Source organism: Melioribacteraceae bacterium (genome assembly GCA_019638015.1).
Taxonomy (GTDB): Bacteria; Bacteroidota; Ignavibacteria; order Ignavibacteriales; family Melioribacteraceae; genus JAHBUP01.
In genome coordinates this window covers 3,402,615-3,517,957 of sequence record JAHBUP010000001.1, presented here as the reverse complement: position 1 = coordinate 3,517,957, position 115,343 = coordinate 3,402,615, and the positions used below count along the sequence as shown (strand labels likewise).

General features: G+C 34.3%; 99 protein-coding genes and 1 tRNA gene (1 of these 100 only partly in view). 53 read left to right on the top strand and 47 right to left on the bottom strand.

The window, feature by feature from the left end:
• The 4 genes from KF816_15050 to KF816_15035 form a co-directional block, all read left to right on the top strand.
• On the top strand, positions 1–839 hold the 3' portion of the coding sequence (locus KF816_15050) for a hypothetical protein (GenBank protein MBX3009336.1). 40 nt of this gene lie to the left of the window's left edge; 839 of the gene's 879 nt are visible here — the last part of the coding sequence; its start codon lies off the left edge, out of view; it ends in the stop codon at positions 837–839.
• A 10-nt stretch (positions 840–849) separates the two neighbouring features.
• Positions 850–2,109 carry a hypothetical protein gene (locus KF816_15045; protein ID MBX3009335.1) on the top strand — a complete coding sequence of 420 codons (1,260 nt, stop codon included), beginning with the start codon at positions 850–852 and terminating at the stop codon, positions 2,107–2,109.
• 63 nt (positions 2,110–2,172) lie between these two features.
• On the top strand, positions 2,173–5,682 hold the full coding sequence (locus KF816_15040) for a response regulator (GenBank protein MBX3009334.1): 3,510 nt from the start codon (positions 2,173–2,175) through the stop codon (positions 5,680–5,682).
• On the top strand, positions 5,679–6,347 hold the full coding sequence (locus tag KF816_15035; protein MBX3009333.1) for a response regulator: 669 nt from the start codon (positions 5,679–5,681) through the stop codon (positions 6,345–6,347). The genes KF816_15040 and KF816_15035 overlap by 4 nt, the downstream gene beginning before the upstream one ends.
• 3 nt (positions 6,348–6,350) lie before the next feature.
• Here the strand turns inward: KF816_15035 and KF816_15030 are convergent, their stop codons facing one another.
• Positions 6,351–7,403 carry a response regulator gene (locus KF816_15030; protein MBX3009332.1) on the bottom strand — a complete coding sequence of 351 codons (1,053 nt, stop codon included), beginning with the start codon at positions 7,401–7,403 and terminating at the stop codon, positions 6,351–6,353.
• A gap of 1 nt (position 7,404) precedes the next feature.
• The gene (locus KF816_15025) at positions 7,405–8,751 is read right to left on the bottom strand and encodes a sigma-54-dependent Fis family transcriptional regulator (GenBank protein MBX3009331.1); all 1,347 of its coding nucleotides are present in this window, start codon (positions 8,749–8,751) and stop codon (positions 7,405–7,407) included.
• A 163-nt stretch (positions 8,752–8,914) separates the two neighbouring features.
• Here KF816_15025 and KF816_15020 point away from each other — a divergent pair.
• From KF816_15020 to KF816_14975, 10 genes are all read left to right on the top strand, one after another.
• Positions 8,915–8,986, top strand: a tRNA-Lys gene (locus tag KF816_15020).
• A 198-nt stretch (positions 8,987–9,184) separates the two neighbouring features.
• Positions 9,185–9,814: a YceH family protein gene (locus KF816_15015; GenBank protein MBX3009330.1), complete on the top strand. Its 630-nt coding sequence runs from the start codon at positions 9,185–9,187 to the stop codon at positions 9,812–9,814.
• 506 nt (positions 9,815–10,320) lie between these two features.
• Positions 10,321–12,936, top strand: a complete 2,616-nt coding sequence (locus tag KF816_15010) for a GAF domain-containing protein (GenBank protein ID MBX3009329.1) — start codon at positions 10,321–10,323, stop codon at positions 12,934–12,936.
• An 11-nt stretch (positions 12,937–12,947) separates the two neighbouring features.
• Positions 12,948–13,331, top strand: a complete 384-nt coding sequence (locus KF816_15005; GenBank protein MBX3009328.1) for a response regulator — start codon at positions 12,948–12,950, stop codon at positions 13,329–13,331.
• 1 nt (position 13,332) lies between these two features.
• Complete coding sequence (locus tag KF816_15000; GenBank protein ID MBX3009327.1) at positions 13,333–14,493, top strand: SpoIIE family protein phosphatase; 1,161 nt, start codon at positions 13,333–13,335, stop codon at positions 14,491–14,493.
• 33 nt (positions 14,494–14,526) lie between these two features.
• Complete coding sequence (locus KF816_14995) at positions 14,527–14,952, top strand: ATP-binding protein (protein ID MBX3009326.1); 426 nt, start codon at positions 14,527–14,529, stop codon at positions 14,950–14,952.
• 20 nt (positions 14,953–14,972) lie between these two features.
• Positions 14,973–17,957 carry an ABC transporter permease subunit gene (locus KF816_14990; protein ID MBX3009325.1) on the top strand — a complete coding sequence of 995 codons (2,985 nt, stop codon included), beginning with the start codon at positions 14,973–14,975 and terminating at the stop codon, positions 17,955–17,957.
• Between the two features lies 1 nt (position 17,958).
• A complete protein-coding gene (locus KF816_14985; GenBank protein MBX3009324.1) occupies positions 17,959–19,050 on the top strand; it encodes an amino acid ABC transporter ATP-binding protein in 1,092 nt (363 codons plus the stop codon).
• 29 nt (positions 19,051–19,079) lie between these two features.
• Positions 19,080–19,382 (top strand): STAS domain-containing protein, encoded by a 303-nt coding sequence (locus KF816_14980; protein ID MBX3009323.1) that lies wholly within the window; start codon positions 19,080–19,082, stop codon positions 19,380–19,382.
• Positions 19,383–19,416: 34 nt separating this feature from the next.
• Complete coding sequence (locus KF816_14975) at positions 19,417–20,265, top strand: GNAT family N-acetyltransferase (GenBank protein MBX3009322.1); 849 nt, start codon at positions 19,417–19,419, stop codon at positions 20,263–20,265.
• 10 nt (positions 20,266–20,275) lie between these two features.
• Here KF816_14975 and KF816_14970 read toward each other — a convergent pair whose 3' ends face one another.
• Both KF816_14970 and KF816_14965 read right to left on the bottom strand, forming a co-directional pair.
• Complete coding sequence (locus KF816_14970) at positions 20,276–20,554, bottom strand: hypothetical protein (GenBank protein ID MBX3009321.1); 279 nt, start codon at positions 20,552–20,554, stop codon at positions 20,276–20,278.
• Positions 20,555–20,594: 40 nt separating this feature from the next.
• Positions 20,595–20,963 (bottom strand): hypothetical protein, encoded by a 369-nt coding sequence (locus KF816_14965; protein MBX3009320.1) that lies wholly within the window; start codon positions 20,961–20,963, stop codon positions 20,595–20,597.
• A gap of 257 nt (positions 20,964–21,220) precedes the next feature.
• Here KF816_14965 and KF816_14960 point away from each other — a divergent pair, with 257 nt between their 5' ends.
• Positions 21,221–22,159, top strand: coding sequence for an SDR family oxidoreductase (locus KF816_14960; protein MBX3009319.1), 939 nt, complete (start codon positions 21,221–21,223; stop codon positions 22,157–22,159).
• Between the two features lie 27 nt (positions 22,160–22,186).
• Here the strand turns inward: KF816_14960 and KF816_14955 are convergent, their stop codons facing one another.
• Positions 22,187–25,456, bottom strand: coding sequence for a glycosyl hydrolase (locus KF816_14955; GenBank protein ID MBX3009318.1), 3,270 nt, complete (start codon positions 25,454–25,456; stop codon positions 22,187–22,189).
• Between the two features lie 127 nt (positions 25,457–25,583).
• Here KF816_14955 and KF816_14950 point away from each other — a divergent pair, with 127 nt between their 5' ends.
• The 4 genes from KF816_14950 to KF816_14935 all read left to right on the top strand — a co-directional run bounded on the left by KF816_14950 (position 25,584) and on the right by KF816_14935 (position 29,489).
• Positions 25,584–27,125 (top strand): HAMP domain-containing histidine kinase, encoded by a 1,542-nt coding sequence (locus KF816_14950; protein ID MBX3009317.1) that lies wholly within the window; start codon positions 25,584–25,586, stop codon positions 27,123–27,125.
• Positions 27,122–27,796 (top strand): response regulator transcription factor, encoded by a 675-nt coding sequence (locus KF816_14945; protein ID MBX3009316.1) that lies wholly within the window; start codon positions 27,122–27,124, stop codon positions 27,794–27,796. Before KF816_14950 ends, KF816_14945 begins: the two co-directional genes overlap by 4 nt.
• A gap of 126 nt (positions 27,797–27,922) precedes the next feature.
• The gene (locus KF816_14940) at positions 27,923–28,345 is read left to right on the top strand and encodes a hypothetical protein (protein ID MBX3009315.1); all 423 of its coding nucleotides are present in this window, start codon (positions 27,923–27,925) and stop codon (positions 28,343–28,345) included.
• Between the two features lie 82 nt (positions 28,346–28,427).
• Positions 28,428–29,489 carry a hypothetical protein gene (locus KF816_14935; protein ID MBX3009314.1) on the top strand — a complete coding sequence of 354 codons (1,062 nt, stop codon included), beginning with the start codon at positions 28,428–28,430 and terminating at the stop codon, positions 29,487–29,489.
• 84 nt (positions 29,490–29,573) lie between these two features.
• On the opposite strand, the gene KF816_14930 is transcribed toward KF816_14935, so the two are convergent.
• The 4 genes from KF816_14930 to KF816_14915 form a co-directional block, all read right to left on the bottom strand.
• The gene (locus tag KF816_14930; GenBank protein ID MBX3009313.1) at positions 29,574–32,822 is read right to left on the bottom strand and encodes a PD40 domain-containing protein; all 3,249 of its coding nucleotides are present in this window, start codon (positions 32,820–32,822) and stop codon (positions 29,574–29,576) included.
• 277 nt (positions 32,823–33,099) lie between these two features.
• A complete protein-coding gene (locus KF816_14925; GenBank protein ID MBX3009312.1) occupies positions 33,100–33,483 on the bottom strand; it encodes a hypothetical protein in 384 nt (127 codons plus the stop codon).
• Positions 33,484–33,492: 9 nt separating this feature from the next.
• Entirely contained in the window at positions 33,493–33,777 is a 285-nt protein-coding gene (locus KF816_14920; GenBank protein ID MBX3009311.1) for a DUF134 domain-containing protein, read from the bottom strand.
• A 128-nt stretch (positions 33,778–33,905) separates the two neighbouring features.
• The gene (locus tag KF816_14915; GenBank protein ID MBX3009310.1) at positions 33,906–36,329 is read right to left on the bottom strand and encodes a TonB-dependent receptor; all 2,424 of its coding nucleotides are present in this window, start codon (positions 36,327–36,329) and stop codon (positions 33,906–33,908) included.
• A 142-nt stretch (positions 36,330–36,471) separates the two neighbouring features.
• Between KF816_14915 and KF816_14910 the strand changes: the two genes are divergently transcribed.
• Both KF816_14910 and KF816_14905 read left to right on the top strand, forming a co-directional pair.
• The gene (locus KF816_14910; GenBank protein ID MBX3009309.1) at positions 36,472–36,786 is read left to right on the top strand and encodes a winged helix-turn-helix transcriptional regulator; all 315 of its coding nucleotides are present in this window, start codon (positions 36,472–36,474) and stop codon (positions 36,784–36,786) included.
• 10 nt (positions 36,787–36,796) lie between these two features.
• Positions 36,797–37,606 carry an arsenite methyltransferase gene (locus KF816_14905; GenBank protein ID MBX3009308.1) on the top strand — a complete coding sequence of 270 codons (810 nt, stop codon included), beginning with the start codon at positions 36,797–36,799 and terminating at the stop codon, positions 37,604–37,606.
• 59 nt (positions 37,607–37,665) lie between these two features.
• Here the strand turns inward: KF816_14905 and KF816_14900 are convergent, their stop codons facing one another.
• From KF816_14900 to KF816_14885, 4 genes are all read right to left on the bottom strand, one after another.
• Positions 37,666–39,273, bottom strand: coding sequence for a peptide chain release factor 3 (locus KF816_14900; protein ID MBX3009307.1), 1,608 nt, complete (start codon positions 39,271–39,273; stop codon positions 37,666–37,668).
• A 186-nt stretch (positions 39,274–39,459) separates the two neighbouring features.
• Positions 39,460–40,038, bottom strand: coding sequence for a PepSY domain-containing protein (locus KF816_14895; protein ID MBX3009306.1), 579 nt, complete (start codon positions 40,036–40,038; stop codon positions 39,460–39,462).
• 60 nt (positions 40,039–40,098) lie between these two features.
• Complete coding sequence (locus KF816_14890; GenBank protein MBX3009305.1) at positions 40,099–40,557, bottom strand: hypothetical protein; 459 nt, start codon at positions 40,555–40,557, stop codon at positions 40,099–40,101.
• A gap of 49 nt (positions 40,558–40,606) precedes the next feature.
• Positions 40,607–41,335 carry a M15 family metallopeptidase gene (locus KF816_14885; protein MBX3009304.1) on the bottom strand — a complete coding sequence of 243 codons (729 nt, stop codon included), beginning with the start codon at positions 41,333–41,335 and terminating at the stop codon, positions 40,607–40,609.
• A 174-nt stretch (positions 41,336–41,509) separates the two neighbouring features.
• Between KF816_14885 and KF816_14880 the strand changes: the two genes are divergently transcribed.
• The 11 genes from KF816_14880 to KF816_14830 all read left to right on the top strand — a co-directional run bounded on the left by KF816_14880 (position 41,510) and on the right by KF816_14830 (position 53,671).
• Positions 41,510–41,854, top strand: coding sequence for a winged helix-turn-helix transcriptional regulator (locus KF816_14880; protein MBX3009303.1), 345 nt, complete (start codon positions 41,510–41,512; stop codon positions 41,852–41,854).
• 44 nt (positions 41,855–41,898) lie between these two features.
• Positions 41,899–43,203 carry a permease gene (locus KF816_14875; GenBank protein ID MBX3009302.1) on the top strand — a complete coding sequence of 435 codons (1,305 nt, stop codon included), beginning with the start codon at positions 41,899–41,901 and terminating at the stop codon, positions 43,201–43,203.
• Positions 43,204–43,252: 49 nt separating this feature from the next.
• Positions 43,253–43,675 carry an arsenate reductase ArsC gene (locus KF816_14870; protein ID MBX3009301.1) on the top strand — a complete coding sequence of 141 codons (423 nt, stop codon included), beginning with the start codon at positions 43,253–43,255 and terminating at the stop codon, positions 43,673–43,675.
• On the top strand, positions 43,672–44,754 hold the full coding sequence (arsB, locus tag KF816_14865) for an ACR3 family arsenite efflux transporter (protein ID MBX3009300.1): 1,083 nt from the start codon (positions 43,672–43,674) through the stop codon (positions 44,752–44,754). Before KF816_14870 ends, arsB begins: the two co-directional genes overlap by 4 nt.
• Positions 44,755–44,799: 45 nt before the next feature.
• Positions 44,800–45,039, top strand: a complete 240-nt coding sequence (locus tag KF816_14860) for a TM0996/MTH895 family glutaredoxin-like protein (GenBank protein ID MBX3009299.1) — start codon at positions 44,800–44,802, stop codon at positions 45,037–45,039.
• Position 45,040: 1 nt separating this feature from the next.
• Positions 45,041–45,436, top strand: coding sequence for a thioredoxin family protein (locus KF816_14855; protein ID MBX3009298.1), 396 nt, complete (start codon positions 45,041–45,043; stop codon positions 45,434–45,436).
• A 26-nt stretch (positions 45,437–45,462) separates the two neighbouring features.
• On the top strand, positions 45,463–46,161 hold the full coding sequence (locus KF816_14850; protein MBX3009297.1) for a cytochrome C biogenesis protein: 699 nt from the start codon (positions 45,463–45,465) through the stop codon (positions 46,159–46,161).
• Positions 46,162–46,351: 190 nt separating this feature from the next.
• Positions 46,352–47,413: an efflux RND transporter periplasmic adaptor subunit gene (locus KF816_14845; protein MBX3009296.1), complete on the top strand. Its 1,062-nt coding sequence runs from the start codon at positions 46,352–46,354 to the stop codon at positions 47,411–47,413.
• A 26-nt stretch (positions 47,414–47,439) separates the two neighbouring features.
• Positions 47,440–50,556 (top strand): efflux RND transporter permease subunit, encoded by a 3,117-nt coding sequence (locus tag KF816_14840; GenBank protein ID MBX3009295.1) that lies wholly within the window; start codon positions 47,440–47,442, stop codon positions 50,554–50,556.
• Positions 50,557–50,693: 137 nt separating this feature from the next.
• Positions 50,694–51,983: an MFS transporter gene (locus tag KF816_14835; GenBank protein ID MBX3009294.1), complete on the top strand. Its 1,290-nt coding sequence runs from the start codon at positions 50,694–50,696 to the stop codon at positions 51,981–51,983.
• Between the two features lie 2 nt (positions 51,984–51,985).
• Positions 51,986–53,671 (top strand): hypothetical protein, encoded by a 1,686-nt coding sequence (locus KF816_14830; protein MBX3009293.1) that lies wholly within the window; start codon positions 51,986–51,988, stop codon positions 53,669–53,671.
• Between the two features lie 10 nt (positions 53,672–53,681).
• Here the strand turns inward: KF816_14830 and KF816_14825 are convergent, their stop codons facing one another.
• Together KF816_14825 and KF816_14820 are read right to left on the bottom strand one after the other, a co-directional pair.
• A complete protein-coding gene (locus KF816_14825) occupies positions 53,682–54,350 on the bottom strand; it encodes a nitroreductase family protein (GenBank protein MBX3009292.1) in 669 nt (222 codons plus the stop codon).
• A gap of 7 nt (positions 54,351–54,357) precedes the next feature.
• A complete protein-coding gene (locus KF816_14820; protein ID MBX3009291.1) occupies positions 54,358–56,796 on the bottom strand; it encodes a PAS domain S-box protein in 2,439 nt (812 codons plus the stop codon).
• A gap of 257 nt (positions 56,797–57,053) precedes the next feature.
• On the opposite strand from KF816_14820, the gene KF816_14815 reads away from it, so the two are divergent.
• On the top strand, positions 57,054–57,959 hold the full coding sequence (locus tag KF816_14815; protein ID MBX3009290.1) for a DUF1684 domain-containing protein: 906 nt from the start codon (positions 57,054–57,056) through the stop codon (positions 57,957–57,959).
• Positions 57,960–58,008: 49 nt separating this feature from the next.
• On the opposite strand, the gene KF816_14810 is transcribed toward KF816_14815, so the two are convergent.
• Both KF816_14810 and KF816_14805 read right to left on the bottom strand, forming a co-directional pair.
• Positions 58,009–59,835 (bottom strand): cyclomaltodextrinase N-terminal domain-containing protein, encoded by a 1,827-nt coding sequence (locus KF816_14810; GenBank protein MBX3009289.1) that lies wholly within the window; start codon positions 59,833–59,835, stop codon positions 58,009–58,011.
• Between the two features lie 12 nt (positions 59,836–59,847).
• Positions 59,848–62,256, bottom strand: coding sequence for a carboxypeptidase-like regulatory domain-containing protein (locus KF816_14805; GenBank protein ID MBX3009288.1), 2,409 nt, complete (start codon positions 62,254–62,256; stop codon positions 59,848–59,850).
• Positions 62,257–62,391: 135 nt separating this feature from the next.
• On the opposite strand from KF816_14805, the gene KF816_14800 reads away from it, so the two are divergent.
• Positions 62,392–63,294 (top strand): TIGR01777 family oxidoreductase, encoded by a 903-nt coding sequence (locus tag KF816_14800; GenBank protein MBX3009287.1) that lies wholly within the window; start codon positions 62,392–62,394, stop codon positions 63,292–63,294.
• A 9-nt stretch (positions 63,295–63,303) separates the two neighbouring features.
• Here the strand turns inward: KF816_14800 and KF816_14795 are convergent, their stop codons facing one another.
• From KF816_14795 to KF816_14780, 4 genes are all read right to left on the bottom strand, one after another.
• Positions 63,304–63,720, bottom strand: coding sequence for a hypothetical protein (locus tag KF816_14795; protein ID MBX3009286.1), 417 nt, complete (start codon positions 63,718–63,720; stop codon positions 63,304–63,306).
• 108 nt (positions 63,721–63,828) lie between these two features.
• Positions 63,829–65,037 (bottom strand): DUF4900 domain-containing protein, encoded by a 1,209-nt coding sequence (locus KF816_14790; protein MBX3009285.1) that lies wholly within the window; start codon positions 65,035–65,037, stop codon positions 63,829–63,831.
• Positions 65,038–65,047: 10 nt separating this feature from the next.
• A complete protein-coding gene (locus KF816_14785) occupies positions 65,048–65,695 on the bottom strand; it encodes a hypothetical protein (GenBank protein MBX3009284.1) in 648 nt (215 codons plus the stop codon).
• 11 nt (positions 65,696–65,706) lie between these two features.
• A complete protein-coding gene (locus tag KF816_14780) occupies positions 65,707–66,234 on the bottom strand; it encodes a hypothetical protein (GenBank protein ID MBX3009283.1) in 528 nt (175 codons plus the stop codon).
• 228 nt (positions 66,235–66,462) lie between these two features.
• Here KF816_14780 and KF816_14775 point away from each other — a divergent pair, with 228 nt between their 5' ends.
• Genes KF816_14775 through KF816_14765 form a run of 3 tightly spaced genes read left to right on the top strand, consistent with a single transcriptional unit; the run spans position 66,463 to position 69,123 of the window.
• On the top strand, positions 66,463–67,050 hold the full coding sequence (locus tag KF816_14775) for an isoprenylcysteine carboxylmethyltransferase family protein (protein MBX3009282.1): 588 nt from the start codon (positions 66,463–66,465) through the stop codon (positions 67,048–67,050).
• 3 nt (positions 67,051–67,053) lie between these two features.
• Complete coding sequence (locus KF816_14770) at positions 67,054–68,652, top strand: N-acetylmuramoyl-L-alanine amidase (GenBank protein ID MBX3009281.1); 1,599 nt, start codon at positions 67,054–67,056, stop codon at positions 68,650–68,652.
• 54 nt (positions 68,653–68,706) lie between these two features.
• On the top strand, positions 68,707–69,123 hold the full coding sequence (locus tag KF816_14765; protein MBX3009280.1) for a cytochrome c: 417 nt from the start codon (positions 68,707–68,709) through the stop codon (positions 69,121–69,123).
• Between the two features lie 63 nt (positions 69,124–69,186).
• On the opposite strand, the gene KF816_14760 is transcribed toward KF816_14765, so the two are convergent.
• Both KF816_14760 and KF816_14755 read right to left on the bottom strand, forming a co-directional pair.
• The gene (locus KF816_14760) at positions 69,187–71,370 is read right to left on the bottom strand and encodes a S46 family peptidase (GenBank protein ID MBX3009279.1); all 2,184 of its coding nucleotides are present in this window, start codon (positions 71,368–71,370) and stop codon (positions 69,187–69,189) included.
• 83 nt (positions 71,371–71,453) lie between these two features.
• Positions 71,454–73,199 carry a PAS domain S-box protein gene (locus KF816_14755; GenBank protein MBX3009278.1) on the bottom strand — a complete coding sequence of 582 codons (1,746 nt, stop codon included), beginning with the start codon at positions 73,197–73,199 and terminating at the stop codon, positions 71,454–71,456.
• 276 nt (positions 73,200–73,475) lie between these two features.
• Between KF816_14755 and crtI (KF816_14750) the strand changes: the two genes are divergently transcribed.
• From crtI (KF816_14750) to KF816_14710, 9 genes are read left to right on the top strand one after another with little or no spacing between them, the layout of a single operon-like run.
• A complete protein-coding gene (gene crtI, locus KF816_14750; GenBank protein ID MBX3009277.1) occupies positions 73,476–74,963 on the top strand; it encodes a phytoene desaturase in 1,488 nt (495 codons plus the stop codon).
• Positions 74,947–75,786, top strand: a complete 840-nt coding sequence (locus tag KF816_14745; protein ID MBX3009276.1) for a phytoene/squalene synthase family protein — start codon at positions 74,947–74,949, stop codon at positions 75,784–75,786. The genes crtI (KF816_14750) and KF816_14745 overlap by 17 nt, the downstream gene beginning before the upstream one ends.
• Positions 75,783–76,367 carry a hypothetical protein gene (locus KF816_14740; GenBank protein ID MBX3009275.1) on the top strand — a complete coding sequence of 195 codons (585 nt, stop codon included), beginning with the start codon at positions 75,783–75,785 and terminating at the stop codon, positions 76,365–76,367. Before KF816_14745 ends, KF816_14740 begins: the two co-directional genes overlap by 4 nt.
• Positions 76,360–77,031, top strand: coding sequence for a lycopene cyclase domain-containing protein (locus KF816_14735; protein MBX3009274.1), 672 nt, complete (start codon positions 76,360–76,362; stop codon positions 77,029–77,031). The genes KF816_14740 and KF816_14735 overlap by 8 nt, the downstream gene beginning before the upstream one ends.
• Entirely contained in the window at positions 77,028–78,518 is a 1,491-nt protein-coding gene (gene crtI, locus KF816_14730) for a phytoene desaturase (GenBank protein ID MBX3009273.1), read from the top strand. Before KF816_14735 ends, crtI (KF816_14730) begins: the two co-directional genes overlap by 4 nt.
• Positions 78,511–79,170 carry a lysophospholipid acyltransferase family protein gene (locus tag KF816_14725; GenBank protein MBX3009272.1) on the top strand — a complete coding sequence of 220 codons (660 nt, stop codon included), beginning with the start codon at positions 78,511–78,513 and terminating at the stop codon, positions 79,168–79,170. The genes crtI (KF816_14730) and KF816_14725 overlap by 8 nt, the downstream gene beginning before the upstream one ends.
• A gap of 2 nt (positions 79,171–79,172) precedes the next feature.
• A complete protein-coding gene (locus KF816_14720) occupies positions 79,173–80,276 on the top strand; it encodes a glycosyltransferase family 2 protein (protein MBX3009271.1) in 1,104 nt (367 codons plus the stop codon).
• On the top strand, positions 80,252–80,890 hold the full coding sequence (locus KF816_14715; GenBank protein MBX3009270.1) for a carotenoid biosynthesis protein: 639 nt from the start codon (positions 80,252–80,254) through the stop codon (positions 80,888–80,890). The genes KF816_14720 and KF816_14715 overlap by 25 nt, the downstream gene beginning before the upstream one ends.
• A gap of 7 nt (positions 80,891–80,897) precedes the next feature.
• On the top strand, positions 80,898–81,569 hold the full coding sequence (locus tag KF816_14710) for a fatty acid desaturase (GenBank protein ID MBX3009269.1): 672 nt from the start codon (positions 80,898–80,900) through the stop codon (positions 81,567–81,569).
• A 1-nt stretch (position 81,570) separates the two neighbouring features.
• Here KF816_14710 and KF816_14705 read toward each other — a convergent pair whose 3' ends face one another.
• Complete coding sequence (locus KF816_14705) at positions 81,571–82,722, bottom strand: GHKL domain-containing protein (GenBank protein MBX3009268.1); 1,152 nt, start codon at positions 82,720–82,722, stop codon at positions 81,571–81,573.
• Between the two features lie 87 nt (positions 82,723–82,809).
• Here KF816_14705 and KF816_14700 point away from each other — a divergent pair, with 87 nt between their 5' ends.
• Entirely contained in the window at positions 82,810–84,309 is a 1,500-nt protein-coding gene (locus tag KF816_14700; protein ID MBX3009267.1) for an NTP transferase domain-containing protein, read from the top strand.
• A 33-nt stretch (positions 84,310–84,342) separates the two neighbouring features.
• Here the strand turns inward: KF816_14700 and rpsT are convergent, their stop codons facing one another.
• Entirely contained in the window at positions 84,343–84,606 is a 264-nt protein-coding gene (rpsT, locus tag KF816_14695) for a 30S ribosomal protein S20 (GenBank protein ID MBX3009266.1), read from the bottom strand.
• A 275-nt stretch (positions 84,607–84,881) separates the two neighbouring features.
• Between rpsT and KF816_14690 the strand changes: the two genes are divergently transcribed.
• From KF816_14690 to KF816_14680, 3 genes are all read left to right on the top strand, one after another.
• A complete protein-coding gene (locus KF816_14690; GenBank protein MBX3009265.1) occupies positions 84,882–85,520 on the top strand; it encodes a radical SAM protein in 639 nt (212 codons plus the stop codon).
• Complete coding sequence (locus KF816_14685; protein ID MBX3009264.1) at positions 85,520–85,942, top strand: 6-carboxytetrahydropterin synthase; 423 nt, start codon at positions 85,520–85,522, stop codon at positions 85,940–85,942. Before KF816_14690 ends, KF816_14685 begins: the two co-directional genes overlap by 1 nt.
• Positions 85,943–86,252: 310 nt before the next feature.
• On the top strand, positions 86,253–88,265 hold the full coding sequence (locus KF816_14680) for a methyl-accepting chemotaxis protein (GenBank protein MBX3009263.1): 2,013 nt from the start codon (positions 86,253–86,255) through the stop codon (positions 88,263–88,265).
• 113 nt (positions 88,266–88,378) lie between these two features.
• Here KF816_14680 and KF816_14675 read toward each other — a convergent pair whose 3' ends face one another.
• From KF816_14675 to KF816_14650, 6 genes are all read right to left on the bottom strand, one after another.
• Positions 88,379–88,864, bottom strand: coding sequence for a hypothetical protein (locus tag KF816_14675; protein ID MBX3009262.1), 486 nt, complete (start codon positions 88,862–88,864; stop codon positions 88,379–88,381).
• Positions 88,865–89,182: 318 nt separating this feature from the next.
• Positions 89,183–89,911 carry an NAD-dependent deacylase gene (locus KF816_14670; protein ID MBX3009261.1) on the bottom strand — a complete coding sequence of 243 codons (729 nt, stop codon included), beginning with the start codon at positions 89,909–89,911 and terminating at the stop codon, positions 89,183–89,185.
• Positions 89,912–89,998: 87 nt separating this feature from the next.
• Positions 89,999–90,778: a hypothetical protein gene (locus tag KF816_14665; GenBank protein ID MBX3009260.1), complete on the bottom strand. Its 780-nt coding sequence runs from the start codon at positions 90,776–90,778 to the stop codon at positions 89,999–90,001.
• 33 nt (positions 90,779–90,811) lie between these two features.
• Positions 90,812–91,768, bottom strand: a complete 957-nt coding sequence (locus tag KF816_14660) for an HD domain-containing protein (GenBank protein ID MBX3009259.1) — start codon at positions 91,766–91,768, stop codon at positions 90,812–90,814.
• 56 nt (positions 91,769–91,824) lie between these two features.
• Positions 91,825–92,334 carry a UpxY family transcription antiterminator gene (locus tag KF816_14655; GenBank protein ID MBX3009258.1) on the bottom strand — a complete coding sequence of 170 codons (510 nt, stop codon included), beginning with the start codon at positions 92,332–92,334 and terminating at the stop codon, positions 91,825–91,827.
• Between the two features lie 34 nt (positions 92,335–92,368).
• The gene (locus KF816_14650) at positions 92,369–93,853 is read right to left on the bottom strand and encodes a response regulator (protein MBX3009257.1); all 1,485 of its coding nucleotides are present in this window, start codon (positions 93,851–93,853) and stop codon (positions 92,369–92,371) included.
• A 134-nt stretch (positions 93,854–93,987) separates the two neighbouring features.
• Between KF816_14650 and KF816_14645 the strand changes: the two genes are divergently transcribed.
• The gene (locus KF816_14645; GenBank protein ID MBX3009256.1) at positions 93,988–96,261 is read left to right on the top strand and encodes a TonB-dependent receptor; all 2,274 of its coding nucleotides are present in this window, start codon (positions 93,988–93,990) and stop codon (positions 96,259–96,261) included.
• Positions 96,262–96,754: 493 nt separating this feature from the next.
• On the opposite strand, the gene KF816_14640 is transcribed toward KF816_14645, so the two are convergent.
• Both KF816_14640 and KF816_14635 read right to left on the bottom strand, forming a co-directional pair.
• Complete coding sequence (locus KF816_14640) at positions 96,755–98,128, bottom strand: sigma-54-dependent Fis family transcriptional regulator (GenBank protein MBX3009255.1); 1,374 nt, start codon at positions 98,126–98,128, stop codon at positions 96,755–96,757.
• Positions 98,129–98,141: 13 nt separating this feature from the next.
• The gene (locus KF816_14635; GenBank protein MBX3009254.1) at positions 98,142–99,638 is read right to left on the bottom strand and encodes a PAS domain S-box protein; all 1,497 of its coding nucleotides are present in this window, start codon (positions 99,636–99,638) and stop codon (positions 98,142–98,144) included.
• Positions 99,639–99,788: 150 nt separating this feature from the next.
• Here KF816_14635 and KF816_14630 point away from each other — a divergent pair, with 150 nt between their 5' ends.
• On the top strand, positions 99,789–101,390 hold the full coding sequence (locus KF816_14630; protein MBX3009253.1) for a DUF4139 domain-containing protein: 1,602 nt from the start codon (positions 99,789–99,791) through the stop codon (positions 101,388–101,390).
• Between the two features lie 78 nt (positions 101,391–101,468).
• Here the strand turns inward: KF816_14630 and KF816_14625 are convergent, their stop codons facing one another.
• The 14 genes from KF816_14625 to KF816_14560 all read right to left on the bottom strand — a co-directional run bounded on the left by KF816_14625 (position 101,469) and on the right by KF816_14560 (position 113,967).
• Positions 101,469–102,533: an endo-1,4-beta-xylanase gene (locus tag KF816_14625; protein MBX3009252.1), complete on the bottom strand. Its 1,065-nt coding sequence runs from the start codon at positions 102,531–102,533 to the stop codon at positions 101,469–101,471.
• 185 nt (positions 102,534–102,718) lie between these two features.
• Positions 102,719–102,937 carry a hypothetical protein gene (locus KF816_14620; GenBank protein MBX3009251.1) on the bottom strand — a complete coding sequence of 73 codons (219 nt, stop codon included), beginning with the start codon at positions 102,935–102,937 and terminating at the stop codon, positions 102,719–102,721.
• Entirely contained in the window at positions 102,931–104,337 is a 1,407-nt protein-coding gene (locus tag KF816_14615; protein MBX3009250.1) for a lysophospholipid acyltransferase family protein, read from the bottom strand. Before KF816_14615 ends, KF816_14620 begins: the two co-directional genes overlap by 7 nt.
• Before the next feature lie 249 nt (positions 104,338–104,586).
• Complete coding sequence (locus tag KF816_14610; protein ID MBX3009249.1) at positions 104,587–105,354, bottom strand: sterol desaturase family protein; 768 nt, start codon at positions 105,352–105,354, stop codon at positions 104,587–104,589.
• Positions 105,355–105,390: 36 nt separating this feature from the next.
• Positions 105,391–106,284, bottom strand: a complete 894-nt coding sequence (locus KF816_14605) for an N-acetylneuraminate synthase family protein (GenBank protein ID MBX3009248.1) — start codon at positions 106,282–106,284, stop codon at positions 105,391–105,393.
• Between the two features lie 11 nt (positions 106,285–106,295).
• Positions 106,296–106,823 (bottom strand): HAD hydrolase family protein, encoded by a 528-nt coding sequence (locus KF816_14600; GenBank protein MBX3009247.1) that lies wholly within the window; start codon positions 106,821–106,823, stop codon positions 106,296–106,298.
• Positions 106,824–107,008: 185 nt separating this feature from the next.
• Positions 107,009–107,812 (bottom strand): SDR family oxidoreductase, encoded by an 804-nt coding sequence (locus KF816_14595; GenBank protein MBX3009246.1) that lies wholly within the window; start codon positions 107,810–107,812, stop codon positions 107,009–107,011.
• 33 nt (positions 107,813–107,845) lie between these two features.
• On the bottom strand, positions 107,846–108,529 hold the full coding sequence (locus tag KF816_14590) for a DUF2807 domain-containing protein (GenBank protein ID MBX3009245.1): 684 nt from the start codon (positions 108,527–108,529) through the stop codon (positions 107,846–107,848).
• Between the two features lie 64 nt (positions 108,530–108,593).
• The gene (locus KF816_14585; protein ID MBX3009244.1) at positions 108,594–109,928 is read right to left on the bottom strand and encodes an aminotransferase class III-fold pyridoxal phosphate-dependent enzyme; all 1,335 of its coding nucleotides are present in this window, start codon (positions 109,926–109,928) and stop codon (positions 108,594–108,596) included.
• 30 nt (positions 109,929–109,958) lie between these two features.
• A complete protein-coding gene (locus KF816_14580) occupies positions 109,959–110,315 on the bottom strand; it encodes a four helix bundle protein (GenBank protein ID MBX3009243.1) in 357 nt (118 codons plus the stop codon).
• A gap of 62 nt (positions 110,316–110,377) precedes the next feature.
• Positions 110,378–111,286: a hypothetical protein gene (locus tag KF816_14575; protein ID MBX3009242.1), complete on the bottom strand. Its 909-nt coding sequence runs from the start codon at positions 111,284–111,286 to the stop codon at positions 110,378–110,380.
• Position 111,287: 1 nt separating this feature from the next.
• On the bottom strand, positions 111,288–112,145 hold the full coding sequence (locus tag KF816_14570; GenBank protein ID MBX3009241.1) for a hypothetical protein: 858 nt from the start codon (positions 112,143–112,145) through the stop codon (positions 111,288–111,290).
• On the bottom strand, positions 112,132–112,941 hold the full coding sequence (locus KF816_14565) for a glycosyltransferase family protein (GenBank protein ID MBX3009240.1): 810 nt from the start codon (positions 112,939–112,941) through the stop codon (positions 112,132–112,134). Before KF816_14565 ends, KF816_14570 begins: the two co-directional genes overlap by 14 nt.
• A 12-nt stretch (positions 112,942–112,953) precedes the next feature.
• Entirely contained in the window at positions 112,954–113,967 is a 1,014-nt protein-coding gene (locus KF816_14560) for a hypothetical protein (GenBank protein MBX3009239.1), read from the bottom strand.
• A gap of 266 nt (positions 113,968–114,233) precedes the next feature.
• Here KF816_14560 and KF816_14555 point away from each other — a divergent pair, with 266 nt between their 5' ends.
• Positions 114,234–115,151, top strand: a complete 918-nt coding sequence (locus KF816_14555) for a metallophosphoesterase (GenBank protein MBX3009238.1) — start codon at positions 114,234–114,236, stop codon at positions 115,149–115,151.
• Positions 115,152–115,343 lie beyond the last annotated feature (192 nt).

The window sequence follows — 115,343 nt, the reverse complement described above, 5'->3', positions numbered from 1 at the left end:
TACTATTTCTGATTCTGATCGGTGGCGGGATATTTGTGTTCTATATTCAGAAGAATACAATTTCTGAAAAAGAAGCTAAAATAAATGAATTGAAATTATATCAGCTGGATACCGAAGCCTTGAATGAACAGCTATTCTTTTTAACTCAAAGAGTGGCGCAATTAGATTCTATACTCGCCAACCGTAAATATTCTATACCATACACAATATCTCAAACAAAATTTTTCGATTTTGTCAATCAAGTTACCTATAACTTTTCAAGCAATTCATTCGTGAATATTGAGTACGATAATACTGAAACCGGAACAACTTTTAATTTTCATAATTACATTTTAGTTGGAACGGCGGAGTTTAACGATTTATTTAGGTTAGTATATTCTATTGAGGAAAGTAAAGAATTAAAAAAAATTACAAATGTTGAGTTAGCTAACAATGTGAAAGTAGACAGCGATGGAATACCACATTACTTGGTGAATTTTAAATTCAACGTTAAAGTGTATTTTACTACCGATGAAAGATTTTACGTCAAGAATGTGAAAGAAAATTCATTAACTCCAAACTTTGCGTATGATTTTTTCTATCCTCTAATCCGAAATGAAATTCCTCCAAATACCAATAAACTTTTAGATGTTCAGACAGCAAAGCTTTTAGCCTTAATTCCCGATGGAGCCTTTTTATCTGACGCCAGCGGAAGTACATTTTTATTGTGGGAAGGCGACCAAGTTTATTTGGGTTACTTAACAAATATTAACTATCAACGTAATGAAGTGAATTTTGTTTTGAATAAGGGGGGCATCATAGAAAACGTTGCATTGAAACTTGAGAAAGAAAAAAATTAGAGTGAATAAAATGAGAAAATTATTATTTCTAATAATTACGTTTGCGATCTGCCAGATAATTACCGGGCAGATTGACCTTAAACAAAAATTGCAGGGCTATGTAAATCCAGAGGAATTAGTTTCTCTTTCTGAAGCAATACCTTTTAACCAGGCTATTGAAATTTTGAGTAAAGTAAGTGAAAAAACTAATGGCAAACGAATTGTTTCAAACGAAGTGAACGCTGATCCTATTGGATTTGAAATTGATAAAATGCAGTACAAAAAGGCTCTCCTAATAATTACTCAATCAAAAAACTTAATTTTAGAAGAACGTACCGATGTTATAGTTGTAAAGAGAAAAGAGGATACTCGTTCGGAGTTGACAAAAGATATTTACGTCCCTGTTGATGAAAGAGAAGTTAGAATTTCCGCATTGCTCTTTGAGGGTGACGTTAGTGAAATGGTTGAGAGGGGAGTTAACTGGCAGTTTTTATTGTCAAAAGGGGGGCTATCAATAGGAAGCAAACTAGTAACATTACAGGAGCAACAGCAAACTTCTAATCAAGATGTGGTGCAACAGCAGCCACCAGAATTTAATGTTAACACGGCTTCAAAGTTTACAATGGGTAGCTTTGATGGAGATGCCACCGCAATGTTTCGCTTTTTTGAAACAGAAAATCTTGGTAAAATTCTTGCCCGTCCAACAGTCTCCGTTATTAATGGAATTAAAGGAAGAACACAGGTTGGTTCCGATTATTCAATAAAGGAAAGAGACTTTGCTGGTAATCTAATTGACAAATTTTTTTCAACGGGTACTATTATTGAGGTAACCCCATATATTTATTCCGAAGAGGGTATTGACTATGTTTATCTAAATTTAATTGTTGAGCGAAGTTCAGCGTTGCCAGATGTTGTAAGTACCGAAATTAGAAAAACCACCGCGGCCACAAAAGTACTTCTCCTTAATGGAGAAGAAACTGCAATTGGAGGCCTATTTACAACAGAGGAAACCTTGGTTCGCAGGGGAATCCCATTTTTAAGGGATTTACCATGGTGGGTACTTGGCCTCCGGTACATTTTTGGTTATGATCAAAAAGAATTTAACACAAAGGAAATAATTATACTTATAAAAGCAGAGATCCTTCCATCACTTCGAGAGAGGGTATTGAACAGCAAGGATGAACTTAAATTAAAAATTGAGAGAGAAAAAAATAAGATTGATATAGAAAAATATAAAAAGCAGTTAGAGCTTGAGAAAAAAGAAGAATCAGAAAAAATAGACACAGAGTAGCAATCATAATAATACGCTGAAAAAGAGTTTTGAATATTTTATTTAAACCATATCATATGTGTAATGAAGCTAAGTGTAAAATTTATAATAATTACCTTTTTTATTGTTTTAACAATTTCTGTTACTTCTACAGTAATATTTTATTCTCTCGCTGCTAATGTCATTTCAAATCAGCAGTCTAAGTCACTTCTAAATTCTGCTAATGATTTTATTTTTTCACTTCAAAACGAAATACAATTATTTGAGGAAGATTTTCAATCCATATTACCCCAAACAAAGAATTATAGGACAATTAACTTAGATTCTACCGCTATAGATTTTATACTAACTGTTGAAAGTGATTCATTAATTAGAAAGGACGAATTCGTAATTAATAAGAAAGCTTTCATTAATTTCCGAGCAAACACAATTCAGAAGTTCTTTAATGATAATCCCAACATTCTCTTGAGGTATGAAAGAGTAAATAACGATAAAATAATTTTTTCGGGAATCTTAATTTCGACAGATCTGCTTGATAGAATTTCGGTTAAGATTAGAGCCGAAGTAGCGTTTATTTTGAATGGTACACTTTATGAAATTTCGAACAATGAGAAGAATCAAAAATTTGCGCTAAACATTATTGAAGCTGAAAAATATTTAAGGTATAAGAACAATTTTGATGTTCACACCCAGCAACTTGCTACTGAGGATTTTGTTGCTTCCACCTATACTCCAAAATCATTAATTATACCAGGGGGTAAAGTTGGTTTTATAATATTTAACACTTACAAAGATAGTTTCGAATTCAGTCAATCATTACGCTCGGTTGTGTTTTTACTAATTCTTGCCGGCAGTGCAATAACAATTTTATTGGTCCTTATCTCAACAGTAAAGTTGCGAAAACAATTAAAGCAATTAAGTGAAACCGCAGAGTTAACCGGTAAAGGCGATTTAACTCATCGGGTTATTATTGAATCCAAAGATGAAATTGGAATGCTTGGTATAGCTTTCAACAGAATGCTTGACGAGTTGGAAGAGAATAAGAAATCTGAAAAAGAATATACTGAGTTTATCCAGCTAATAAATCAAAATCCTTCTCTCAGCGAAATTTCGAATGCCGCACTGCTGAAAATTACCAATTCGACCCATATTTCCTTTGGCGTACTTTATTTAGTTGAGCAATCAAAATTAAGATTAATAGCATCACAGGGAATTGGAGAGGAAATTGAAATTCCACGCAATTCCTCCGACATTTATTCAAACGCAGTTGAAAAAAAGGAGAAAATTGAATTTAATTTTCAAGAAAATTACCCTGAAATAAAAGTTGGAATTACATCAGTAAAGATTAAATATTTATTGATTTATCCATTGATTTATAATAAAGAAACAGTTGCTGTACTAGAACTTGCTTCGGAGTCAGCACCAGCGGAAAGTATAATTTCATATTTGGATAATATTCATGAGCAGCTAGCAATTGGTTTGGTAAACGCAAAATCATTGGAGCAATTGGAAAATCTTGTTGATGAATTGCGTAAACTAAACGATGACTATCAAAAACAGAACGAATTTATTTCGAAACAGAATTTTGAATTAAAAGAGCTTCATCATCAAATTGCTGAAAAAGCCATGGAACTAGAAATGCAGACTCAAAAGGCAGTTGAGCTTTCAAAAGTTAAGTCGGAATTTTTAGCAAGCATGTCTCATGAACTTCGTACACCACTAATCTCAATTCTGGGTCTTACAGAACTTTTAATTAATGAAATGGAAGAAAAATCAATTGCAAAAGATCGTCTCCGAATTGTGCACAGAAATGGAAAAAAATTGCTTGGTTTAATTACAAACATTCTTGAATTTTCCAAATTTGAGAGTGGAAAGATTACGATTAACAAAGAAGCTTTTCTCCTTGATGAATTAGTATCAGAAGTTACCGAAACAGTAAGGCAAATGGCCATTGAAAAAAATCTTGAGTTCATAGTTACAGGAATAAACAGCAAGAATTATCTTGTAGAAACTGATAAAACAAAGCTTGAGCAAATATTATTAAATCTTCTAGTTAACTCTGTAAAATTTACAGATTCTGGAACTATAGCGTTAAATATTCTGGAAGCTGATAATGGAATTACTTTCTCGATTCTTGATACTGGAATCGGGATATCTGCTGAAAATCAGAAAGTAATTTTTGATGAATTTAAGCAAGCAGAAGGTGGCTCAACTCGTAAGTTTGGCGGAGCTGGATTGGGATTAGCAATATGCAAGAAATATGTGAACTTGCTTGATGGAGATATTTATGTCAAAAGTGAAGTTGGGCGAGGGTCAAATTTTATTTGCACAATTCCTAATATTATCCTTGAAAAACTTTATATAGATAATTCAGTTGAAAAGAGACCAACTCGATTTAATCAACCGTTGAAAATATTGGTTATCAATAAAAACGAGGAATCGCAAAAATTGATATACGATTATTTATTCTCCCACAATTACGAAACTCTGTTTTTGGAGAGTGTTGATGATATTAATGATCAACTAGAGAGTAATGATTATAGAGCAATTATACTCGATCCGTTCTATCCAAATATTAATATCTGGAAAATGATTGCAATTATAAAAAATAATCCACGCACAAAAAATATTCCAATCGTTCTTACTGTACTAATTGAGGAAGAAAGAGTGGGCTGGGAACCAAAAATATTTGATTTTATTACCGCGAATGATGATTTAAAAAGAGTTGAGGAGATTGCTGATGCTTTCTTTAAAGAAAGAAAAGTCCCATTAAAGATTGCCATCTTCGGGGAGGATGGAATATTAGTCTCAAGCAATGAGAAAAAGTTTGTTATCAATAACTTTAATAAGTTTAATGATTTTGTAACGGCTAATCAAGATCTGCATTACGATATAGCAGTAATTGATATTTCATCAATGGGCAATAAATTTTTGGATGTGGTTTATAGAATTTCAAAGGATAAAAATCTCAAAATGTTGCCTGTTATCGTAAAACTCCCCAGTTCATTTGACGATAATATTGTTGATTCCTTAAACTCAAAACTATATGAATTGACGGTGAAATTTAAATATCACCCTCTCGACATGTTGAAAGTATTAAGGGATAGACTAAATATAAAAATGGTAGGTCATCAAGCGGATAATAGTTTATTAGAGGTAAAGCAGGATATCAGATCATCTAATGAGAATGAATTTGAATCAAACAAAGAAATCAAACCCAAAATACTTGTAGTGGACGATGATAGTGATGCTCTATATACAATTGGTGAGATGTTGAAAATGATTGATTGCGATACCATATTCGCTCATAATGGACTTGAATGTTTATTGGTATTGAACCAGATAGAACCGGATTTAGTATTACTTGATATAATGATGCCGCAAATGGATGGATTTGAGACCATAAAAAAGATTAGAGAAAATAAAAAATTTAAAAATTTACCGGTAATTGCGTTAACCGCATACGCAATGCTAGAGAATAAAATTGTTATAGAAAAAAATGGTTTCGATGATTTGATCACCAAACCATTGGATTCAACCATTTTCTTCGCTAAGATTAAAAGTCAGATAACCAAGAAGACACGGAAAGAATGAAAAAGATATTAGTTATTGATGACTATCCAGATAATGTTTTTCTACTTCAAGATAGACTTGAGAATGAGGGATTTGAAGTAGTAAAAGCATACAATGGCAGAATGGGTATTCAAACAGCTCGAGATGAAAAACCCGATTTAATTTTACTTGATATTATGATGCCAGATATTACTGGCTATGAGGTTTGTAAAGAATTGATTCAAGGTGAAGACACAAAAATGATTCCAATTATCTTATTGACTGCGCTTACCGATGCAGAAAATCTCAAAGCTGGCTTGCAAGCCGGAGCTTTTGATTATATTAAAAAGCCCTTTAATAGAACTGAATTAGTTGCACGGATTAATTCAGCATTGCGGTTTAGTGAGCTAAACTCACTACTTCTGCAAATTGAAAAAGTTAAAACATATTCAGCTACAATTGTTACAGCAAATCATGAAATTAAACAGCCTCTAACCCTAATAAATCTTTCATCTGCGGCAATAAGGAGAGAAATATCCAAACCGGAGTTTGACTTAGAAGTGATTCAAAAAAGAATAGAAATAATTGAAAATGCGGCTAGAGATATAGTTAACATACTCGAAAAGTTTGAATCAATCAAAAACCCAGTAATAACACCTTATGTTAATAACTTGAATATAATTGATCTTAACAATAGTAAAGACTAAGAATTAAATAAGTATTTTATTAACATATTTAAGTAACATTTCGAAATCGAAAGGTTTGGGGAAATATTTAATTGGACCATCTTTATAATATTTATGAAAATCAATCTCGCCCGATCCACTTATAAAAATAATTTGAGTATCTAATTTTAACGTGCTAATCTTTTCTAAACATTCAAGCCCATTAATTATTGGCATATTTTTATCAATAATCACTAAATCAATTTTATTGTTATTTAATGCACTTAAAAATTCATCTCCATTATGAGTGTAGATCACATTAAAACCATAGGAGTTAAATAGTTCAGTGAGTAGTTCGCACAAAACTACTTCGTCATCACCTATTAGGATGGTTTTGGATGTTTCATTAACAAATTTTGAGACAATTCTTTTAATTGGTAACGTAACCCGGAATTCAGTACCAACACTATATTGACTTTTAACATTCAAGAAGCCGCTGTACTTGTCTATTAATGTCTTTACAATAAAAAGCCCGAGTCCAGAGTTAGAGCTTTTGTTTCTAGTAGAATAATTATTTTTGAAAATATCACTTAAATTTTCATTTTTAATACCAATTCCATTATCCTCAATAACTACTTCTATATATTCATTATTATTATAAAAAGTGTTTGCTGTTTTGATATTTATAACTGGGTCTGAATGCATCGCTTGAAGTGAATTATTCAATAAGTTGAAAAAAATTCTATAAAAATCAACGTATCTTCCGGTTATAAATTTGAGATTCTCATCCGCGTTAAAGTTTACTTTAATATTGTTAGGGGATATATTTTTTATTTCCCAAATCAAATCATCAAATAAATTATTGATGTTTATTTTATCAGAGGACTCTGTTTTTAATTTAATCGGGGAAATTGATTCATTAAGGATATCCTCACACAATTTAGTTGATAATTTAATTCTATCAAGAATTATATCGGTTTCCTGCTTGGTTAATTTATTTCTTCTAAGTAACTCAACGTTGAGTAGAGTTTGATTAAAAATATTTTTAAGGTCGTGAGCGAAATGCCTGAATGAGAGTTCGGTCTTTTCAGAATCCATTCTATTTTAGATTGTATTTTATAATTTTAGTGTAAAGTGTTTTTTGACTTATATCAAGTGCCCTTGCGGTATTTTCTCTGTTCCAATTAAAAAAATCCAATGCTTTTTTAATGTAAATTTTTTCCAGATCCTCAAGAGGCAAGATTTGTTCGTTCTCTATACTGAAATTGGTCCCAAAATTAAATTCATCTTTTGGCATATTTAAATCCTTAGGATGAATAAACTCCCCATCAGAAAAAATTACAGCTCTCTCAATCATGTGCTCCAATTCTCGAACATTCCCAGGAAAACTGTAACTTTGCAAAAGTTTTTGAGATTCGGGAGATAGTTTTTTTATGGCTCTAATAGGTGATTTCTTCTGAAGGAAATATTCTGCCAATGCAATAACATCATTTTCTCTTTCCCGCAATGGGGGAATAGTAAGCGTAATTACATTTAGCCTGAATAATAAATCACGTCTAAAATTTTTTTTCTCCGCTTCCTCCATCAGGTTTTTATTAGTCGCTCCTATAACACGCACATTTGAGTTTAAATTCGAAATTCCGCCAATTCTACGGAATTCACCGTTTTCAAGAAACCTTAGTAATTTTGGTTGAAGGGTAAGACTCAGTTCACCAATTTCATCAAGAAAAAGTGTACCTCCATTAGCAATTTCAACTAATCCTTGTTTTGAGGTTTTAGCATCCGTAAATGCTCCCCTCTCATAACCGAATAATTCACTTTCTAACAATTGATCTGGAAGGCTGGCGCAATTTATAGCAACAATTGGTTTATCTGCTCTGTTAGAATTTTTGTGAATGAATTCTGCAATTAATTCTTTACCGGTTCCGGTTTCCCCTTCCAATAAAATGTTGGATTCCGATTTTGCGGAACGTTCCGATAATCTTAAAATTTCCCTTAATTTTTCACTATCGCCAATTATAAGATTTTTGGTGTTTTGATCAATCTTAGTTGAAAGAATTTTATTCTTTATAAGAAGTTCTTTATGCTCAACTGCTCTTTCGATAGTAATACATAATTGACCAAATTCATAGGGTTTTGTTATGAAATCGTATGCCCCCTTTTTAATGCATTCGATTGCGGTACGAACATCTGACTTTGCTGTAAGAACAATTACTTGAAGCGAAGGATAATTTTCTTTAGTAAAATTTAATACCTCTTCCCCATGAATTTCTCTCATTTCCAGATCTAATAACAAAATATCATAGTATCTTCTTTTAAGTAAATCAATCGCATCTTTTCCATCGTAAACTATATCTACGATGTAACCTTCGCTTATTAACTCTTCCTTAAGTAAATAGCAGAGCGTTTCATCATCGTCGGCTATTAATATCCGATAATCCTTCATAGATACCCAAAATTTTAGTAAATATATAAAAAAACAGAACTAAATGATAAAACTCTGATTAACAATTGTTAAAGTTTAACATGAAAACAGACAATTATTTTGGTCTCAAAATTGGTTTTTAAATCAATTGATTTTATATTTGTGCTCTAAATTTTAATTGTATGGGCGCGTAGCTCAGGGGTAGAGCATTTGCCTTTTAAGCAAGAGGTCGGTGGTTCGAGCCCACCCGCGCTCACTCAATTTAGCCTCTTTTCAGTCCGAATTGAGGCTTTTTTGTTTTAAATAGTTAACCGAACTATTATTTTTAATACATTGTCTGATCTACTACTGCAGTTCAGCTCAATAATAACAGGCTCAATCAATATTAGTTATTTGAATTTCTCGCCCCGTGAATTTATTTTGAATTACAATTTAACAAATATGTGAAAACTGTATGGAAATATTATCGTTTGAGGAAGTTAGAATAATCGGAGCTTTAATTGAGAAAGAATATGCCACCCCTGAATATTATCCCCTGACAATTAATTCATTGACTAATGCATGCAATCAAAAATCAAGTAGAAACCCGGTTGTTTCTTTTGATGAAAATCTCGTAAAAATTGTTATTGAAAAATTGAGAGAAAAAGCCTTGGTAGCTAAAGTTACTGGTCCAGATTTTCGAGTCCCTAAATATCGCCAGCTGCTTGCTGATCATTACAATTTATTAAAACCTCAACTTGCGGTTTTATGCGTATTATTTTTGAGAGGTGCGCAGACAATTGGAGAAATAAAAAGTAGAAGTTATCGAGTGTATGAATTTAGGGATTTGGCTGAGACTGAAGAGACAATTGAAGGATTGATAAAAATTGAAAATGGTCCTTTTGTGATCAAACTTCCAAAGGAACAGGGGAGAGAAAATAGATACACCCATTTATTCAGCGGGGAACCGATAATTTCCGAACAAGTTAAAGAGCCAAGTATTACTGATCGTCTCGACTTTCTTGAGAACGAAGTTAGTATTCTCAAAGATTTGTATTCAAGATTGAACACCGAGCTTGAAAATTTCAAAAAATCATTTGACTAGTATTATTCTTGTTTTGATATAAGAGTTAAAAATTTTATTAGCCATAATTTGGTATCAGATTTAAATTGAATTTATAACTTAATTATATGACAGAAATTAGTTTTTGTATTCTAACAGACTATAGTATTCATCCACTTATTAAAATTAATGGAATAGCTGTACCATTTTGTTGGTTATTTATTTAACTTGAATCGTTAATGCTTGTTGCAAAAAAATCTTTATGCATAAAAATTGCCTTTAGTATGGAAAGAAAATAAATGGTGATCCGATTGTATGAATTCCCGATCAAGGCCCTGTCAAATATTAATCGTATTGTCTAATTGTGAGACCAGTTCTTCAACGGTTGGTAGTTAATTTCATTCCTTTTGAGTGGATTAATAAATGATCAATCTTATTGTACTATGATTATCACTCAATGCTAAATTCGTATTATTTTTAGACTGAATTAATCAGTAAAACACAAAGATAAAAGAATTCTACAAACCAATAAAAATTACTTGGTCCAAATGAAAATACTTAACCGCCGGAAGGGATTATCTTTTAAGATCATCACAATTATTTTTGCCAACGTAGTAATTATCAACTCGTTGATATTAGCCTACATCTATAAAGTTTCTCACGATACAATCTCGGATAACTTAAAAGAAAACTCTAAACTGCTTACTCAGTCAACTGTTAACGAAGTCGAAAAAATATTGACTGCCGTTCAGAAAATGCCCATTAATATTTCTAAGATTATTGAGAATGGAAATTATTCGTCAGCAGATCTGGAAAATATACTTAAAATTGGCGTGGGTAGTAACGAGGAAATTTTTGGTGCGGCAATAGCTTTTGAACCTGAATATTATGGTAAAGAAAAAGAGTACTCTGTTCTCTACGCATTTAAAGATAAAGGCAAGATTGAATTGAGTTATTTAACAAAACAAGATCACAGTTTTACTACACTCAATTGGTACTTAATACCTAAGGAACTTCAAAAACCAATATGGAGTGAGCCCTATTTCGATGAAGGTCTGGGTAACATTATAATGTCCACCTATTCTGTTCCGCTATATAAAGAGATTGCCGGGAAGAAAATATTTATTGGAGTGTTAACCGCAGATATCTCACTTGATTGGCTTCAAGATATTGTTTCCTCAATCAAGGTTTATGAAACCGGGTACGCTTTTATGGTTTCAAGAAATGGAAGCTTAGTAACTCATCCTAAAAAAGAAATGATTATGAATGAAACCATTTTCAGTATCGCTGAAAAAGGGAATTCTGAAGATCTCCGAAAAATTGGGAGTAGAATGATTGCCGGCGAATCAAGTTTTGCAGAGCTGGAATATCACAATGCCGCTACAGGTAAACTTAGCTGGATATCATACGCACCTGTAAAAATAAATGGTTGGTCACTCGGTATAGTCTATCCTGTAGATGAACTTACTGCACCTTTAAATAACTTATTTAAAATTGTGTTAATATTAGCGATTGCCGCATCAATTATTCTATTAATTGTTACAATACTAATTTCACGATCGATTACTAATCCAATAGAAAAACTTGCATTCGCAACGCAAAAAATTGCCGAGGGGAGATTTGATTATGAACTGCCCAAATTTAAAAGCAAAGATGAAATAAGTGAGCTTACTAAATCATTTTCATTGATGCAATTAGAACTAAAGCAAAACATTGAACAACTTAGAACCGCGAATATTGAACTAGAACAGTACAGTAAAACCCTTGAGGAAAAAGTGGAATTTAGAACTTCCGAATTAAGGGAAAAGAATTTACAATTAGACAAAGCCATCAAAAATATTAAAACACTTAGTGAAATTGGGCGGGAGATTATTTCAACTCTTAGTTTAGAATCTATATTTGCAATGGTTTATGAAAATGTGAATAAACTACTGGATGCCAGTACATTTTCAATAATGGTTTTGAATGAAAAAGAAGGACTGCTTGATTGTAAACTCGCAATTGAAAATGGGGAGAGACTTCCCGAATTCAGCTTTTCAACTTCAGACAAAAATCGCTTTGCTGTATGGTGTCTCGATAATAGAAAACCAATTTTTATTAATGATGTTGATAAAGAATATTCAAACTATATTGCGAGCAGGGCAAAACCAAAAGCGGGCAAATATGTTTCTTCACTGATTTACCTTCCTCTTACAATCAGCGAGAAAGTTATTGGAGTAATATCTGCGCAGAGTTATGTTAAAAATGCTTACACCGAAAATCATCTTGATATATTAAACAATATTGCTAACTATACAGCAATTGCCCTTGAAAACGCATATGCATATGAGAGTATTAACCATGCAAATAAAGAATTAAAAGAAGCGCAAAACCAATTAGTGCAAGCAGAAAAAATGGCATCACTGGGACAACTCACTGCGGGTATTGCTCATGAAATAAAGAATCCATTAAATTTTATAAACAACTTCTCCGAGTTATCAACAGAGCTTTCTGATGAATTGATAACCGAAATTGAAAATCAATTGGATAAGTTAGAACCAAAATCGGTTAAGATTATAAAAGAACTCTTAAAAGATATTAAGCATAATGTAACAAAGATTAATGAACATGGAAAAAGAGCCGATAGTATAGTGAAAGGAATGCTTCTACATTCGAGAGGTAAAAGCGGTGAGAGACAAAAAACTAATTTAAATGATCTACTGGCAGAGTATCTCAACCTTGCTTATCACGGTTTTCGCGCACAAGATTCATCCTTTAATGTTAAAATGGAAACCAACTATGACAAAACAATTGAACCTGTTAATGTTGTTCCTCAAAATATAAGTCGCGTGTTCCTAAATATTTTTAATAATGCATGTTATTCGGTTAACGAAAAGAAAAAAGAATTGAGGGATTCATTTAATCCTCTTCTTTCTGTCACGACAAAAAATCTCGGCGATAAAATTGAAATAACAATAAAGGATAATGGCAAAGGTATTCCGCATGATATTTTAAGCAAAATTTTTAACCCTTTCTTCACAACAAAACCAACAGGCAAAGGTACGGGGTTAGGGTTATCATTAAGTTATGATATTATTGTGCAGGAACATAATGGGGAATTAAAAGCAAATTCAGAACAGGGCGAGTATGCCGAATTTATCATAACAATTCCAAAAAATTTATAAAAAGGATTTTTATGATTAGAATAATGGTAGTTGATGACGAACTTGATGTAGAGCCTCTTTTTAATCAAAAGTTCAGGAAAGAAATTAGAGAGGGACTTCTCCATTTTCATTTTACTTTTTCTGCAGAAGATGCATTGGAATATTTAAAGAGTGCAACTGCCGCCGATCTTGTTTTAATTTTATCGGATATAAATATGCCCGGACTAAGCGGTATTGAGCTTCTGCGAATACTCAAAGAACAATATGCTTACTTAAAAGTTTTTATGGTTACAGCTTACGATGATAAAGAAAAGTATGAGCAGTCAATGAAATATGGTGCAGAGGAATATTTAACTAAACCAATAGATTTTGAAAAATTAAAAACAGAGATCCTTTCGCTAAAAAAAAGAGATTAACATGATTGAAAAAATGCTTGTAGTAGATGATGAACCAGATCTCGAATCAATGATCCGGCAAAAATTCAGAAAGAAAATAAATGAGGGTAGATACGAATTCGTTTTTGCGAGTAATGGATTGGAAGCTTTGAGCAGACTTCTTGAGCACAAAGATATTGGTATTGTTTTAAGCGATATAAACATGCCCGAAATGGATGGATTAACTCTTCTGGCTAAATTAAATGAATTGAGAAATCCTGCTCTTAGAACTGTGATCGTTTCTGCTTATGGTGACATGGATAATATTAGAACCGCAATGAATAGGGGCGCTTACGATTTTGTTACAAAGCCGATTGATTTTATTGACCTGGAAACTACAATTGAAAAAACTATCAAAGAACTTGAAACGATAAGAAGCGCAATAGCAGAACATGACAAACTAATTGCAATGCAAACTGATCTTGATACTGCTAGGAATATTCAATCTGCAATTCTGCCCAAAAAATTTCCACCATTCCCGGAAATTAAAGAATTTGAGATTTTTGCCGCGATGGAACCCGCAAAAGAAGTGGGTGGTGATTTATATGATTTTTTCCTGCTTGATAATAATCGGGTTGGATTTGTTATTGGCGATGTATCCGGGAAAGGGGTACCCGCAGCTATTTTTATGGCAGTAAGCCGAACATTAATCAGGGCAACCGCGTTGAAAGGAATTCCTCCGGAAGAGTGCCTAACCTATGTCAATCACTTGTTATGTAATGAAAGTGTAGCGTCAATGTTTGTTACCGTATTTTATGGAGTGCTCGATTATAAAAAAGGAACGCTCATCTATGCAAATGGAGGGCACAATCCACCATATATCTTATCGAAAGAGGGAGAATTAAAAGCTTTGGAATTAACCGGCGGACTTGCATTAGGTGTTGTTGATGGGATTGGATATAAAAGTAAATCGGTACAGATTGCAAATGGTGATTTAATTTACTTATATACCGATGGAGTGACAGAAGCCATGAACAAAGATTATGAACTATATTCTGATGAGCGCTTGGAATTGCTGATTAAAGAAAATTGCGGAATAAATGTAAATGATATTGTGAGCCGTACTCTTGATGATATTAAAATTCATGCAGATGGCGAGGTCCAATCGGATGATATTACAATATTGGCAGTTAAATATTTATAAACTGATTATGTCCTTCAATTAATACAATATTCAATGAAAGAAAATATAAAAGCGGAAGGTATAGAAATAATTGCTGATCGAGAAAATTTTTATCAGTTCATATTTTTTATTGAAAATTATTTAGCAAAAATTGAAATCACCAAAGAGGTAAAATCGAATATTCTTCTGGCAGCTGAAGAAATCATAATAAATATAATTTACTACGCCTACGAAAAAGAAAAAGGTACAATTGCAATTAATTTATGGCACGATGAAAACAGTATATACCTAAATTTTACTGATTATGGAAAGCCTTTTAATCCATTGGAGTTGCAGGAAACAGATGTTTCTCTACCGATCGATGAAAGGGGTGATGGTGGCTATGGGATTTTAATTGTAAAAAAAATTATGGATTCAGTTAATTACGAATATCGTAACGGTAAGAATTCAATCACTTTAATAAAGTATATCAATAAATAATTCAGCATCCGGATAATATCATGTTCAGAATAAAAGATAATAGAATTAAATATTTCACTTCAATAATACTTTTGTGCATACTCATTTCATGCAGTAGTAAAAATAAACAAATCACTAAACTTGATGACGCAGCAAATAGTAAAATTGGAGTTATGACCGGCACTACAGGCGAACAACTTGCAATTAAAAGATTTCCTAACGCAGAAGTTAAAAGTTTTGATGATATAATGGATGCGGTTGCGGCGTTAAAATCGGGACAGATAAATGCTGTAATTACAGGGTATCCCGCGGCAATGAACGTAAGCAAAAGAAATGATGATCTGTTTTATCTCGATGAAGCAGTTGATTATGAGAACACAGCCATCGCAATCAGAAAGGGAAATCCTGAATTACTGAATCAACTTAATAATTTTATAACTGAACTTAAAAATAACGGCACTCTCGCAGATATGAAGAGGAGATGGTTCAAAACCGATTTTTCTCCTTATGAAGTACCCAATATTGAAATTCCCGAAAAAGGGGAAGTGCTTAAAGTCGGTGTGAGCGCAACTAGAGAACCTTTCTGTTTTCTTGATGCCGATAAAAATGTTTCCGGACATGATGGTGAACTGGCTCGGAGAGTATCGGTTAAATTAAACAGACCAATTCAGTTTGTGGATATGAAATTCTCCGCGCTAATTACCGCACTCCAATCGGGTAAAATTGATATAATTATTACAGGAATGACGGCTACAGAAGAAAGAAGTAAATCTGTTGATTTCACTGAATCGTACTTCCTCAATTCTCAAGTAATGCTTGTTAAAAAAGGAGACGAAGACCAACTTAAGTATGACGAACAAATAAATAAATTAAGTTCTGTAAATGATGTAAAGGATAAAAAAATTGGAGTACTACTCGGCTCGGTTCATGATACCTATGCGATTAAAAATTATCCCAACGCAACAATATTGCAGTATAAAAGCCCTTCTGAAATTCTGCTTGCGGTAAAATCACAAAAAGTTGATGCGGCGTTTTATACAACCGAAACATTGAGAGAAATGATTCGATCCGATAACGAAATAAAAATATTGGGAGATACACTTTTTGCAGTTCCTATAGGGATGGGTTTTAATAAAGAGAATACCAAATTAAGAGAACAGTTTAATTCATTTCTTCGATTAATAAAGAGTAATGGCGAATATCAGGAGATGGTCAATCGTTGGCTTATTAATGGTGAATATGAAATGCCGGAACTCAAAAAAACTATAACTAGCGGTACCCTTGTTGTTGGTACGGTGAGCGATAAAGGATTGCCATTTACTGTAATTCAAGATGGAAAGATGATCGGGTTCGATATTGAATTGGTTGAAAGATTTGCATCACATATCGGGAAAGAATTAAAGCTAGTTGATATGGAATTCGGGAGTTTGATAATTGCGGCGGCATCAAAAAAAATAGATATGATTGCCAGTACTTTAATGATTACCGAGGAGAGAAAAAAGCAGATTGATTTTTCTGATGTTTACTATAAACTGGGGGCGAGCATTTTTGCATTATCAAAGAACATTAGTGAAAAAAGTATTCCCCGTCTAAAAACTCTTGATGATATTGCCGACAAGAAAGTTGGAGTATATGCGGGAACAGTCCACGATGGTTTTGTGATGGAAAAATATCCAAAGGCTGAAATTTTTAGATATAATAGTACGCCGGATATGATCCTCGCTTTAAAAACCGGTAAGATTGATGTCTCTTTCTTTGATTACTACAGCGCCGGTATAATATTGAAAGATAATGAAGAAATTGGAATTTTATCCGAAGAGGCGTTAGATCTCCCCCTCGGAATCGGATTCAGTAAAAACAAACCCGAGCTTACTAAAAAGTTTAATAATTTTTTAAAGATGGTGAAGGCAAACGGCAAATTTGATGAGATGTACAAAAAGTGGTTTCAGGATGATATTGAAAAAGCGAAGATGCCTGAGTTTCCCCAAAAACAATATTCGAACAAACTCACTTTAGGAGTATCTGTAGCTGATCTTCCCTATTCCGCTTTTGTTAATGGTGAATATGTTGGCTTTGATATTGAGTTGTTAAAGACATTTGCCGACCATGAAAATATTGAATTGAAAATTATTACTATGGATTTCTCTGCACTAGTTGCAGCACTTGCCGCGGGTAAAGTTGATATGATTGCCGATGGAATTAGCATTACCGAAGAACGAGCCAGGCAAGTTGATTTCTCCGATAAATACCTTGATTTCAGAACTGCTGTACTCGCATTAAAGAGCAATATGGGGCATGAAGTAAATTCAGAAAAATTAACTAATACTATTTCTTTCTTTGAATCGATAAGAAATAGTTTCACCAACAATATTATTGTAGAAAAGCGTTACCTGTTAATAATTGACGGTTTGCGAACCACGGCAATAATATCACTATTATCAATTCTCTTTGGATCAATTCTGGGAAGTTTTATTTGCTACATGCGAATGGCGAAAAAGAAAATTTTGCTTATTCCGGCTAAGATATATATATCACTCTTACGTGGAACCCCGGTTTTAGTTGTATTGATGATAATTTTCTATGTTGTATTTGCCTCAGTTGATATTGATCCGGTGATTGTTGCGGTCGTAGCATTTGGGATGAATTTTGCCGCATATGTCTCGGAAATGTTTAGAACCGGCATTGAAGGTGTTGATAGTGGACAATCTGAAGCTGGCATTGCAATGGGTTTTACAAAAATCGAAACGTTTATTTTTATAGTTCTGCCGCAAGCGGCGAGAAGAATTTTAACTGTTTATAAAGGAGAGGTAATTTCATTGGTGAAAATGACGTCAATTGTAGGTTACATCGCGGTTCAAGATTTAACCAAGGCAAGCGATATAATTAGAAGCAGAACTTTTGATGCGTTCTTTCCATTAATAATGGTTGCTGTACTATACTTTCTAATTTCATGGTTGCTTATGCTTGTACTCGGTTATGTTGAACGGTTGGCTGATCCGAAAACTAAACTAAGGCGGAGTTTATAATATGATTAAAGTTGAAAAACTCGGCAAAAAATTTGGCAATCTAACAGTGCTTAATGAAATCAACCTGGAAATTCACAAGGGGGAAGTAATTTCTATTATTGGTCCATCCGGTACCGGAAAAAGTACTTTCTTGAGATGTCTAAATTTGCTTGAAACTCCAACTCATGGAAAAATATTTATTGATAATGTAGATATCCTCAATAAAAGTACAAACGTTCCTAAACTGCGCCAAAAAATGGGAATGGTATTTCAATCGTTTAATTTATTTTCGCATTTAAGTGTCTTGGATAATCTAACTATAGGACCAATAAAACTTTTAAATAAAAGTAAGGAAGATGCGGAGGTTAAAGCAAAGGAACTGCTAAAGATGGTTGGACTGGCTGAAAAAGCATATAGTTTTGCCGATGAACTTTCGGGCGGTCAGAAGCAAAGAGTAGCTATCGCCAGATGTCTATCAATGGATCCGGAAATAATTCTTTTTGATGAGCCCACTTCGGCTCTAGATCCAACTATGGTGAGCGAGGTATTAGCCGTAATTAGAAGACTCGCAAAAGAGGGAATGACTTTGGCAATTGTTACTCATGAAATGGATTTCGCGCGCGATGTATCAAACCGGGTTCTATATATGGATGATGGTTTTATATATGAAGAAGGTTCACCAAAACAAATATTCGAAAATCCGCAGCGAGAAAAGACGAAAGCATTTATAAATAGAATAAGAAGTTTTAATTATCAAATCCGAAGTGCCGATTATGATCTTTATTCGATGAATGCTGAGATTCAGCAGTTCTGCGAAAAGCATGTGCTCTCAAAGAAAGTTATTAACAATGTTATTCTTCTTTTAGAAGAATTGCTTGCTGTAAATAATTCGGTATCCAAAGAGATAAATATTAACCTTACTTTATCCTATTCCGAAAAACATAATAGTTTAGAAATTACATTCGACTCTGGCGGTTGTGATAATAATATTCTAGAGGATTCAGCAGCAGACGAACTTAGCATATCAATTATTAAAGGAATAACACAATCAATAAATTATGACAGAATAAACGAGCGAAACATTCTCACTATTTCTATAAATGTGGGTTCATAGATTTTTATTAACCGAATGAAAGGAATTAAATGAATATTACTAAAACTAAAAACGGGTCTAATCTAGTTCTTTGTTTAACAGGCAGAATAGACACAATCACCTGTAATCTCTTGAATGAGGAGATTGATAATTTTTTCAATGAGAATTGCCAAAAACTGGTGTTGGATTTTTCTGAGGTAGATTATATAAGCAGTGCCGGATTAAGAGTAATCTTAGCCGCCCAGAAAAAAGTCTCATCGAGTAATCTGGAATTTGAACTGACGAACATGAGTGATGCGATAAAGAACATTTTTAATATTACAGGGTTTTCTCAAATAGTTAAAATAGTTTAATGATTCAACTCTCATCAAATTAGCGGAATTCCAAATGAGTAATTATGTTATTAGAAATATGACGATTGATGAAGTAAAAAATATTGCCGTTGAATGGGCGGCTGTCGAGGGATGGAATCCTGGGCTTTATGATTATTTGGCATTTTATAATTGTGACCCGAATGGATTCTTTGTTGGCCTACTAGATAATATTCCAATCGCTTGCATTTCCGCAATATCTTATGAAGGAAAGTTTGGATTCATCGGGTTTTATATTGTAAAACCGGAGTTTCGTGGAATGGGCTATGGGTTAAAAGTATGGAATAAAGGAATTGAATATTTGAGTAATCACAACATTGGACTCGATGGTGTTGTAGCTCAACAATCCAACTATGCAAAATCCGGATTCAAACTAGCCTACAGCAACATCCGTTATGAGGGAAGGGCGAACGCAATGAGTATAAAGAATAATAATATTTTCCCATTTACAAATGAACATTTTAATACACTCGTTGAATATGATAATAATTTTTTTCCGGTTCCAAGAAGAGATTTTCTAAAACACTGGTTCAATCTTACCGATTCAGCCACTTTTCTCTCCTTAGAAAATAATAAAATTACTGGCTGCGCAACTATAAGAAAATGTAGAGTTGGATATAAGGTGGGACCGTTATTTGCTGAAACTTATGAAATTGCGGAATCTTTATTCGCGGCATGCAATAATTTTGCTGAAGCAGGTTCACCAATATATCTTGATACTCCCGAAGTGAATTTTAGTGCTGTAAGCCTTGCGGAAGAAAATGATATGAAACAAGTTTTTGGAACCGCAAGGATGTACACCAAGGAAATTCCAAATATAAATATAGATCGGATATACGGAGTTACAACATTCGAGTTAGGATAGAAATAAAATACTATTGTGATTTTAACACTACATTCCAAGCTCGAATGTACCATTCGCTAATTAATCCATTAATCACATATGGATCATTTTTCGCAAATTCTTGAGGAATGGTTTCAGTCTCACAATTGAAAACTAATGCGGCTCCATCAACCGGATTATCGAAAGCACCAGCCATTATTAACTCGCCTCTTTTTACATATTCTTGAGCGTATGCTAAATGCATTACTCTAAAGGGTGCCCGCCTTTCAACATAATTCTCTACTGTTTTATAAAATAATATGTAGTGCATGATATTAATTTCTTAAAAAGATTTATTTATAAAAACGCTGTTACTTGTTTTCTTTGTTTTCCCATTTCTTGTTCAATTCCTCTTTTTGCTTTTTTAATTCTTCGATCTTGAGATCAGTTTTCTCTTCCTGCAGTTTTATCTCCTTTTCGAGTAATTCGTTTAATTCCTGGCGTAGCTTAATTTGATCCTCTTTCATCAAGACTAATTTCTCTTCAAGACTTTTAATTTCTTTTTCCAAATTTTGTTCACGGGCTATGAGAGAATTAATATTTGCAATATCAGGAGCTACTTGCACCTTTGGTTTTGGTTTGTACTTCTGGCGCGCGATCTCAATTGTTTTCTGAGATTGGGCGGAAATTGGCAGAGTTACAATTAGTAGGATAAAAAAGTATAGAAAATTCTTTTTCATTTTATCTCCAATTCAGTTGTAATCACAAAACTGCAAAGGTTGAAATCCCAAAATGCTTGGTATAAATTAGATTTTAATAATTAAGAAATCAAGGATGCTATTGTGTTACTTTTCGACAGTCGTGATGAAAGATTTTCTCTTTCTCAAAACTTAATATTTATTGTTATCTAGCTTTTCAAGCCAAATTGAGGTAAATGTGGTTTATATCTTAAATATATTTATCTTTACAAATAAAATTGAAGCGGGGAAACCTCTTAATGCGTAAAACTAAAGTTGTGGTGACCGGTGGAGCCGGTTTTATTGGAAGTCACATTGTTGAATATTGGCTGAGCGAAGGAGCCGAAGTGCACATAATTGATAATCTTCGGTCCGGATTTATCTCAAATGTTGTTCTTTTTCCAGATGCTGCATTTCACTATGGAAGTATTACTGATAAAAGTTTGGTTGATGAAGTATTTAAAGATGCCGATTATGTTCATCATCTTGCCGCATTAATTTCTGTTCCGGAATCGGTAGAAAGACCATATGAATGTATAGAAATTAATTTAATTGGTTTGTTGAATGTTTTAGAAGCGTCAAGAAAATTTGGTGTTAAAAAAATCGTACTCAGTAGTTCAGCCGCGGTTTATGGAGAAAATCCCGAATCACCAAAAACTACTAAAACCCTTCCCGCCCCAAAATCACCTTATGGTATTACAAAACTTGACGGTGAATATTATCTGAATATGTATAAAGAATTATATGGACTCGGCGCTGTATCTTTAAGATATTTTAATGTGTTTGGTCCGAGACAAGATCCCAAAAGCCAATACGCCGCCGCAGTCCCAATTTTTATCACAAAAGCGTTGAAGGATGACCCGATTACAATTTATGGCGATGGCGAACAAACTCGGGATTTTATTTTTGTTAAAGATGTAGTGCAGGCGAATATTTTGGCAGCTAAGAATGAAGATGTGAACGGAGTTTTTAATGTGGCTCTCGGAAATTCAACTTCGATTAAAACTCTCGCTGAAACGATTATTAGTTTAACAGAAAGCAAAAGCGATATTCATTTTCATTCTGAGAGAAAAGGGGATATTAAACATAGCCTTGCCGACATTCAAAAGATTAAAAAGGAATTAAATTTTAATCCTAATTTTGATTTAGAATCATCCCTTAAACTCACTATTGATTATTTTAAACAAATAGGGATCTGATTTCTCAAATCCCTATCGCTTTCCAAACTATTTTACTTGAGGTAATCTACCCGGTGTCCAAGGCGCATTTATTTTTTCTAATTCTGTTTCAATTGCCTTTAGATCATTCTCTTTAATCTTTTTAAGATTATCTAAAACCGGTTGAATTTCTTCTCTTAATACTTCATATGCCACTTTTTGATTCTTTGTAACATTAGATGTCGAACGGCTTTGAGTATAGAGTAAAGTGCTGAGTCTGCTATTGTAACTTGGAGTTGTTGGAGGTGTTTCTTCAGCACTTGCTTTTTGCGGAGGACCGGAGAACTTAAATTTAATATCGCGAAGTTCATCCGAAATTTTTTCCGTTCTGCTCAGTAAATCAAAATTGGCTAATGGCGCATTATTAATTGTTTGTTTGATTGTCTCAAATTTAATTATCAGTTCATCTGTTAATCTTCCAGCCCCTATTATTGTCCTTGCGAGTTCTGCTGCTTTTCTATGATAATTAACATATTCCTCTCTGTTAGCAGCGGGGAGTGTAGTATTGTTTAACGATTTCACTATAAATTCAGCACCACTTGCTAATACTTTTTCGGTTCCTCTACTAATTAATGATATATCAACTGAATACTTACCGGGCATAGCGAGGAAGCCGCTATTTTGTTTTGCTGAAGGATCAAATTTGTTATCCTTTACTGAAACCGGCATGTGACTCTCATATCGTAAGTCCCACGCAATTCTGTTTATTCCGGCGGAAGCCTTTTGAGTAATCTTCTTTACTACATATCCATCCGTATCTTTAATAGAGAAAATTAAATATGGTGGCTTTTCATTTTCTTCAGCTAACAATTCATCAGTCGATGGTTGCGGAATTGGTTTACCTGTTTTAAATAGTTCTTTTTCCTTTTCCTTCCTTTCGGCTTTCAGTGTTTTAGGAACTTCCTTTAAATAATATGTTAATGTTGCCCCATATTCGGGATTAGGTGCTTTATAATAAGTTGAACCTTGTCCATATCGTCCACCTTCAAAAATAAATTGCGACGCATCTTTAATTGTAAACAAATGAAATTCTTTTTCAGCCGCCTCTCTGGATATTTCTCTTAGTGGTGAATAATTATCAAGTACAAAAAATCCCCTACCAAATGAAGCAAGAACTAAATCATTCTCTCTTTTCTGAATTGCGATATCACAAATCTTTACTTTCGGTAATCCATTTTGAAGATTAATCCATTTTTCTCCTCCATCAATACTGAAATAAAAACCCCACTCAGTACCAACAAAAAGTAAATTTGGATTTATAAAATCCTGCTCGATAGTATTGACTGCGCCATCTATAGGCAAATTTGCCGCAATAGATTTCCATGTTTTTCCTTTATCAATGCTTTTCAATACATAAGGCTTAAAATCATCACGCTTGTGATTGTTAAATGTTATATATACTGTGCTCGCGTCAAATTTATCGGGAAGAATATCACTCACAAGTGTAAATTTAGGAACACCCGGAAATTCAGATACTTTTTGCCACGATTTTGCATCCTCACTAATCTGAAGCAGTCCATCATCGGTCCCGGCGAATAAAAGGTTTTCTTTTAGTGGAGATTCCGCAAATGCAACAACCAATCCAAACAATGAAGTACTTACATCTTTGGCAACCGCGTCAATACTCCAATATTTCCCCATAACAGGAAATGAGTTGCGGTCAGTCTGAGTTGATAAATCATCACTGATTACTGTCCAGCTGTCACCTCTGTCATCACTTCTGAATACTCTCTCGGCGGCAGTGTATAATCTGGTTGGAGAATGGGGACTAATAATTAAAGGAGTATCCCAGTACCATTTATAAGTCTTTTCACCTTTACCCGGCTCGGGTCTAATATCAACAGCTTCTCTACTTTTTTTGTCATACCTAACCATCCCACCATATTGAGATTCGGCGTATACAATATTAGGATCATTTGGATCTATAGCAGTCCAGAATCCGTCACCTCCATTGGTAACATACCAATCACTATTTACAATTCCATCGGCGTTTATTGTTTGAGAAGGGCCACCGAAACTATTGTTATCTTGTGTCCCACCATAAATATTATAGAATGGTTCTGCATTATCTACATTTACTCTATAAAATTGTGTTACAGGTAAATTTTCCTTAAAGTCAAAGTGTATTCCACTGTCAAAAGTTTCGTAAACTCCTCCGTCACCACCAATCAAAAAATGATTTGCATTATTGGGATTAATCCACATAGCGTGATCATCCACATGTCTCTGATTATTGCTTATCCTTCTCCATGTTTTACCAGCATCTTCAGTTACGTGGGAATAAGTTTCTACGGAATAAACTTTATCAACATTTACTGGATCGCAAAAAATTTCATTATAATATTGACCCGATTCATGATGATCGCTCATTTTTTCCCAGGAAGCTCCTCTGTTTACCGTTCTGTAAAATCCACTTCCATTTTCTGCGGCTTGAACAATTAAGTAAAGTACATCGGGATTAACAGGAGAAATAGCTATACCCATTCCTCCAATATCAGAGGAGGGAAGTCCTTTCATAATTTTATTCCAAGTAGTGCCTCCATCAACAGATTTGTAAACAGCCGATTCGGGTCCGCCTCCAATTTTGGTAAAGATGTGGCGTCTTCGTTGCTCAGATGTAGCATATAATACATTTGGATCCCGTGGATCCATAACAACATTATTTATCCCGGTATCTTCACTTATGTAAAGTGATTTAATCCAGGTTTTACCGCCGTCTATAGTTTTATATAAACCTCTATCGCCTCCGGAACCCCAGGCAGATCCTTCAGCAGCAACATAAACTATATCCGAATTTTTTGGATTGATAACAATTCCACCTATTTGGCGAGAATCTTTCAATCCCATAAAATTCCAACTTTGCCCACCATCAGTCGATTTATAAACCCCATTCCCGTAACCTAATGCGCGTTGATGATTATTTTCCCCGCTGCCAACCCAAACAACATTTGAGTTATTTGGATCCATAACTACAACACCAAGCGAATAGGGCAGTGTATCGGCAATCGCACTCCAGGTAATTCCAGCGTTTACTGTTTTCCATAAATGTCCACTTGAAGTGGCAACATAGTACTCGCTAAAATTATTTGGATTTACCGCGAAATCAGAAATTCTTCCGGATGTGAACGCCGGTCCAATACTCCTAAATTTCAAACCGCTAAAAATACTTTTTGAAATCAGCTCCTTTGGCTTTTTGTCGCTTTTATTCAAATCCTTTTGGGCAAAAAGATTTAAAAGTGGAAAAAGAGAAATAATCAGTAAAACACGTAACAACTTCATGTAAGTCTCCGTCTATTTAGTTGTTGAATTGTAAGTGTGTTGTGTATGAATTGAAAGTAAATAAATGTTTTTTTTGATATTTTGATATTATCATTGGCAAGCAATACTCTATTAATTTATCGAGTGTATGAACAAACCTATTAAAAAAATAATAATTATTCTATTAGCATTTTCAATTCTGCCGGTAATTTTTTGGGCAGTTCGAGATGCCGTGTCGCTTCGTGATGATGAACAGATGCTGCAATCTATATATAAGAATCAGCTAGAAACAATTTTGTTTTCTGTTAATCAATATTCCGATGATATTATAAGAAGCTGGGTATTAAAAATTGAATCTAGTATCTCGAATAGTGAGGAATCGATAATTAAAGAATTTATGGAAGAACATGCCTCTGTTAACTCAATTGTAATCACCGATACAAGCGGATTGAGTACTGTTGAGTGGACAAGTAAATCTGGTGTAATCATCTATAATAAAGTAATGGACAGAGCACTGATCGATAAAAACTCACAAACCATAGATTTACTGCTTCGAAATTTTAATTCCGGTTTCCAAAGAATAGCACCTATTGAAAGTGACTCGGCAGAATTACAGAATCTAATGATATTATTACAGAATAGACAAATCTGTATTATAGGACTGAGAAAAGAACAATTTGTTGATGAAATACTTGCGGCTAAAATTAGATTAATAGCACAAAGTAATATTTCGGCCTCGGTTTTTGATTCTAACACAAATAGAGTCGTTTTTTCTACTAACGGCAATAATACTGCTCCTCCCGAAGAATCAAATTTTTTATGGATCATTCCTTCATACAAAATAGGATTACAACTTACCGGTACATCCTTAAAGGAAATAATTGATGACCGTAATAAAGTTAATATAATTCTATTGATCACTCTTCTTGTTTTGATGATTGGAACTGCGGCATATCTTTATATCAATTTCAAAAAAGAAATAGAATTAGCCCAAATTAAAGCAGATTTTGTTGCTAATGTTTCGCACGAGCTTCGAACACCATTGTCATTGATTCAAATGTTTGCTGATACATTAGCACTTGGGAGAGTAAAGACTGAAGAGAAAAAATATGAGTATTATGAAATCTTAAGCAGGGAAACAGATAGACTAAGTAAAATTGTAAATAAGATTTTAAACTTTTCAAAAATTGAAGCCGGAAAGTGGAAATTTAATTTTGTTACTATCTCAATAAATGAAACGGTGCGAAATATTTATGATACCTATAAGTTTCATTTACAGAATAATGCTTGCACATTCTCAGTTAAATTCGGTGATGATCTGCCTCAAATATTAGGAGACAGTGAGGCCATATCTGAAGCAATAATTAACTTGATCGATAATGCCGTTAAGTTCAGTGGTGAGAATAAGCATATTGAAATAGAAACCGGCAGAGAGAATGAAAATATATTTGTTTCCGTTATTGATCATGGTATAGGAATCTCCGCAACTGACCAGAAAAAAATATTTGACAAATTTTTCAGAGTTTCTACCGGAAATGTTCATAATGTAAAAGGAACAGGGCTCGGTTTATCACTAGTAAAACACATTGTTGAAGCTCATAAAGGAAAAATAGAATTGAAAAGTGAAATTGGTAAGGGAACTACCATTAAGGTTCTTTTCCCAATAAAAATTAATGAGGTAAAAAAATGACAAAAATATTATTAGTTGAAGATGAACCAAATATGAGGTTGGGATTAAAAGATAATCTCGAGTTTGAGGGATATGAGGTTGATATTGCATGCGATGGGAAAGAAGGATACGATAAAGCTATTAATAATAAATATGACCTTATTCTGCTTGATGTAATGATGCCAAGGATGTCAGGGTTTGATGTTTGTAAAAACGCGAGATTAAATGGAATTAGAACCCCAATAATACTGCTAACAGCAAAAGGGGAAGAAGTTGATAAAATAATTGGACTTGAATTAGGAGCAGATGATTATATAACAAAACCATTTAGTATTAGAGAATTACTTGCACGAATTAAGGCTATTCTTAGAAGAACAACCCCAGATATATCTGAAGGAGTTATTAAAATTGGGCGGCTCGAAATTAATTTTTCATCATTTACTGCTTTTGATGAGGGCGTAGATATTTCATTATCACACCGTGAATTTGAGGTTCTAAAATACTTGTATGAAAATAAAAACCAGACTGTAAGCCGAGATAGTTTATTGAAAAATGTTTGGATGCAGGAAGCAACGACAACTCGTACGATTGATAACTTTATTTTAAAACTGCGTCAAAAAATCGAAACCGATCCAAATAATCCGAAGATAATTTTAACCGTTCACGGAATTGGTTATAAATTAATTCTTTAGTATAAAAAAATCTCCCTTTATGATTTGTGACATTTTGTGACAACTCTTTACTCGTCCATGACAACTTCACTTTAGCCAGCGCCGACTAATTATTTGAAGCTCAAAAAAAATAATTAGGAGACTAAAATGAAAACTACAATTAAAACATTGGCACAATATTTAACTGCTGGGTTTTTCTTATTTGTATTATTAACAAATTCAGCAAGTGCACAGGTAAACTGTCCTAAAAACTCAATCGAAACATTAAAGCTTGGTGTAGAAGAAGGTAATGAAGGTGTAATGAGGACTTGTGTTTATTATGCTGGTATTTACAAAATTGCTGAAGCTGTTCCTGTTCTAGCAAAAAGATTCAAAATGGAAAAGGATACTAATAATAAAATACTTATTGCATTAGCTCTTTACTCAATTGGCAACGAAGAATCTTTTGAGGTTATTCAAACAGCAGCCGCGAAGGAAAATGATATGAAAGTAAAAACCAGATGCATCCAGATGTATTTAGAACACACACAAAAACATCAATCACTTACTTCTGAATATGAAAAAATGTAATGGTGACAACTTTTTACAAATTGATGACTTCGCTAAACAATTTTATAAATAAGTTTGAATAGAAAATAAAGAAGATAATACAATGGCACGCAAAATATTTTTAATCATAATCCTTACCCTTTTCGCAGTAGTAATAAATCTCTATGGACAGGATATGGATAAAGTAATGTCATTTAAGGGAAGATGGAAATTTTCGATTGGAGATGACAAAAATTGGGCGAGTAAAAATTATAATGATTCTAATTGGGAATGGATAAGAGTGCCTAGCCAGTGGGAAGATCAGGGTTATAACGGATATAATGGATATGCATGGTATAGAACCAGAGTCAATATTCCGAGCAGACTTTCAGAATCAAATTTGTATTTAGGATTGGGAAGAATTGATGATGTTGATGAAGTATATTTTAACGGTACTTTGATAGGATCATCAGGCACTTTTCCTCCAAACTACAAAACAGCTTATAATTTTTGGCGTAATTACTTTATTCCCGCTGAACTAATTCAATTTAATAGAGAAAATACTATAGCAGTAAGGGTCTATGATTCTCAACTTGGCGGAGGTATTGTTGATGGAGATATTGGAATTTATGAATCGAGCTCTAGTCTTCGGCTCGATATTAATTTAGCAGGCTATTGGTTCTTCAATACCGGCGATGATATGCAATGGAAAAATGAAGTGGAGAGTAGTTGGAATCAAATTTTAGTACCTTCTTCGTGGGAATCTCAGGGTTATGAAAACTATGATGGATTTGCGTGGTATCAAAAATCATTTAAAATGCCTCAATCTTTAAATGGAAAAAAATTAGTTTTAGTATTGGGTAAGGTCGATGATATTGATGAAGTATATATAAATGGCAAATTAATTGGTTCAACCGGAAGTATGAAAGGAAATCCTGTACCGGAAAGATTTAATAAGGAAAATGAGTACCGTCAGCTTCGCGGGTATTATCTCCCGGATGGTGTACTTGAATTTGGTAAAGAAAATTTAATTTCGGTTAGAGTATACGATGGCTATAATGTTGGCGGAATTTATGAGGGACCAATTGGTATTACAGATCAAAGAAAATATGTGAAATTTTGGAATGATCAAAAGAGAAGTAAAAATATTCGCGAAAAAGATTTGTGGGATTGGATTTTTAATTGATATTGCTTCATAATGCCTCCTCTAAACTGAAAGAGCGGCTTACGCCGCTCTTTTAGTTAATCATCACTTTCATTAAAAAACTGTTTATCGTTTTTCATACGCTGGCTGCTTTGGCTCGGCATACGGAGCTTGTTTGAGAGAATTCAACATCTCTTCAATTGCACGATCAAGTTGAGGATCAATCCCTTTGGCTAATTTTGAAGGATCATCAACTACCTCAATATCAGGATCAACACCATGTCCTTCTTTAAACCATTTACCATCAGGATCATACATTCTGAAGGTTGGTACTGATATATTACCGCCATCAATAAGCGCCGGCATACCTGTAATTCCTATTAATCCTCCCCAGGTTCTTGTCCCAATTAAAGATCCAAGTCCAGCTTTTCTAAAATAGTCGGGGAACGCATCACCACCAGAACCACTCCATCCATTAATCAACATTACTTTTGGACCGAAATGAGCGGTTGGCGGCCATTGCCAATTTTTACCGTCACGCACTGCCCAATATGCAAGTGGCTTTCTATTTAATAATTCTATGAAACGATCCGGAATTTGTCCACCATTATTAAATCTTTCATCAATTATTAATGCTGATTTATCAAATTGAGCATAAAACATTCTTACCAGTTCATATTGTCCATCGCTCACACCTGTGCTTGGAACATAGATATATCCAACTTTGCCATTTGTTTTTTCCTCAACATATTTTCTATTTGATTCGATCCATGAAAGATTTCTCAACCGTGTTTCTGAGGATAATGCCGATACAATTATATTTTTAGCGCCATCAAATGTTGGTTTGTCATTAACTGTAAGTTCAACCGTTTTATCCGCCAATCCTTCGAAGGCACCCCATGGTGCTTTTAATATATCTAATGGCTGGCCATTCACTGATAAAATATAATCTCCCTCTTTTATTTTGAGTCCCGGCATCGAAAGAGGTGAACGAACCTCAGTATCCCAAATTGCACCAGTAAGAATTTTTTTAATTCGATAAGCACCATTTGCTATTTCCCAATCAATTCCAAGATAACCAACATTTCTAAAATCGGCTTCGTCAGTATCACCGCCCCCCCTATAAGTGTGGGAGGCATTCAATTCAGAAATAAGCTCACCAAGGATAAAATTTAAGTCCCAGCGAGTGACACAATAATCGACTAATTTTCCGTAACGATCTCTCATTTTATCCCAATTAACGCCATGCATATTTTTATCATAAAAGAAATCTCTTTGAAAACGCCATACATCATTAAATATTTGTTTCCATTCAGCTTTTGGATCAACAGTCATCTCCATCATCGTAGTTGGCATTTTTTTGTCGAGTTTTTGATTCTCAGCAATATCAACTACAGCAAATGATCCCGATTTCACAATGGCAATTTTTTTACCATTAGCCGAAACTTCAAATGCATCGGCGTCATCAATAATTTTTTTCTCTTCCCGCTTCTCCAAATCAAAATAATAGATAGGTTTAATCTTATCAGAAGAACCACTATTTGGAGTTCGGTGAAAAATTAACTTTCCGGTTACAGCCGCTAAGCGAGCAAAGTTACCTGGGATTGTTGGTAAAATGACTACTCTATTCTCGAAATTATCAAATACTATTTTGACCTCTTTTGTTGAATCCTTTTTGGCTTCAGTTTTCTTCCCATCTTTATTTTCCTCCTTTTTTACTTCTTCTTTTTTTATTGAAGTGGTATCATTTTTGGGGGCGAGAGGGGAAACTATATCATTAGTTAAAGGAACAAGTGCTAGGTTCGTAGAATTCGGATAGACGAAAGAATTTTCAAAATCGCTATAAACCGGTGCAAAATTTCTGTTTGTTAAAAAGTATAAGAATTTGCCGTCAGGATCAAAAACCGGTTCAGTATCACTATAAAAACCTGAAGTTGCCTGGATCGATTTTTTTTCTTTCGTATCATAAATAAAAATGGCACTGCTTCTATTCACTAAATCATTCTGATAGGCAAGCCACCTGCTGTCTGATGACCAGCTTGGTTTGAATTGCGCGAGAGCACCTTGATACCAATATTTTGCTTTATCAACTTTATAGGTTTTGTCATTCTCCATATCATAAATAATTATCTCCATTGCTTTATCAACGAATGCTAACATTTTGCTATTGGGAGACCAATATAAATTATATCTATACCCTTCTTTATATGAGGTTAATTTTTTTTCTTCACCCGGCTTTTGCATATCGCGGATTGTTAATTCATACTCGCCGGATTTATCGCTCCAATAGGCGATATATTTCCCATTTGGAGACCATGCAGGGTATCTTTCGGCAGTTCCAGAGCTTTTAGTTAGATTAATTACTGCCCCATTTTCGGCAGGCACATTAAATATTTCACCGCGTGCTTCAATTGCGCCTCTTTTGCCATCGGGGGAAAGTGAAAAGTTTTGAATAAGTTTATCAACTTTTTCATTCCTTGGCATTAGAGTAATAGCATCTGTTACAACATTTACTTTAACTTCACGATACTTCTCATCAGATAAATTTAATAAATATAATTTCCCTCCATTTTCAAATACTATTTCTGCTGGACCAAGCGAGGGAAAATGTATATCAAAATCGGTGAATTTAGTAATCTGTTTTAGTTCTTTTGTATCAATATTATATGACCAAATATTCATTCTTATTTCTGGTCCACGGTCAGAGATAAAATAAATTTTTCTTCCGCTCCACATTGGTAATTCATCGCCGGCGGGATTTTCAATAATATAATCAACGGTAAATTTTTCTAAATCAAAAAGCCAAATATCTGCCGCATCTCCGCCGCGGTATCTTTTCCATGTCCGGAATGATTCAGTTTTATTAGTATATGCAATCTGTTTACCATCCGGAGATAATGAAGCATGCTCGCCATAAGGGACAGGTAGTACCACCGGGAGTCCACCTTGAACCGAAACTTTGTAAAATTGACTGAACCGTTGCTTTCCACTGTGTTTAGATGATGCATAAAGTAAATTTTTCCCATCAGGATACCAATCAATAATTCGATCCGTCATCCCATGGTTTGTAACTCGTGTTGGAACTCCTCCTGTAGTTGGAACAACATATACATCAATATTACCATCATAATTTCCGCTAAAGGCTATTTGAGAACCATCAGGAGAAAATTTAGGAAATATTTCCTGTCCTTTGGGGGAACTCAATTTTAATGCAGTTCCACCTTCTTTAGGAACTGTCCATAAATCACCAGCATATGAAAATACAATATGAGTTTTGGATACGTCTGGATACTGAAGCATTGTTGCGTCAATTTGGGCGTAAATTGTTGCCGCAAATGAAAATAATAGGAATGTGAAAAAAAGTAGTTTTTTCATATATGTCCTTTTAATGGTGTGAGTGTAGTTATTGAAATTTCTGGTGTGAGCATTAATTAGCGGGCTTTCTTTTTGTTCTAATTTAGGGAATTGTTAGAATGGTTACAAAACTATTTTTTTTCTCTTTTTAAATGAGCGTTCGCTTGAATAAGAACCATTGGACTTAATTGCAGTCAGTAGTTACTCTTTAGTTTATTAAATAGAGAAATATTATACACGGAGACAGCGCCGTCCAGCTAAGTCCGGCGCACTGGCTTTTAACCAAGTCTCCAAATATTTAATGTGAATGGCATGTCCCATCTAACGAAACATCCAGCTCGCCATTACAATATGTTAATGCGGCAGTTTCAGCATCATTTTCTGAAGTGAAAATAACTTCAATTCCATTTTTTTTCAAATCCTCAACAACCCGCCATCCCGCGCTTGAGCAAATTAGGTGTGAGCAGTCATTTAGACCAGTTACCAAATTGGAATGACCATGAGAATGATTATGTGTTCCGTGATGATGATCCCCATCCAATTTATGATTTGTAAACACATTTTCTCTCTCTTCACGAGAAATTATCTGATTGTCTTCAATTTCATAAATTAGAAACCCATTACATCTTCCAATATGTCCAGTAACTGTAGAAAAATCATCTGTTGCAATTGCTAATTTCATTACGGTACCTCAATTATTTATTGTTATTATTTCGATTGCTTTACCATTTAGCAAAGCGTCAGCCACTTTAAAACGGGCGGTCTCTAAAATTCTGCCAAAGGTAGCCCTACTAATTTTCATTTTTGATGCTCCTTGTTCATGACTAAGCTTATCAAAATCGGCAAGTTTGATTGCTTCTAATTCATCCATATTAATTGGGGAAATTTTTAGATTGCTAAGGGGTACGGCTCTTGGTTTAAAATATATTGATGTAGGTGAACAGCAAATTCTTCTTTTTTTCTTAGGACGAGGCATCATTTCTCCATAAAAAAATAATGAGCATATGCTCATTACAAACCTATAAAAAATCCCTATCATAAGAAAATTTTAATAGGGATTTAATTAAGGTAAATTAGCTAGTAATTACACCGGTCTGTTAATATTTAGTCTCCGAATCCTTCACCGGAATCTTGAATGCCGCCATCACGATCCCGTCTGTCAGATTTATAATTGTTTATATTGAAGCGTAGGTTTAACATAACAATGGGGGATTCATGTTCTGAGTAACGGTAATTGTAGAAATCGAATGATTGGTTAACGGATTCAAATTTCGCAGTACCGAATAGATCACGAATCTGCAAAGTAGCGGTTAATAAATTTTCAAATAGCTCCTGTTTTACGGCTAGATTTGCATACACGAATCCCTCTCGTTTTCCTTGAGCAGAAACAGATGGACTATTATAATTTGTGTTAAATTGCAACTGAGTAGTTTCACCAATTTTAAAACTATTATTGAATCTTACATTCCAATTGAAACTATTTCGGCTAAAATCTTCACCATATAATTTGCCATCAATTGTATAATCAAAAATGTTTGCCATCAGATTCACGTTCCAATTATTAACCGGATCAAAGTTGAAAAACAATTCAGTACCTAATGCAAAATCTTTTCCAATGTTTTCGACTGATTGGAGTGTGACTTTATCAGAATATATTGACCGAATTCGCTCTATACGATTGTTGGTGATTCTATAATAGGCTTCCATTGAAAGAACACTTTTACCTAATAATGTTTGATAGCCAAACTCATACGAATCTATATACTCAGGAAGCAATGCCGGATTTCCAATTCGAAGATTGTACGAGTTCACCCATGTTTCAAAAGGCTCCAATTCCCAGCCTCTTGGGCGGTTAATTCTTCTTGTGTAACTGGTCATCATTTGATGGCCGGGGAAAAATTCATACGAAATATGAGCTGATGGGAAATAATCCCATTTATCAATTTCAAATAATTGATTTGTAGAATTCAGTTCAATCGAACGCCCGGTATGTTCGGTTCTAAAACCTAACTGATAGCCAAATTTATTAAACTTGCTTGCGAACATTGTATAAATAGCAATTTCCTGTTTATCGTAGGAAATATCCTTATCATAAAGTGGATCTCTATCAAACAACTGTGTGAGGGGATTAAAGTTTTGCAATCCGGTTTGTTCAGTATCGAACTCAAACTCACTTTGAAAACCCGCTTCAAATTTTGAATCAATACCTAATGGAAGAGTATAATCTAATTTTGCCTCAATCTCATTGCCGGGCCCATCCTCAGTCGAAATTTGTCCGCTTAAAATTTTATTTACATCAATTAAACGATGCACGTTTTCTTCATTCGAACTTCCGGATTGAAAGTTGAGCTCAGCACTTAGCTGATGCCCTTTAGTTTCAAATGGATGCTGATAGTTAGCGAATAAAGTGAAATTATTTCCCTTTCTGCTATCCTGTGAGTTACTAAGTAAATTAATCCTATTCAAGTTAGAGGAAGTCCATTCCGAGTAGTCTAAACTAGAATTGCCAAAATGAGATCTTCCACCAAATCTCCCACCGAACATTAATAATCTTTGACTCCCCATATCAAATGATAAAGAACCTCGAATGCCATAATGCTCCATTCCACGGCTAGAATTACCGCTGGAGTTATAATAGGAAATTTTGGAACCATCATTAGTCCAGTTGTTCTCACTTTCCGTACCACCAAAATTTCTATTATTATAATTGAGACCAATATTAGCTTGGAATGCTTCCTCTTTAATGTCGGTTATTATCTCGCCGCCATATTTATCCTTTAGTCCGCCATTTAATTCAAAAACACCACTAATACCCTGGTTTTTACTCTTTTTTAGAATCACGTTGATTATGCCTGAAGTACCCTCGGGATCATATTTTGCCGAAGGATTGGTAATGATTTCAATGTTTTCAATTGAACTAGCTGGTATTTGTTGAAGAGCATCTGCCGGATCTAGAATTGAGGGACGACCGTCGATTAACACTTTAAAATTGCCGCTGCCTCTTAAGCTAACATTTCCTTCGATATCTACTGTAACCGAAGGAATATTTTCCAGTATATCTACAGCAGTGCCGGAACTAGCAGAAAAATTCTCACTTACATTTATTACTTTCTTATCTATTTCGTAGGAAATTGGTGCTCTTTGGCCGCTAACAACAACATCATTAATACCAATTGATTTAGGTGCAAGATAAATTTTCCCAAAATCCAGATCATTATTCTGAATTATCAATCTGCTTGAGAAAAAATTATCGTATCCAATATAACTTGCGCGTAAAAAATAAGTACCCTTTTTAATTCCGGTTAAAACAAATTTCCCATCTCTATTTGTAACCGTACCATTCGCCTGCAGGGAATCTGATTCAGTAAAGAGAACAATGTTAGCAAATTCCATTGGTTTTGAAGTTGATAAATCGAATACCAATCCCTCAATACTATATGAATTATTAGAAGTTGATTGCTGACTAAAGTTAGTAGAAGTGCTAAGAGTTAAAAATAAAATAACTGCCGCGATACGTAAAAAGCTCATAATTTCCTTTCAAAGTTAGTTCATCATGCCCAGATATGACAATAAACATGAAAGTGAGGTTTAAAGTTTTCTGAGAAGAAAAAAATCTTGACACAGACACCATTCAATCGTATATTTACGATGAACGATTTAGGAAATTAGGATGGCGAAATCAAAATTGGATGAATTTACACAGGATGAAATTTGGATTGCTGATGTCGCAAAGGCATTATCCCATCCTGCGCGAGTCAGTATTCTAAAAATTTTGGCTCACAAAAATGTTTGCGTTTGCGGCGATATTGTTGAATTACTTCCACTCGCTCAATCAACGGTCTCTCAACACTTGAAAGAACTAAAACGAGTTGGATTAATTGAAGGGGAAATTGAAGGTCCAAAGGTTTGCTATTGTTTGAATAACAAAACGATGGAAAAAGCAAAAGAAGAACTAAATAAATTATTTAAAAAAGTATGCTGTTAAAGGAGTAGTTATGAAAAACGAAAACGAATTAAAACAAATTGTTAAAGAAAAATATGGGGAGATTGCTAAAAGGTCCTCATCCTGCTGTGCCCCCTCTGGTTGTTGCGGAGGAGATGATTCTAAAATAGTTGGCTACACAATCATGAAGGATGAATATGACCATCTTGATGGGTATGTAGCGGATGCGGATTTGGGGCTTGGCTGCGGATTGCCAACCGAATTCGCAAATATAAATGAGGGAAATACAGTAGTGGATTTGGGAAGCGGAGCCGGCAATGATGTCTTTGTTGCTCGAGCAATTGTTGGTGATTCAGGAAAAGTTATCGGAATTGATATGACTGAAGAGATGATAAATAAAGCTAATATCAATAATCGAAAACTTGGTTATAAAAATGTTGAATTTAAACTTGGTGAAATTGAAAACATGCCTCTCGAAAACTCAATAGCAGATGTTGTGGTTAGCAACTGTGTGTTAAATTTAGTCCCAAATAAAGAAAAAGCGTTTAGCGAGATTTATAGAATTCTAAAACCGGGTGCGCATTTTTGTGTTTCTGATATAGTAATTAAAGGAGAAATGACCCCCGAATTGCAGAAGTCTGCCGAGATGTATGCCGGATGTGTGTCGGGTGCTATTGAAGAAGATCAATATCTCAAGCTAATTTCTGATACCGGATTTAAAAATATCGAAATAAACAAAAGAAAAAAGATTGAGCTTCCGGATGAACTATTAACTGAATATTTATCTGCTCAAGCATTAAGCGAGTATCATGAAAATGTTAAGGGTATTTTTAGTATAACAGTTACTGCAAGTAAACCCTAATTAAAAGTGGTTGTTCGAAAAGTAGTTTATTTTTAAACCTACTTTTCGGGCAGCCAAATTTATTCATTTTCCATTTCGAGTGTTTGATCGTTGTGTTCAATACTGAAAAGAAATTTTGCTTTCGGATTTTTCTCTTTCGCGCGTTCAAGTGAATATGAAGATTCCGCGATGTAAACCAGGTTTTTATTCTTATCTAAAAATAGATTATTACTCCAAAGACTCATCAAACTATCAATATCGCTTTTGTTTTCATATTTAACCCAGCAAGCTTTAAATGAAGGATAGTTGATAAACTCGGCGCTGGCGCCAAACTCATGTAGCAGCCTAAACTTTATTACATCAAATTGTAGCACACCGACAACACCAATTACTTTTCTGTTGCCCTGGTTTTGTGTGAATAGTTGTGCTAATCCCTCGTCCGTTAATTGATTGACTCCTTTTTCGAGCTGCTTGGATTTAAAAGGATCGGTATTCCTAAGTTCACGGAATATTTCGGGTGAAAAACTCGGAATCCCTTTAAACATGAATGCTTCTCCCTCGGTGAGAGTATCACCAATTTTAAAGGTGCCGGAATCATATAAACCAATAACATCACCTGCATAAGCATCGTCAACAATACTTTTTGTTTGTCCCATAAATGTAGCGGGACTCGGGAATTTAATATCACGATCTAATCTAACATGATGATAGTATTTATTTCTCTCAAATTTCCCAGAACACACCCGCAAGAATGCGATTCGGTCTCTATGTTTAGGATCAATATTAGCGTGAATTTTAAATACGAAACCGCTAAATTTTTCATCGTCAGGACTAATCATTCCTTTAGTGGTATCTCTTGGAATTGGGGGCGGAGCAATTTCAATGAATGTATCGAGTAATTCTTTAACGCCGAAATTATTTAACGCACTGCCGAAAAATACCGGGGCTTGTTCCCCTTTTCTATATTTTTCAACATCAAAATCATCATAGATGCCATCCACCAACTCAATATCATGTTTAAGTTTGAGAGCATCATCACCAAATAAATTAATAAGCTCGGGATCATCAATTGAATTGAACATTTTTACTTCATCTTCAACGGTTTGTTTATTTGAGTGAAAGAATGCAAAACTATTTTTATAAATATTATAAACACCTCTAAAAGTATAGCCTTTACCCAAAGGCCAGCTTAACGGGCGAACCTTAATATCTAGTATACTCTCCAATTCATCAAGTAACTCAACCGATTCTTTACCTTCACGATCCATCTTATTAATGAAAACAATAACCGGAGTTTTGCGCATACGGCAAACATTCATAAGTTTTTCGGTTTGTTCCTCAACACCTTTAACACTATCAATAACCAGAATTACGCTGTCAACTGCTGTTAAAGTACGATAAGTATCTTCAGCAAAGTCCTTGTGACCCGGTGTATCCAGTAGGTTTATTATCGAATCTTTATAGTCGAATGACAATACTGAAGTAGCTACAGAAATGCCTCTCTGCTTTTCAATTTCAAGAAAATCAGAGGCAGCAGTTTTCTTAATTTTATTTGATTTTACCGCGCCTGCAATTTGAATGGCCCCACTGTATAAGAGCAGTTTTTCGGTTAATGTTGTTTTTCCGGCATCGGGGTGACTTATAATGCCAAATGTTTTTCTTCTTTCGATGTTCTTTTTAATACTCATAATAATTCTAATTAATACCTATTAAAGATTTTTATAAAATTGATTGTAACCTTGGATTGCTTGAATCTCAAAGCGGAAAGGCGATATGAAGTTATCTGAAAACCATGGCTCAAATATAAGCTATAATTGTTTCAGTAGAAACAGTCTTTTGATAAAGATAGATAAGAAACTTACGCCGGTGAATTTTTATGAGTGAGGATATTTGTGCCGCAAGCGCTTTGGTCCATACCAAAGCCAAAAACCGGTTATGGAAAAAATAAATAGTGCAATCCCCATTATGGAAGTATAGATCAATTTGAACTGTCCATCAGAAGTCCCTAAATAATAATCGGCAATTGAGGCATCATGTATTTTCTCGATAATATCTGAATATCTTCTTTGGATGTGAAGAAGTTTTCCGGTAGCTCCATCGAGCTGAATTTCCCAAAATCCATCTACAAATAGAAATTTAACCATTCCTTTATCTTTACGAATGTCGATGCGGTCAAGTTCGGTAGATAAATTATTGGAAACTGAATCACGAAGAATATTGCAAGCGGTTTTGTGCAATACATCTATTGATAACCAATTCTCAAGTTTCGCTGTAGTTCCCTTATAAGATTTTGGCAGAAGTAAGCCATCGGTATGTTTTTTCCAGCCCAATAAAAATCCAGAAATAGCAATTATTATCAAAAAGCAAAAAAGAAAAATTCCCGTTATTCTGTGAATTTTCCTCACGGTTCTTAGAAATGAAACCTGACTCTTACGTTTATTTGATTGTTCCATATTTGGATTCAAGACATTTTGCAATAGAATGTTTAAAGAAATTAATAGCTAGAAATAAAGTTATGGAGAAACCTTCCAAATTTTATCCGATATTTTTAGATACTCGGGAAGCGCTGCCGATCCGTACCAATCATATAATTCATAATCTAGCAACTTTTCTTTGATAGCTGGGTCGGTTTGTAGTAATTCTACGGCTTCATCTTGAGTAACCGAAGTAAGTATAAATATTCCCCGATATGCTTTATCATTTTTGGATAAAGGACCGGCAACAATTAATTTCCCTTCATCTACCAGCTTGTTAATATTATCTAAATGTCCGCGAAAACTTGAACTAATAAAATCTTTATCATCGGTTTTATTATCTCCGGTTTTAAGAATGACCAAGATATATTTCTTCATGCCATAATCATCGGCGCCCAGACTTTTTGCTAAAGTAGAATCATAACTTGGGTTGTTTGTTTGGGCGATTGCTGAACAAACTGATATTAAAAAAACTGATAAAATTAATAATGATTTCATGATAATAGTTAATCCTTTTTAAAATTTATTGTTATTGAGAATAGCAAAATCAATTATCATTTAATTCTGCAAATGTCAAATCTGTTAATGGATAATTCTTGTGTTCTAAAAAATCAAAGTGCCACCATTCATAAGGGTACTGCTTAAAACCGAAATGCTTCATAATATTGGTAAGCAGTGTACGGTTGCGAATAACTTCCTTCGGCAAATTCATATACTTCGGATGTGCTTTTTCGGAGAAGTCATCAAACTTTGTAGGCATGGCAATTTCTTTTTTTGTCCTCAAATCAACAAGTGAAATATCAACCGCGCAACCACGATTATGACGTGATCCAAATTTTGGATGCGCGACAAAAACAGTATCGGGGTAAACTTCAAAAAATTTGACAGTCGCAGAATAGGGGCGGTAAGCATCGTAAATTTTTAAACCTAAATTGTGATGTGATAGTGAATCCTGAACTTTTTTTAGTGCATCAGATACAGGCTTTCTCGCGTAAGCTTTGGGAGATGAATAAATAATTTCCCCGGTAAAATTATCTTTTGTGGCATAACGGATATCCAGCACAACACCAGGAATAGTTTTTTCCAGATCAATTAGCTCCATATTGGGATTATTGGAAACTAGTTTTTTATAATCGTCAATACAGTAAACTATATTCAGTTTATATTGATTTTTATAACCTTTACACTTATCAACCTGGAAACCAGAAAATATTATTACAGTCAGACTTAATAGAGGAAGAATTATTAAATATTTATTTCCTGATGAATTAAACATTAGGATTCTCACTAAACTTATAAAAAGTCAATTTACAACCAGAAGATATAAATAATCATTTAAAAATTATTGACATTTCTAGCCGTACAAATCCCGAAATACTTCACTGAAAGAATTGACAAACAGTGATCGCTTAATTATGTTTCGTTAGTTAACGAAATGAAAAAATGAAAAATGGAAGATAAAGTTAAATTTTTTAAAGCATTGTCTGATTCTAATAGGCTTCGGATTCTAAAAATGCTTCAAACCAAACCATTATGTGTTTGTGAAATTACAAATGTGCTGGGACTTGCAACCTCAACCGTATCTCAGCACTTAAAATTATTGAAGGAATCGGGCTTCATTATTGAGCAAAAAGAGGGGAAATGGGTGAATTATTATATTAATCCACGTCCAGCTGATTCTCGAGTTACATCAATTCTTACTTCTCTCGATTTCTGGATCGCAGATCATGACGCAATACTAAGTGATAAAAAGAAAGTAATTGAATCGGATAGAAATATAATCTGCTCTAAATAAAAACTTTTAATAAACATTTCGGCAAAAGACGAATTAGGCTAAATATGGAATGGAAAGAACAATACAAATCATTTTTATGGATACTCGGAGTTTTTATTTTCGCATACTTTATGCCAATTGAAGATGCATCCTTCTCCGCCGCAATAATAGCGGCATTTGATCTAGCCAAATGGTATGCCCAAGAGCATGTTCTTCTTTGTTTAATTCCGGCATTTTTTATCGCGGGAGTAATTGCTGTTTTTGTAAGTCAAGCGGCAGTAGTAAAATACTTTGGCGCAAAATCGAAGAAGTGGGTAGCTTATTCCGTAGCTGCGGTTTCCGGAACTATCCTCGCGGTCTGCTCATGCACAATACTTCCTCTTTTTTCTAGTATTCATAAACGTGGAGCGGGACTTGGACCTGCAATCGCATTCCTTTATTCAGGTCCGGCAATAAATATTTTAGCGATTATTCTGACGGCAAGAATTTTAGGTCTCGAACTTGGAATTGCAAGAGTGATAGGAGCCGTTTCATTTAGTGTAGTTATCGGATTAATTATGTCCTTCATTTATCGCAATGAAGAAAAGGAAAGGGCTATAACTCAACTGGCAATGCCGGATGTACCGGAAGTTAGACCGATTTGGCAAACCTCACTTCATTTTTTTATTCTTGTAGCAATTTTAGTTTTTGTTAATTGGGGAAAACCATCCGATGAAACCGAAGGTTTCTGGTATTTTCTCTTCGCTAATAAATGGTTTATCACAGCTCTATTCGGAATCGGGTTTACATTTTCAATGATCTACATTATCGGTGTTAAAAAACTTTTCGCGATACTCGGTGCCGCTGCTGTAATAATTTCATCCATAATCTTTTATAATAATCCCACAATACCGTTTATTACCGCTATTGTCGCAACAACCATCATCCTAACTTTTACAGATGGAGAAGCGAATCAATGGTTAGGTGAAACTTGGGGATTTGCAAAACAGATTATGCCTCTTCTTGGTGCGGGAGTTTTGGTTGCCGGATTTTTGCTCGGTTCAACAAATAACAATAATGGAATTATACCCAATGAATGGATTTCAAATTTGGTTGGAGGAAATTCATTATTCGCGAATTTCTTTGCTTCATTAACCGGTGCGTTTATGTATTTCGCAACTCTAACCGAAATTCCAATTCTTCAAGGATTAATTAACAGCGGAATGGGCAAAGGACCGGCGTTAGCATTATTACTCGCCGGACCCGCGTTATCATTACCTAATATGCTTGTTATAAGAGGAGTTATCGGTACCGAAAAAACAATTGTGTATGTTTCTCTTGTAGTTGTAATGGCAACGTTTAGCGGACTAATTTATGGATCATTATTCTAGAAAAATCAGTTAATAATAAATGTAAATCAGTTATACGAAAGGGATGTAAATGAAGAAAAAAATATTAATTCTATGTACCGGCAATAGCTGCCGAAGCCAAATGGCGGAAGGTTTTTTAAAATCGTTTGATACTGAGCTCGAGGTATTTTCTGCCGGAACAAAACCATCCAATCAAGTTCATCCTAAAGCGGTGCAAGTGATGAATGAATTAGGAATTGATTTAAGCGCAAATTATCCCAAACATTCAGATAATTTTATAAATGAAGAATTAGATTATGTTATTACGGTTTGTGATAACGCTAAAGAAGCTTGTCCCGTATTTCTCGGGAAAGTAGGGAAACAACTCCATATTGGTTTTGAAGATCCGGCCGACGCAACCGGTACAGAAGAAGAAGTTCTTTCTGTTTTTAGAAGAATTAGAGATGAAATTAAAATTGATTTCTATAAATTTTATGAGGAAGAACTTAAATGAGTTCACTAACTAAAAAACTATCCTTCCTGGATAGATACCTAACTCTATGGATTTTCCTCGCCATGTTTATTGGAGTTTTTTCCGGTTATTTATTTCCGGGAGTAGTTGATTTCTGGAATTCATTTCAGAGCGGGACAACTAACATTCCTATCGCAATCGGATTAATTCTTATGATGTATCCACCCCTCGCAAAAGTGAAATATGAAGAACTCGGTGATGTATTCAAAAATGTGAAAGTATTGGCGCTCTCCCTTATTCAAAACTGGATAATTGGACCGGTGCTAATGTTTGTACTTGCCGTAATCTTTCTGCCCGATTATCCAGAGTATATGGCGGGATTAATAATGATTGGGCTAGCGCGATGCATAGCTATGGTAATTGTGTGGAATGAATTGGCAAAAGGGGATACCGAATATGCCGCTGGTTTAGTAGCGTTCAATTCTATATTCCAAGTATTATTTTTCTCTATTTATGCTTATGTCTTTTTAACCATCCTGCCTTCATGGCTTGGACTTCAGACTTTTACGGTAGATATAACTATTGGGCAGATTGCGGAATCTGTGTTTATATATCTAGGAATACCATTCATAGCCGGAATGATAACTCGTTTCGTATTGCTGAAGCTGAAAAGTAAAGTATGGTATGAAAAGAAATTTATTCCTAAGATTTCCCCTATTACATTGATTGCGTTACTCTTTACAATTGTTGTAATGTTTTCACTTAAGGGGGAGTACATTGTAAAAATTCCGTTAGATGTTGTGCGAATAGCAATTCCGCTTTTACTCTACTTTGTGATAATGTTTTTAGTTTCTTTCTACATGGGAAAGAAAGTTGGGGCGGATTATTCCAAAACAGCTACGCTTTCATTTACCGCGGCAAGCAATAATTTTGAATTAGCAATTGCCGTAGCCATTGCGGTATTTGGAATTAACAGTGGTGAAGCATTTGCCGCAGTAATTGGACCTTTAGTCGAAGTGCCGGTTTTAATTGCATTGGTGAATGTTGCGTTATTCTTCCAAAAAAAGTACTTCGGAAAAGTTGAAGAAGGATCAATAAAAGCGCCGGATGTATGTCCTTAACACAATTAACAAAATAAAAATGAAGCAAAATTCTTAGAGGTTAATATGATTTCAGTAAAAATTCTTGGCACCGGTTGTAAAAAATGTCAAACTCTCGAACAAAAAGTTAAAGATGTAATCTCGCTCAATAATGTTGACGCGACACTTGAGAAAGTTACTGATATAAACGATATGATGAGTTATGGAATTATGATGACGCCCGGTCTCGTTGTAAACGAGAAAGTCGTGAGTACAGGAATTATTCCCAAAGATGAGCAAATATTAAATTGGTTAAAAGGAGTGTAGCATGAAGAAAATATTACTATCAATATTGGTGTATGTAATATTAGTTAATGTTAATCTAGCTCAAAGCCCTGAAGTAAAATCAGAAAAATTAAAAACCGCAAAACCTAAAGTTACATTTGTAGAACTCGGATCAGTAAACTGCATTCCATGCAAGCAAATGGTTCCGGTGATGAAAGCAATTGAAGAAAATTATGGTGAGCAAGTAAAAGTTATCTTTTACGATGTGTGGACAAAAGAGCAGAAAAAATATGCCTCTGATTACAAAATTAAACTGATTCCAACTCAAGTATTCCTCGATGAAAATGGAAAAGAATTTCACAGGCATGAAGGTTTTTATCCCGAATCGGAAATCGATAAAATACTTGCTTCGAAAGGATTAAAACCGAAAGGGAAATAAGCATACAACTCTTGTAAGGAGAATTAATGTTCGAAGGATTATTCACTTTTTTATATGAATCGATGATGGGAGCTTTTTGGCTTGCGGTCATTGCTTCTTTTGCATGGGGTGTTTTAAGTATAATCCTTTCACCATGTCATTTATCAAGTATTCCGCTTGTGGTAGGTTATATTAGTTCTCAAGGAAAAATTTCTATAGGAAGAACATTTAGTATTGCTCTTGTCTTCTCAATTGGTATATTAATCACAATTGCGTTAGTAGGAATAATAACAGCATCTCTTGGTAGGTTAATGGGCGATGTTGGAACTACCGGAAATTATCTTGTTGCCGGCATTTTCTTTGTAGTGGGGTTCTATCTCCTCGATATCATTAAATTTGATTGTAATTCATTTGGTTTAAAAAAGACAAATACAAAAGGGTTGATTTCCGCACTCGTTTTAGGATTACTATTTGGTGTTGCCCTTGGTCCGTGCACTTTTGCATATATGGCGCCGGTGCTTGGAGTTGTATTTCAAACCGCACAGACAGATTATCTATCCGCTATGATATTGCTCATCTCATTTGGAATTGGTCATTGCGCAGTAATTGTGGGAGCCGGAACACTTGTCGGTAAAGTTCAGAAATATCTTAACTGGAGTGAAGAATCGAAAGCCATTCTGTGGATAAAAAGAATATGCGGGATTTTAGTTATTCTGGGAGGAATTTATCTCATTGCAATAGTCTAATATTTTTTTCTTATCAAAAGAAACTCTCAAATTATCTCTTTAATTTTACATTCAAGAATAGTATTTGATAATCGAAAATTGCGAAATAAACTTTTTGCTAATTTTTCTTGTCTATATTAACTAATAAAATTATTCTGATTAATTGGTTTAAACTCAATCAACCTATAAACTTAATGAAGTAGGAAATCTAATGAAAAACGGAAAAAAGATTATCATTTGGAGTGCTATTACCGTTGTGTTGGCAATAATTATAATACCCAAAATTAATTTTAACAGCTCTAGTGAAGAAGATGAGACAGCACCAAAGCCCGGAATGAGACCGGTAAACGTAAATGGACTGATTGTTCAATATAAACCGCTACAAAATAAAATTACTTCAAACGGCACTTTATTAAGTAATGAAGAAGTTGAGTTAAGGAGTGAAATTTCCGGTAAAATAACTCAAATACTATTTGTCGAAGGCAAGAGAGTTAAAAAAGGTGATCTACTCGTAAAAATTAATGATTCTGAACTTCAAGCTACATTGAAGAAAAACAAATCACGTGAGAGCTTGGCCAAAGATAAAGAGTACCGTTACAAACAATTGCTAGAGAAGAATCTTACGAGTCAGCAGGAATATGATGTTGTGTTGAGTGAGTTGAATACAGTTTTAGCTGATGTTGAGTTTACCGAAGCCCAAATAGAAAAAACAGAAATTAGGGCTCCATTTGATGGAGTAATTGGATTAAGAACAGTTAGTATAGGTAGTTATATTTCCTCTCAAACAAGAATCGCAAATCTTCAAAGCATTAATCCCATTAAGGTAGATTTCTCAGTCCCTCAAAAATATTTTGGAATGATTAAAGAAGGTAAAACGATTTATGTGAAATTAACTTCCACCGGCAAACAATATTCCGGAAAAATTTATGCAGTTGAACCGAAAATAGATTTAAATACTAGGACGGTTCAAGTTAGGGCGATGATTCCTAATGAAAGAAATGAACTTACCCCAGGCTCTTATGTAGAAATTGATATTGTTCTTGAAGATATAAAACAAGCGATACTGGTAACTACTGATCTTATTGTGCCCGATATCGCAGGAGATAATCTTTTCGTTTATAAAAATGGAAAAGCTGTTCTGCAAAAAGTTACTTCAGGAATTCGAACCGAAAAAGAAATTCAAATAACTGCGGGATTAAATGTCGGCGATACAATTATAACTTCCGGAATAATTCAAATTCGCCCGAATGCTCCTGTTAAAATTAAATTATAAAAATTTTGGAATAGGAAAATATATTCATGAGTTTATCATCAGTAAGTATACGAAGACCCGTTCTGGCAATAGTTATGTCTATTACCATTGTTTTATTTGGTGTTATTGGATTTACCTACCTGGGCATACGTGAATATCCCAGTATTGACCCGCCGATAATAAATGTATCAACCGGATATGCGGGCGCAAACGCAGACGTTATAGAATCTCAGATTACTGAACCGCTCGAAGAACAGATTAATGGTATAGCCGGAATTCGATCACTCACCTCAACTAGTCGTGACGGAAGAAGTAATATTACAGTTGAGTTTGATGTGTCGGTTGATATGGAAGCCGCCGCAAATGATGTTAGAGACCGTGTCTCACGCGCTCAAAGAAATCTTCCCCCCGATGTTGATCCGCCAACTGTTTCAAAAGCAGATGCCGATGCTGTGCCGATAGTTTTCTTAAACGTACAAAGCAATAAAAAAAATCTACTTGAACTTTCAGATATTGGGCAAAATATTTTTAAGGAAAGATTGCAGACAATACCGGGCGTAAGTCAGGTTGCTATATGGGGTGAAAGACGATATTCGATGCGTCTGTGGATGGATCCGGCTAAATTAGCGGCTTACAGTGTAACCCCTCTAGATATACGAAATGCCCTCAACAGAGAAAACATTGAACTTCCTTCTGGGAGAATTGAAGGAAACAATACTGAATTAACAGTTCGAACTTTAGGCAGATTAACTACCGTAGAAGAATTTAATAATCTTATAATTAGAGAATCATCCGGAATAATTGTGCGATTTAGAGATGTGGGAACTGCTGAATTGTACCCCGAAAATGATCGATCAATTCTAAGACGAGACGGCATTCCAATGATTGGTATTGTGCTCATTCCACAACCCGGTGCTAATTTTATTCAAATAGCAGATGAATTTTATAAAAGAATTGAACAGATCAAAAAAGATTTACCTGAAGATGTTCAATTGGGAATTGGTTTTGATGTTACAAAGTATATTCGATCCTCAATTAAGGAAGTTCAGGAAACAATTCTGCTGGCATTTGCTCTCGTTATACTTATAATATTTCTTTTCTTACGCGATTGGAGAACAACATTAATTCCAATTATTGCTATTCCTGTATCATTAATCGGTACATTTTTTATAATGTATATTGCCGACTTCTCAATCAATGTACTTACATTACTTGGAATTGTATTGGCGATAGGGATAGTAGTGGATGACGCAATTGTGGTAATGGAAAATATTTATAAAAAAGTTGAAGCCGGGATGGCTCCGGTGGAAGCTAGCACAAAAGGAGCTTCTGAAATCTTTTTTGCGGTAATTTCCACTACTATTGCTCTCGCTGCGGTCTTTCTACCTATAATGTTTTTAGAGGGAATTACAGGGCAATTATTTGTTGAGTTTGGAGTTGTGATTGCCGGTTCAGTTATTATCTCTTCATTTGTGGCTCTTACATTAACACCAATGCTCAGTTCAAAAATTTTAAAGACTAAAGAAAAACATAGCTGGTTCTATTATAAAACCGAGCCATTCTTTTCCGGACTTGAAACTCAATATCAAAGAGCTCTAAATGCATTTATGGGAAAACGATGGCTTGCCTTTGTTATTATGGGTGCATCACTTCTATTTGCTTTTATTTTTGGATCCCAGCTTCAATCGGAATTAGCTCCGATTGAAGATAGAGGCGATATTAGAGTACAATCTACAATGCCTGAAGGGACTTCATTTGAGTTGATGGATAGATATTTATTGAATATGTCAGACATTCTGAAAAATGCTGTTAAAGAAACAGAATCGATGATAGCCGTAACAGCAGGAGGCGGTGGGGGAGGTTCTTCAAATAGTGGATTTGTTCGACTAATTTTAGTAGAGGTTGAGAAACGAACCCGATCACAGCAGGAGATTGCTGAGCAGGTTACCGGAATTACAAGAAAATTAAATGATGCCAGATCATTTGTTGTGCAGAGCCAATCAATTTCTACAAGACGAGGCGGACTTCCGGTTCAATATGTAATTCAAGCACCAGATATCGAAAGATTGAGAACCGCCGTTCCAAAATTTTTAGAGGAAGCTCAATTCGATCCCACTTTCGCAAATGTTGATATAAATCTAAAATTCAATAAACCTGAAATAGTCGTAGAAATTAATAGAACTAAAGCTAGAGAGTTAGGTGTATCTGCACTTGATATTTCTCAGACTCTTCAACTGGCATTCAGCGGACAGCGATTCGGGTTTTTTGTAATGAATGGAAAACAATATCAGGTTATTGGACAGGTAACACGGGAAAACAGAAATAAACCTATTGATCTTACGACCTTATTTGTTCGAAATACAAGAGGACAATTAATACAAATTGATAACCTCGTAACTCTTACCGAAAGAAGCAGTCCTCCTCAATTGTTTCGCTTCAACAGATATGCAAGCGCAACAGTATCTGCAAGTTTAGCCCCCGGCAAAACTATTGGCGATGGAATTAAAGCTATGGATAGAATTGCCGATAAGGTGCTGGATGATTCATATTCTACAACGCTTGAGGGAGCATCAAAGGATTTTGTGGAAAGTTCATCCAGTTTACTTTTCACTTTTGCATTGGCTTTGATACTGATTTATCTAACACTTGCAGCTCAATTTGAAAGTTTCCGCGATCCATTCATTATAATGTTCACTGTTCCTCTTGCTATTGCGGGTGCCATTATTTCACTTTGGTACTTTAATCAAACCCTCAATATTTTTAGTCAAATTGGGCAAATAATGTTAATCGGGCTGGTTACTAAAAACGGAATATTAATTGTAGAGTTCGCGAATCAGAAAAAAGCCCAAGGCTTATCTGTTATAGAAGCTGTAAAAGAAGCCGCAAGTTTGCGACTTCGTCCAATATTAATGACTAGCTTATCAACCATTCTTGGAACACTCCCGATAGCTCTGGCACTCGGTGCAGGTTCTGAAAGTCGTGTTTCAATGGGTATTGCGGTTATTGGCGGTTTAATTTTTTCTACCTCTTTAACATTATTTGTTATACCGGCTATCTACTCCTATTTTTCTGAAAAAACTAAGACTGTTAGTAATGTTGTTGCTGAAGAGAAAGAGAATGATTCAATTAATGTTGATGAAGGAGGAGTTGTTTCTGTTAAATAGAATTTAGTATAGGATTATATTTAAGAAACCCGATTTTGTCTCTAAAATTTTAGGGAGAGAATCGGGCTTTTTTATATATTTCCATCCAATATCTATTTCCCTTATTAATAATTACAATCAATTATCATGGAGCAATAATGGCTGACACTCCTACTAAAACTAACATTTTCAAATCCTTCTCAAAGAACTTTTGGACAGTAATAACAATGGAGTTTTTTGAACGGGGCTCATATTATGGAATGATGAGTATTCTATCGGTTTATATGGTTGATCAATTAAATTTTACCAAAGAGAGTGTGGGAGTAATTAAAAGCACAATTCAACCTCTTTTGTATATTCTTCCAATTCTATCTGGGGCTATTGGCGATAGATACGGCTATCGCAAAACGCTAACATTCGCGTTTATATTTTTAGGGCTCGGCTATTTTTTAACAAGTCAAACTACAGAATACGCAATGGTGTTTGCGAGTCTTATTATTATGGCCTTTGGAGCGGGCGCCTTTAAACCAATGATTTCCGGAACTATAGCTCGTGAGACAAATGAAAAAAACAGCACTGTTGGATTTGGAATTTTTTACTGGTCAATAAATCTTGGCGCATTTTTATTCCCATTAATCTTGGTCCCTTATATTAAAAATACTTTTGGGTGGGAATATGTAATGCTGGCTTCAGCTATTGGAACAGCATCGATGCTAATACCCAATTATTTTATTTATAAAGAACCAAAACGACCTGAGAGTACAAAAAAACTTTCCGAGGTATTAAATGGAATGGTTATGGTTCTTACTGATTTTAGATTTATTGGGCTTATTGTAATATACTCCGGTTTCTGGATTCTATATTTCCAAATGTTTGATTCGGTATTGTGGTATGTTCAATCATATGTTGATGCTACTTCACTCAACAATGCCGTGAATGGACTATTCGCCTTTTTTGGAATTAATCTGGGTTGGAAATTTGATGTTGAGCATGTTACCGTTATTAATGCCGGTACAATAATCTTGCTGCAAATTGTCGTTTCAAGTATTGTGAAAAATACAAAGGCACTTCCTACAATGATAACCGGAATTGCAATGGGAACAGCCGGAATGGCAATACTTGCTATCTCTTCTAATATATGGATATTTATGATTGGTATTATGATTTTTTCTATTGGTGAGATGACAGCCCACCCTAAATTCATTAGTTATGTTGGTTTGATTGCTCCCGAAGACAAAAAAGCGCTTTACCTTGGTTACTCATTTTTGTACGGTGTGATAGGTAGCGGAGTGGGAGGAATATTGGGTGCAAGTCTTTATGTTCATTTTGTTGATAATTTAAATAACCCTTCATTACTCTGGATAATTTTTAGTTGTATTGGATTGGCCACAATGATTGGTTTATTGCTATTTAATAAATTTCTTGCTCCGAAAAATTTGGATGTTTAGTAATGAAGTTGAATAAAATCTATTTACTTATCGGCATATTATTTTTTACTTCAGCTATAATTAATGCGCAGGTAGAAAATGTGCCTATAGATCATCAAGTATATAATTTTTTAAAGGAAATGAAAGTAAAAGGGGTTATCAATTCAATACATGACGATAATCCCTCTATGTCGGCTGAGGAAGTTCTAACTAAATTAAAATTGATTAATGAAAAGAGTAAAGAACTTAGTTCAACCGAATCGGCAATTCTGAAGAAGTATATTGATGAATTTAATATTTATAATCAAAATAAATTAAATACCTTTGAGTTATTTGGAAGCGGTGAACAATATTCAAATTCATTTTCAGAATTCTGGAGTGAGAAAAAAAAATATTCAATTATATACAAAGACAGCGCGCTAACTTTCTTCTTTAATATTTTAGGTAATATAAAATATGGACATCGATTTAGTCCATCTGCAACGGACGCTGAAATGTATGATATTGGAATAAGATTTAAAGGTACCCTGTTAAATAAATTCGGATATAGTCTTTCGGTTCAAAAAGGGGGGGTAAGCGGTTCAGAATCATTCGCTACCAAGATTGATCCGCGCCTTCTCTACAATTTTAAATTTGTTGAAGCGGTTGAGAATATCGGTAATTACGATTTCGCCGAGGGATATTTGAAATATCAAACTCAGCCGGTTGAAAATATGAATATCGATTTTCAGATTGGGCGCGAAAAAACTAAAATGGGTTATGGCTATGGATCAAAATTAATATTAAGCGGAGATCACGCTCTTCTCGATTTTGTTCGGTTTAATTTTAACTATGGCGTATTTAGTTTTACTTCAATGCATGCCTCAACTGTGGGTAGATTTATCTGGGAGCGAGAACAAAATTATACAAAACAAATTGCCATAAACCGATTTAAACTTAATTTTGAGGATGTACTTGAGTTTGGACTCGGTGAATCAATTATATATTCCGGCAGAGGTATCGATCTTGCATATCTAAATCCATTTATTTTCTACAAGTTTGTTGAGATGTCGTTGCAGGATAGAGATAATGGCGCGGTGTGGCTTGATCTGCAAACACACGCATTTAATAATTTGGAGTTTCAGTTCACTTTCTTTTTGGATGAAAATATATTATCTCATCTCGAAGAACTAAATTTATTTACAAATAAAACAGCATATCAAATCGGAGCATTCTGGTATTCCCCGCTCGGTGTTGATGATTTATCGTTGATAACAGAATACACCAGAATTCGACCCTACGTTTATGCCCATTACAATTTCAGAAATACTTATACATCGTGGGATCAGGTTCTTGGTCATAGAATTGGCCCGAACGCCGATGAAATTTTAGTGAAGGCAAATTATAATTATAACGAAAAGATGACGCTATATGGAGAATTCCGTGCAATTCGTTCGGGCGAGAACATTTATACACCAGATGGAAATTTACATTATAATGCCGGTGGTGATCCTTTTGTAATTCACAGAGATGGAATTGAAGCTCGATATATAGATTTCTTATCCGGGGAGAGAATTAATCATCAAATGATTTCTGCTGGCATCCGTTTCGAACCAATAAGAGATTTTATTTTCGATTTTAATTACCAGTATATTCGTGAAAATAAAATTACACGAGAATTAAAAAATAAAAATTCCCTCTTCACAGTAAAATTGTCATTTGAAATGTAAGATCTGGTCATTACTCAAATTCAGTAACAACTTCCTCAAAATTTTTTCGCTGGATGTTAGGTACGGTTGTATCCTGGGTTGGAAATCCTGCTACCAGTAATAAAAAGGGTTTCTCGTTCTTTGGTCGTTTAAGAATTGTGTTTAAAAAATTCATTGGGCTTGGAGTATGTGTTAAAGTAGCTATTCCGGCATTATGCAAAGCAGTAATTAAAATTCCACATGCAATTCCAACCGATTCCTTCGTATAGTAATATTTTTTCTTTTCACCCGTATCACTTATCTCATATTTCTTTTCAAAGATTGCAATTAGATAAGGAGCCGTTTCTAAAAATGGTTTTGAATAATCAGTTCCAAGAGGAGTTAATGCATCAAGCCATTCCTTAGGCGCCCGGCTATTATAAAACTCATATTCTTCTTTTTCAGCCGCAATTCTTATCTGTTTCTTTATTTCATTGTTTGAAATTATTACAAAATGCCATGGCTGCTGATTTGCACCGCTGGGTGAGTTGAGTGCGGCTTGAATGCAATTACGAATAATTTCTTTTGGAATTGTCTTTTCGGAAAAATTTCGAACAGTGCGTCTTCTTTTCATTAATGACGCGAACTCTTCTGAGAGAGTTTTCATTTCGTTAATTTCTTTTGTTTGGTAATTAAGAGGGATTTCGTTCCGGGAATTCATGCCGAATTTATTGGCTGCTCTTGATTAATGTAAAATAGAATGTAGTTCCAACATCAAGTGTACTTTCAACTCTGATTTGACCGCTATTTTTTTCAACAAACTCTTTACACAGGATTAATCCAAGCCCGGTACCGGCTTCATTCTCGGTGCCGAAAGAAGATTGAGTCATATCTATTCTAAATAACTTTTGCCGGGTTTCTTCATTCATTCCAATTCCATTGTCTGCTACTGAAACTTCAATTACATCCTCAATTCGTTTGCTGCCTATTTTAATTGTTCCGTTTCGCTTTGTAAACTTAATAGCATTTGAAATCAAATTACGAATTATTGTATTGAGCATATCTTCATCAGCAAAAACAAAGGTATCATCAGGTATCTTGCTCTCTAGTTTAATTTCTTTTCTTTCAGCAATGGCAGAAACTAAATCTAAGTTTTCACGAACAATATTTTGAAGATTGAGTGAAGTTGGATGGAAATCAATTCTCCCGGTTTGCGATCTGGACCATTGGAGCAGGTTTTGAAGAAGGTTATGTGATACTTCGGCTGCTTTTTTCATTTCTGTGAGATAGTAAATTTTTTCGTCGTCACTCATCTCAGTAAAATCACTTATCAACACATCAGAGAATCCAAGTATTGTTATGAATGGATTGCGAAGATCATGCGCAATAATTGAGAAAAATTTGTCTTTTGTTGAATTTAGCACCTCTAGCTCATCGGCAAATTTTTTAATTTCGATCGATTTTTTTTCGCGTTCAATAACTTGTGAAATCTGATCGCATACAAAAGAAAGAAGCTGCATTTCATCCTGCCCATAAGCTTTTTCATTCTCATAATCTTGAACAACTAATACGCCAATAACTTTGCCACTTACTTTTAAAGGAATACCCAGCCATATTGCTTGCGGGGCACCAATCAGATCAACCTCTCCGCTTCTTCGCAATTCCAGATCTTTATGAGCGTCAACTAGAGTTGGCTCTCCTACTCTAATTACATACTCAGTAAGACCTCTTCCCATTTGTTTTGTTTTTTGAGGGGGATCGATTTCATCAACGAAATAGGGGAATGATAACTCCTGCTTCTGATCATTATATAGAGCAATATAAAAATTTTTAGCAGGCATTAAATTAGAAATTGAGTTATGAATTTTCTTAAAGAATAACCCATAATCTTGAACAGAGAGAGCGGCTTCAGAAATTTTATAAATCACATTATTTATTCTTTCTCTCTTTTTCTTCTCGGTAATATCGCGCATTGTTGCATGTACTGTTATTTTCCCGCCGATAGTCATCGGGTTAAGAGAAATCTCAAAATCGAGCAAAGATCCGTCGCTTGCAACATGTTTCCATTCAAACCATTGCGGAATTCCTTTAAGAGTGTTTTCTATTTTATTTTTAGATGCCTCAGCAGAGAGAGTGCCATCTGGCTGAAATTCCGGTGAAATATCGGCTGGAGTTTTACCTACCAGCTCATCATGAGTAAATTTTAATTTCTCGCAAATTGCTTGGTTACAGTCAATAATTACCTCGGTCATTATAAACATTCCGTCGGGCGAATTTTCGAAAATAGAACGGTAAACTTTTTCACTCTCAAAAATTTTATCGTTGAGCAACTTTTTCTCGGTAATGTCGCGGGTAATACCAAATGTGCCAATTATTTTCCCGGCTCTACTATATAAAGGCATTTTTGAGGTAGATACCCAGGTAATTCTTCCGTCGTGCCAGGTTTCTTTTTCCTCAATACCAATTTTGGGAATACCGGTTCGAATTATTTCCTGTTCATCATTATATGCCTGTGTAGCATGTTCAATCCCAAACATATCAAAATCTGTTTTGCCAATTACATCATTTGGATCGTTAAAACCATGTTTAACAGCCATAGTTTTATTTACCTTGAGAAACCGGCTCTGTAAATCCTTAAAGTAAATTGTATCTGCGGTGTTTTCGAGCAGAGTATAAAATAGTGTCTGCTCTTTTGCAAGTTTTTCAGATACTTGCTTCTGCTCGGTTAAATTTTCGACAATTGAAATGAACTGAAATTTCTCGTTTGTAGATGACTTTATTTTAATTATTGTGAGCTTACCATAAACAACTTTTTCATCTTTTGTGAAATATCTTTTTTCAATGGTGTATCTATCTCTTTTTCCCTCAAGTATTTCATTAAATAGCGTTTGATCGGTTTTGAAGTCTTTAGGATGGCTGATGTCGGCAATATTTAGTTCGCTTAATTCATCTTGGGTATAACCGAGCATCTTTTGCAATGCTAAATTGGAAAACTGAATTTTTCGCGATGAGTTAATAAGAGCAATTCCAAAACTCGCATTATCTGAAATCAGCTCAAATATACATTTAAACATTGTCTCATCTTTAAGGGAGGAAAGGTTTTCAATTTCCTTCTTAAGGAGCTGATTCTGCTTTTCTAACTCGTCAATATTTTTTTCAGTGCTCATTTATTTTATCTAATGTTAAAAACATCATCTACACTATGAAAATATAGTAAAATAAATTCATAAGTAAAGAATGTAAAAGGCATCAGCAATTATAACTCATTTAATTTTATTTCGCTTAAGAATTATAATTTCTTTTATAATAATCGTGTTATTTGTTATTATTTTTAGGGGCAATCGTACAGCATTTTTTAGATTGAGTTGAATCTCGATTTTGATTAAATCTTAATTAATTAGCTCTCAGTAATTTGGATTAATTTATGAAAAATTCATTTATAACAGTTCTTCTTTCTCTTTTCTTATTTTGCCTCGGATGCAGTGAAAACATTCAAGAAAAGGGGAGTAAAAAATATTTAGCCGAGATTAATAATTGGCATTCTAAACGCACCGAGAATCTTAAAAAGGAAAACGGGTGGTTGAATCTTGTTGGTCTTTTTTGGCTAGAACAGGGAGAAAATACTTTTGGAACTAATGCTAAAAACAAGATGATTTTCCCCGCCGATCGGGGTTCTGATTTTATGGGAAAATTAATTCTTCTGGATTCGATTGTTACACTTGAACCTAATGAAAATGTAGATATAAAGGTTAATGGGAAGAATGCTGAACAGATGATATTAAAAGATGATATGAGCGGCTCTCCCGATATTATGGAGTTTGGGTCCCTTAAATGGTTTATCATTAAAAGGGGAGAAAAAATTGGAGTACGGTTGAGAGATTTGAATGCCCCATTACTCGCCCAATTTAAAGGGATTGAAAGATTTCCCATAAATTCGGATTGGAGAATTGAAGCCGAGTTTATTCCTTATAACCCTCCTAAAAAACTTTTAATTCCAACAGTTATTGGAACTATTGAAGAGGAGCTATCACCTGGGGCAGTTAAATTTGTGAAAGATGGAAAAGACTACAAATTTGATTTACAAGATGCCGGTAAACAATATTTTGCGGTATTCGCCGATTTAACTAGTGGTAAAGAAACTTATGGCGGTGGTAGATTTTTGTATATCGACAAACCGGATTCGACAGGAAAATTCTTTGTGGATTTTAATAAGACTTACAATCCCCCATGTGTATTTACGAAATATGCAACTTGTCCTTTGCCCACAAAAGATAATTATTTGAAATTGGAGATAACGGCAGGAGAAAAAAATTTTGGAGAAGGGCATTAATAAAATTGAGAGGCTGACTAAGTAAAGGTCAACCTCTCAATTAAAGATTTTATTCAACAATAAAAATATGAGAAGTGCCACCTTCAATATTTAATCTGTGTGAAGGGCTGATATTATAGTTAATCCCACTATCAACATTTGTGAGCTTTTTGCTGCCAGCGAGTACATTTTTATAATTGCTCAAATCTAAATCCTTACTTTCTTCATTATCATTAATAATTACCATTACCTTCTGATTATGTAAAACTCTGAAATAAACATAAAAGTTGTTGACAGGAGGGAAATGAATCAGCTTTCCATCAGTTAAAGCCGGCAATTTTTTTCTTGTTGAAATTAATTTTTTGATATGATTAAATATTTCATTTTCATTATCTGATCTTCCCAAAGGTTCAAAAGCATTTCTCTTGTCACCTGGAAATCCTCCCGGGAATGGTACTCTTAATTCACCATGATCGTCAGTTCCAACCAATCCAATTTCAGAACCATAAAACAGTTGGGGAATTCCTCTTGTAGTTAGTAAAATAGAATAAACATTTTTGGCTTTCATCAGATTTCCTTTAGCGTAAAACATTACTCTCGCTACATCATGGTTATCTGCAAACGTTACAAGATTGTTGGGATCTTTATATAAATAATCCTTGGAGAGTAATTCAAAAAAATGAAACAAATTATCCCTACCCTGTAAGTAACGAACAAAGACATCTCTCAAACCAAAATCGGTTAAAGAGGGAATATTCGTATTAATAGTGCGGGGTAAAAAAGTATCTTTTTGATAACCGGCTAAAAATGCGGGATCACCCGTCCATACCTCACCAACAATGTTCGTTGTTGGAAATTCATTCAAAACTGTCTTTGCCCATTTCGACATAAATTTTTGATTGTTGTAGGGATGAGTATCTTCTCTAATTCCATCAAGGTTGGCATACTCCATCCACCAAATTGTGTTTTGAATAATATAATTTGCAACAAAAGGATTTTCTTGATTCAAATCGGGCATTGTGCTAACAAACCATCCCCGCTCAACATGTTTGATTGTTGAACTGTCAGCGTACAAATCGGTAAAAATCATTTTGTTGTGATTGGCGTTCAAATGATTTTCTTTCGTTCCGTTAGTCCAATTTTTTGTAGGAGGATTTTTCATCCAGATGTGATCATCGCTAAAATGATTTGCCACATGATCTAAAATTACTTTTATATCACGCTTGTGAGCTTCCGAAACAAATTTTTTATAAAGTTCATTACTTCCCAATCGTGGATCAATTTTATAGAAATCGGTAGCGGCATAACCATGATACGATCTAAATGTGTTGTTCTCCACTAACGGGGTTGGCCATATCGCGGTAATACCCAAATCATGTAAGTAATCAATATGATTAATTAAGCCTTGTATGTCACCCCCGGCTCTCGCTTGGTTTGGTGTTTTGCTTAAATAATCGGAATAACCGGGGATGGAATCGTTAGTTGTATCTCCATTCGAAAATCGGTCAGCCATAACTAAATAAATAACATCTTTTGGGGAGAAGCCTTGAAATCTTTTCTCTTTAGTTTCTCTTTTAAGAATAGGGAAATTGATTGTCACACTTTGTTTATCTTTTTTCAGGACCAAGTTGTAATTTTTAGGTGAAGCATTTTTTCGAATCGATATATCAATTAACAAATATGATGGATTATCAGTCTTATATACTTTATCGACTTTCAAGGATGATTCTTTAAATGATGCCGATATACCATCCAAATTTTCACCATAAATCATAAGTTGAATTTTATTCAACTTCATTCCGCTCCACCAATTTGGGGGCTCAATTTTAGATACCGAGATTGTTTGTGCTTTTAGCAAGTTTCCAATAATTAATAAACTCAAAAAGAAATTTTTCATTATAAATCCTTTTTAAAATAATGGACTATTTATATCCACCGAAAAATTGTTGTTACCAAAATAATTTAGTTTCCATGTAAAATCGATACGGACCGGAAATATTGCCTGTCCTACACTAAACCCAAGTTCATAGAATGGATGTTTGTATTCAACAAATTGATGGGGCATAATATTTTTACTCTTTTCTGAAATTTGAGTAATGGCAGCTCCAAAGTGTACTCCAAAATTAAGCTGAAGTTTTCTAAATATCTCTAAATTTAACCAGCTAATTGGCAGGTCGCGTAACGATTGCTCCAAATTAATTGAAAGAACTCTATCACCATATACATCACCGGGCCGAAGTGTTCTATATATGAAATCTTGAGATGCAGATTCTGTACTTGCCGGTAATGAGTACATCATCTGAAAAGGTACTGGCCCGTTAGAATAAACACCTCTTAAAATAATATTTAGAGGATTTGATTCTATTGTTCGAAAGAAACTATTAATTGTAAAACGGTATAACTGAAAATCTAAACTGCTTTTTAGTAAAGAAGAATTGCTGATAATTGCATCCCCCGAAAAAATAGCATAAGCATCACCAAATGAGGAACGTCTTCTAAATTCACCATCTTCAATAAAATTTCTGAAATCGAGTCTCAAACTTGTGGTAAAAGCATTAATTCTGGTTTCGAATATATTTTTGTTTGGATTGTATGTTTTATGCTTGTTAAGAAATGAAAAATTTGAATTGTTCACCGCATTCTTATCTGTTCTATTTAATAACCCGAAACCAAGAAATAATACTTCAGATACTTCTCCAAAATATTTAATATTAAATCCCCGTGAATAATAATAATCACGTTCATCATACTTGCCAATCCAGCTTGTTAAAGTAGAAGTAAGCTTGCTGAACGCGACAGATTCATTGAATAAATCATTTAATGAGTTTTCAGCGGAAAATGAAATTGAATGGGTTCTGTATTCTCCCAATAAATATTGCGCTGCGATTCGAGATTTAAATTTTTTATCACTAAACCCATAACCTAAATCTAAATTTCCAGATAATCTTTTTTCTAACGCACGGGTTAAATTAACTCCAAAATTTACTCCGTGCCCCTCAACTCTATTGAATGAGTAAATCCTTAATGGACCGAATACAGAAAAGTAATCATTCAGTCGCCACGAAAAAGAAAGAAGGGAGAAATTATCTGCCATTGATCGTGGGACGGCTTCCAAACTATCGATACGTTTATAGGAAAACAATTCTTCCATTGAATTAGGAATTGTTTGAGTTGTTTTCCAGTAAGTAGAATCTTTTTTATCAGCATCGGGCATTACTTTTATCACAAGTCTGCCAAAAATATTATCATCAAGATTGGGATTAATTTGATAATCATAGAAAATGGAATTAAGCTCAAACCCGAATTTTGCCAATCCGAGAAAATTTCCTTCAACAAAAATTCGGTAATCAATCGGCATTGGAATATTGTGATCGTAACTGGAAAATTGTTGAAGAATATTAATCTTATTAAACAATCTGCCTGGATTAGCTGCATCCGTGAGGTGCAAATCCAGTTTTACAAGAGTAAATGAAGAATCAGCAATAAATACTTTTCCCCAAAAACCGGCATCCGAAGGATTAATTGGCTCGAATGATATCTGAAAAATGTTGCGATTATCAATTGCTAGAGTATCTTCAATAATATAATAGTAAAAATCGAGTGCGTCATCGGCAATAGGACTTAATAATGGTCTATCGAAAAATTGAATATCATCGGTATAAAAATTTTGAAGTAAGCGTCCGCCTGTTAATATATTTATGCTCGATGGCGTATTAGCCGTTTGTTTCCGCGCAATAATTTCATCTTTATATTGGTTAGGTTTTTTAAAATAACCTCTGCTCTCGTTTTCAATTATCCCCGTAATTTTAAGCGCTCCTGTATCCCTCGTCCCAATTGAAATTGAAGCTGAACCACCTGAAGATCTAAAATCTTGCGTTGTTTTAACTAATCCTTTTGTGAATGCGTTGAATACATATGATTCCAATTTCTCATTTCTTTCATGTTTCGAGATGATGGCTCGTCTTATTATCTCGAGTGCGGGATTTATGCCAGGTAAAACAGTTACTTCTGATAGCCTAATACTTATTTGTTCAAGAGCAAAATCTTTTGAAACATTTGAATTTAGATTTACCGAAAGAGTATCCGACTTATAACCCAATACCGAAGCAATAATTTTATAGTTACCTTGATCAAGCCGAAGCTCAAATGCTCCCTCAATGCTTGCTGCGGTTCCCAAAGTTGATTTATCAATTCTTATATTGGCAAAGCTCAATGGCTGGGAAGTGCCCGCATCGGTAACTTTCCCTTTTATAATATACTTTTGCGCATATGTGGCGTTAATTATGAGAAGGAGAAAAATTGAAATAAAAAATTTCATAAATAATCCTTATTTACGACTTAATTATAATAATCATATGTGAGTAATAAAAGTGATTTGGGTAGTTAATAAAAATGGATTTCAAACTTTTTTAACTCGACTGATGTTTCGACGAAATAAAACCGAGAAAGTGATATGAAAGTTGCAATAACCGGTGCCACCGGACTAATAGGGAAAAAAATTGTTAAAAAATTAGTTGATAGGGGAGACCAAGTACTTGTTCTTACTAGATCTGTTGAAAAAACTAAAGGTCTTTTCTCCGCAAATGTAGATCTTGTTGAATGGGATATAAAGTCAAAAGACCTTCAAACAAAGTTAGAGGGAGTTGATGCGATAATTCATCTGGCGGGGGAAAATGTTATGGGGAAAAGATGGAACGATGAACACAAAAATAAAATATTGGAGAGCCGGATTATAGGAACCCGATCTATTGTTGATGCGATTTACAAAATGGAAAATCGTCCAAAGGTATTAGTTGGAGCTTCAGCTGTAGGTTATTATGGCAATAGTGAAATTCAAGTTGATGAATTATCAAACGTTGGAACCGGTTTTCTCGCTGATGTAGTGAAGGCATGGGAAAATGAAACTGTAAAAGTTGAAATGCTAAATGTGCGTAGAGTTAATGTACGAATTGGAATTGTACTTGATAAAAATGAAGGAGCACTCGCTAAATTATTAACACCTTTTCGTTTGTTTGTAGGAGGGGCACTGGGTTCCGGTAATCAATGGTTCCCATGGGTTCATGTTGAGGATGTAGTAGATTTGTTTTTATTCTCTTTGGATAATAATATTAATGGAGTTGTTAATGCTGTATCGCCGGATATTGTAAGGATGAATGAATTCTGTAAAGTACTGGGAAAAATGATGAAGCGTCCCTCATATTTCAATGTACCGGAGTTTGTTCTGAAATTAGTAATTGGTGAGGCGGCTGAAGTAATATTAACCGGAGCAAATGTTTCTCCAAAACGTACAATTGAATTGGGATATAAGTTTATCTATCCAAATTTAAAATCTGCATTAAAGGAAATATTAGAATAAAACAGATTATTAATAAGGAGTATTTTGATTTGAAAACTGATTAGCAAAGAAAATAAGAGCAAATGCAAATATTGCTAATGAAAGCAGCATCAACACCAAAGAAATAATTATTAGTATTTTAATAATTCTAAAAAACTTTCCCTGGAATTCAAAACCGGATTTCATTGAATTCGACTCGCTGGTGGTCTGAAAAAAGGAAAAATGTTCTGCGGAGTTCTTCAGATGTATCCCGGCAAAAATTAATGGAATACCAACGATCATACCAACAATAGTAAGACAGTTGAGAACTCCATAAACTACCAAGAAAGTACCAACAAAATTCATGTTCCCGGTCATCTTATCAAACATAATTTGGAAGGGAGAAAAGGATTTTGGTCTCTCTGTCTTTACAGGTTCTTTAATGTTGAGTTCTTCAAAATCTGCCATTTTAATTCCTTAAAGTGGTAATGATTTGATATCTTTTTCAAAGGAATAACGATAAAACTTGAATTGAAGTTAATGCAGTTTATTAAAAAATCAAAATAAATTATAGAATTATTCCAGCCACGATACCACCTCGAATGAACCGCAACCTGGGAAGAATGGGGGATAACTTACTAGTAACCTTTCATCATAACGGTATCTTTTAGAAAATCCATTTGATATACCGCCCCCTCCAATAATTCCAACCGGGCCTCTTGTTTTTTGTGTAATTCCCCCATAAAGGTCAATTATTCCTGCATAGGGACGGGTGTCGTGATTTTGAGCGGTAAAAGAACCGGTTTCAGCATATACTGAAGCTTGTATAACAACATCACTATTATTTGCGGCATTATTTGTAATGATTACATTTCTTTTTGCTACTAATCCGAGCATATCAGTAGATGAAGGATTCGTTCTGGGATCGGTGTTATAGTAGATATTATCATCAATAAAAATTTGTCCGGTCGAACCTGATGTTCCGGAAACGGCCAACGAATATTGCCCTTTTACATTTCCTCTCACATGTACTTCAGCATCCTGAGCATAAATAACTCCATTTGGCGCAAATGTAGAAGCTAATTTATAAGTCCATGCGCTTGTTGTATTAAACCGATAACGGATACTGTCACCTCTAAAATCTAAATAGATTAAAGGCTTGCCGGTAAATATCGCGGAGGCTTCGGCATTACCGCCAACAGCAGTAACTCCATTTGTTGGAATAGCAATATTAATCCCTTTTTGAAAACCACCCAGGTACTTTGCTTTGCCAGAAACTTTTACCTCTTTACCTCCGACAGATACTTTGCCATGAAAAACGGGATAGCCATTAACTCTTAAATCACCATTTGTATGAAAGGGTCCCCATACAGTATCTGCGGTTGTCCAGTTAATATTAGTTCCCTCACTGTTTGAAAAGTATGCATATTTTGAAAAGAGACTTGGCTTTAGGACTATTCGAATTGTTTTTGTAGTATTGTTGAAAGTTCCTACAGCAAGAAGCTGTCTTATATTTTGATAGGCATTTATAGTTGATAGAGTAACAACGCAACTACCGGCATCGAAATTATAATTAAAAGTACCATCAACTTGGGCGGCATCAAGAAATAATTTATTAATTACCATATTAACGCCAGTATTTGCAATATAATTTGCTTTGGATTGATTATAGTATGACACAGCATTATCGGTTGTTTCGAGCGCCATTCTATGAAAGTGATTACCGGCAGTCATAAAAATTAAACTGAATCCAAGTATCAAAAATAAAGATGCTTTGCCGCCCATAATATTTTCCTTACCTAATCATAAAATTTCGTGATGCTAAACGAATTTGCCGCCAAATTACCTTGCGGTCAACCGAATAATCATTGCCATAAGCGGCTGGATTTTCAACCGCAATATCAAGTTGAATAGAAGCAATGCCAAATGGTGGAGCTTTAGGCATACTAGTAATTCTATCTCCAGAGGCATCAAAATATGTTAAGTTAAATTCAGTAACTCCCAGGTTAGAGCCCATTGCTTTTCCTGAACTAACTAATTTAGTTTGGTTTTCCAATCTGTAAAGAATCATATCATTAGGGTTTGGTGTTACGGTAAGGTCAGATTTATTACCAAGATAATAAGTTAAAGTATCAACGACTCCATCGCCATAAGGATTTGCGCTTGAAATAAAATCGGTTAAAAAAGTGATTCGGTTATTAGTTGCGGCAAGAATTACCATACTAGGGTCAGCTAACTTCGTCCAGTCGTAACAATAGCCAATTTTCCTGAAGTCATATTCAATCAACTTCACAATCTCAACCAGGTTTTGTTGTACAATTCTTTCGCCGCTATAGAGATAATTATTTTCTACAGCGGTGTCGTTCATTCTAAATAGAATTAAAAGAAGCAGTCCGCCAATTACAGTTGAACCTAGAATATCAATTAATGTACTAAATCCCATATCTTCTTATCCTACCTAAAATACCAATAACTATAAACTGTTGACATCGATATTGTATCCTGAAGACCCGGTGTAAAAACCTTTACAAGTATTCTTTTGTGATAAGTTGGAACGGTTGAAATGACTGAAGGATCATTTGCGCTAACATAATCAACACGAATTAGGGAGCTAAAAAATGCGGTTCTGTTAGTCCCCGAGTAGCTCACGGTATCAATTTTTGGATTAGTTTTGTAGCAATTATAATCATCAAAGTCGTTAAAATCCCCCGGCAAATTTCTACTCTCACCGGTTTCAATGCCCAATGCACTAACCGAAGTTAATGATGAGGGAGAGGTTACTGCGGCACCGTCAGTCTTATTATCGAATGGAAGTCTTATAGCTGCCTCAATGAGAGAAGTGGCGAGCGAGACTGACATAATATCGTATCTGTTTTGCATCATAGAGGAATCTGTAGTAAGGAATCCACGATTAACAGTTAATATAGTCATCGCTAACAGAAGCATTGCCCCGACTGTTAACATCATTTGTCCCGTTCCCATCTAGCGCTCAATAATTTTGGTGTAAAATAAAAATTTCATAACTCTGTTACTATTCAAAAATCGTGCAATAAATAAGATTGTGTTTTTCCTCATTTTCATAAAGATTACAAAACTTCCCCGGTTTTTCAGTAAATATTACATGTAACAAAATGAGATAGGCGCAGTTTTGCCCAACTCAATAAAACGTAAAGTTTGTATATTAACGCATAAAAATAACAGGTTGTATGAATGGATCCAATTAATCTGATTACTGCAATAAATCTTTTTGTGTCAATTAGTGCTAATTGGTCAGGTGCAAAAAAGGGGATAAAAACATCATTAACTAAATTAGTTGAGAGACCAAAAAGTTATTTGCAGAAGGTTCCCCCAAATATCTCGGCATTAATTTTAATAATTACAATACTGGGAATTTTTGATATTGGATCGCTCCCACAAAATATTAAGGAGGAGTATGCGAACTTAAGAATTATAGGATTACTAATGTTTATAATATTTTCGTGGGTACAGGTGTTATCATTTAAATCATTAAAGAGTTATTATTCGCAAGATGTTGTAATTCTAAAGGAACATAAGCTTATCACAAAAGGTATTTACGGCTTTGTTCGACATCCACAATATATTAGTCAAATTTTGAGTGATTTCGGTGCAGGTTTGGCCCTAATGAATTTTTTAATTATGCCGTTAGCCATATTTGTTGAGCTTCCTTTATTTATGCTGCGAGCAAAACTTGAAGAGAAGATGCTCGCCGATCATTTCGGTGAGGAGTTCAAATTATTTAAGAAAAAGAGCGGTTTTATTTTCCCATTTATCGGTTAGCTAGTGAACAAATCTAAAATTTTAATATTGATTTTTTTTATCTCCTCCTTATTACAGGCGCAGAGATTATATAAGGTAACCGTAGATAATGAAGGAGTACCATCGAATCTTTCTTTTATTACAAGAAATGGTGTGGATTATGTATCTTCTCGAGAACTTACTGTATTGATGGGAGCTTCTATATTTTATAATGAGGAAACCGCGAAAGTTGAATTAAAATTTTCCGATTATATAATTAAATTTACGGCAAAAAGTAATTTTATAGTCATAACGAATAGAACAGATAAATCGTTTAATACCTTTCAAATTTTTACAGCTCCCTTGTTATTAAAGGATGATATTTTTATTCCCCTCAATGCTTCGTTAGAATATCTTGCTGCTGTGCATGGGAAAATGCTGGACTATAATGACAGAACAAAAAAGCTAACCTTAACTAAAAATATAGTAAACTACTCATCGCTATTTACAAAATCTCAGCCCGACCAACCAAATAAAAAGGATTCTGCTCCTGTTAAATCAGCAAGTTCTTTCTCTAAGTATGATATCGAAAATATACTTATTGAGGAAAAAAGTAATGGTACTTTAATCCGATTTAAGACAAATAAAAAATTGAATATTCCTCGCAATTCAATTGGCAATGGTATACTTTTCGTTTTTTTTCCTAACATAAGTGTTATACCGGGGCTAGCCGAAAAGGTAATTCCAGCCGGATTAGTAAAAAGTGTTAAACAGACTCTAATGCCCCAAAATATTACTCAACTTGAATTTTTATTAAACGAGGGCTACTCTGGAGCCGATTCGTTCATTGAACCTGAATCAAACGATATTGTTATTACTTTAAGAAATCAGTTATTTGTTGGAAGTAAAGAAACCACCGATCAAAAAAAGAAATGGCTTTTTGATGTAATTGTAATTGATGCCGGGCATGGCGGTAAAGACCCCGGTGCAATTGGTGTTACAGGCGTTCGAGAAAAAGATATTAATCTGGCAATAGCCCTAAAATTAGGGGGATTAATTCAGCAAAACTTACCCGAAGTAAAAGTAGTTTATACAAGGAAGACCGACCAATTTGTTGAGTTATATAAAAGAGGAAAAATTGCCAATGAAAACGAGGGTAAACTATTTATCTCAATTCATTGTAATTCAACTGTACAAAAAGATATTGCGCATCGTGGTTTTGAAGTATATTTGCTTAGACCGGGAAGAACTGAAAGTGCCATTAAAATTGCTGAATTTGAAAATAGTGTAATTAAGTATGAAGAAAATCCTGATAGGTATCAAAAATTGACAGATGAGAATTTTATTCTTGTGAGTATGGCACATTCTCAATATATGAGGTTTTCGGAAAAGTTTTCGGATTTATTAAATAGTGATTGGAAAAAATATACTTCAATACCAAGTTTAGGAATTAAACAGGCTGGTTTTTATGTTTTAGTTGGTGCTTCGATGCCGAGTGTTTTAATTGAAACCGGCTTTCTCTCAAATAGGAAAGATGAAACCTATTTGGCCAGCACAAAAGGTCAAAATGAAATTGCGACTGCTATCTACAAAGCAATTGCACGTTATAAAGAATATTATGATAAAGAGATAACTCTTCAATAAATTAGGTACGGTAATTTTAATTAATTAATCATTTGTAAAAAAATAAAGGATAACATGACTAACGCACAAAAATGGATTGCGGCATTTCTCGGATTATTTTTACTACTTTTTATTTTAGGTAGAGTAACTAAAAAAGAGGATGATTACGCTACTCTTCCTGAAAACTATACCAATGAACCCGCTGCCCAATCACAAGAACTAGATGGGTTGGCACTTATTAAAAAAAATAATTGCACAACTTGTCATGGCGGGGAATTACAAGGTACTAAGATGGGTCCGGCCCTTGCCAATTTACAGGAAAATTGGTCGAGAGACAATTTGATAAATTACTTGCGTAATCCATCTTCATATAGCGGGGATAGCCGATTTAAAGAATATAAAATCACTTACAAAAATATTATGATGCCCTCTTATGGGAATTTGGATGTTAAAGATTTAGGTAAGATGACTGATTATCTGCTCAGTAAATAATCAGGTTATAATTTGTAATGTTGTAGAGACGCCATATATGGCGTCTCTACGGCTATTATTTGTTTACAGTTTTAATTCATCGAGAATATTTTGAGCTCCGGAAAATTTGTCGATAACCCATAATACATAACGAACATCAACCCCAATCGATCGGCTGTATGATTCACTCCATGCAAAATCATTTATAGTGGCTTCAAAAGCACGGTCGAAATTGACTCCAATAAATCTTCCGTAAGCATCTAAAATAGGACTACCTGAATTACCGCCGGTTGTATCCATATTGTACAACATCGCAATCGGCAGTTTACCACTCTTCTTGCTGGTATATTGTCCAAATTCTTTCTGATTATATAACGCTCTTAATTTGTCCGGAATCGCAAATTCCTCATTTTCAGGATAGATAGAATTTTTTTCAATAATCCCTCCAATTGATGTAAATGGCTCACTATAAAGCGCATCTACTGGATTATATCCTTTTATATAACCGTAGGTTAACCGCAAAGTACTATTTGCATCAGGAATAAAATTTTGATTTTTCCATAACATTTTAACATCTACTAAATCGGCATAAAGCTTATTTAACGTACCTTCACTTCTTTCATTTTCATTATTAACCAATTTCTGCTGAGTATTAAATTTACGAGCAAATGCAAAAACATTCGATTTCAAATTCCTAATTTCTTCGGGCGTTTTGGCTAAATAAATCTCCAAATTATTTTTGTCTGTTAATTTTAATTCCTTTAGTTCATCAATAAACTCAACAACAAGAGATTCATCCAGATCTCCATTCGAACCAAAAATGTTGTCGACCGCAGTTATTCTGGAATTCTCCGGAAAACCATTTGCCTCATCAACCATTTTTTTGAATAGAATTTCTTCAAACTCACTATTAAATGAAGCTATGCTTCTGGTTAACATCGACTTCGTTCTTTCGATATTATTTTTTTGAAATGCCGGCATCCGCTCATTTTCCGGTTTCTGCATTTCCTCTGTATAGCTTATAATATAGTTAGCAACAGCAATAGAAGGGCTCATATTCATCATTTGTCTAATCCATAAATCGGAATAAGCCAAATCATTTATATTTTTATATACATCGCCAATTTTTGATAATAGCGAGCCATACTTGTTTTTTAATTCCGGATTTGAGTTAATAAACTTTTGCAGTTCTGCCTCTTCACCAATTTTGGATTTAACAAGATCAATTCTTTTTAATCCTCTCAGCTTGCCCTGATAATTTTTCATTGTATTTGCTAAACCTTTAATTCTCGGGGCAAATTCAAGTTTAAGTTTTTGGTTCCCTTCACTAATCTTGTGCATAGTCTCAATGGCATATCCATAAATATTGGAGATGAAAGGGAGGAGAAAATCCTGTTGATATTTTATAAACTGTGATGGGCGGTGACGGAATGTTCTACCCGGATAACCTAATATAAAGACAAAATCATTTTCTTCCACACCCGCAGGATTAATCTCAAGGAATTTTTTTGGTTTGAAAGGAATATTATCTTTTGAATATGGAACAGCTTTCCCATCTACAGAAACATATGCGCGCATCAATGAAAAATCACCTGTATGACGAGGCCATACCCAATTATCGGTCTCCCCGCCAAAATTACCAATCGATTGTGGGGGAGCGTAAACTAATCTCACATCTCTAATAATTCTATATTTAAATAAAATATAAGATTTACCTGCAAACATTTCGGAAACTTCTGCGGTTATTGATTCTTTTTCATTTGTTGCCGCATCGGCCAACTCTCTCATTTTAGCCGAAATTTTTTGAACTCGCTGAGCCGGATCCTGTACATTGGCGACTGCCGAAAGTATTAATTCAGATACATCTTGGTAAGATTCTGTTATTCTGCAAGTATAACCTGGAGCGGGGATTTCTTCCCCCAAATTGGAAGCGTGAAATCCATTTTCCAAATAATTTTTTTCAACTGTACTTGAATTTGCAATGGCGCTAAAGGCACAATGATGATTTGTAATTATTAATCCTTTGTCCGAAATAAAAGAACCTGTACACCCGCTTAAATTTACAAGTGCGTCTATTAAACTAACTCCATCAGGATTATAAATTTCTTTTTGATTAATCTTTAAACCGGCTTTAACCAAATCCACTTTGTGAATTTCGCTCAGCGGAAACATTCCCTCTTCCGGGGATGCCGGAACCATTCCCAAAACAAAGGAGAGAATGAGGGTAAAAAATAAAAGCTTGATTTTACGAATGAAAAATGATTGCATGTCAATCCTCAAAAAATTGTGTTACTAACATAATAATTGTTACGATTTTTTGAGCGAGAATTGAAATAGGGGGAAGAAAATATTTATTGCGATAATTTATGGGGGAGAGAAAATGTGAAGATTGAGCCTTCACCTTCTATACTAGAAACCCAAATTGTACCTTCAATTTTTTCAATAAATTCTTTGCATAATATTAATCCTAATCCTGTACCTTTTTCACCTTTTGTCCCTCTTTCGGAGATAAGATTTTTAAGGTCGAACAAACCTTCCACAATTTCAGGACTCATTCCAACACCAGCATCAATAACCGATATCTCGACTCTATCATTTTTTTCCACAGCCAAAACTCTAACTGTCCCGCTCAAATAACTGAATTTAATTGCATTTGAAATTAGGTTTCTCAAAACAACCGATAAAATATCAAAATCTGTTTTTAGTTTAATATGGTGCGATACATCGCAAATTAATTTTACTTTTTTCAAACTAGCCTGTACGTAAAGAGTATCAAATATCTGATCGACCAATCTTTCGAGATTGATCTCCTCTTCATAAATTTTTATTCGGTTGGTTTGGAGTCGTGCCCAATTTAACAGATTATCCAATAATTGCTGTGTCTTTTTGCTGATATTAAGGATACCCTCAATAATTTCTTTTTTTTCCTCTACTGTATAAGTATCAAATTCCTCTTTCAACATTTGGGCGTACCCGAGCAACGACTGAAATGGATTTTTAAGATCATGCGAAATAATCGAGAAAAATTTATCTTTAATTCTGTTTAACTCTATAAGTTCAAGCTGACTTTTTTTGATTGCTTCTTCACTCTTCTTCCGGGTAGTTATATCCCTAAAAGTATAAACTGAACCAATCTCTTTTCCCTTTTTATCGGTGATAGGAGAACTTATTATTTCGAAAGTCTTACCTTTAATTTCAATTTCATTATTAATCAAATTATGATCACCGGTTAATCTTTTAAGAGCTCTAATTTGTGGGAATGCGTCACGTAATTTTTTACCATAGGCGTTACCGCTTTTTAATAAATTAATTGCCGCCGGATTTTGATCAATAATCCGGTCCATTTTATCTAATACAAGCACGCAATCTTCCATCGATTCAATAATTCTATCTCTTGCCGCTGGAATGATTTCTAATAAACCATGTTTATAAATCGCAATTCCTAATACAATTACCGCAATAACAAAAGATGATGAAGTGTAGTTTATACTAGTGATATTTAAAACATGCATTAATGAAAATAAAGCGGGAGCGAAAGAAGAAATCACTAAATATATTTTTTGTTTTGTCAGAAAATTATCACTGCCCCGCTGAACCCATAAAACATATACACTTGTAACTGCTATCATTGAATATGAATAAAATACATGAACCCAAAACCAGGCTCCTTGCTGAGGTTTTATTAGTAAGAATTGCCCATATTCAATCAATGAAAAGTTGATGTACATTAAATGATGAAAAATGTTTGTAGCCATCAGAAATACTGTTATGATAGGAACAACCATAATCAGCACAACAAATCTTCTGGAAGGTTTAATTCCGAGAGTGATAAATCGTAGAACACCAATCGACCAGAGCGCAGGCAAAATCGGAATTGCTAAATATGAGAGGGTTAATCCAAATACTTTTGTTTCGAAATCCTGTGATAATACTTCAATAGCATTACCAATAATCCAAAAAATATTAAAGAGCCCGAGAAGGAAAAAAGCAAATGCCCCATTGACATTCCTCTTCCTTAAAAAAAGAATGCAAACGTATATCGAAAAAAGGAATGCTATTCCTTTTTGTATTAGGAAAAACTGATACTCAAGCTCCATAAATCCAGTGTTTTTGAATTATTATCGGGGGAAAAGGGGAATAGTTTAATTATAAAATATCGTTTTTTCATTTATTAAATAACGGATAGAACGTACTCTATAGTTCATTTATATTTTAAAAATCGCTTATAAAACTAATTCAACTCCTTGCAAAAAAAATATATCATCAAAGAAGACAATTGAGTACATTATTGTGTAATTCAAAAGTTTGAGGCTATTCAAATTTTATAAGCTACTGGAACTATAAGAATTCAATTACGGTTTCGATTATAAATTATGAGTAAAATGAAAACAGCATTAATTATTGGATCGGGATTAGGTGGACTTTCTACCGCGCTTCGACTTTCGAGCAAAGGTTACCAGGTAACTATTCTCGAGAAGCATTCCACTCCAGGGGGTAGGATGAATAAACTGGAGATGGAGGGTTTCCGTTTTGATTTGGGTCCCTCATTTATGAGTATGACTTATGAATTTGAGGAATTATACAAATCGATTGGAATTTCAAATCCGGTTGAGTTTGAGGAATTAGATCCTCTTTACCAGGTATTTTTTGAAGGCAAAGATAAACCACGCAGAATATTTAAAGATCTTAAAAAACTTGAAGATGAGTTTGTCGATGTGGAGCCCGATCTTGCTATCAAAGCTGAAAAGTATTTAAAGCGCGCGGGTGAATTTTGGCATGATACAGAAAACATTGTTGTTAAATCCAATTTCGATAACAAACTTGAATATTTATTAAAGCTCTCGCGTGTACCTTGGAAACATATTCCTTATTTGTACAGAACGATGTGGGATGAGGTAGAAAAAAACTTTTCCTCCGAAGAAGTTAGAATAATTTTTTCTTTAGTCGCTTTCTTTTTAGGCGCTACACCTTTCCAAACACCCGCAATATATTCCCTTCTTAATTACACTGAAATGAAGCATAACGGGTATTGGCGCATCAAAGGCGGAATGTACAAAATGGTGGAGGAGTTTGTTAAAATATTGGAAAACCGGAATGTAAAATTTTATTACAATACTGAAGTAAAATCGATCGGCTCAAATAATGGTAAACTTTATGAAGTAATTGACCAGAATGGCAAAAGATGGAGCGCCGATATTTTTATCTCGAATGCGGACGCGGCTTCTTTCCGGGGTGAGATATTAAAGAGAGATTCTTTTTCCGAAAAGAAACTTGATAAAATGCACTGGACGCTAGCTCCATTTACAATTTACCTTGGCGTTAAAGGAAAAATTGAAAATCTTGAACATCATAATTATTTTTTAGGAAGTAACTTCCGCGGTTATGCCGATACAATTTTTACATCTTCAATATCTCCCCAAAAACCATATTACTATGTAAATGTTCTTTCAAAGTCGGATCCTACTTGTGCTCCCGAAGGTTGTGAAAATGTATTTATTTTATGTCCGGTACCCGATCTGAGATTTAAGAAAAATTGGGATGATAAAGAGGAGTTAGCAAAAAACATTATTGACGATTTAAGCAGACGAACAGGTTTTGATATAGAAAAAAATATTATCACAAAAAAAATATTATCTCCGGAAGAGTGGGCAAGTACATTAAACTTGTATAAAGGTTCTGGCTTGGGTTTGGCTCATGATATGGATCAGGTGGGTGCATTCAGGCCAAAAAATAAAGATGAACATTACAGTAATTTATATTATGTAGGGGCTTCAACAACTCCCGGTACAGGTTTGCCAATGGTGGTGATAAGTTCAAGATTAGTAATGGAGAGAATTGAAAATGATACAGCTATATCATAAGGTATCCTTTGAGTTGAGCAAAAAGCTCACGAAGTCATACAGCACATCATTCAGTTTAGGAATACGCGCTTTCTCTGAAGAATTCCGTAATCCGATATATGCCATTTATGGTTATGTAAGAGCCGCTGATGAAATTGTTGATTCTTTTCATGGTTATGATAAATCGGCTTTAATGAAGGAGTTTAAAGAAGAAACTTATAGAGCAATTGAGAGAGGAATTTCCACCAACCCAATTATTCATTCTTTCCAGGTAGTAGTAAATAAATATAATATTGATAAAAACTTAATTGAAGCTTTTTTAACAAGTATGGAAATGGATTTAGATAAATCATCCTACCAGAGAAGTACTTATGATCATTATATTTATGGATCGGCAGAGGTGGTTGGACTAATGTGCTTAAAAGTTTTTGTAAATGGTAATGATGAAAAATATAATGAATTATTGCACCCTGCAAAAATGCTCGGCTCAGCTTTTCAAAAAGTTAATTTTTTGCGCGATATAAAAAGTGATATTGATGAAAGAGGAAGAATTTATCTCCCCGATGTGCACTCAAATGAAGGAATTGATAATTCAAATAAAAAAAGGTTAGAAGAGGAAGTAGAGAAAGAATTTTCGGAAGCACTTGAGGGAATACAAAAACTTCCTCATGGTGTAAAGTTGGGGGTTTACTCGGCATATCTTTATTACTATGTATTATTTAAAAAAATAAAAAGTCTGGATGTGAAAGAATTGCTGACTAAAAGAGTAAGGATTTCAAATGCTACCAAACTAATCCTTCTGCTTAAATCTGTTTTTGAAGTAAGAGTATTAAAAAGTACATGAAAAATATATCCTCTTTAATATTAATTTTTTTGTTCCTAACGATTGACTCGGTAGTAGCTTCATTCGCTGTAGATAAGAATTCTGTGGTGAATCCCGAGAATTTAAAGCAGTTGCGTGAAAAGTATTATGCCGCAGTTGAAGAGGAAGATAATCTTGTAGAATATGAATCTTATCTTAAAACCTTTAATGGTCAAAAAGATAACGCGATTATTGTTGCTTATTATGCAGGTGTTGAGGCAATAAAATCTAAACATGCATTTTGGCCGATGACTAAGGTAAAACATCTCAATAATTCGCTCGAGTTATTACAGAAAGCTATCAAACTGGATCAGCAAAATCTTGAGATACGATTTATGCGATTTTCTATGTTGCATTATGTGCCCGATTTTCTTGGCTATGGTGATTTAAAAAAGGAAGATTCAGTTATAATTTTAAAAGAATTATTTAAAAGAGACTTTTCATTAATTGATGAAGAAACTCAAACCGGAATTGCCGAATTCATGATAAATAGTAAACGGATTACAGAAGCACAAACATTAATGCTGAAAAAAACTTACCCGGTTAAATTAGCTCATGAGTGAATATCTTATAATTAATATTGCTACAGTAATAGTTCCTTTAATTATGAGTTTTGAGGAAAAACTAAGATTCTACAGATTTTATCTCCCTTTGGTCATTTCAATAATTCTTGTAGGTTTACTGTTTATTATTTGGGACCACCAAGCCACGGTGAGAGGTGATTGGAGTTTTAACGAAAAGTATATTCTCGGAATTCTACTGTTCGAACTACCACTAGAAGAAGTTTTATTTTTTGTAACTGTTCCATACTCAATCATTTTTCTTTATGAAACCATGCATGTTTATCTCCCGGATAAAAGAATTAAGATTCCCAAAACAATTCTCTATATCATTGTTGTATTATTTTTGGGTTCCAGCTTAATGTTTGTTAATCAATATTACACATTCACAGTTTTAATTTTTGCTGGTACAAGTTTGTTTTTACTAATTCTGGAAAATCAGTTGATCAACTCACGCAACTTTCTGTTTTTCATAGTATTCACTTATCTCCCTTTTTTTGTTGTGAACTACTTTTTAACTTCAATGCCAATAGTTTCATATTCACCCAATGCTATTTGGGGAGCTAGAATTATTACAATTCCAGTAGAAGATTTTTTCTATTCATTTTCTCTTTTATCCCTTTATCTATTAACTTACCTTAAAGCAAAACAAATCTTAATTAAATGAAAAAAGCTGTTGTAATTGGTGCTGGAATAGGTGGATTGAGCGCAGCCGCTAGACTTGCTAATTACGGTTTTGAGGTTGAGGTTTTTGAAGCAAACAGCAGACCGGGGGGAAAGGCAAACCAAATTATTGGATCAGGATTTAGATTTGATTCCGGTCCTTCACTAATAACTATGCCGTTTGTTATTGAAAATCTTTTTGCTGAATTGGGCGAGGATTTAAACAGTTATCTTAAAATTGAACCACTGGATATTCTGTGCAGGTATCACTTTGATGATGGAAAAATTCTGGACGCACATAGCAATATCGAAATGCTGAAAAAGGAGTTTGCAGATAAGTTAAATGTCGATTCTACTGCACTTCAAGGGTATCTGGACTATTCAAAAACTATTTACGATTTAACCGCCGATTTATTTATGTTCAGCGATTTCTCAAACTGGAAAAATTTTTTGAATCGGAAATCACTGAATACTTTAATAAATATTAATAAAATTGACCCATTCAGAACAATGCATGAGGCTAACCATTCATTTTTTAGTGAAGCAACCGCTGTTCAAATATTTGATAGATATGCAACATACAATGGTTCAAACCCCTTCAAAGCACCGGCAACACTCAATATTATTCAGCATGTGGAGTATAATCTTGGTGGATATACAATTAAAAATGGAATTTATGAATTGCCAAATGCTTTATTTAAGTTATGCTCAAAAAAAGGGGTAAAGTTTAATTTTGAATGCAAGGTAATATCAATTAATTACTCTAGAAAGAGAGTTGACGGTATCACTTATGAAAAGAACAATGAGAGGGTTGAAGTTGGATGCAATATAGTATTGTCAAACTCAGATGTAAATTACACTTATCAAAAATTATTACCTGAGCTGGTTTCACGAAGCAAGAATAAATATTCAAAACTTGAACCCTCTTCATCAGCAGTGGTTTTTTATTGGGGGGTAAAAGGTACATATCCCAACTTGAAGACTCACAATATTTTGTTTTCAAATAACTACGAAAGTGAATTCTCTGATTTATTTGATAGAAAAATTATTCATAATGATCCAACCATATATGTTTATATTTCTTCAAAGAATAATTCAACAGATGCACCACCTGAGCATGAAAATTGGTTTGTAATGGTCAACGCTCCTTATAATTCGGGGCAAAATTGGGATGATGAACTAATAAGACTAAAGGGAATATTAATAGAAAAGATTAGGTTGATAACCGGAATTTGTTTGAGTGATAAAATAGTATTTGAGAAAACTTTAACTCCTTTAGAAATTGAAGAACAGACTTCGAGCAGTAGAGGAAGTTTATATGGAATTTCATCGAATAATAAATATTCTGCATTTTTTAGGCAGAAAAATAGATCAACTGATTTGCAAGGTTTATATTTTTGCGGTGGCAGTGCTCATCCCGGCGGTGGTATTCCATTAGTGATTCTTTCTGGTAAAATTGCTACAGATTTAATTAAAAGAGATTATGCTTAAAACCCAACACAATAGAATTGCCCGAATACTTTTCGAATATTATATCACTCGTTTGTTGAAGAAAAATTTTTCCAACTTTTATTTATGCAATGAAATTCCGAATATACCCGATAGCACATGTTTAATTATAACCCCAAATCATATTAGCTGGTGGGATGGTTTTTTTATTGATCTATTAATGAAAAAAAAATCAAACAGACTAATCCATTTGATGATGCTTGAAACACAGTTGAAAAGATTCTGGTTTTTTCAGAAAGTCGGTGCTTACTCTATCCATCCCGATAATCCTAAAAGTATATTGGAATCGTTTAACTATACAATGGAAGTTGTGAGTAATCCCAAAAATTTTGCCGTTATTTATCCGCAAGGAAAGATTGAACCGTTTGAAAAAAGACCTCTTGAAATAAAAAAGGGAATTTCAGTTTTGGCAAAAAAGATTTCGACTTCTGTAAATGTTCTTCCGGTAGCATTTAAAATTCAATATGCAGATGAGAAAAATCCATTCGTAGCCGTAAGATTTGGCAATTTGCTTACAGGACAATCGCTAATTAATGATGATTCACTATTCGAGAAAGAATTTTACTCAAACTTGGATGAGTTAAATAATTCAGTTTATGCAAATGGTTTTATTGAAGATATTTTTAAGAAATGATTATGGCTGAAGAAATTGTATTCGTACTTATATTAATTATTTCGGTGATTTCAACTGTTGTTGTGATTTATAACTTTGTTACAAAACCGGTGTTCGTTGAGAATGTGGAATGCAAGGTACAGTCCAAAGTTTCCATATTAATCCCGATGAGAAATGAAGAATCAAACATTACAGAATGTTTAAACTCGATTGTTAATCAAACATATTCTAATTATGAAATCATTGTACTTGATGATCATTCTGAAGATTCATCTGTAGAGATGGTCAAATCAATACAAAATTGCTCAAGTAAAATTAGATTATTTAGCGGTGAGGAACTTCCTGCGGGGTGGCTTGGAAAGAACTGGGCATGTCATCAATTATCACGACATGCAACCGGAGATTATCTTTTATTTATTGATGCCGACGTTACAATTACAAACCGAGTAGTGCAATCGGCTATAGGCATAATGAAGAAATACAACCTGAATATGTTAACAGTATTTCCATCACAAAAAATTGATAACTGGCGAGTATTATTAATCATCCCAATGATGAACTGGTTGTTACTTTCATTTTTACCAATCCGTAAAGTTTTTACTTCAAACAATAAATCATTTATCGCCGCTAATGGGCAATTTATTTTGTTCAAAAAGGAAGACTATGAAAAGATTGGTGGGCATAGTTCTGTTAAGTCGAAGGTAGTTGAAGATATGGAATTAGCCCGTTTGATTAAAGGAAACAGTTTTAAGATGATGACACTTCTGGGTGGTGAACATATCTCATGTAAAATGTATTCTACTTTCACTGAAGCATTTAATGGGTTCTCTAAAAACTATTATGCCGGATTTAACACAAATCCAGTCTTCTTCCTTTTTCTCATGCTATTATTTCAACTGGTTTTTACAATACCTTTTTTGAGTTGGGCTTTGATGCCGCAATACAATATTGTGGTGTTGTTAATTTTATTTTCTCGAGCACTAATGAGCATCCTGAGTAAGCAAAATTTAATTTTAAATATATTGCTGCACCCATTTCAGATGATAGTATCATTCCTAATTGGTATTAACTCCGTTCTTATTTACAATACAAAGAGAGGAATATGGAAGGGAAGAAACATAGGCTAGAAAATTATATAAAAATATTTCTTGTAATCATGTTCTCTGTGGGGATCGCAGGGCATTTATTAGATAATTTTTACGATTTGTTCTTAATTCTTACCCCATATACGCTTCTGCTTCTAGGAACCATTGTTTTTCATACTGAAGCTAAAGGGAATAGCAAATTAATTTTATGGGGAGTGCTGGTATTTCTAATTACTTTTATTCTGGAAGTAGTTGGTGTATCTACAAAGTTGATTTTCGGAAATTATAATTATGGGGATGTACTCGGTGTTAAATTATTTGATGTTCCACTAATAATTGGATTTAACTGGGTCCTGGTTATTCTTGGTGCTATAAATATTTCTTCGCTGCTAAAAAATGATTGCGCAAAGGTAATTACAGCCTCTTTACTTGCGGTCCTGTTCGATATTTTACTTGAACCGGTTGCTATTAAGTTAGGTTACTGGAATTGGGCGGGAAATACAATCCCGATTCAAAACTATATTGTTTGGTTTATAATTGCATTGGTATCATCATATTTCTTTATTCTTCTGAAGCTTCAATTTAGATATGGGATTACAAAATTTTATTTATTCGTTCAGGCTATATTCTTTTTAGCAATCTTATTATTTAAATAGGATAATTATGGGCGTGATAATTGCGTTAACAATATTATTAGTATGGTTTGTTCATCTCTGTTATTTACTGATTTACGCGGAGTTTAGTTTTGCCTCACCATTTTTCTATTTGGGGATTATACTTCAGACTTATTTTTATACCGGACTCTTTATCACAGCACACGACGCGATGCATAAAACTGTCAGCCGCATAAAGTGGTTGAATAAAACAATTGGATATTTAGCCACATTTCTCTACGCAGGAATGTCCTACAATCGTTTAATTAAAAATCATTTTTTGCATCATAAAATGCCGGGGACAAACGAAGACCCCGATTTTAATGTTAAGTCGCAAAACTTTTTTGTATGGTGGGGTACATTTATGATAAGATACACCACTATTACCCAGTTAATAATTATGGGCACGGTGTTTAATATATTAAAATTGTGGGTACCTGAATTAAAGCTGTGGTTTTATTGGGTAGTGCCGGCGCTCTTTAGTTCATTACAGTTGTTCTTTTTTGGAACATACCTCCCACACCGCAAACCTCATTCACATGATATGGAACCTCATAAAGCCCGTACTCAAAAGAAGAATCATATCTGGGCAATGATATCATGCTACTTTTTCGGTTATCATTTTGAGCATCATGAATTACCGAATACACCCTGGTGGAAATTGTATCAAATTAAATCTTGATTTATAAAGGAATACTTACAGTAAATATTGTTCCCGTTTTCTCATTTGATATAAAACTTACTTTTCCTTTTAAATACTGCTCCACAATTAATTTTACACTATAAAGCCCAATTCCCCTTCCAGTTTTTTGCTTTGTGCTGAATGATCGTTGAAACAGCTGCAGCTGTATATTTTCGGGAATAACCCGCTGGTTATAAACATTAAATGAAACTGCGTCACCATTTAATGATGCATATAATTTAACCGTATCTCCCGGTATTGAAGCCTCAATAGCATTTTTCAATAAATTGCCAAGAGATCGAATCAACAAAGTTTTATCAGAAATAAATTTTACATCATCCTGCAAAAACTCCCCAATAATCTTCTGTTCATTAACCAAAGGATGATTCTTATAAAGATTTATAACTTTTTCGACAATACTATTTACTGAAATATTTTCTAAAATTGGTTCAAGATTACCATCTTCAGCGTGTCTTAATTCTCTCTGAGCTTTTATTTCTTCAATTAGCTGTTGGGTAGAATTTTGTAATATGCTTACTAATTCATCCTCTTCCGTCTCCTCGTCAATTTCCGGAAGCATTTGGGCAATTCCATTTACAACTCCTGCCGTATTTAGAACATCATGAAAAAATATACGTTCAAGTGCTGCCCTTCTTTTTTGATCTGAAATATCATCGATAGCAAATAGTGTATAAATTTGATTATTCACATTTATGGGGCGGGTATGTACCATAAAATCATATGCGGTTTCAGCGTTATTATCATTTGATATAATTCTGCATTCCTCTTTGGACTCAAGCAGTTTAGAGGTTGTGTTTCTTATTGCATTAGCCGCGCCGCATTCTTTACAAAACTGTGAAGTACCGCATCCCGCCTCATTCTCTTCTTTGTGGATACAGCTTAAAGCCTCTCCAACCCTCATCCCAATAATTTTGAGATAATCCTCTGCATTAAAAACTTTTAGTGCTTTTGAGTTAAAAGCCACAATTTGACGATTTTTATTGAGAAGCACTGCAAGCTGGGGAAATCCTTCCAATAACTGCATCAAAAGAATATTTTGTTTAAAGTTCAATATTTCCTTTAATACCTCATCATCATTACTTCTTTCCGGCGTATCAAAAAATGTTTTCAGACTACTGTTACCTTCTAGCATGGCAATTCTCCCAAAAGATACATTTATAACTATTATTATCGTAATTTCTTAAGTTTGTTTAACTACTTAATTTTATTGAGGGCATAGATGAACAATCACACTGACGAAACATTATCAAATCTCTTAAAATCATATTCCACACAATTTGAGCATAACAACAAAAATACAGCAATAATTCTTGCAGCGGGGCACGGGAAAAGAATCAAATCAAATACTTCAAAAATGCTGCATAAAATTTGGGAAGTTCCAACTGTTGAAAGAGTTGCCAATGCATGCCTTCTAGGTTTTTCGGATGTGAATATTATTATTGTTGTCGGAATCAAAGCCCACGAGGTTATTAAAACTCTCGGCAAGAAAAAATCGCAATCATTCGCATATCAGGAAGTACAGCATGGAACTGGGCACGCGGTTCAAATAGGATTATTAAATATTAGTGAAAATTATGATGGACATGTTTATGTGTTCCCTGGGGATATGGGTTTAATTGATAAAGATTCAATCAGATTTTTCCATGATGAATTTAATAATTCAAATTCTGATATGATGGTGCTTACAGGAATTTTTGAGGGAGCTGTTGAGGATAACTATTATGGTAGAATAATTAGAGTTAAGGAAAATGATAAGAATGGAAATCCATCTCCAGATTCGGGTAGAGTAATCGAAATTAAAGAATTCAAAGATATTCTCAGCCTGGATGAAAACACTCCATATTTGGCTGAGTTTAACGAAAGAGTGTATGCGTTTACAAAATCTGAATTGATAAACAATAGAGAATATAATTCGGGAGTGTTTGCTTTTAAGTGTAAACCCCTTAATGAATTGATCAATAAATTAGGCAGTAATAATGTTCAGAATGAGATTTACCTGACTGATCTTATTGATATTTTTAATAAACATAATTATAGCGTGGGAGCGGTTAGCCCATTAAAACAATATGTCGTTATGGGTTTTAATAATAAATCTGTATTGCTGGAAATGAATGAGATTGTGAAGAAAAACGTCTATGAAAAATTGAAGGATATAATTACAATAGATGACCCGAATGATTTTTTTATTCATGAGGATGTTGTTGAAGAATTAGTTCTGAAGGATGCTGAAGGGACTGTACTTGATGTAATTATTGGTAAGGGAGTGTATGTAGGTAAATATGTTAAACTAGAACCCGGGGTAAAAATTAAGAGAAATACCAGAATAGAGGGAAATGTTGAAATTAAAGAAAATTCGATAATACATGAAAATTGTAATATTTCATGTTACTATGGGCAAAGAATTATCATTAATAAAAATTGTGAAATCTATAGCGGTAATTCTATAACCGGTAATGTTGAGATAGGAGAAAATTCGATTGTTGGCAGTTTGGTGAAAATTTCTGGAAGCGATACATATCCAACCAAAATTAATGATAACTGTAAAATTAAAGGGATCTCAAATATTTTCGGCTCAATAATTGACTCTAACTTCGATATAGAAAACTCTGTTATTTGTAAAAAAAATCTGTTAAAACCAACTAATTATAAAGGGGAAAGATTTTCCGTTAAGAATTTTGCCGAAATTATGGAGGGGACTGAAGCAATTAGAGAAAAATAAAAAAGCAGTCGTTACGACTGCCTTTTTGTACAATTATTTTGCCGCTGTTAATTTATTTACGTGACGGGTTAGTGCTGATTTTTTTCTTGCAACGTTATTTTTATGAATTCTTCCTTTACCTGCAGTTTTATCTAAAAATGAAACCGCTTCTTTCAAAGTAACTTTAGCTTGTTCTGGTTCTTCGGTAGCATATACTTTTTTAATAAGTGTCTTAACTTTCGATAATGCCGCTTTATTTCTAACTGCTTTTTTTGCGTTAGTTCTTACTCTTTTTTTAGCTGATTTGTGATTAGCCATTAAATAGACCTTAATTTGTTAAAAATTGACCGTAAATATAGAATTATCAGTCATTGGAATCAAATCAATTTTGGGAAGGGAATATCTCTGTTGGTTGGGCAATCATTAAAACCGGTGACAGGTTTGAACTGTTACCCGCAAAATGTTTTAATTTTAAGCTAAAAAGAGATGTTGGAACCTCCACCGAACACTGCACCTTTGATTCTCTAAAACCAAACTAACAATTATTTAATCAAAACAATTACTATTTTTGCACCCTCACAATAAGTATATAATTGATAAAAATTAATGAAATATATAAATCAATTCAGGGGGAAAGCTCAAAAGCCGGGTTACCCTGCACTTTTGTACGATTAACCTATTGTAATCTCCGTTGCACTTATTGCGATTCCGAGTATGCTTTTTATGAGGGGAAGGAGATGCAAATTTCTGAAATTATTGATGAAGTTAAAAAGTATGATTGTAAGTTGGTTGAAATCACCGGCGGCGAGCCACTTTTCCAAGCCGAATCACTAGAATTAATGAAACAACTTTGCGATCAAGGATATGATGTGATGCTCGAAACCGGGGGCAGTTTACCAATTAAAGAAATAGATAAAAGAGTTATGATTATTCTTGATCTGAAATGTCCTTCAAGTAAAATGATGAAAAAAAACCTTTATGATAATCTTGAATACATAAAACCAACTGATGAAGTTAAATTTGTGATCGGCACAAGAGAAGATTATGATTGGACTAAAAGTATAATTGAAAAATATAACTTAACCAGAAAATACCCGGTTTTGTTTTCCGTTGTCTTTGGGAAGTTGGAACCGGTTACGCTGATTAATTGGATTTTAGAAGATAATTTAAATGTACGATTCCAACTACAAATGCATAAGTATATTTGGGATCCTAAAAAGAAGGGTGTCTAATGAAAATTGCGAAAGAATATAATTGGGAAATGGGGCATAGACTTCCATTTCATGAAGGTAAGTGCAAAAATTTGCATGGCCACTCATACAAATGTATGGTTGAATTAACCGGTGAGCCAGATAAAAATGGTATGGTACTCGATTACTATGATATGAAGACAATAATTCAACCCATTATTGATGAACTCGATCACTCATTCATGGTATTTTCCAAAGATACCGAAGTAATTGAATTTTTAGATAAAATAAATTCACGTAAAGTTATTGTTGATTTTCAATCAACCGCAGAGAATATCTGCATTTATCTGCTAAAGAAAATCAAGGAATCTAGTCTGCCCGGCAATATTACTACCATTAAAGTAAAAGTACTTGAAACGGAAAACACATATGCTGAAGAGGAAATTAATATTAATATAGATTAATCGAATTGTTGTAATATATAAAGTTTGTCATTTCCCGCTTGAAGAGAAATAACTTCAATCCAAATCTCTACTAAAAGACCACTGAGAATTAACAATTATAAAATATTCTTTAATTAATAAAAAAAATGATATTTAAGATTAAACAAACCCAAGATCCTTCCGATTATATACTGTGAAAAATCACTTTATAATAACCGAAGTAAAAGAAATAATTGGTTGCTATAAAACTGCTCTGGATACTGTTACCTAAAAATTTAACAGACAGAAGCCACAACAATATAAAGCAAACAATTTAATTTTTGAGGCATATATGAAGCTGTCTATTTCCAAAAAAGTGGGGATCATAATTTCTGCGAGTTTGATAGTAACACTCACCATTATGATCACAATTTTGTTAGTATTACAAAGCAGATCTCAATCAGAGACTGTAGAGGAAGAACTTCACAATTTGAGTTCAACAATGATCAAATCTGTATCATTCGCAATGGAGTTGGGTGCGGATGATATAAGCCCGTACATTGAAAAAGTTAAAGATACCGAAAGCTTACTCGAACTTCGTATCACAGCTACCGATAAAATAAAAAGTGGCTCTGAAGCGAAATTAGATCAAGAAGAACTTGCGGTTCTTAAATCAAAAAAAGGAAGTTTGTCTGAAGGGATATTCAAAGATCAAGAAAACCTCAGAAGCATCGAACCGATCCTATCAAGTGAAAGCTGCAGCAGTTGTCATGAGAGCAATGATGGGGATCCACTTGCAATTGTTAGTATTCGTTACTCCCTGGAAAAAATGCATGCTGATTTAGCTTCTCAAAGATTAATAGCAATACTGCTCGCCTTAGCTACAATAGTGTTCGCATATCTTATGTCAATGTTCTTCCTTAAAAAGAATATTGTTACCGATCTTGAAAAATCAGTTGATAATATTGAAAAGTTATCCTTCGGCGAAATCACTGATGTTGAGAGATCGGAAAGAGGTGATGAGATTGGAAAACTAAATAATGCACTGGTTAATCTTCAAATAAGTATGAAAGAGAGAGCGAATTTGGGCGCACACTTTGCTGAAGGGAATTTTTCCGAAGATATTGTTTTGTTATCTGACAAAGATGTTCTTGGAAATTCATTTCAAACTATAAAAAATAGTTTAAAAAGACTTGTTGAAGATTTAAGAACACTAACAAATGCCGCCCTTCAAGGTGATTTAAACAAGAGAGCTGACAGTAATAAACATAGCGGTGATTTTAAGGAAATTGTTGTTGGTGTTAATTCAACTTTAGAAGCGGTAATTGGACCAATTCATGAATCGAGTGTAGTGCTTAAAAATATTTCTGAAGGAGATTTAACCGCAAGGATGGATGGAAAATATTCCGGTGATTTTGCGATAATTAAGGAAAGTATAAATGGATTAGCCGCAAGTTTCGCAAGCGCGATGTCGGAAGTTAATGGGGCAATACAGGCAACAGCGAGCGCCAGCAATCAAATTTCTAGCAGCAGTGAAGAGATGGCAGCGGGCGCGCAGGAACAGAGCAGTCAGACTAATGAAGTTGCAAGCGCAGTTGAAGAAATGACCCGCACAATTTTAGATACAACAAGAAATTCGGCACTTGCCGCCGAGGCCGCAAAAAACGCTGGTAATATTGCTAAGGAAGGAGGAAATGTAGTTAATCAAACTATTGAAGAGATGAATAAAGTTGCACAGGTGGTTCAACAATCAGCTGTAACTGTTGAAGCTCTCGGCGAAAGCAGTCACAAAATCGGTGAGATAATTCAAGTAATTGATGATATTGCTGATCAGACAAATTTATTAGCACTTAATGCTGCAATTGAAGCCGCAAGAGCCGGTGAGCAAGGAAGAGGATTTGCTGTTGTTGCCGATGAAGTTAGAAAACTTGCTGAACGAACAACAAAGGCTACAAAAGAAATTGCCTCAATGATTAATCAAATTCAAAAAGAAACCCAGAATGCCGTTGTATCTATTAAAGAAGGTACCCGGGAAGTTGAAAAGGGAAAAGCATTTGCTGATAAAGCGGGGCAATCGCTAGCATTAATAATTCAAGGTTCAGATGAAGTTGTTGATCTGGTAACACGAGTTGCCGCCGCAAGCGAGGAAGAGAGTGCAACAGCAGAGCAGATTAGTAGAAATATTGAAGGGATTAATAATGTTGCCCAGGAAAGCTCCGCTGGAATTCAACAGATTGCTCGTGCTTCCGAAGATTTAAGCAGATTAACGATTAATCTACAAGAATTAATTTCGAGATTTAAAATTGGAGAAAGTTCCGCGATTGCGAAAAAAGGTTCAAAAAACATTTTAAATCAACATTATTAACATGATAGATTTTATCGTGGGATGAAGATATTAAACTCTCCTAATTTAAATTAGATAAATAAAAAACCGGGACAGATTTTCACCATCCCGGTTTTTATTAATAAACTACAATTTTAGTTTATTGGAAAAAGAACACCAGCGCCAACGGAGAAAAACCCAGCACCGCTTGCTACATATTTAACTTCTCCAAACAGTTCCAGCTTATCTCCCATTTTTTTGCGGGCACCGGCACCAATATTAATTCCAGTATCTGTTCCGGAAGTCTCTACTTTTCCAAGAAAACCTAAATCTAAAGAAAGGTTCCACATTGTCATATTTAAGCCGGCTAATCCGTACACAATCATATCATCTTGTTTAAGGAAATTATATTGACCATTAATATCAAAAACAAACCAGGAAAGACCATCTTTTTCTAAATAATATGTAGCGGTAGCTCCAGCTGCAATATCTTTATTTATTGAATAAACTCCATCAACACGCAAGCCGATACTATTAATATCATTTGCGTATGAAAGACCGCCACCCACTTTAATTCCCTGTGCGCTGGTAATACCAACTGTTAATAAAACAAACGCTAATACTGCGATGAATCTTCTCATATTGTACTCCTTTGGTTAATTGAATTGATTTTTTATGAAAAAAGTTTGTTGCAGATTAAACTGTGAAAAACAAAGAATTACCACTACTGTCTTTGTTATTAAATTGATTTTTTTGACTTGAGCGTTAAAAGGATTAGAATAAGTTGGTCTTAATAAATTAGGGAGAGGAAAAGAGAATAAGCGCATAAGAGTAAATAAGAATTATTAGTAGAAAAATTATGGCTCAAAGATAATATACTTTTACCAATATTCTATATCTGTAAGAAAACTTTAAATTGGGATAAAAAACTTTATTATACATGAATGAGCATTAAAAAATTATTGAATTATGCTAACTAGCTGGGGTAAAATTTCTCCTGCTTTTCCATATATCGAATAATCTGCATAGGGGGATAATTCTGTAGGTTCAATATTGATCTCTACTAAATAAGAACCCGCTCTCTTTGCTTGCTGGGGAATATATGCTGCGGGATATACAACTGCGCTTGTACCAACTACAAAACAAATATCGCTCCACTCAGCCGCAATTTCACTCGCGCTAAATTGATCTTGTGGCAAATTCTCACCAAACCAAACAACATCGGGCCTAATCATTCCACCGCACTTTGAGCAGATAGGGACGTTTTGTGAATTTTCAAAATTAATATCATAATAAAATGTTTTGCAATGAACACAAAAGTTTCTTTCAATGTTGCCATGAAGCTCATAAATTTTTTTACTACCGGCTCTGGCGTGTAAATTGTCTACATTTTGAGTTACCACTGTTACATCAAAAAATTTTTCCAGCTCTGCAATTGCAGAATGCCCGGCATTTGGCTCTACTTTATGAATTATATCTCTTCGATGTTGATACCACTGCCAAACTAAGTCTGGATTTTTCATGAAAGCATCAAAACTTGCGAGTTCCTCCGGTTTCATTTTATTCCATATTCCATCTGCACCGCGGAATGTAGCGATACCGCTTTCGGCGGAAATTCCCGCTCCGGTAAAGAAGACAAGTTTCTTAGCGCTTTTTAACTTTTCAACGAATTCGGTTTTGAAATTCATTACAATACTTCTTTTTGGATAGGTTCTATTTATCAAGAAATGAGAAGCCGCCATAATTTAATGTTTAATATGACGGCTTCAACTCAACTATTTATTTTTAATTTCAGCTAATAACTTTTTAGCTTCTGCTAATCTTTTCTCATCGTCCTGGTGCTGAAATTGACAAGTCAATGCTTTGTTTAACATTTGTCTTGCAGTATCATATTCATCTTCACGAATTAGTGAAAGAGCGTAATCAACATAAAACATCATATAACCGGGATAAATTTCAATTGCCTTTTTGAATTCTTTAAGCGCAATTTCATTATCTGCCCAACCTAATCCTAGAACTGAACGAGCAGGTTTCCATTTTTCACTGGTTCTGGCATGAGTTCTTGCAAGTACATAGTGGGCAACACCTTGAACAAAATTGCCACCATTATTTAATTGAATTGCCTTTTCAACATCCGCTTTTACAGAATTAACAACTCCCGCAACGGAGAATACTCCTTTAAAGAGTGCTATCTTCCCATTAGCGATTGCCCGGCGTAACAATCCAGCTGATTTTGAACCATCTTTTTTAACTGCTTTCTCGGCATATTCTAAAGCTGTCTCAAACATCTTGCTCTGTGCTTTTTCCTGTTCACTCGTGCTTGTTGGCAATTTATCTGCAATATCTACATATGTTCTTGATAGCAACCAGAGTACATCAAAATTGTTGGCATCAATTGATTCAGCTTTTTTAAGCACCTCAAGAGCTTTTTCATTATTAAATTCTTTGTAGAATTTTTCAGCATCTTCAATATATTTTTCAACTGTTTGAGAGAATGAATTACTTACTAATGCAATGAGGAATAGGGCAATAATGTAAAGAATGTTTTTTTTCATTTTACTTCCTCTTTTAGTTGTTGTTTTGAATATTTATTTCTCCGATGGGATAAAAAGGGAGGTGTTGGCAAGTGGTAAAAATTTGGTCCAGTTGCTTCCCTTATTTTTCTCTGATTCAATCGCCGATTTGTAGGCATTTGTCTTTGCACTTAATTCATCCGCTTGATAAAGTACAATAGCTTCTAAAGTTTTTGGTTCAACTGGGGATGCAAATTCCAATTTGCCTTGATGACTCAGTACAAGATGAATAATATGATCTTTTATATCAGAAGGGAAATTTTCAATTTTTTCGACTGCTTTCTCAATCTCAATGGCACAAATAACTATATGTCCTATAAGCTTTCCCTTATCTGTATAGTCAAATTTTGTATCACTACTCAACTCAACTGTTTTACCGAAATCATGAAGAAGCGCACCGGTAATTAAAATATCATAATTAATCTCGGGATGAATCTTACACATTAGTTCGCAGATTTTCGTAATCTCGAGAGTGTGCTCGAGTAATCCATGTACATATGCATGATGCCATGATTTACCCGCCGGGGTTCTTATATAACTTTGAAGGTTATCCCCCTCAAAAAAGTATTTTAATAAGGTAACGCAAAATTGATTTTGAACCGAATCAATAAAATAATTTAGTTCCGATAGCATTTCATCTAAACTTCGAGTTGATTTTGGCAGAAAATCTTCAGAATTAACATTATCCTCTTCGGTGGCTGGTCTTATCCTATCAATTTTAATCTGTGGCGAATTATTATATTCATCTATTTGTCCGGCTACTTTTACTATAGAGCCTTCAGAAATACTTTTTGAATAAGAATCTATATTATCCCAAATTTTTGCAGGAAGAACCGCTGATCTGTCTCGAAGCTCAAGATTAATAAATGCTTTTCCACTTTTGGCTTCCTTTATTTCAATTTTATTCACTACCAGAAACAAAGTAATTTTATCTCCGGTGTAAAATTCCTTTAAGTCTTTTTGCTGAAGCATAAATCCGGCTTAATTATTTGATAGTTAATTTAGCAATTTTATATAGAGGGTAAAAGCTACTTCTCAATAATCTTTATTATACTTTCCTTCGGGAGCTTAACGGAAACCGATCTATGCAGCATATCTACCGAAACCGACAAATAATTTTCTCCATTAATAGAGCTAACAATACCAATAACGTCTTTAAATAAGCCATCCACAATTCTAACTTTTGTACCGGTGCTTATTAAGTCGGTTACAACTAAATCGTTTGAATGCTCAATGAAAGATTTTAAATTTTGAATTTCCCAATCGGGTACAACAGCGGGCTTTCCAAGAAATGTTACACATCTTACAATTTCCTTAAATTCCATTGAATTTATTCTCTCTTTTTCATTAGCATAAATAAAGATGTAGCTTTTAAATATTGGCTCAGTAATTTTTTTCTTTCGATCGCTCCAACGTTTGGTAATTGTTACTGTAGGGAGATAATATTCAACACCAATGTTTTCAATCTGAATGGCGGCTTTTAGCTCATGTTTTGGTTTAGTGTATAATACAAACCATTTCTTTTCTGTAAGGCTCAACTGTACAATCCTGCATGAGTAAAGAAAATATAAATTAATTTAATAACTGTTTAACCGTCTGAAGCAAAAAATCATCATTGAGTGGTTTTACTATCAAGGAATTAATGCCTAAGCTTTCATATCTGTCATTTAATGTATCGCTATAATCTGCAATTGTAACAATAATAGGTACCGGCTTATTATTTTCTTTTTTATTTATTGCTTCAACAAACTGAATCCCGTTCATTAAAGGCATTACATGATCAATAATAATGATAGAGGGTAAAACTGATTTATAGATGCTAATTGCGTCATAACCATTTTTAGCGAACCTTAATTCATAATGGTTGGAAATCGCACTTAGCATTCGTTTATAATCGTCTTGTATATTTTGTTTTTCTTCTACAATTAAAATCAAGTTTTTAGCTTCATGAACTGTAAAGTGAAATTCGGTTCCTTCACCAACTTGTGAATAAAACCAAATATCGCTCCCATGTTTTTCAATAATTTCCTTAACCAGAGTTAATCCTAAACCGCTTCCTTTCTCTCCGCTTGTTCCTGGTAGAGAAAATTTCTGGTCAATCTTAAAAAGTTTGTGATGATTTTCTTCGGAAATTCCAACACCTTCATCCTTTATAATTATCTCAATCATTCCCTCTTTAAATTTTGAGGCCGAGATAAAAACATTTTTTCCCTCATTTGAATATTTTATTCCATTGTTGATAAGATGCATTAATGCCTGGTTTATTAGTCTATCATCAGCATTCATATATAAATCTGGGGGTATATCTATTTTTAAGTCGATATTCTTTCTAACTGCTTCACCTGTGAGTTGCGCAATTACATTAGAAATTACTGTGCGTACATTCAATCTTTCCGGCTCAATTTTTACTCGACCTGTTTGAAGTCTAGACCAGTCAAGCAGACAGTTAATCATGCTGAGCTGATTTTTGGAAGATTCATATATGTATTGTATGTATTCGTTTTTTTCCTCTTCAGAAATATCTTTTTCATTAAGAAGAATTTCAGAAAAACCCAGCAGTGTTGTAAATGGAGCTCTTAAATCGTGAGATATTATCGAAATAAATTTATCTTTCGAAGAATTAATTTCCACCAATTCTTCTTTCGATTTTATCAAAAGTTCTTCGTTAATTTTAAGTGAGGTAACATCAACACAAGTTGATTTTTTCGATATAATAATCCCATTTTCTTTATTTCTATCAACATCAATTATTTCATGAATCCACTTTATATCTTTAGAACGAGTGAATATTCTATAATCAATCTCGGTACAATTTTTTGAACTGTCTTTCTCAAATTTAGTGATCGACTCACGAAAGAGAGATAAATCAGAATCTATTATTAGAGAATGATACAATTCAGGGAATGATAAAACTTCTGAAACTGAGTAACCGGTAACAAAAGTTACTGAGTCGGAAATAAATAAATTAGTATCCTCATCTCTGGTTTGAGATGAGAAGAATATTTTTTTATTGGAAAACTCGCTAAGTACTTTTTCTTCCAAATTTTGTATTTCCAAAGTCGTTTGTCTTTTCTTAATTATAAATATAATAAAATAAACCAAATAGGGCAGATTTTGTGTTTGCATTATTGTAAAGGAAACTAATTAATTTTAATGTGTGTTTCAAAATGAAAAAGGGAAAAATGAAAATAATGAGATATTTTTTATTGATACTATTATTTACGGTCTCAATCTCAACAGCGCAAAATAGTAGGGGATCGATAGTAGGAAAGGTAACAGATGCGGTTACAAAAGAGGTGATACCCGGGGTAAACATCATAGTGCTTGGAACCGATATTGGCGCTGCAACTGATGAGCAGGGAAATTTTAAAATTGTTGGAATTTCGGTAGGAACATATCAAGTGAGAGCATCATCAATTGGTTTTGTCCCGGTAACTAAATCTGATATTGTTGTCAATACGGCGCGTCCAACAGATTTACTTTTCGAATTACAGCCTTCTGTGATTGAATTAGGAGGGGTTACTGTAAAATCGGACTATTTTTATATGGACCCAAGTGAAATTGGAAGTACAAAAAGTTTTAGTTATGAAGAAATTAGAAGATCTCCAGGAGGTTTCGAAGATGTTGTTCGCGCACTTTCGGTATTACCTGGAGTAGCGCAGGCTAGCGCCGGAAGAAATGATTTAATAGTTAGAGGAGGAGCTCCTTCTGAAAATCTTTATGTTATTGATGGGTTTGTTGTTCCTAACATTAATCACTTTGGGACTCAAGGGGCAACAGGAGGACCATTAAGTTTTATTAATCTCGACTTTGTGCGGGAGACAACTTTTTCTAGCGGAGGATTCTCGGCTAATTACGGCGATAAACTTTCCTCTGTACTAACTCTTGATCTTCGCGAAGGCAGATCTGACAGATTTGGCGGTAAAGGTACAATTTCTGCAAGTCAGTTTGGATTAAATTTGGAAGGACCCATCGGAAATAATAATAGCTTCCTTTTTTCAGCACGAAGAAGTTATCTCGATTTTATTTTTAATGCCGCCGGATTTAATTTTGTGCCGGAATACTATGATGTTCTTTCAAAGTTTACTTTTAATCTAGATCAGAAGAAAAGAATATCTTTTCTATTTATCGGTGCATTTGATAAGGTAAAATTTAACAATAAAGATTCAGACGATTTATACGAGAATTCCCAGATACTTGGATCGGATCAAAATACTTATGTGGCGGGTTTGTCTTATCGACAATTATTTGATAAAGGTTTTTATAATATTTCTATAAGTAGAAATTTTACCGATTTTAATTCTTCACAGCGTGATACTTTACTTAACCCAATTTTTCTTAATAAATCACGTGAGGGGGAGAATGAAATCAAAGGAGATATAGTTTTTAAAATCAGCAATAGTTCAGAATTAAACTTTGGAGCTTACATTAAGGATATTAAATTTTCATCTGATTTAAAACTCCCCTCCTTCAAAACTTCGTTTGGTGAAACTCTTGAAATTAACTCATTGAATTCGGCAAGTAGATTTACCAAGCTGGGTTTCTATTCTCAATACTCTATTTCAACTTCACAGAATATGCGATTTAGTCTTGGATTAAGAGGTGATTATTTTAGTGAGATTACAAAAGGTTTTTATATAAGTCCAAGAGCGGCGTTTTCCTATATGTTAAATGATGCAACTAATATTAATTTAAGCGCTGGAGTGTACTATCAAAACCCATCCTATATTTGGTTATCATCATATGAGTCGAACAAAGATTTACGCGCTGTTAGGGTAAATCAATATATTGTTGGTATTGAACATTTATTACGGTCAGATATAAGAATGAAACTTGAGGGGTTTTATAAAGATTATTCAGGGTACCCAACCAGCAAACTGCGCCCGTATTTGGTACTAGCTAATACCGGTGCAGGGTATGGAGGTGGTGTTGATAATTTTTCCTCATTTGGATTAGAGCCTTTAGTATCAGAGGGAACTGGAGAAACTCATGGGGTGGAATTTTCACTTCAAAAAAAATCATCTGATGTTCCTCATTATGGAATTTTAAGTGTTACTTACAGTGAATCATTTTTTACTTCATTGGATGGAATTCGAAGACCTGGCAGTTATGATCAGAAGTGGATTGTAAATTTGAGTGCCGGTTACATATTTAATAGAAAATGGGAAGCATCTGTTAAATTCCGTTTTGCTACCGGTAGTCCATACACACCATTTAATTTCGATGGTTCACAAAGTCCTCTAAATTATAATTCGCAAAGATTCAAGCCTCTTCACTCTTTAGATCTTCGGTTTGATAGACGTTGGGATTCCGAAAGATGGGCTCTTATTACTTATCTGGATATTCAAAACATTTACAATAATAAAAATAGCAGTTCAATTAGATGGGATTACCGGAAAATGGAAATTGATAATCAATCATCTATTGGAATTCTTCCATCAATCGGAATTAGTTTGGAGTTTTAGATTTTTATCTGGGATTAATAAAAAAGTCACGATTTAGTATTAATCGTGACTTTTCTTTTTTCGGCAATTTGTAATAATTAGTTGTTAACGACTCTCTCAAATTAATTACTGTTTTTAGAATCAGTAAAATTTTGTAGAAAGACAATTAAGAACATCAAAACAAATCCTACCATCGAGAGCAAAACATCCTCATTGTCAATCACGAATTTAGTATTGGGTGTAAGCCAAGATGATAAAAATTTCATAAAAGCCAGAAGCGAAAGAAAAAGTAAAAACCCTCCTAAACCGGAAGCTACCGGTTTGATAAAAAAGCACTTAGCTTTTCTGGATATGCCCTCCATAGAGCCCCTCTTTTAATTTGTTTAAAAACAGAAGAACATAGCATAAACATCTTTTCATGCTAATAAGAATTTGATTATTTTTTTATCCGTTGCGGATACCCTCAAAGAAAGGAACTGCGTAAACTTTCAAAAAATAGTTTTAAAAGACAAGCTTATTCTTCAAAATCACCCTGCGATTTAGTTGGGATATTAAGCTCATCCATTTTTCTGTAAAGTGAGGAAAGGCCAATTTCGAGAGCTTTTGCGGCTTCATCCTTACTATAATTAAATTTTTTGATTGTCTTGAGAATGTGTTCCCGCTCAAAACTCTGAATAGCGTCTCGAAGAGGATCGGGATATCCATGAATCAAAGTGCCGCCTCTAACATAATCGGGTAAATTTTCGGGAGTTATTTTTTCGCTTGAAGAAAATATTACTGACCTCTCAATCACATTTTCAAGTTCCCGAACGCCACCACGCCATTCATGAGAGGTAAGGATTTTTAAAGTATCATTATCAACCCCAATAATTTTTTTACCCATTTCGTTACAATACTTCTCTATAAAATGATTTATTAACAACGGAATATCATCTTTTCTCTCATTCAATGTGGGTAAATGTATTTCCACAACATTTATTCTGAAAAAGAGATCTTCCCTAAATTCACCGGTTTTTATTTTTTCATGAAGATTTTGATTTGTTGCTGCAATAATTCTGACATTTGTACTTACCGATTTTACGCCGCCGACTGGAATAAATTCTTTATCCTCAATAGCGCGCAGTAATTTTACTTGTAGATTTAAAGGTAGCTCACCAATTTCATCCAAAAATAAAGTGCCCCCATCGGCCACTTTAAATAATCCCATTTTATCTTCAGAGGCTCCCGTGAATGATCCTTTTTTATGACCGAATAATTCACTTTCAATTAAATTTTCGCTTATGGCACCGCAGTTAATCGGTAAAAATATTTTGTCTTTTCTGTTACTGTGATAATGAATTGCCTTTGCTACTAATTCTTTCCCGGTTCCGCTTTTACCAAAAATAAGCACGCTACTGTTTGTGGGCGCAACCTGAGTAACTATTGAAAATACTTTTTTAATGGCGGGGCTATTTCCAATTAAATTTGAAAAACCGGCATCAGAAGAAATCCGTTGCCTCAACGCCTTATTTTCAAAAGCTAAGGTTTTATAATCCATCAATCTCTTAATTCTAATTATCACATCATCAAACTCAACTGGTTTAATTAAATAGTCGTAAGCACCATTTCTGAGCGCGTCAATTGCAGTTTTTACAGAGGCATATGCAGTCATAATAATAAAAAAAGTGTCGGGTGAAATTTTTGAAGCCGCTTCTAAAAGTTGAATCCCATCAAGCCTTGGCATTTTTATATCTGTAATTACCGCATCAAAGTTTGTAGCTTCAATTTTCTGAAGTGCCTCTTCTCCATCCTGCGCGACATCTGTGCTATATCCTTCTTCTTCTAAAATCATCTTTAATGAATCACGTATCGCTTTTTCGTCATCCACTATTAATATATTAGCTTTCATTTATTCTCCTTAATTAATAAATACCTGGAAGCATTACCGAAAAAGTGCTTCCTTCATTCAATTTGCTTGTTACAGTTATTTCGCCACCAAATTTTTTAATGATGCCATAACTTACAGATAAACCTAATCCGGTTCCTTTTCCAACTTCTTTAGTTGTAAAAAACGGATCAAATATTTTTGATAAAACTGTTTCGTCCATCCCGCATCCATTATCGGTGATATCAACTAATACTTTTTCTTCATGATGATATGATTTTACAGTGATAGTTCCCTCCCCATCAACGGCATCAAGAGCATTGAAAAGAATATTAACAAATACTTGTAAAAGCTGATCAGCAGCTACAGTAACAAAGGGAAGTTCGCTTTCCAGGTTGGTTTCGAAATTAACCTTACGGACTCTCTTATCATATTTAACTATGCCTAGAGCAGTTTTTATAATTGAAGTTATATCGTGAGATTTTGTTTCATAACTTGGTGGACGTGAGAAATCCACCAGCTCCCGCACAATTTTGGAAATTCTATCAATATTTTCTTTGATCATTACAAGCTGTTCAGTCATAAATTCATCTTTTGATCTGCGCTGCAGAATTTGAACTAATGAAGATATTGCGGTTAAAGGATTTCCAATTTCGTGGGCAACTCCCGCGGCAAGCTGTCCAATCACAGCTAACTTTTCAGATTGATCAATTTGAGCTTGTAGTCTTTTATACTCGGTATAATCTTTTATAATAATTGATCTTCCGGCATACTCATTATTTATATCGGGCAGTTTATTAACATTTAATCGTACACTTAAAATTTCCCCTTTTTTAGTTTTGCGTTCGGTATCAACAATTTTTATTTGATCGTTCCGCATAACCTCATTTTGAATCCAGTTCAACTCATTAAGATATTTTACATCATCCGGAAGCAGCAATGTTGAAGATCTTCCAAGCACTTCTTCTTCAGTATATCCGAAAAGTCTCTCCGCACCTTTATTCCACGCAATAAATTGTTCATTTTTATCAACCACCATAATTGCGGAGTCAGAATCTTTGAGAATACTTTTAAGATATTGCTGATTTAATTCAAGTTTGGAGGCGAGTCTGTCCCGGTCAACTATCAACTCTTTCATTTTTGTTTCTTGATGAAGCACGCCATACCTCGCATAAATCTGTTCAATTAAGTCATCAAAAAATCCAAGCAGTATTACAGGATCATTCTCCGTCGAAGCTTCTTTTTCAATAAAATTTAAGATAGCAAATCTACCATGACTGAACAATTGACTAATCTCGAGCAAATTTAAATTCGCGGTTGAAAACAAATTATATATGTCAATAAGATATTGATCGGCAATCTTATAATCTCCCGATTCAATAACCTCAATAAAAGTAGATAAACTGTTCTGAACAAAAGTAGAGGCTTGATGTTCTGACATCTTTCGGCTCATTGTGGGAATTAATCTAGCTACCCAACTCTCAATAATCTCATTTAAATATTTTCTTAAAAGCTCAATTAATAGTTTTTTCATCTTTGATATAGATAATCCTTAAATTCGGTTACTTAAAATAAACAAAGCATCCGTTTATAGAAAATTTGAATCCGGGTAAATCGCATGTAATATTAAAGGAACTGAAAAAGATAGATTAAGTATAACCAAAGTTTATAATTTGGAGTAGATATGAAAAATAATAGCATTTTTGTTTTGTTAATTTCGGTAATCTTCTCTTCTGTAATTGGTGCCGCTGAAATAAAAGTAACTCCAGAACCTTCTAAAATAAAGGTTTTTTTACGGGGCGCTCAAATGGAGTATGAGTTCTCCAAAAAAATAGAAAGGGGTGAGCATCTTCTAATTATTTCGGGATTGGCAAATAATATCGAAGAAAATAGTATAAATGTTTCTGCTAAGGGAGATTTAATAATCTTATCAACCAGTAAGAGGTATGATTTCTTGAACAGCGGTGAAATAGATGCTCCAACCAAAAAGTTGCACGATTCTCTAAAAATACTTAAACATAAAATTGACTTAAATAATAATGAATCTGATGCATATTTAGCGGAATTAGAACTATTAAGGGCAAATCAAAAAATTGGGAATGAAAGAACTGGAGCAACCGTTTTGGAAATTCAAAAGATGGGGGAATTTTTCCGAAAGAGGATTATAGAGATAAAATCAGAATTATTAGGATTAGCAGAAGCAAAGCAAAAAATTCAGAAGGATATTGAAAGAATTCAAAAACAGATTAATGAAATAAATACAATACAATCAAAACCGATTAGTCAAATTGTAGTTCAGATAAATGCCAAAAAAGAGACCACTGCAGAATTTAGGTTAAGTTATTATACCACCGATGCTGGATGGAATCCGGCTTACGATATTTATGCCGAATCGATAAATGCTCCGGTAAAGTTTAATTATAAAGCCGAGCTATGGCAGAAAACCGGCATCAACTGGGAGAAAGGAGAAATAATACTCTCTACTCGAAATCCAAATGTGAATAATCAGAAACCGATTTTGAGTCCATGGTTCATCGATTTTGAAAGGTATGAATTGATGAAAAGAGGAGAGATGAATTTAGCTCCTATGATGAATCAAAAGGCCCTATCAGTTCAAGCAGAAAATATAGCTGAAGATGCGGAATCATTTGCTGACTATATAGAAGTTGCCAATACTCAGCTTTCTATTGAGTTTGTACCAAAAGTTAAAATTAATATTCCATCTGATGGCAAGAGGCATTCAGTCCTGCTGCAAGAATATTCAATTGATGCCGAATATAAATATTACGCCGCGCCAAAGTTGGATAATAACGCGTTCTTGACCGTAAGCTTAAGTAAATGGAATGAGTTTAACCTATTGCCCGGTAATGCAAATATTTTCTTTGAAAATAGTTTTGTTGGTAAGACTTTTATAAATCCATCAATCTCATCTGATACACTTACAATTTCATTGGGAAGAGATCAAAATATTGTTGTTGATAAAATAGTAATGAAAGATTTTACCGAAGATAAATTTTTAAGCAGTGATGTTGAACGAATATTTGCGTTTGAAATAAGGGTGAAGAATAACAAGAGAGAGAAAATATCACTTACCATAGAAGACCAGCTGCCAATTTCGGGAAACGAAGATATTATGGTAGAGCAGAAAGATATTTCGGGGGGTAAAGTTAATAGTGAAACTAAAATTATTTCATGGAATGTTGATGTTGACGCTGGTAAATCGATAGATAAAAAAATGATTTATTCGGTTAGATATCCGAAGGGTTCAAGAATAAATGGATTATAGATATTAGTTGATTTAATAAAAAAGGTAATCAAATTTTATTCTGATTACCTTTTTTATGTTTGATTAAATTAGATACTTCTACTTCACTGTGCTAATTACCGCGTCAAATGCCGGTTTGGGCTGATTGTTTTTGTCGAACAAAAGCGGGTAGGCGCTTCTCCCAAATACCGGCCAATAATTTCTCCACGATTGTGCATCATTAATGCCCCAAAGTGTCACTCTCGAAATACTTTCTCTATATTTATTAAAAAGATTAAAAAATTCAGCATACCTTTTAGCTTGCACAACATGCATAGAATCTGGAAGGAAATCGGGCCAAGGATTTAGCTCTTTGCTGTATTTAGCTGTTTTAGCAACATCAGCACTGATATCCCATGCACTCGGAAGAATATCCATATCAAGCTCGGTTATCATCACTTTTAATCCGGTCTCTGAATATGCTTTGATCGCATCATCAGCTTCACTAATAACTGGATAATCCAAACCCCAATGCCCTTGCATACCAATACCGTCAATTCTAATTCCTTTCGCTTTTAGGTCATTAACCATCTTTACAATTCTATCTCTTTTTTTTGGATACCACTCATTGTAATCATTATAATATAATTCAACATCCGGATCTGCGGCATGTGCAAATTGAAAAGCTTTTTCGATATAATCTTCACCAATAATTTTAAACCATTTGCTCTCTCTATAGCTTCCATCTTCATTGAAGGCTTCATTAACCACGTCCCATCCATGAATTTTACCTCTATATCTTCCAACCACAGTTGAAATATGATTCTCCAATCTGTCGAGCATTGCTTCTCGTGAAAGTAGATTTCCATTTTCATCCTCAAACACCCAATTTGGAGTTTGGCTGTGCCATAATAATGTATGTCCTACAATATGAAGATTGTTGGCAACTGCAAACTCAATAATTTTATCAGCCGGTTCAAAATTAAAATTATTTAAAGTAGGGTGAACCCTTTCCCACTTTAATTCATTTTCAGGAGTAATACTGTTAAAATGTTTTTTCACAATCTCAAATAATTGTTCATCGGCTCGGCGAATCTGCATATTATTAATAGCTGTTCCAATTAAGTAGTGATCCTTAAATACTTCCTTTAATGATTGCTGTGAATTAATATCGGATGCAACCATAAAGAAAAACAAAATCAGCAAAGTAAAATGATACTTAAATACTTTTTTAATAGTAAGCGACATTGTAACCTCTCTAATTTCTTATTAAAACAAAACGAACGTAAAAATTTGTGAATTGAATTTAAAATAAAGAGGCAAGAATTAAAAGGGAAAAGGTGTAAAAATTACGCTTTAATAATCCGGGCCTAAAATGAACTGGCTTTTTTTCGAGATGAGACCCCGTTAATGTACCTCTCTCTTTTTTCTTCTTTAATGAGATCTATATTGACTAAGATCAAACCGTCAACGCAGTTTTCAAAATCGGGATCAACACTAAAATCGAGAAATTTTACTCCACCATCGTAGCATAAATCAGAGTAATGTTTATAGAGAACCGGAATTGTGAATCCGTATGGTTTTAACATGTTTTTAAGAATCTTGTAGTCTTCTTTAAGAGTAGTGCCGAAAAATATCGAGTCCATTTCTGCTTTAATCTTCCGCTGAAAATAAAGGGACGCTTCGAACTTGCACGGTTTAATTCATCACCAAACCACTTTGAAAAATAGTAAATTATCATTCGTTTTGTTTGCTCGGGATAATTATTGCTGATACTCACTCCACCAAATAAATACTTTACTTGTTCATAATTTTCGATGTAGGCACCAATTCCTTGCCATAAATAATTTAGCGCATTAGAATTCCAATACTTTTTTTGTACAAAACTTCTTCCTAACTCAATAGAATGCGTGAGATATTGTTCAGAAAACTCTTGTGAATAATTAAATAATGTTGAAGTATAAAAACCGGCATTCCCCATCTTCTCCAAAATATCCCGCCCTACACCTATTCTATAAGACCCCACTATCTCAAGTTCTTTTTCGTCCCATACAATCAAATGTTTGTAGTGATTATCAAAATAATCTAGATCGTATCGGTTGCCGGTGCCTTCGCCTACTTTTCTGAATGTAATTTCTCTGAGTCTCGCAATTTCTGTTAATGCGTTTGGTGATTCTTCGAGAGTAGTTAATATAATTTTGAAATCGTCTTTAGTAACTCCAAGAATTTGTGATCGCATCAACTCATTCTTAAGCGATTTTCTATCAACGGGATGAATTATATTTTTTTCAGTTGCATAAATTCCCTTTTTGTCCTTTGCCAAAAGATAAACATGCTTCTTTAATAGTTTTGTTTGAACAGCATCGTCAATAAAAGAATTAGTAAATGCATTTGCTGGAATAGGATTCCCTATCTTCATCCAAATGCTCTTATCTTTTTTATTAAATAGTTCATGGGCTAATAACAGGCGTGATATATTTTTATTTAATATTGAAACAAAATAAAACAAAAATGAATTTTTAGCTTTAATGTAAATTGGAAGAATTGGCACGTTTAATTTTTTCGAAAAGTAAATTACGCCTTTGTTCCACTTTGAATCGTGAATCTTCAAAAAGCGAAGTCGAGATACTTCCGCTGCGGGAAACATTAGGACTGCTTGTTCCTGCCCAAGTGCTTCGTTAATTGCCAAAATGTTTTTTTTCTGTGCCGAAATACTTTCAATATTATATGGAAGAAATAGAGAGCGTAAATTTTCAATATTGTATAAAATATCGTTGGCAATAATTTTAACATCCTGGCGTACATCATACACAACTTTCAGCAGTGCAAGACTGTCTAAACTTCCAATCGGGTGATTGGCAACTATTAGGAGTTTCCCTTCAAATGGAATTTTTTGCCGGTCTTTATCTAATATTAAATATGAAAAATTAAGTGTGTGAAATAACTCATTAATTAACGCCACACCTGTCAAGTGGCTATTCTTCAGCAAGAAATTGTTAATCTCCTTTTCATAAAGAATTTATTTCAGTATAAATAATACTAATTTTTTTAGTATAACAGGCTTGTTTGATAGGAAATGTGGATATCTATTTTCAATCAGCTTTTCGATTTCTATTTGGAACATTTAACCCACAATTAAATTCTTACAAAAGAAATCTACTTCGCAAATAATACCAGAGCTAATTATAAAATCATTAAGGATTTGTTAAGGAAAGGTTAAGGCAACAAAAAGTTAATCTTATTTAGTTTTAAAATTGCGGAACGCAAAAAGGAACTGCTTAAAATAATTATCGGGAAAATAAGTTTTTAGTCCATATTCATTTGCTTTCTCCTCCGGTAGAAATGCAGTTCCGAAAAGCCAATCCCAGATTGCCAATTTCGTTGCGAAATTTCTATTTCTACCTTTGCCGGTTGTGTGATGAATACGGTGCATTTCTGGTCCGTTAATTATTTTTTGTAGCCATCCGGTTTTCACATCAATATTTGAATGAATGTACATGCCCCATACTCCGCTTATTAATCCTTTGTAAGCGGCAACTTCGGGAGGTGAGCCGAGGAGTACAATTGGTAGAAACTCAATTGTTTGATTGATTAAAATTTCAAACGCGTGAGAGCGAGAACCGGAGAGCCAATCAATTTTTTTAGGGGAATGATGAGCTTCATGCAGGCGCCATAAATATTTATTGCCATGCTGCCATCTGTGCATCCAGTAAATATAAATATCATGTGTGATTGTAAAGAAAATTAACTGCAACCAAATTGGTACATTGGCAAAAAACTGAAATCGTGAAAGCTGGGTTGAATCATCAATAAATTTAATTATGAATACAAAAATAAATATCCCCAGTATATAACTTTGTGCAATTGTATAGAGAGCAAAGTCGTTAAAAAATCCCTCCCTAAAGATTTTTTGCCCACGGTTATAGGGGAAAATTCTTTCGAGAATAATTAATAATACTGCCGCGGCTATTAGTACTGAATAAGAAATTATTTCGTATGACTTCATTAAAATCCAATTATCTGAAATAAATGAACAGTTATATCACAAAACTTTTTCAGTTTTTACTCTTCTTAACTTTTTAATGCTTCCCAGTTCACTATCGTAAACTTTCTTAATCCCATCGCCTAATGATTTCTCAATATCACGAATATCCTTTACTAATCGTTGAAGCCCAATAATTTCCACAGAAGCCGCCTGATCGGTTCCCCACATAGCTCTATCAAGCGTAATATGTCTTTCAATAAAAGTTGCCCCTAATGCAACCGCCGCCAATGTTGGAGCTAAACCGGTCTCGTGTCCAGAATAACCAATGGGAACATCAGGAAACATTTCTTTATAGGTTTTTATTACACTCAAATTTAATTCCTCTAACTTACATGGATAAGTTGAAGTAGATTGAGCAAGTAATAAATTATCGGTGCCAACTAACTTGACTGCTGATTCAACTTCTTCAATTGTCGACATTCCAGTAGAAAGCATTAATGGTCGATGTGTTGATTTTATTTTATTCAACAGTAAAGTATCGGTTAATGATGCCGAAGCAAGTTTATACATAACCGGGCGAAACGCCTCGAGAAATGAAACAGCCTCTTCATCCCACGGTGAAGCAAACCAGTCAATTCCTTTTCTTCTGCAATAATCATCAATCTGTTCATATTCATTAAATCCAAATTCAACTTTATGGCGATAATCTATGTATGTTATTCTACCCCATGGTGTATCTCTTTCAATGTTCCATTGATCTTTAGGAACGCACAGTTCTGGAGTTCTTTTTTGAAATTTGACCGCATCGCACCCTGCGAGAGCGGCACCGTCAATTAATTTTTTTGCGAGATCTAATGAACCATTGTGATTTATTCCTATTTCTCCGATAATATATACCGGCTCGCCATCACCAATGAACCTATCTCTAATTTGTATTTTTGCACGACTCATATTTAGCCCTTTCAATTCTTTTTAGTTTTTTGTTTAGCTTCGATTATTAATTCTGCTAAATCGCGAAATGCTCCATTACCCCCTTTATTTGGGCAAATAAAATCGACACTACTTTTTACAATTTGCAACGCATCTTTTGGCGCGGCGCTCAACCCCACTATCTTTAATACTTCAATGTCAATGATGTCATCACCGATATATGCCACCTCTCCCGGCGAAAGATTTTTGGCTTTTAAAATTTCCTCAAAAGTCTGCAACTTATTTAGTGAGCCCATATGAAGATCGGTAATCTTTAGTTTTGTCGCTCGGGAACTAACAATCTTTGTGTTTTCTCTGGTGAGTATTCCGGTCTCAATATTTGCTTCGGTGCGTAATCGTTCAACTCCCATTCCGTCACGGATTGAATAACGTTTTAATTCTTCTCCATTAACGGAATAATAAACACCTGTATCAGTAAGGACTCCATCAACATCGGCTAATACAAATTTTATTTTAGATGCTTTCTTTGTTAACTGCTTTTTTGTGAGTTTTGATTTCATGATAATTCCAGTTGCTAAAGTTGAATTGAGTATATAGAAACGTATAAAGTAATTATTGTAATTAGTAGTTATTCATGGTCATTCATTGATTACAATATCTTTCCACTTAAAATTAATAACCTTGCAAAATGACTACAAATAACGCGAAGCAAATGACAATGAATAATCTATGACCTTATCCTACCTCACCAAGCTGTCCATCCGCCATCAACTACTAAATTAGCGCCAGTCATATAACTCGACGCATCACTGGCCAAAAATATTAATGCGCCTTTGTAATCGGTCGGCTTTGCCATTCTACCGAGTTGAGTTTTTGCAGAATATTTCTGAATAAAAAATTCATCTTGGTTATTTTCAACACCGCCGGGGGTTAATGTATTAACTCTAACATTTTCTTTCCCCCAATACGCCGCAAGATAACGCGTGAACATTATAACCGCGCCTTTTGTGGCTGAATAAGCTGGAGGTTTATAAAATGCCTGCGATCCATCTTCTTTGATATATAATGATTGATCTGGCGCAGAAATTCCATATGTAGATGCAACATTAATAATGCTTCCCGATTTCTGCTTCGCCATTTCATTACCAAGTAACTGTGAGCATAAAAATACTCCGGTTAAATTTACATCAACAGATTTTTGCCACAATTCGAGTGGATAGTTCTCAAACTTGGATTGCTCTGAAGCGGCTTTCGGATTCTCAAACATATCATTTATTGCGGCATTGTTGACCAGTATATCAATGTGTCCGAATTTTTCTAATACAATATCCCGCAATTTTTCAATGGATTTTTTACTTGTTACATCAAGTCCACAACCAATTGACTGAGTTTGTAAAGTATCGGCAAATTTTTCACATTCTTGGGGGTTAATATCCGCAACGACAACATTTGCGCCGGCTTCACTTAATGCACGGCAATGTTCTTTCCCAATTAAACCGAGTGCACCGGTAACAATTGCTGTTTTATTCTGTAATGAAAAAATTTGCATAACTATTAAAAAATAAAGTTTAGTGAGATAATTTTATTTCTTGGCAATTTTACCCATGCCTGTAATTGAACTAGATACTGTTTGCGGATTTCCATCAAAAGTTATATTCCCGGTCCCAGTTATTGATGCAATCAGCTCTTTTAAAACGTTAATTTCACAATTACCAACTCCATTAATTAATGCAGTACATTTTAGCACTATAAAATTAAAAGCATTAATATTTCCGGCTCCATTAATTGTGCATGTCATTTCATCTGCCGCGCCTTTTAATGAAATATTGCCTGTACCATTTATAGCACATTGTATTTTCCCGGTATTGATTGGTTTCTCAACCACAATATTCCCGGCTCCTTCTATTAAAAGTTTTTCTATGATAGGAGAAGAAACATAAACATGAACGGTAATATTAGAATAACTTTTGTTAGCCAAACTAATTACCAGTGAACCATTCTCAACTTTTGTAGTAACATCCTTAATGATATTATCATCAGCTTCAACTTTGATTGAAGGAGAGTTTTCCTGAGTGACAAAAACATTACCAATATTTTTAATCAGAACTCCTGTAAAACTGCCAATCGATCGGTTTTCTATAGAAATTCTACCTGAGCCAACCACTCTTTCATTTGAATCAAAATCTGCTTCTGTCGAATTTTCACAATTAGTCATGATCAACAGAGAAATAATTATAACAAGGTATTTTACATTTTTTTGTTTCATTTGTATCTCAAGTAAATAATAAACTCTGCGACAAACTTGTCGATCTAGAGGGTAAAATACAACACTATTTTTTTACCGGCTTCATATTAAAATTATCAACCTTTCTGAATACCGGTTGGACTGGTTCTCCCTTCAGCATCTCTTTTAATTTATTCTCCACAACTGCTTTTTTCAAAATGATGAGTGATTCCTCGAGAGCTTGTAATGTGTAATTAACATCAGCATCAGAATGAGAGAAACACATATTATGGAAACCCTGCCACAGGACACCTCGTTTTATCATTTCCTGCTGCATTAAAGATTTTTGAACTAATGGATCTCCTGCTGTTGCATCAAATGTAGCCATTGAACGCCAATTGTATCCTATTGCTTTTGTGAAATTCATTCCAAGACTTTGTGCTAATTCATTGTATCCATCTTTTAATTTTTTCCCTTGCTCGTGCAAATATTTCGGAACATTTTTTTCACGAATTTCATTAACTGTAGCTTTAACCGCGGCAAGTGAAAGCGCTTCTCCTCCGAAAGTTGTATAAAAGAAAATTGTTTCATCGGCGAGATCCATAATTTTTCTTTTACCGGTTAGAATTGATATTGGCATTCCATTAGCAACAGCTTTCGAATATGTCGCGAGATCTGGGGTGATTCCGAAATATTCCTGCGCTCCACCTAAAGCCATTCTGAAACCGGTCCACATCTCATCAAAGATTAATACAATTCCTTTCTCATGGCAAAGCTGTGCTAAGTTTTCAAGAAAATTATTTTTTGGTTCTTCGAAAACAACAGGTTCAAGAATTATTGCGGCTGTATCGTCATCAACTGAATTTCTGAGTGCGTCAATATCATTATAATTAAAGGTAAATGAGATAGATTGCACAGCTTCGGGAATTCCATAATTACGAGCTGTTACTGCTATGTACCAATCGTGCCATCCATGATAACCGCAGCATAAAATTTTATTTTTGCCAGTGTAAGCGCGTGCGAGACGAACAGCAGCGCTCGTTGCATCGGCTCCGGTTTTACTATAACGAACTGCCTCGGCATTCGGAATAATCTCGCGCATTAATTCTGCTACTTCAACTTCAAGTGGGTGCATCATAGAAAAAGTAATTCCATCTTCAAGCTGAGCTTTAATTGCCTCATCAATTTTGGGGTAAGCATAACCAAGTGAAAGGGGACCAACCCCCATCATATAATCGATGTATTCATTACCATCCACATCCCAAACATGCGAACCTTTACCTTTAACTAAATATTTGGGTGCAATGCCTTTTACCCACTGGGCTGGACCTTTGGCAAGTGTTTGCGTTACTGATGGAATTAATCCAAGCGCACGATTATAGAGCTCATCAGATTTTGTGATTGTTGGGAAATTGTTTTGTAGTGAAATTTTGTTAGGCATTCATTTACTCCTGATGTTAGCATTTAGCAATTAGCTAGTGTAAATTTTTATTAAAAGTACATTCAGCATTTTTTTTATTTCGGTAATCTCGTTAATCATCTCATTCGAAAGTGAATCATCAAGATATTTTAAGTCCTTTGATAATATCAATAAATATTCTGCTTCGCTAGTTGATCCAGCGGCTATACTTATATAACGAGCAAAATCTTTCTCTGTATGTTTGCCACAACCCTCTGCAATATTAGTAGGAATTGAAGCTGCAGCTCTTCTCAATTGAGATGTTACACCATAACGCTCTTCTTGAGGGAATAAGCTAGTTATCTTATAAATCTTAAGCGTAAACTTATGTCCCCTTTCCAAAATTTTAAGTTTTTTAAAATCTCTCATAATTCCCTCCCAATTATTTAAAAAAAACTAATAGCTAACAAATAATAGTTAATCACTTATGGCTAAATGTTAATAGCCATTAGCTTATTGCTGATAGCCTCAGTCATTTGTTCTGCCGTAAATCCCTCATATTTAAGTACATCATTTAATAAAGCGGGTTTGAACCACCTATCCATCAACGCAAAGGGAAGTACCTCGGCAGTTTTTTTATTCCGCAGAAGAACTTCGGCGAAAATTGTATAAAGTCCGCCTGTTATAAAATGATCTTCCACTGTAACAATCAATTTGCATTCATCAACCGATTTGAGAATTGTATCTTCATCAATTGGTTTGGGAGTACGTATATTAATTAATCTAACAGAATGACCTTTTGATTCCAACATTTCTTTGGCCTTAAAGGCCTCATTGAATAAAAATCCATATACCAGAATCGCAATATCAGTTCCAGTACCAAATGTTTCGGCTTTACCAATTTCAACAGGTGAATGCTCGATCAAAGCTTTTGTTGGATTATAGCGCATATAAAAGGGTGATGGATAAGTGATCATCGCTCTTAATCCTTTGAGCATGTCATCTTCATCGGCAGGGCAAAACACATTCATATTTGGAATACCTCTCATTATCGAAACATCTTCCAACGCCTGGTGAGTTGGTCCATTTCCATCAGATAAAAATCCGGGCACTGCACCTACGAGTTTTACCGGGAGGTTTGCTATTCCCACATCTGTACGTGTGAATTCAAAAGCCCGCATAGTTAAAAAGGTAGCCAGCGCATGAACTACAGGGACTCTTCCACGCAATGCCAATCCAGCCGCCATTCCAATCATAGTTTGTTCTGTAATACCTGTGTCAATAAAATTATTCGGGATTAGTGGAGGCAGTGAACGAAATGCCGCTCTGTTCTCCGATGTCATGATCATATAGCGATCATCTTCATTAATTAATTCAAGTACAATATCTGCGTATGTCATTTTATCTCGCCACAATAGTTTCTGAAGTTAATTTTGTTTTTTTCTTGCTGTGAAGTTCGGATAACAATCCTTCAATCTCTTCCGGTTTAAAGTTGACGAACCATCTATCAGCTCTCTTCTCAATACTCGGTAATCCTTTTCCCCTTACCGTCTCGGCAATCACAACCGAAACTTTCCCTTTTTGAAATGGGAATTCAGAAAACGCCTCATCCATTTTATTAAAGTTATGACCATTAATTTTTTTTACAGAACACCCGAAAGCTTCAAATTTTTTCTTTAATGGATTAAGAGGGATTAATTCTTCAGTTGGCATATTTGCCTGAAATTGATTCCGGTCAACAACAATAATCATGTTATCAAGTTTGTATGCTGAGGCAACCAATAATCCTTCCCATATCGAACCTTCATTCAACTCGCCATCGCCAACAACTACAACAATTTTATTTTTTAGCTTTCTCAATTTGCAATCCATAGCAACACCCATCGCAACAGAGAGATTATGCCCAAGCGAACCGGAGTGAAATTCTATTCCGTCAATATTTCTATTTGGATGCCAGTAAATGTTATCGTTTGTTTTAAGATGATTTTGCAGTCTCTCAACTTCAAGCCATCCAAGTTCTACATAAGTTCCATAAAGTGCGGGAACGTCATGCCCCTTCGATAGAAAAAAATAATCCCGCTCCGGATCATCAAAATTGATAGGAGATACATTTAAAAATTCTTTGTAGAGATAAACAATAATATCTGCGCATGATAAAGATGCGCCAATAAAACAGCCGCCATTTCCGCTCATACCAATTATATGCTCACGGACCCGCAATGCCATTTTTTCGAGGTTTTGTTTTTTAGATTTCTTCATTTGTCTTGAATTTGTTTTTGTATTCGTTGATGTGATTTAGTTCTTCAAGGTGATTTTGATACCAATATTTCCCATAATGTGCCGAATTTATTTCGGCGATTTCCGGTTTTTGCTTCAGCAAGTTTAATATATCATTTAATCCAAAGTTATGTTTATTACTGTAGAGTTCTTCATAAACTCTTCTGATAAACTCATAATCCTCAGCATAGTCAATTGTCCATCTATGAGAAGTCGAATAATCCAAACCTGTTTCCCACTCTACATTGCCAATGCTGAATAATTCTGGATTTTCCCAAATAAAGGGAGTAGTATGCTCCCGTTCATAATCTTTTTTAGCTTCTTTCCATGCACATTCCAAAGCGGCAAATGACATAATTTCTACATCATTACCATCGGGATATGTGGCCGGGTGTAAATTACTCACGTAATCAAAATGATCTGAGTCAATAAATTTTGATATTACTTTATCAATAATTTCGGGATCAATCAGCGGGCAGTCGGATGGTATTTTGACTATCGCATCCGCTTTATATTCTACTGCAAGTTGATAATGGCGGTCAAGCAGGTCGGTTAAATGTCCCCTAAAAAAATTGTAACCTTCAACTTTGCAAAAGTCTGTAATTTCATCATCATTGGGATCAGTCGAAGTGGCAACAACAAGAATACCGGATTGCTTTGCGGCTTTAACTCTTTCAAGCATTCTTGCGAGGAGAGGTTTGTGAAGGATTGGCAACATAACTTTTTGGGGTAAACGTGATGAAGTCATCCTTGCCTGAACTACAGTTACAGTTTTCATTTGTGTTAATAATTATGATAAAGCTGATTTTAATTGGTTTATATCATTAATTTCTATTCTTGAATTCGCAGAATCTAATAACCTTAAACCAACTCTGGCAATTCTTTCGGCGGATGTTCCATTATTCTGAATAGGCGTCATCTTTATTAGATCGGCCAAATTAAAATATGAATGCACCTCTTTACCGAGCGCAATTCCAATATATACTACCGACGAATATTTTGTAATTAGTACATCGCAGTTAGCGATCATGTGATTTGTATTTCCTGCCGAGTACACTAGAGCATCCGGAGCGATAGTATTTATTTCTTTAGTTGCCCTTTCAATATTTTCGTTAGGATGAAGTTTAAAAATAATTTGTTTACCACCCGCCATTGCCACGCACTCTTTAATAAACTTTACACGATTCTCATATTTGAATGTTTCTCTGGCGTCCGAAGTGCAAACAAGAACAAAATTTTTGTGAGGAAAGTCGTTATCTAAAAATTGTTTGGCGTTATCAAAGTTGGGAATACCTGTAACAATAAGTTTTTCCGGCTTAACACCTTTGCGAATAAAATGTTCTTTATATCCCTCCGATGCAACGCAGAAATAATCAAATAGATCAGAAAGCCCATTCATTGAAGTACTCGCGAGCCAGCGGGGTAGTTTTAAATATCTAACAATGTAATAAATAAAATTCTCGGGATCAGTCATTCCCTCCTGCACCAATATCACTTTTTTATCACGAATGTTTTTAGGAATGATCAGGTCAGCGCATGTATAAACTAAATCATAATTATTATTTTCTCCGCGGTAATCTACCTTTAAATTATACTCTTTGAAGTAGTTTTCGGTGTTCTTCCTAAATTTGCCCCCGAGGATTGAGAAATCTAAAAACCCCGATTGTGCCGCTCTATTTATTATTCCGTCGCCATAATAAGAAGTGAACCAGCTTTCATCATTTTCAAAATACTTTGATATTTGATGCATCATTGTAGTTTGGTTCAATGAGCCGCAGATAAATAATATTTTTCTCATTTTCATCTTTTTCAAATTGTAACCGTAAAAATGGCGAATAGGTATTAATGGATCGTTAACAGGATATTAATTAATTATTAAGTCTATGCAAATTTTGCAAATAAATCATTAAAAGAGAAGAGGATAAAAATCGGGGTTATATAAAAACCGGTTTTGATATCGACACATCTTTATGCGTAACCCACCATTTTTTAATGATTTATTAATATCTACATCATATTGGGTTAATAAAGATACCATAATTTTGCGCCAGTGAAATTAAAAAGGGACAAATGCGGATAGCTCACATTTCAGATCTTCACTTCTGTTTTAAGTATAAGCGGGGCAACATTCTCAAAACGCAAGAGTTAATTAAACGTTCGGTAGAACTTGGCGCTGATCATTTAATTATTACCGGCGATATTTCGGATAATTCAGAAGAAAGAGATTTTGAATTATTAGCAAGAATTCTTGAAATCAATGGCCTCTTCTCAAGTGAGAAGACTTCAATTATCATTGGAAATCATGATATTTATGGGGGAGTTCAAACAGCTACCGATATTATAACTTTTCCTTCTAAATGTTTATCAACCGATTTTAATGAAAAGGTGAAAACATTTTATAAATACTTTGGTGAGTTGTTCAAGAATTGCTCATTTCTGGTTGAAAATAATCCATTCCCTTTTGTGAAGAAGCTGGGCAATTATCTAATTCTCGGTATAAACTCCATTGATGAATATTCAAGAATTAAAAATCCATTTGCCTCAAATGGCAAAATTCATAAAAAAGAGAGAAAGCTTATTAGCAATTTCTTTGAGGATGTTTTATTGAGTGAAATTAGAAGAATTGCCGCGGTACACCATCACTTTTATTTGGATAGCGATGAATCTAAAAGTAGTGAAACCTATTTATGGAATAAAATTGAAAACTTTACAATGAAGTTACGAGGGAAGAAAAAGCTGATAAAACTGTTTCTTGAAAATAAGTTCGAATGTGTTTTCCATGGGCATAGTCATGAAATGAAAGAGTATTTTAGAAAAGGTATTCGATTTATAAATGCTGCTGCTTCTGTTGATAATGGAACCGAGGATGAAGCTCATCTATTTTTGGTCGATTTTTTTAATTCATTTAGTCAAAGCACTATTGAATCAGTAAAGATTGAAACGGTAGAAGAAGCGGAATTTATCAAAAGAGAAGCTATAGCAGTTTAACTTTTCAAAACATCATGTCTTAATATTCTCAATAATCTTCCCGATTTTTTCATAGTTGAAAAATAACTACCCCGCTAAATGAATTTTTAGCTCTATTATTCGAAAAACGCTTAAAAATGCAGAAATTGAATATGAATTAAAATCAAAACGTGGCATATTTCCTGCCATTGATAGGTGCTATCAATAATTGCA

Bases quoted from the DNA above. Each gene is read 5' to 3' on its own strand.
- KF816_14900 (MBX3009307.1), bottom strand. From the start codon at position 39,273: ATGAGTATTAAAAAGAACATCGAAAGAAGAAAAACATTTGGCATTATA.
- KF816_14565 (MBX3009240.1), bottom strand. From the start codon at position 112,941: ATGAAAACTGTAACTGTAGTTCAGGCAAGGATGACTTCATCACGTTTA.
- KF816_14915 (MBX3009310.1), bottom strand. From the start codon at position 36,329: ATGAGCTTTTTACGTATCGCGGCAGTTATTTTATTTTTAACTCTTAGC.
- KF816_14710 (MBX3009269.1), top strand. From the start codon at position 80,898: ATGGGCGTGATAATTGCGTTAACAATATTATTAGTATGGTTTGTTCAT.
- KF816_14835 (MBX3009294.1), top strand. From the start codon at position 50,694: ATGGCTGACACTCCTACTAAAACTAACATTTTCAAATCCTTCTCAAAG.
- KF816_14780 (MBX3009283.1), bottom strand. From the start codon at position 66,234: ATGGGAACGGGACAAATGATGTTAACAGTCGGGGCAATGCTTCTGTTA.
- KF816_14570 (MBX3009241.1), bottom strand. From the start codon at position 112,145: ATGAAGAAATCTAAAAAACAAAACCTCGAAAAAATGGCATTGCGGGTC.
- KF816_14665 (MBX3009260.1), bottom strand. From the start codon at position 90,778: ATGAAAAAAAACATTCTTTACATTATTGCCCTATTCCTCATTGCATTA.
- KF816_14845 (MBX3009296.1), top strand. From the start codon at position 46,352: ATGAAAAACGGAAAAAAGATTATCATTTGGAGTGCTATTACCGTTGTG.
- KF816_14760 (MBX3009279.1), bottom strand. From the start codon at position 71,370: ATGCAATCATTTTTCATTCGTAAAATCAAGCTTTTATTTTTTACCCTC.
- KF816_14885 (MBX3009304.1), bottom strand. From the start codon at position 41,335: ATGTTTAATTCATCAGGAAATAAATATTTAATAATTCTTCCTCTATTA.
- KF816_14675 (MBX3009262.1), bottom strand. From the start codon at position 88,864: ATGAGAAGATTCATCGCAGTATTAGCGTTTGTTTTATTAACAGTTGGT.
- KF816_14775 (MBX3009282.1), top strand. From the start codon at position 66,463: ATGGATCCAATTAATCTGATTACTGCAATAAATCTTTTTGTGTCAATT.
- KF816_14720 (MBX3009271.1), top strand. From the start codon at position 79,173: ATGGCTGAAGAAATTGTATTCGTACTTATATTAATTATTTCGGTGATT.
- KF816_14600 (MBX3009247.1), bottom strand. From the start codon at position 106,823: ATGAAATCAAAACTCACAAAAAAGCAGTTAACAAAGAAAGCATCTAAA.
- KF816_14685 (MBX3009264.1), top strand. From the start codon at position 85,520: ATGAAAATTGCGAAAGAATATAATTGGGAAATGGGGCATAGACTTCCA.
- KF816_14590 (MBX3009245.1), bottom strand. From the start codon at position 108,529: ATGAAACAAAAAAATGTAAAATACCTTGTTATAATTATTTCTCTGTTG.
- KF816_14645 (MBX3009256.1), top strand. From the start codon at position 93,988: ATGAGATATTTTTTATTGATACTATTATTTACGGTCTCAATCTCAACA.
- KF816_14795 (MBX3009286.1), bottom strand. From the start codon at position 63,720: ATGGCAGATTTTGAAGAACTCAACATTAAAGAACCTGTAAAGACAGAG.
- KF816_14970 (MBX3009321.1), bottom strand. From the start codon at position 20,554: ATGCACTACATATTATTTTATAAAACAGTAGAGAATTATGTTGAAAGG.
- KF816_15025 (MBX3009331.1), bottom strand. From the start codon at position 8,751: ATGAAGGATTATCGGATATTAATAGCCGACGATGATGAAACGCTCTGC.
- KF816_14610 (MBX3009249.1), bottom strand. From the start codon at position 105,354: ATGAAGTCATACGAAATAATTTCTTATTCAGTACTAATAGCCGCGGCA.
- KF816_14630 (MBX3009253.1), top strand. From the start codon at position 99,789: ATGAAAAATAATAGCATTTTTGTTTTGTTAATTTCGGTAATCTTCTCT.
- KF816_15035 (MBX3009333.1), top strand. From the start codon at position 5,679: ATGAAAAAGATATTAGTTATTGATGACTATCCAGATAATGTTTTTCTA.
- KF816_14975 (MBX3009322.1), top strand. From the start codon at position 19,417: ATGAGTAATTATGTTATTAGAAATATGACGATTGATGAAGTAAAAAAT.
- arsB (MBX3009300.1), top strand. From the start codon at position 43,672: ATGAGTTCACTAACTAAAAAACTATCCTTCCTGGATAGATACCTAACT.
- KF816_14790 (MBX3009285.1), bottom strand. From the start codon at position 65,037: ATGGGCGGCAAAGCATCTTTATTTTTGATACTTGGATTCAGTTTAATT.
- rpsT (MBX3009266.1), bottom strand. From the start codon at position 84,606: ATGGCTAATCACAAATCAGCTAAAAAAAGAGTAAGAACTAACGCAAAA.
- KF816_15030 (MBX3009332.1), bottom strand. From the start codon at position 7,403: ATGGATTCTGAAAAGACCGAACTCTCATTCAGGCATTTCGCTCACGAC.
- KF816_14785 (MBX3009284.1), bottom strand. From the start codon at position 65,695: ATGGGATTTAGTACATTAATTGATATTCTAGGTTCAACTGTAATTGGC.
- KF816_14585 (MBX3009244.1), bottom strand. From the start codon at position 109,928: ATGCCTAACAAAATTTCACTACAAAACAATTTCCCAACAATCACAAAA.
- KF816_14805 (MBX3009288.1), bottom strand. From the start codon at position 62,256: ATGAAATTTTTTATTTCAATTTTTCTCCTTCTCATAATTAACGCCACA.
- KF816_15005 (MBX3009328.1), top strand. From the start codon at position 12,948: ATGATTAGAATAATGGTAGTTGATGACGAACTTGATGTAGAGCCTCTT.
- KF816_15040 (MBX3009334.1), top strand. From the start codon at position 2,173: ATGAAGCTAAGTGTAAAATTTATAATAATTACCTTTTTTATTGTTTTA.
- KF816_14925 (MBX3009312.1), bottom strand. From the start codon at position 33,483: ATGAAATTAGCAATTGCAACAGATGATTTTTCTACAGTTACTGGACAT.
- KF816_14990 (MBX3009325.1), top strand. From the start codon at position 14,973: ATGTTCAGAATAAAAGATAATAGAATTAAATATTTCACTTCAATAATA.
- KF816_14580 (MBX3009243.1), bottom strand. From the start codon at position 110,315: ATGAGAGATTTTAAAAAACTTAAAATTTTGGAAAGGGGACATAAGTTT.
- KF816_14940 (MBX3009315.1), top strand. From the start codon at position 27,923: ATGAAAACTACAATTAAAACATTGGCACAATATTTAACTGCTGGGTTT.
- KF816_14670 (MBX3009261.1), bottom strand. From the start codon at position 89,911: ATGAATTTCAAAACCGAATTCGTTGAAAAGTTAAAAAGCGCTAAGAAA.
- KF816_14715 (MBX3009270.1), top strand. From the start codon at position 80,252: ATGGAAGGGAAGAAACATAGGCTAGAAAATTATATAAAAATATTTCTT.
- KF816_14625 (MBX3009252.1), bottom strand. From the start codon at position 102,533: ATGGTTGCATCCGATATTAATTCACAGCAATCATTAAAGGAAGTATTT.
- KF816_14955 (MBX3009318.1), bottom strand. From the start codon at position 25,456: ATGAAGTTGTTACGTGTTTTACTGATTATTTCTCTTTTTCCACTTTTA.
- KF816_14810 (MBX3009289.1), bottom strand. From the start codon at position 59,835: ATGAAAAATTTCTTTTTGAGTTTATTAATTATTGGAAACTTGCTAAAA.
- KF816_14830 (MBX3009293.1), top strand. From the start codon at position 51,986: ATGAAGTTGAATAAAATCTATTTACTTATCGGCATATTATTTTTTACT.
- KF816_14840 (MBX3009295.1), top strand. From the start codon at position 47,440: ATGAGTTTATCATCAGTAAGTATACGAAGACCCGTTCTGGCAATAGTT.
- KF816_14960 (MBX3009319.1), top strand. From the start codon at position 21,221: ATGCGTAAAACTAAAGTTGTGGTGACCGGTGGAGCCGGTTTTATTGGA.
- KF816_14815 (MBX3009290.1), top strand. From the start codon at position 57,054: ATGAAAAATTCATTTATAACAGTTCTTCTTTCTCTTTTCTTATTTTGC.
- KF816_14965 (MBX3009320.1), bottom strand. From the start codon at position 20,963: ATGAAAAAGAATTTTCTATACTTTTTTATCCTACTAATTGTAACTCTG.
- KF816_14800 (MBX3009287.1), top strand. From the start codon at position 62,392: ATGAAAGTTGCAATAACCGGTGCCACCGGACTAATAGGGAAAAAAATT.
- KF816_14705 (MBX3009268.1), bottom strand. From the start codon at position 82,722: ATGCTAGAAGGTAACAGTAGTCTGAAAACATTTTTTGATACGCCGGAA.
- KF816_14920 (MBX3009311.1), bottom strand. From the start codon at position 33,777: ATGCCTCGTCCTAAGAAAAAAAGAAGAATTTGCTGTTCACCTACATCA.
- KF816_14890 (MBX3009305.1), bottom strand. From the start codon at position 40,557: ATGAAATCATTATTAATTTTATCAGTTTTTTTAATATCAGTTTGTTCA.
- KF816_14855 (MBX3009298.1), top strand. From the start codon at position 45,041: ATGAAGAAAATATTACTATCAATATTGGTGTATGTAATATTAGTTAAT.
- KF816_14910 (MBX3009309.1), top strand. From the start codon at position 36,472: ATGGCGAAATCAAAATTGGATGAATTTACACAGGATGAAATTTGGATT.
- KF816_14755 (MBX3009278.1), bottom strand. From the start codon at position 73,199: ATGGAGCTTGAGTATCAGTTTTTCCTAATACAAAAAGGAATAGCATTC.
- KF816_14945 (MBX3009316.1), top strand. From the start codon at position 27,122: ATGACAAAAATATTATTAGTTGAAGATGAACCAAATATGAGGTTGGGA.
- KF816_15000 (MBX3009327.1), top strand. From the start codon at position 13,333: ATGATTGAAAAAATGCTTGTAGTAGATGATGAACCAGATCTCGAATCA.
- KF816_14735 (MBX3009274.1), top strand. From the start codon at position 76,360: ATGAGTGAATATCTTATAATTAATATTGCTACAGTAATAGTTCCTTTA.
- KF816_14620 (MBX3009251.1), bottom strand. From the start codon at position 102,937: ATGTTAAAACCATACGGATTCACAATTCCGGTTCTCTATAAACATTAC.
- KF816_14875 (MBX3009302.1), top strand. From the start codon at position 41,899: ATGGAATGGAAAGAACAATACAAATCATTTTTATGGATACTCGGAGTT.
- KF816_14820 (MBX3009291.1), bottom strand. From the start codon at position 56,796: ATGAGCACTGAAAAAAATATTGACGAGTTAGAAAAGCAGAATCAGCTC.
- KF816_14555 (MBX3009238.1), top strand. From the start codon at position 114,234: ATGCGGATAGCTCACATTTCAGATCTTCACTTCTGTTTTAAGTATAAG.
- KF816_14985 (MBX3009324.1), top strand. From the start codon at position 17,959: ATGATTAAAGTTGAAAAACTCGGCAAAAAATTTGGCAATCTAACAGTG.
- KF816_15010 (MBX3009329.1), top strand. From the start codon at position 10,321: ATGAAAATACTTAACCGCCGGAAGGGATTATCTTTTAAGATCATCACA.
- KF816_14640 (MBX3009255.1), bottom strand. From the start codon at position 98,128: ATGAAAGCTAATATATTAATAGTGGATGACGAAAAAGCGATACGTGAT.
- crtI (MBX3009277.1), top strand. From the start codon at position 73,476: ATGAGTAAAATGAAAACAGCATTAATTATTGGATCGGGATTAGGTGGA.
- KF816_14680 (MBX3009263.1), top strand. From the start codon at position 86,253: ATGAAGCTGTCTATTTCCAAAAAAGTGGGGATCATAATTTCTGCGAGT.
- KF816_14635 (MBX3009254.1), bottom strand. From the start codon at position 99,638: ATGAAAAAACTATTAATTGAGCTTTTAAGAAAATATTTAAATGAGATT.
- KF816_15015 (MBX3009330.1), top strand. From the start codon at position 9,185: ATGGAAATATTATCGTTTGAGGAAGTTAGAATAATCGGAGCTTTAATT.
- KF816_14765 (MBX3009280.1), top strand. From the start codon at position 68,707: ATGACTAACGCACAAAAATGGATTGCGGCATTTCTCGGATTATTTTTA.
- KF816_14905 (MBX3009308.1), top strand. From the start codon at position 36,797: ATGAAAAACGAAAACGAATTAAAACAAATTGTTAAAGAAAAATATGGG.
- KF816_14895 (MBX3009306.1), bottom strand. From the start codon at position 40,038: ATGGAACAATCAAATAAACGTAAGAGTCAGGTTTCATTTCTAAGAACC.
- KF816_14660 (MBX3009259.1), bottom strand. From the start codon at position 91,768: ATGCTTCAGCAAAAAGACTTAAAGGAATTTTACACCGGAGATAAAATT.
- KF816_14850 (MBX3009297.1), top strand. From the start codon at position 45,463: ATGTTCGAAGGATTATTCACTTTTTTATATGAATCGATGATGGGAGCT.
- KF816_14880 (MBX3009303.1), top strand. From the start codon at position 41,510: ATGGAAGATAAAGTTAAATTTTTTAAAGCATTGTCTGATTCTAATAGG.
- KF816_14575 (MBX3009242.1), bottom strand. From the start codon at position 111,286: ATGACATACGCAGATATTGTACTTGAATTAATTAATGAAGATGATCGC.
- KF816_14935 (MBX3009314.1), top strand. From the start codon at position 28,428: ATGGCACGCAAAATATTTTTAATCATAATCCTTACCCTTTTCGCAGTA.
- crtI (MBX3009273.1), top strand. From the start codon at position 77,028: ATGAAAAAAGCTGTTGTAATTGGTGCTGGAATAGGTGGATTGAGCGCA.
- KF816_14930 (MBX3009313.1), bottom strand. From the start codon at position 32,822: ATGAAAAAACTACTTTTTTTCACATTCCTATTATTTTCATTTGCGGCA.
- KF816_14870 (MBX3009301.1), top strand. From the start codon at position 43,253: ATGAAGAAAAAAATATTAATTCTATGTACCGGCAATAGCTGCCGAAGC.
- KF816_14725 (MBX3009272.1), top strand. From the start codon at position 78,511: ATGCTTAAAACCCAACACAATAGAATTGCCCGAATACTTTTCGAATAT.
- KF816_14740 (MBX3009275.1), top strand. From the start codon at position 75,783: ATGAAAAATATATCCTCTTTAATATTAATTTTTTTGTTCCTAACGATT.
- KF816_14700 (MBX3009267.1), top strand. From the start codon at position 82,810: ATGAACAATCACACTGACGAAACATTATCAAATCTCTTAAAATCATAT.
- KF816_15045 (MBX3009335.1), top strand. From the start codon at position 850: ATGAGAAAATTATTATTTCTAATAATTACGTTTGCGATCTGCCAGATA.
- KF816_14595 (MBX3009246.1), bottom strand. From the start codon at position 107,812: ATGCAAATTTTTTCATTACAGAATAAAACAGCAATTGTTACCGGTGCA.
- KF816_14950 (MBX3009317.1), top strand. From the start codon at position 25,584: ATGAACAAACCTATTAAAAAAATAATAATTATTCTATTAGCATTTTCA.
- KF816_14825 (MBX3009292.1), bottom strand. From the start codon at position 54,350: ATGAATTCCCGGAACGAAATCCCTCTTAATTACCAAACAAAAGAAATT.
- KF816_14995 (MBX3009326.1), top strand. From the start codon at position 14,527: ATGAAAGAAAATATAAAAGCGGAAGGTATAGAAATAATTGCTGATCGA.
- KF816_14560 (MBX3009239.1), bottom strand. From the start codon at position 113,967: ATGAAAATGAGAAAAATATTATTTATCTGCGGCTCATTGAACCAAACT.
- KF816_14605 (MBX3009248.1), bottom strand. From the start codon at position 106,284: ATGAGTCGTGCAAAAATACAAATTAGAGATAGGTTCATTGGTGATGGC.
- KF816_14980 (MBX3009323.1), top strand. From the start codon at position 19,080: ATGAATATTACTAAAACTAAAAACGGGTCTAATCTAGTTCTTTGTTTA.
- KF816_14860 (MBX3009299.1), top strand. From the start codon at position 44,800: ATGATTTCAGTAAAAATTCTTGGCACCGGTTGTAAAAAATGTCAAACT.